This window comes from Pseudomonas fluorescens, from assembly GCF_019212185.1.
In the GTDB taxonomy this organism is placed as follows: Bacteria; Pseudomonadota; Gammaproteobacteria; order Pseudomonadales; family Pseudomonadaceae; genus Aquipseudomonas.
The window spans coordinates 1-115,343 of the sequence record NZ_CP078138.1; the positions used below are offsets into that span (position 1 = coordinate 1).

Sequence of the window (115,343 nt, forward strand, 5' to 3'; positions counted from 1 at the left end):
ATGTCCCGACTCAATCCCCGGCAGCAAGAAGCCGTGAGCTACGTCGGCGGCCCTCTTTTGGTGCTCGCCGGTGCTGGCTCCGGCAAGACCAGCGTGATCACCCGCAAGATTGCCCACCTGATCCAGAACTGTGGCATCCGCGCCCAGTACATTGTCGCCATGACCTTTACCAACAAGGCCGCACGCGAAATGAAGGAGCGGGTGGGCACGCTGCTCAAGGGTGGCGAAGGCCGCGGCCTGACTGTGTGTACCTTCCACAATCTGGGCCTGAACATCATCCGCAAGGAGCATGTGCGCCTGGGCTACAAGCCCGGTTTCTCGATTTTCGACGAGACCGACGTCAAGGCCCTGATGACCGACATCATGCAGAAGGAATATTCGGGCGACGATGGCGTCGACGAAATCAAGAACATGATCGGCGCCTGGAAAAACGACCTGATCCTGCCGCCCGAAGCCCTGGAAAATGCGCGCAATCCCAAAGAGCAGACTGCCGCCATCGTCTACACCCACTACCAGCGCACGCTCAAGGCGTTCAACGCGGTGGATTTCGACGACCTGATCCTGCTGCCGGTGAAGCTGTTCCAGGAACACGCCGACATTCTCGAAAAGTGGCAGAACAAGGTCCGCTACCTGCTGGTGGACGAATACCAGGACACCAACGCTAGCCAGTACTTGCTGGTGAAGTTGCTGATCGGCAAGCGCAACCAGTTCACCGTGGTGGGTGACGACGATCAGTCGATCTACGCCTGGCGTGGCGCACGCCCGGAAAACCTGATGCTGCTCAAGGAGGACTATCCGTCCTTGAAAGTGGTGATGCTGGAGCAAAACTATCGCTCTACCAGCCGCATCCTGCGCTGCGCCAACGTGCTGATTTCGAACAACCCCCACGAGTTTGAAAAACAATTGTGGAGCGAGATGGGCCATGGCGACGAGATCCGCGTTATTCGCTGCCGCAACGAAGACGCCGAGGCCGAGCGCGTGGCCGTGGAAATCCTCAGCCTGCACCTGCGTACCGACCGCCCCTACAGCGATTTCGCGATTCTCTACCGGGGCAACTACCAGGCCAAACTGATCGAGCTGAAGCTGCAGCATCACCAAGTGCCGTACCGTCTTTCCGGTGGCAACAGCTTTTTCGGACGCCAGGAGGTCAAGGACCTGATGGCCTACTTCCGGCTGATCGTGAACCCGGATGACGACAACGCCTTCCTGCGGGTGATCAACGTCCCACGCCGCGAGATCGGTTCGACGACCCTGGAAAAGCTCGGTAACTACGCCACCGAACGCAAGATCTCGATGTATGCCGCCACCGATGAAATCGGCCTCGGTGAGCATCTGGACAACCGCTTCACTGATCGGCTGTCACGCTTCAAGCGCTTCATGGACAGGGTCCGCGAGCAATGCGCCGGCGAAGACCCGATCTCGGCCCTGCGCAGCATGGTCATGGACATCGACTACGAGAACTGGCTGCGCACCAACAGCTCCAGCGACAAGGCCGCCGATTACCGGATGAGCAACGTCTGGTTCCTGATCGAGGCGTTGAAGAACACTCTGGAGAAGGACGAAGACGGCGAAATGACCGTCGAGGATGCGATTGGCAAGCTGGTGTTGCGCGACATGCTCGAACGTCAGCAGGAAGAAGAGGACGGCGCCGAAGGCGTGCAGATGATGACCCTGCATGCGTCCAAGGGACTGGAGTTTCCCTACGTGTTCATCATGGGCATGGAAGAGGAAATCCTCCCGCACCGTTCCAGCATCGAAGCCGATACCATCGAAGAAGAACGGCGCCTGGCCTACGTCGGCATTACCCGTGCGCGTCAGACCCTGGCCTTCACCTTTGCCGCCAAGCGCAAGCAGTACGGCGAAATCATCGATTGCTCGCCGAGCCGGTTCCTCGATGAGCTGCCGCCGGACGACTTGGCCTGGGAAGGCAACGACGACACACCGACTGAAGTCAAAGCCGTGCGCGGCAATAGCGCACTGGCAGATATACGCGCGATGTTAAAGCGCTAGAATCGAGTACTTTTTAATCTACTTTCGGCGCTCGTTGCGCCAACCGAGGAAGCTGTTGTGGAAGCACTGCACAAGAAAATTCGCGAAGAAGGCATCGTGCTTTCCGACCAGGTCCTGAAAGTCGACGCCTTTCTGAACCACCAGATCGACCCGGCCCTGATGAAGCTGATCGGCGACGAGTTCGCTACGCTGTTCAAGGATTCGGGGATCACCAAGATCGTCACCATCGAAGCCTCGGGTATCGCCCCGGCGATCATGACTGGTCTGAACCTCGGCGTGCCGGTGATTTTCGCCCGCAAGCAACAGTCCCTGACCCTGACGGAAAACCTGCTGTCGGCCACTGTTTACTCGTTCACCAAGAAAGTCGAAAGCACCGTGGCGATCTCCCCGCGCCACCTGACCAGCAGCGACCGCGTGCTGGTCATCGATGACTTCCTGGCCAACGGCAAGGCATCCCAGGCACTGATCTCGATCATCAAGCAAGCTGGTGCCACCGTCGCCGGCCTGGGCATCGTGATCGAGAAGTCGTTCCAGGGTGGCCGCGCCGAACTGGATGCACAGGGTTATCGCGTCGAATCGCTGGCCCGGGTCAAGTCCCTGGAAGGCGGGGTTGTGACCTTCATCGACTGACACTGCTATCCCCTGTAGGAGCTGTGGCTTTCAAGCCAGTGAGCAACAATCGCTGATACAGCTCCTCTTTCAGCCCCTGCGGGCTGGTCAGTTGCATCCGCTCCAGGTGCAGCGGGTATTCACCAGGCTCCGGCGCGTCCAACGCAGCCTTGCCCAATTGCACGATCTCGGTGAGTTTGAATTTGCTTTTCAGCCAGTTCAGCGCCCGCAATAAATCCCGCTCCTCAGCCGAAAAATCGCTGCCCAGCGGATACTCCGCAAACAATCGCGAATGCCGTGCGGCAATTGCCTGCAAGCGCTGCGGACTGTTGTCAGTGAATCGCGGCTCAAGACTGAAATCCATGGGCAGCTTGCCGGCCTTCTGCGCCTGCTCGATCAAGCCTGGCTGGAAACGCGAGTCGCTGATGTTGAGCAGCGCTTCAATGACCTTGGTGTCGGTCTTGCCGCGCAGGTCGGCGATGCCGTACTCGGTAATCACGATGTCGCGCAGGTGGCGTGGGATCGTGCAATGGCCGTACTGCCAGACGATGTTGGAACTGACCTCGCCGCCGGATTCGCGGTAGCTGCGCAGGATCAGGATCGAGCGCGCGCCTTCAAGGGCGTGGCCTTGGGCAACGAAATTGTATTGCCCGCCTACTCCGCTGAGCACTCGTCCATCTTCCAGCTGGTCGGCCACCCCGGCACCCAATAAGGTCATGGTGAAGGCGCTGTTGATGAAGCGCGCATCGCGACGCTGAAGACGCTTGAGTTCCTCCTGACCGTACAGTTCGTTGATGAAACTGATAGCGGTCATGTTGAATTCGGCGCGCTTGCTGTGGGGCAGCTCGCTCAGGCGCTGGTAGAAACTCCGCGGGCCGAGAAAGAACCCACCGTGGATCGACACACCACCCTGGCTGTTCACCTCATCCAACGTCCCAGCGTTGGCTTGATGTTGCAGCTCCACGCTGGGGTAGACCTTGCGCCGCACAATACCAGCGTCGGCCAGCGCCAGCAGGCCGTTGACGAACATTTCGCTGCAGCCGTAAAGGCCCTGGGCGAAAGGCTCGATGCCGCCTTCTCGGCTGATCAGTGGCGCCCAGTAATGGGCGTCGAGATCCGTCAACAAGGCACGATAGGTCTCGTTATCCGCCTGGCGCGCCAGCAAGGCGGCGGTCAGTGCATCGCCCATGGAGCCGATGCCGATCTGCAAGGTGCCGCCGTCACGCACCAGGGTGCTGGCATGCAGGCCAATAAAATGGTCCTGAAAACCCACGGGCATGTTGGGCGTGGAAAACAGTGTGCTGCCCTCCTCCTCATTGATCAGCCAGTCGAATGCGCTGCGTTCGACTTCCGAATCGCCAGGCATATACGGCAGATCGCTGTGCACCTGGCCGAGCAGCAGGATGGTTTCGCCCGCTGCTCGGCGCTTGGCGATCATCGGCAGCAGGTCGAGGGTGATATCCGGGTTGCAGCTCAGGCTCAGACGTTCCGGTTGTTGCGGATCATGGGCAACCAGTTGCGCAATCAGGTTCAGGCCTGCTGCATTGATGTCCCGGGCAGCGTGGCTGTAGTTACTGCTGACGTAGTCTTGCTGCGCCGCCGCACTGTGCAGCAGGCTGCCGGGCTGCAGGAAAAATTGCTGAATACGGATATTCGGCGCCAGGCTGTCTTTGTGCAGGTCGGCGAGGTAGTCCAGCTCCGGGTAGTCACCAAATACCCGCTCGACGAAGGGCTCGAGGAAGCGTCGCTGCAAGCCATCGCCCAAAGACGGGCGCCCGAGGCTCAGGGCGGTGTAGATCGTCAGCTGGCGCTCGGGCAACTGCGCAATGCGCTGGTAGAGCGCGTTGACGAAACGGTTGGGTTTACCCAGCCCCAGGGGCATTCCCAGGTGAATGTGTGCGGGTAACCGCGCGAGCACATCTTCCACTGCCTGTTCGATTGAAACCGACTGCACCATCAGAGCCTCCCGACCTGTCCATGAGTTGCGGTCACTGGAGCTTGCCGTCTCCTGCTCGTCATGACCAGCCTTGCGGGTCAAATCTCAGGCACAAAAAAGCCGCTCGCAAGCGGCTTTTTCGCTGAAGATGGGCGCTTATTTCAAGCCAGACATCTTCTGGATTGCACCTTTGAGGTCGTCATCGGAGCAATCGGCGCATGTGCCTTTAGGTGGCATCGCGTTAATACCGGTGATGGCCTTGGCCAGGATGCCGTCAAGGCCGCCCTGGTGATCGGCGCGCTCTTTCCAGGCTGCGGTGTCACCGATTTTCGGTGCGCCCAACAGGCCGCTGCCGTGGCAAGCGTTGCAATGTTTGGCAATGATCTCGTCAGGGGTTTTCGCCCCACCGCCGCCTGCCGAAGCAGCGACTTCCATCCCCTTGCACTCTTGACCTTGTACACAGACCTGGCCGACGGGTTCAAGGCGCTTGGCAATATCGTCGTTGGTTGCAGCTTGAGCGCTGGCTGCCCATAGGGCCAATACGGTTGCTGGTGCGGCCAGCATTTTCATAATTAGATTCACGCGTACACCCTCAATGGTGGCTAGTCACGCCCACGGCCACGGTTTCGCGGGCGGGCGCAAGTATAACGGTTAGCCCGCCAGTCTGAAACAACCCTAAAGTCCTAGGGGTATTAAGACCTGGCGAAAACAGCTTGGGCGCCTCACAAAACCTCGGCTGACGCCTCTTTTCCTAGAAATTCGCCGGTGTAGCTGCGCTGATTAGTCGCGCCGGAGCATCAAAGGGATTACGAAATCGATGGGGCTTGGTGCTTTCAAAGTAGTAGCTGTCACCGGCTTCGAGGATAAATGTCTCAAGGCCGACCACCAATTCCAGGCGACCCTCCAGCAAAATCCCGGTTTCCTCGCCGTCATGGGTGAGCATCTCCTCACCGGTATCGGCACCCGGCGGATAGATTTCACTAAGAAACGCGATGGCCCGGCTCGGATGCGCCCTGCCCACCAGTTTCATGGTCACGGCACCATCGGAGATATCAATCAGCTCATTGGCTTTATAGACGATCTGCGTCGGGTTTTCCTGGAGGATCTCCTCGGAAAAGAACTCGACCATGGACATGGGGATGCCGCCAAGCACCTTCCTCAGCGAACTGATGGAGGGGCTGACGCTGTTTTTCTCGATCATCGAAATGGTGCTGTTAGTCACGCCCGCACGTTTGGCGAGTTCGCGCTGGGACAGACCTTTCAGTTTACGGATCGATTGCAGTCGTTCGCCGACGTCCAATGCATTAGCCTCCCAGGATTCAGGTTATGTAGATAGTGAGCGTTATCATGGCGACAGCGTTCAGTATTTACAACACTTGAGCCCGAGTCCTGTTCGGCTTATCGATCGCAGCGTTGCCGCCTGCCCCGTCAGCCCTCTGAATAGAGGCGTGGCACCCGACGCAGGTTGCAGAAGATCTGATAAGGAATGGTGCCCGCAGCCATTGCTACATCGCTGGCGAGGATGTTTTTGCCCCACAACTCGACGGTCGAGCCAAGACCGGCCTGCGGCACGTCGGTCAGATCGATGCACAGCATGTCCATCGAAACCCGGCCCAGCAACTGACTGCGCTGGCCGGCGACCAGTACCGGCGTGCCGGTAGGTGCCTGACGCGGATAGCCATCGGCATAGCCCATGGCGACCACACCAATGCGCATCGGCTTTGGCGTAATGAACCTGGCGCCGTAACCCACAGGCTCGCCGGCTGGCAGCTCGCGCACGCTGATCACTTTCGATTCCAGAGTCATCACCGGTTTCAAGCGCGCCGCCAGGGCGTTGGCTTCTTCAAACGGGGTCGCGCCATACAGCATGATCCCCGGACGCACCCAGTCGCTGGGCACCTGTGGCCAACCCAGCAGCGCCGGCGAGTTGCGCAGGCTAACTTGGGCTGACAGCCCTTGGCGCGCCGCCTCGAACACCGCCACTTGCTCGCTGGCGCTGCTGCTGTTGAGTTCATCAGCGCGGGCGAAGTGGCTCATCAGGACAATTTTGGCCACCTTGCCACTGGCCAGCAGCCGTTGGTACGCCGCCTGATAATCCGCCGGGTGCAGGCCAACGCGGTGCATGCCCGAGTCGAGCTTGAGCCAGACGGTGATCGGCTTGCCCAACGTTGCTTGCTCAATCGCCTCGAGTTGCCAAAGGGCGTGCACCACACACCACAGGTCGTGCTCGACGATCAACGCCAACTCATCGGCCTCAAAGAAACCTTCCAGCAGCAGAATCGGTGCGCGAATGCCGGCAGCGCGCAGCTCCAGGGCCTCTTCGATGCACGCCACGGCGAAACCATCGGCCTCGGCTTCCAGAGCCTGGGCACAGCGCACGGCACCATGGCCGTAGGCGTCGGCCTTGATCACGGCGAGCGCGCGAGCCCCCGAGCTTTCACGAGCCAGTTGGTAGTTGTGACGCAGGGCTTGAAGATCAATCAGGGCGCGAGCAGGACGCATGGCGGCAGGCTTCCAGGCGGTGGACGGGGAATAAAAAACCGGCGCTGGCTGGCAGCGTGAATCGCCATGAGCGCCGGGAGAGGGAGTATTTAAGGCAGAGCAGCCACGATCGAGATTTCGACCAGGATTTCCGGCTCGCAGAGCTTGGCTTCAACCGTCGCCCGGGCTGGGGCAACGCCGTGTGGCAGCCAGCTGTCCCAGATACTGTTCATGCCTTCGAAGTCGGCATCAATGTCTTTCAGGTAGATGGTTGCCGACAGCAGGCGGGTTTTGTCGGTGCCCGCCAGATCCAGCAAACGCTCGATGTTGGCGAGGGTTTCACGAGTCTGCTGCGCAACTCCGGCACTCATGTCGTCGCCGACCTGGCCCGCCAGATAGACGGTACCGCTGTGGACGACGATCTGGCTCAAACGCTCATTGGTGAGCTGGCGCTGGATTGACATGTTTTGCAGCCTCCTGGTTGCTGTTGCTGTAACGAGAAATATCGAGGCCTTCGGCGCTGATTTGCGGAGTCTTCTTCGCCATCAGATCTGCCAGCAGGCGGCCGGAGCCGCAGGCCATGGTCCAACCCAGTGTGCCGTGACCGGTGTTCAGGAACAGGTTCTTGAACGGCGTCGCACCGACGATGGGCGTGCCATCCGGGGTGGTCGGACGCAGGCCGGTCCAGAAGCTCGCCTGGGCCAAGTCACCGCCCTGAGGATAGAGATCGTTGACGATCATCTCCAGCGTTTCGCGTCGACGCGGATTCAGCGACAGGTCAAAACCGGCGATTTCAGCCATGCCGCCGACCCGAATGCGGTTATCGAAACGGGTGATCGCGACCTTGTAGGTCTCGTCGAGAATGGTCGAGGTCGGAGCCATGGCCGGATTGGTGATCGGCACTGTCAGCGAGTAACCCTTGAGCGGATACACCGGGGCCTTGATGCCCAGCGGCTTGAGCAACTGCGGCGAGTAGCTGCCAAGGGCCAGGACATAACGGTCGGCGGTTTCCAGCTTGCCGTCGATCATCACGCCATTGATTCGGTCACCGGCGTAATCCAGGCGTTGGATATCCTGGCCGAAGCGGAATTCGACACCCAGTTTGACTGCCATTTCAGCGAGGCGTGTGGTGAAGATCTGACAGTCGCCTGTCTGGTCGTTCGGCAGGCGCAGGGCACCGGCGAGGATGTCAGTGACGCTGGCCAGGGCTGGTTCGACGCGGGCAATGCCGGCGCGGTCTAGCAGCTCAAAAGGAACGCCTGACTCCTTGAGTACGGCGATGTCCTTGGCGGCGCCATCGAGTTGCGCCTGAGTGCGGAACAGCTGGGTAGTACCCAGGCTGCGGCCTTCGTAGGCAATCCCGGTTTCGGCGCGCAGTTCGTCGAGGCAGTCACGGCTGTACTCGGACAGGCGGACCATGCGCTCCTTGTTCACCGCATAACGATTGGCGGTGCAGTTGCGCAGCATCTGCGCCATCCACAGGTATTGGTCGATGTCGGCAGTGGCCTTGATCGCCAGCGGTGCGTGGCGCTGCAGCAGCCATTTGATGGCTTTGAGCGGTACACCGGGCGCAGCCCAGGGCGACGCATAACCAGGCGAAACCTGGCCGGCGTTGGCGAAACTGGTTTCCATGGCAGCGGCTGGCTGACGGTCGACCACCGTCACTTCAAAGCCGGCCCGAGCCAAATAGTAGGCACTGGCGGTACCGATGACGCCGCTACCCAAGACCAGAACGCGCATTTTTTATCCCTCATCGCGGCATGCCGCTGACGTGTGTTGTGTACGAGCATTGATGGGCGCAGTGTAAAAAACATTTGCCAGTGCTTTTCACTATATAAACGCCTATATTTGGCGACAATTCTCGGCAAAATCCCTTTTCACGGAGGCGCATCCCCTATGCGTACCAACACCCAGACCAAACGTGAGCTGGATAAGATCGACCGCAACATCCTGCGGATCCTGCAAGCGGACGGACGGATTTCGTTCACCGAACTGGGGGAAAAGGTCGGTTTGTCGACCACGCCCTGCACCGAGCGAGTGCGGCGCCTGGAGCGCGAGGGGATCATCATGGGCTACAACGCCCGGCTCAACCCGCAACACCTCAAGGGCAGCCTGCTGGTGTTCGTCGAGATCAGCCTCGACTACAAATCCGGCGACACCTTTGAAGAGTTCCGACGCGCCGTACTGAAATTGCCCCATGTATTGGAATGTCACCTGGTGTCCGGCGACTTCGATTACCTGGTAAAGGCGCGGATTTCCGAGATGGCCTCGTACCGCAAATTGCTGGGCGACATCCTGCTCAAGCTGCCTCACGTGCGTGAGTCCAAGAGCTATATCGTGATGGAAGAAGTAAAGGAAAGCCTGAACCTGCCGATCCCGGATTGATCCGAATCGCTAAACCAGAACCTGCCGTGTGCTGGCCATATAGGCGTGAATCTGTTTCTCGACCCGCGGGTGAATCAGCTCCACAGGGCCACGGCCGTTGGGGCATGGCAGGCTCGGTGTAGTACCGAACAGACGACAGATCAGCGGGCGTTCGTCATACACAGTGCAGCCATCAGGACCCAGGTGCACGCAGTTGAGTTCGTCCATGGCGGCGTCCTGCTCGGCGCGGGTCTTGCGCGGCAGTCGCGACATTTCTTCCGGAGAAGTGGTCACCGGGCCGCAGCAATCATGGCAGCCGGGCACACACTCGAATGAGGGAATCTGCTGACGCAGTGTGCGGACGGTCTGGCGGTTGCAGCTCATCGAAACGAATACCGAAATAGGACAGGCCGGAATTTTGCCTTAAATACACGACACCATACAGCCGCAACCGACCAATGTTGCCCAGGCTGAAAGGTCCGGCTTATGCTCCGTAAAATTTACTCAACACCCGACTATCAGGATCGCCCCATGACTGTCCGCGTTCAGCCACCGGCGCCGAGCAACCACACCACCTCCTATTACGCTGCCACGAGCCTGGCGCAGCCGGATTATCCGGTGTTGCAAGGCGAACAATTGGCTGACGTGTGCGTGGTCGGCGGCGGCTTTTCCGGCTTGAACACAGCGATCGAATTGGCCCAGCGCGGCTTCAGCGTGATCCTGCTCGAAGCCCGCAAGATCGGTTGGGGTGCCAGTGGGCGCAATGGCGGGCAATTGATTCGCGGCGTCGGCCATGGCCTCGACCAGTTCGCCCCGGTGCTGGGCGCCGAGGGTGTGCGCCAGATGAAGCTGATGGGACTGGAAGCGGTGGACCTGGTCCGCCAGCGCGTCGAACAGTTCCAGATCGCCTGCGACCTGACCTGGGGCTACTGCGACCTGGCCAACAAGCCCCGCGACCTTGAAGGTTTTGCCCAAGACGCGGCAGAGCTGCGCAGCCTTGGCTATCGCCATGAGACTCGCCTGCTGCAGGCTGACGAAATGCGCAGCGTGGTGGGGTCGGACCGCTATGTCGGTGGCCTGATCGATATGGGCTCCGGCCATCTGCACCCGCTGAACCTCGCGCTGGGCGAAGCCGCCGCCGCCACGCAACTGGGCGTGCGATTGTTCGAACAATCCGCTGTCACGCGCATCGACTATGGCCAGGAGATCAAAGTCCACACAGTTCAGGGCACGGTTCGCGCCAAAACCCTGGTGCTGGGCTGCAATGCCTATCTGAATAACCTCAACCCGGAACTCAGCGGCAAAGTGCTTCCGGCCGGCAGCTACATCATCGCCACCGAGCCCTTGAGTGAAGAGCAGGCACACGCCGTCCTGCCACAGAACATGGCAGTGTGCGACCAGCGTGTGGCACTGGACTACTACCGTCTTTCGGCAGACCGACGCCTGCTGTTTGGCGGCGCCTGTCACTACTCCGGCCGCGATCCGGCGGACATCGCCGCCTATATGCGACCAAAGATGCTCGAGGTATTCCCGCAACTGGCAAGCGTGCGGATCGACTATCAGTGGGGCGGAATGATTGGTATCGGCGCCAATCGCCTACCACAAATCGGCCGCCTCAAGGATCAACCGAATGTGTATTACGCCCAGGCGTATTCAGGCCATGGGGTGAATGCCACTCACCTGGCCGGCAAGCTGCTCGGCGAAGCCATCAGCGGCCAGCAAGGCGGCGGCTTTGACCTGTTCGCCAAGGTCCCGCACATCACGTTCCCTGGCGGTCGACACTTGCGCTCTCCGCTGCTGGCCTTGGGCATGCTGTGGCATCGCCTTAAAGAGTTGGTCTGACCGGATCGATCACAAGCGCCAGAACGGCTTCAGGCCTTCAGCCCGCGCCTGCTCCCGGCTCAACCCAACATCGCGCAACTGCTCAGGCGTCAGCTCGAGCAAGGTCTTGCGCGTGTGCAGACGATGCCAGAACAGGCCCCAGCGGCCCAGGCAGGACGGGGCATTGCGCAGCGCTTGCGCACCCATGCCCCACTCACGCCCTGCCTCCAGTTCCTGACTGTGTAACGTCAACCGCACATCGCTCAAGCCGTTCATTTCGCATGCTCCTGTTTACTTGGGTAGCCAGAGATTCCATGATGCGCGGAGCAGAAAAACCGTTACAGATTCAATAGAGCTGTATTACTTCCATACAGTTTTTCCGAATTCCCGGCTGAATCACGGTTTTTCCACGCATCTGTACTGGTACCCACCCTGAGGCTGCGCCATGACGCTTTACGTCAACCTCGCCGAATTGCTCGGCACCCGCATCGAACAAGGCTTCTACCGCCCCGGCGACCGCCTGCCCTCGGTGCGGGCCTTGAGCATTGAACACGGCGTCAGCCTGAGCACCGTGCAACAGGCTTATCGGGTACTGGAGGACAGCGGCCTGGCGCGGCCCAAGCCGAAGTCCGGCTATTTCGTGCCGGTCGGGCGCGAACTGCCCGAGCTGCCGGTAGTGGGGCGTCCCGCTCAGCGCCCGGTGGATATTTCGCAGTGGGATCAGGTGCTCGAACTGATTCGCGCCGTGCCGCGCAAGGACGTGGTGCAGTTGGGCCGCGGCATGCCCGACGTCACTACGCCGACCATGAAACCGCTGCTGCGCAACCTGGCGCGCATCAGTCGCCGACAGGACATGCCCGGACTGTATTACGACAACATCTACGGCACCCTCGAACTGCGCGAACAAATTGCCCGGCTGATGCTCGACTCCGGCAGCCAGTTGAGCGCCAACGACCTGGTGATTACCACCGGTTGCCACGAAGCCCTGTCCACCAGCATTCGCGCAATCTGTGCGCCGGGTGACATCGTGGCGGTGGATTCGCCGAGCTTTCACGGGGCCATGCAGACCCTCAAGGGCCTGGGGATGAAAGCCCTGGAAATCCCCACCGACCCGCTCACCGGGATCAGCCTCGAAGCGCTGGAATTGGCTCTGGAACAATGGCCAATCAAGGCCATACAGTTGACGCCAAACTGCAACAACCCACTGGGCTACATCATGCCGGAGTCGCGCAAACGCGCGTTGTTGACGCTCGCCCAGCGCTTTGACGTGGCCATCATCGAAGACGATGTGTATGGCGAACTCGCCTATACCTATCCTCGACCCCGCACCATCAAGTCTTTCGACGAGGACGGTCGCGTGCTGTTGTGCAGTTCGTTCTCCAAGACGTTGGCCCCCGGCCTGCGCATTGGCTGGGTGGCGCCGGGACGGTACCTGGAGCGAGTGCTGCACATGAAATACATCAGCACCGGCTCGACCGCGCCACAACCGCAGATCGCCATTGCCGAATTCCTCAAAGGCGGCCATTTCGAACCTCATTTGCGGCGGATGCGCACTCAATACCAGCGCAATCGCGATCTGATGCTGGATTGGGTCAGTCGCTATTTTCCGGCCGGCACCCGCGCCAGCCGCCCTCAGGGCAGCTTCATGCTGTGGGTGGAATTGCCGGAGAGTTTCGACACCCTCAAGCTCAATCGGGTCTTGCTCGACCAGGGCGTACAGATCGCCGTCGGCAGTATCTTTTCCGCCTCGGGCAAGTACCGAAATTGCCTGCGCATGAACTACGCGGCCAAGCCGACGCCTCAGGTCGAAGAGGCGGTGCGCAAGGTCGGTGCGGCGGCGATCAAGCTGCTGGCCGAATGCCCCGACGACGACCGCTGAGCATCGGCAAAGCCGTGCCATACTTCGAGCCTGGTCATTTGCGGGAAACTTCGTCTTGCGCCCACGACACGCCCTCCTCTGTGCGTTACTCGTCACGCTGATCAGCGGCTGCGCCACCCTGAATGTGCCACGCGAGGCCAGCCAGGCATTGCCGGCGGCCGAGTCGGCGTTCGGCCGCTCGATCCAGGCCCAGGCGGCCGAACACCAGGGACGCTCCGGTTTTCGCCTGCTTTCGGACAGCAGCGAAGCCTTCGCTGCCCGGGCCGAGCTGATCCGCAACGCGCAACGCAGTCTCGACTTGCAGTACTACATCGTCCATGACGGCATCAGCACCCGGCTGCTGGTGAGTGAACTGCTCAAGGCTGCCGACCGCGGCGTGCGTGTTCGCATCTTGCTCGACGACTTCACCAGCGATGGCCAGGATCAGACCATCGCCACCCTCGCCGCCCATCCGCAGATCCAGATTCGCCTGTTCAACCCCCTGGCCCTGGGCCGCAGCACCGGTGTCACGCGGGCCATGGGCCGGCTTTTTGATCTGTCGCTGCAACACCGGCGCATGCACAACAAGCTGTGGCTGGCTGACAACAGCGCGGCGATTGTCGGCGGGCGCAATATTGGCGACGAATACTTCGATGCCGAGCCCAAGCTCAACTTCACCGATATCGATTTGCTGGGGATCGGCCCGGTCGCTGAACAGCTCGGGCACAGCTTCGATCAATACTGGAACAGCGCCTTGAGCAAGCCCATTGCCGAAGTCGTCTCCAGTCAGCCCGACACCGGCGACCTGGCCAGGAGCCGCGAACGGCTGCAGGCGTCCCTCGACGAGACCCGCCGACAGAACCATGCGCTTTACCAGCAACTGAAGACCTACCAGACCGATCCGCGCCTGGACCTCTGGCGAAGCGAGCTGATCTGGGCCTGGAACCAGGCGTTGTGGGACGCGCCGAGTAAAGTCCTGGCCAGCGGCGAGCCCGATCCGCAGCTGTTGCTGACCACCCAACTGGCACCCGAGATGCAACGCGTCAGCAAGGAACTGGTGATGGTCTCCGCCTACTTCGTGCCCGGCCCGCCTGGCCTGGTCTACCTGACCGGACGCGCGGATGCCGGGGTAGCGGTCAGCCTGCTGACCAACTCTCTCGATGCCACCGACGTGCCCGCGGTCCACGGCGGCTACGCGCCCTACCGCAAAGCCTTGCTGGAGCACGGTGTGCGCCTGTTTGAATTGCGCCGGCAGCCGGGCGACGGCGGTGGTAGCGGTCCGAACCTGTTCCGCAGCTCAACCTATCGCGGCTCCGATTCCAGCCTGCACAGCAAGGCGATCATCTTCGACGGGCAAAAGGCATTCATCGGCTCGTTCAATTTCGATCCGCGTTCGGTGCTGTGGAACACCGAGGTCGGGGTTCTGGTCGACAGCCCGGAACTGGCCGGGCGGGTGCGCGAACTGGCCTTGCAAGGCATGGCGCCGACCTTGAGCTACGAAGTGCGACTGGAGGACGGCGCGGTGGTCTGGGTCACTGAAGACAATGGTCAACTGCATACCCTGACGCGTGAGCCAGGCAATTGGTGGCGACGTTTCAATGCCTGGCTCAGCAACACTGTGGGTCTGGAGCGCATGCTTTAGCCTCAGGCCGGCTGCGCCTCACCAAACGCGCCCTGACGCACTAGCAGGATCACCAGACCAAAGGCCCCCGCCGCCATCAACAGCGGCAAGGCGTGGCCGCTGACCCACTGGCTGCCAGCGCCCGCAGCGAGCGGCCCGATCAGGCAACCGATACCCCACAGTTGTGCGACATGGGCGTTGGCACGCACCAGGGCATCGTCACGGTAACGCTCGCCAATCAGGATCAGCGACAAGGTGAACAGCCCGCCGGCGCTGGCCCCGAACAATACCCACAGCGGCCAGATCAGCAGAGTATCGAGCAGCATCGGAATCGCCAGGCTCGAGAGCATGAGGATCACCGCACAGCCGGTGAACAAGGCGCGTCGCGACAGATAGTCCGCCAAGGCACCAATTGGCAACTGCAGCAATGCATCCCCTACGACCACTGTGCTGACCATCGCCAGGGCGACTTGCTCAGTGAACCCCTGTTGCAGGCAATATACCGGCAACAAAGTAAGAATCATCGCCTCGAAGGCCGCGAATAACGACACCCCCCAGGCAATCGCTGGCAGGCCGCGGCAAAATCCCAGCAAGTCCCTGAAAGTCACGCTCATCGCCTCACTGCTCGGTGCACCGCTGCGCCCCAACAGCACCAACGGTGAAATCATCAGCAACGCGACGCCGACCCAGAACCCCATATCGTTGGCAGTGCCCAACACCCCCAGCAACAGCGGACCGGCCAATTGGCTCAAGGCGTAACTGCAGCCATACAGCGCTACCAGGCGGCCGCGCCATTGCTCGACCACCAATTGATTGATCCAGCTTTCACCGAGAATGAACACGATGGTCAGGATGACCCCAATCATCAGCCGTAGCAGCAGCCACACCGGGTAGCTGGGCAGCAGTGCCAGCAAGCCGATGGACAGCGCGCCGGCCCACAAACACAGGCGCATCAGGTTGGCAGTGCCCAGCCGGGCTGCCAAGCGACTGGAGACTTTCGCCCCCAGCAGCACCCCCACCGCCGGCATGGCCGCCATGACCCCGATCGCAAACGAGCCATAGCCCCAGCTTTCCAGGCGGAAAGACACCAGCGGCATGCTAACGCCCAGGGCCAGGCCGACACTAAGGACTGACGCCAAAACGGCGAAATAGGTGCCCCAACGCATGTTCCACGCTCCTGTGGATAATTTTTATGGCAGAGACAACACAGCCGGACCTTCTTGCGAAGAGCCCGGCTGCGAGTGGATCAAGGCGGGCGTCGAACGCCCGCCAGAGGCGTTACAGCTTGATCCAGGTCGCCTTCAGTTCGGTGTACTTGTCGAACGCGTGCAGCGACTTGTCACGGCCGTTGCCCGACTGCTTGAAGCCGCCGAACGGTGCGGTCATGTCGCCGCCATCGTACTGGTTGACCCACACGCTACCGGCGCGCAGGGCCTTGGCGGTCAGGTGTGCCTTGGAGATGTCCTGAGTCCATACCGCTGCGGCCAGGCCGTAAGGAGTGTCGTTGGCGATCGCAACGGCTTCTTCGGCGCTGTCGAAAGTAATCACCGACAGCACTGGGCCGAAGATTTCTTCCTGGGCGATTTTCATCGCGTTGCTCACGCCGTCGAAAATGGTCGGCTCGACGTAGGTACCACCGGTTTCCTCGAGGATACGCTTGCCGCCGGCAACCAGTTTGGCGCCATCGCTGTGCCCGGACTCGATGTAGGACAGGACGGTATTCATTTGCTGGGTATCGACCAGCGCACCCACGGTAGTGGACGGATCCAGCGGATTGCCCGGCTTCCAGGTTTTCAGCGCCTCGATCACCAGCGGCAGGAATTTGTCCTTGATCGAACGCTCCACCAGCAGGCGCGAACCGGCGGTGCACACCTCGCCCTGGTTGAACGCGATGGCGCCGGCTGCGGACTCGGCAGCGGCTTGCAGGTCCGGCGCATCGGCGAACACGATGTTCGGGCTTTTGCCACCGGCTTCCAGCCACACCCGCTTCATGTTCGACTCACCGGAATAGACCATCAGTTGCTTGGCGATCTTGGTCGAACCGGTGAATACCAGGGTATCGACGTCCATGTGCAGGGCGAGCGCCTTGCCGACGGTGTGACCGTAGCCTGGCAGCACGTTGAGCACGCCTTTCGGGATGCCCGCTTCGACAGCCAGTGCGGCGATACGGATGGCGGTCAGCGGCGATTTTTCGGACGGTTTGAGGATCACCGAGTTACCGGTGGACAGCGCCGGACCCAGCTTCCAGCACGCCATCATCAACGGGAAGTTCCACGGCACGATGGCGCCAACCACGCCTACCGGCTCGCGGGTCACCAGGCCCAACTGATCATGAGGGGTTGCGGCCACTTCGTCGTAGATCTTGTCGATGGCCTCGCCGCTCCAGCTCAGCGCCTGGGCTGCGCCGGGAACGTCGATGTACAGGGAGTCGCTGATGGGCTTGCCCATGTCCAGGGTTTCAAGCAAAGCCAGCTCTTCGGCGTGCTGCTTGAGCAGGCCGGCAAAACGGATCATGGTGGATTTGCGCTTGGCCGGCGCCAGGCGCGACCAGACGCCGGAGTTGAACGTGGCGCGAGCGTTTTCCACGGCGCGCTGGGCATCGGCGGCGTCACAGCTGGCGATCTTGCCCAGCAGACGACCATCGACCGGGCTGATGCACTCGAATGTCTCGCTGGAGACCGCATCGGTGTATTCGCCATTGATGTAGGCGCGGCCTTCGATTTTCAGGTCGCGGGCACGTTGTTCCCAGTCGGCACGAGTCAGGGTGGTCATGCGAGTGTCCTCCTCTTATTGAATACGTCGCCCACACTGTTCGCGGACGCTGTCAGGAATTGGGCCCGGCCAGCCTGTAATCGGCCCGAGGCACCCACCACCCTAAACCAGCCGCACCTCAAGTTTCAATATATTTGACAAATGCTCAACAAACGGCCTTGCGATGTTCATTTTAATAAACATAGACTCGGCGTTTTCCAACCACTCGCGTCGCATTCACGGGGGATTACAAGAATGAGCATCCAGGACATCGTCGACTTCAGCCAAGCCACCACTGCCGCCGAGCGCTATCGCCCGGATCCGGCCAAAGTCCTCAAGGGCGATCCGGAGCAGACCGTCTTCAACCATTACAACAGCCCTTGTGGGCAGTTGAACGCCGGGGTGTGGGAGGGTGCGGTCGGCCAATGGACGGTGAATTTCACCGAGCATGAATACTGCGAAATCGTCCAGGGCGTTTCTGTTCTGCGCGACCAGGACGGCAATGCGAAGACCCTGCGCGTTGGCGATCGGTTTGTCATCCCCGCCGGCTTCAAAGGCACCTGGGAAGTGCTGGAACACTGCCGCAAGATCTATGTGGCGTTTGAGGCAAAAGCCTAACTATTTACCGCATCGCGGGTCATTTTCCGGAGGAGGATTGCCCTGTCCATTCGGACATCTCACTTCATTAATGGAATAATGAACATGACCAACGAACAAGCACTGCAAGCACTGCAACACCTGATCGGCCAGCCTTACACCACTTCCGTGAAGGCTACTGTCAGCCAACTGACCGGCCGTGACCGCGTTGTAGGTGCCGGCGAAGTCGCGACCAAAGAGATGGATGCTGCGCGCATTCATATCGTTGCCAATGCCAGCGGCAACATTGAAGCATTCCGCTTCGGTTGAGACGCGTTGCACCGCTAAGCGCACAATGAAAAAGGCCCGCCTCTCGTGAGACGGGCCTTTTTCCATATCAGCACGGGAGCGCACAGGATGTCCGCCACCCGAAACCTGCAAGGAGGCACAATGCCTGATACACAAGACCTGTGCGATGTTTCGATCGCCCAATACACAGTAGGCCAGACGTTCACCCCGCAACTGCTCGAAGAGGTTCGCGCCAGGGCCAATGGCGCACCGGTAAGGGTCACCGGCCCGCGCTATGCCTCGGATCGCAAGCGAGTGCCGAATCGCATCAGCCTGCTGACCAATGCCGACAGAGTCATCGTCAGCATTCAGTGCGGTTGACTGCCTGACGGCTGTTCGCGGCGCAACAAAAAAGGCCCGTATCTCGCGATACGGGCCTTTTTCGTAAGAGGGAAAAATCAATTACTTGATTTTGCCTTCCTTGTAGATCACGTGCTTGCGAACAACCGGATCATATTTCTTGATCTCGATTTTGTCCGGGGTAGTACGCTTGTTCTTGTCGGTAGTGTAGAAGTGACCAGTACCGGCGCTCGAGATCAAACGAATCAATTCACGCATGATTAGCTCCCTTAAACCTTGCCATCGCGACGAAGTTCGGCCAGCACGACGCTGATGCCGCGCTTGTCGATGATACGCATGCCTTTGGCGGATACGCGCAGACGCACGAAACGTTTCTCTTCTTCAACCCAAAAGCGGTGATGCTGCAGGTTCGGCAGGAAACGACGACGGGTTTTGTTGTTTGCGTGGGAAATGTTATTCCCGGTTACCGGACCCTTACCGGTAACTTGACATACTCTAGACATGCCTCAGCCCTCTAAAACCACATGCCCAACCCGGCATGGGTTGGCCGCTTAATCTCTAGTCATTGTGGCGCCAGGCGCCGCGTTTCTTTAGAGGTCTTACCGGCTACACCTACAGTGAAGGAACCGGGCCCCTAGAAAAGAGCGCTGCTTTATACCAGAAAGACCTCAGGGCAACAACTATTGGTGTAAATAGAGTTTTCCAAAAGCCCGGTTTTACGGCGCCAGGCGCTTTGGATAAAGGCTATCAGTGGGAAAGACCACTCGTCGCAGAACATCGACAAAGCGGCTCACCCTCAAGCTACACCGGCGCTACTTTACGCTAATTCGCAGCATGGCGGGACCTTGCCCGCCTATTAGAAGCACCGACAAATTGAAAAAGGGGATAGTCATTTGCAAGACAGGCCACTAGGGTAAGCCTTTTCCAGACTGCACTCGCAGATGGGCCTTCGATCTGCAAAGGAATCCACACATGCGCCTCGCTGCCCTACCGCTGTTGCTCGCCCCACTCTTGCTGAGCCCACTGGCCCAGGCTGCCGCCCTGAGCGTCTGCACCGAGGCCAGCCCGGAGGGCTTCGATGTCGTTCAATACAATTCGCTGACCACCACCAACGCATCGGCCGACGTATTGATGAATCGCCTCGTGGACTTTGACACCCGCAGCGCCAAGGTGATCCCGAGCCTGGCCGACAGCTGGGAAGTCTCGGCCGATGGCCTGACGTACGTGTTCAAACTGCACCCGCAGGTTAAGTTTCACCGCACCGACTATTTCAGTCCGACCCGCGAAATGACCGCTGAAGACGTGAAATTCAGCTTTGATCGCATGCTCGATCCGGCCAACCCCTGGCACAAAGTCGCCCAAAGCGGCTTCCCCCATGCCCAGTCGATGCAGCTGCCCGCATTGATCAAGAAAATCGACGCCCTTGACCCGCTGACCGTGCGCTTCACTCTTGACCACGCCGATTCAACCTTCCTCGCGACCCTGAGCATGGGCTTCGCTTCAATCTATTCGGCGGAATACGCGGATCAGTTACTCAAGGCCGGCACCCCGGAAAAGCTCAATAGCCAACCGATCGGCACCGGCCCCTTCGTTTTTGCGCGCTTCCAGAAAGACGCTTCAATTCGCTACAAGGCCAACCGCGACTACTTCGCGGGCAAGCCTGCAGTCGATCCCCTGATATTCGCTATCACCCCGGATGCCAACGTGCGCCTGCAAAAACTGCGGCGTAACGAGTGCCAGATTGCCCTGTCGCCCAAACCGCTGGATGTCCAGGCCGCCACCCAGGAGCCCACCCTCAAGGTCGAGAGCACGCCGGCGTTCATGACCGCCTTCGTGGCGATCAACAGCACTCACCCACCTCTGGACAAGCCGGAAGTGCGCCAGGCGATCAACCTCGCGTTCGACAAGCCGAGCTATCTGAAGGCAGTCTTCGAAGACACTGCGCAAGCCGCAAACGGGCCTTACCCGCCCAATACCTGGAGCTATGCCAAAGACCTGCCCGACTATCCCAAAGACCTGGCCAAGGCTCGAGCGTTGATGACCAAGGCCGGCCTCAAGGAGGGTTTCCAGACCACCATCTGGACGCGCCCCTCCGGCAGTCTGCTCAATCCCAACCCGAGCCTGGGCGCCCAACTGCTGCAGGCTGACCTGGCGGAAATCGGCATTCAGGCAGAAATCCGCGTGATCGAATGGGGCGAGTTGATTCGTCGCGCCAAGGCCGGCGAGCATGATCTGCTGTTCATGGGTTGGGCCGGCGACAACGGTGACCCGGACAACTTCCTGACACCGCAATTTTCCTGCGCCGCAGTCAAGTCGGGTACCAACTTTGCGCGGTATTGCGACCAAGGCCTGGATAAGCTGATCAGCGCCGGCAAGACCACCACCGAGCAAGGCGTGCGCAGCAAGCTCTATGAACAGGCCCAGGCGCAGATTCATCAGCAGGCCCTTTGGCTGCCACTGGCCCACCCTACTGCCTATGCCCTGACGCGCAAGGACGTTCAGGGTTATCAAGTCAGCCCGTTTGGCCGCCAGGACTTTTCCAAGGTCAATATCAAGTAACCCGCAGAACCTGTAGGAGCAAGCCTGCTCGCGATGGCGTCGTTTCAGTCATCTTGTGTGCGTTGATCGCGAGCAGGCTCGCTCCGATTACAGGGGGCTCGGCGCTCACATCCAGCCGTATTCGGCCATCGACAAGGGATCACCGTCTCCCACGATAAAGTGGTCAAGCACCCGCACGTCAACCAGCTCCAGCGCCTCCTGCAGGCGCTTGGTGAGCATTCGGTCAGCCTGGCTGGCCTCCGCATGCCCGGAAGGATGGTTGTGGCACAGGATCAATGCTGCCGCGTTGTGTGCCAATGCGCGCTTGACCACCTGGCGTGGATGGACGCTGGTGTTATCGATCGAACCGCGAAACAGCGTCTCGAATGCCAGCACCCGATGCCGGGTATCCAGAAACAGACAGCCAAACACCTCATGCGGCTCGTGCCGCAACATGGCTTTGAGGTAGTTGCGCACGTCATCCGGACTCTTGAGCACCGATTCAAGGCTCAAGCGCTCCGCCAGGTGACGGCGAGCCATCTCGAGCACTGCCTGCAACTGGGCGAACTTTGCCGGGCCCAGCCCCAACTGGCTGGCGAATGCCTGCTGGTCCGCCTCGAACAGACTGCGCAGGCTGCCAAATTGCTTCAGCAGGTGCCGCGCAAGGTCGACGGCACTTTTCCCAGCGACCCCGGTGCGCAGGAAAATAGCCAGAAGCTCAGCGTCCGACAGGCTCGCCGAACCCAGTTCCAGAAGTTTCTCTCGCGGCCGTTCCGTCGCCGGCCAATCCCGAATGCTCATAGCACCTCCCTGTATGTGGGCGCCGCTGTTCCGTTGCGGTCGCTGTGATATCGTAGCCCATCTTTTTTGCAGGCGATTTCACCCTGGGGAGGGGGTTTCGCCATGCAGTCATCAACGAAATGAAAGGCAGACCTATGCAGCGGCTGTATCGGAAACGCATCGTTCTGGGCGTCGGCGGCGGCATTGCGGCCTACAAGAGCGCCGAACTGGTTCGCCGCCTGATCGACCAGGGCGCAGAAGTGCGCGTGGTCATGACCCGTGGCGGCAGCGAGTTCATTACCCCGCTAACCATGCAGGCGCTCTCCGGGCACCCGGTGCACCTGGACCTGCTGGACCCGGCCGCCGAAGCCGCGATGGGCCACATCGAACTGGCCAAATGGGCAGACCTGGTGCTGATCGCACCGGCCACCGCGGACGTGATCGCCCGCCTGGCCCAGGGCATCGCCAACGACCTGCTGACCACCCTGGTACTGGCCACCGACGCCATCGTCGCCTTGGCACCCGCCATGAACCAGGCCATGTGGCGCGACCCGGCTACCCAGGCCAATACCCAATTGCTCGAGAGCCGGGGTCTCAAGGTCTTCGGCCCGGCGTCAGGTAGCCAGGCCTGCGGCGACGTGGGCATGGGCCGCATGATGGAAGCCGATGACCTGGCCCAATGTGCCGCCGACTGCTTCCAGCGCCAGGCATTGACCGGCCGCCACGTCCTGATCACCGCCGGCCCGACCCAGGAAAACATCGATCCGGTGCGCTACATCACCAACCACAGCTCCGGAAAAATGGGTTTCGCCCTGGCTGAAGCCGCTGTCGAAGCGGGCGCCCGCGTCACCTTGATCACCGGTCCGGTGCATTTGCCGACGCCAGATCGAGTCACGCGCATCGATGTGGTCAGCGCTCGCGACATGCTCGCCGCCTGTGAAGCCGCGATCCCGTGTGACCTGTTTATTGCCTCCGCCGCGGTTGCAGACTACCGCCCGGAAGTCGTTGCGCCACAAAAACTCAAGAAAGACCCTACGACCGGCGATGGTTTTGTCCTGCAAATGGTGCGTAACCCAGACATTCTGGCCACCATTTCCACCCGCCCCGATCGTCCGTTCAGCGTCGGCTTCGCCGCCGAGACCGAACACCTGCTCGATTACGCCGCACGCAAGCTCAAGGACAAGAACCTCGACTTGATCGTCGCCAATGACGTGGCCAACCCCAGCATTGGCTTCAACAGCGAGGAAAACGCTTGCAGCGTGATCGACCGTGAACTGCAAGCCACCCTTTTCGCCCAGACCAGCAAGGGCAAGATTGCCCGCCAGCTGATCACTTTTATCGCCGAACGTCTGAACCAGGTTTAACTCGTATGCACGCTTTGCAAGCCAAAATCCTCGACCCACGCATCGGCCGCGAATTCCCGCTGCCCCAGTACGCCACCCCTGGCTCCGCCGGCCTTGACCTGCGGGCCATGCTGGACCAGGACACGGTGATCAAACCGGGTGAAACCCTGCTGATCCCCACCGGCCTGTCGGTGTACATCGGCGATCCGGGCCTGGCGGCACTGATCCTTCCGCGTTCGGGCCTGGGCCACAAACACGGCATCGTACTGGGCAACCTGGTTGGCCTGATCGACTCCGACTACCAGGGCCCGCTGATGGTGTCCTGCTGGAACCGTGGCCAGACTGATTTCACCATGACCGTCGGCGAGCGCCTGGCGCAGCTGGTGTTGGTGCCGGTTGTGCAAGCGCACTTCGAAATGGTTGAGGAATTCGTTGAAACCGAGCGCGGCGCTGGCGGTTTCGGCCACTCCGGGACCCAGTAACCGGGAAAAACCCGTCATGGCGAGCAGGCATTCCTCGCCATGAATTTCAGATTGTCATCTGCAAGGTTTAGCGCCGAAATTCAAGGCATTGGCGAGCCAAAGCCACGCCAGACAAGGCGTCATGGCCCTTTCATACCACGAACTCTGGGTGGAAAACGCCGTCATACCCTTCAGTTTGAGCCTGCCGTCGAATTGAATCGCCGGCGTGTCCCGCCACTTTCGAGATGGAGCATTTGTGCAGATGAGCAGCCCCGCCCCTGTCGCCCCGACGCTACCCGACAGCATCTTCCGCGCCTACGACATTCGCGGCACGGTGCCTGAATTCCTCAATGCCGAAACCGCCTACTGGATCGGCCGCGCCATCGGCTCGCAGAGCCTGGCCCAAGGCGAGCCGAACATTTCCGTCGGCCGTGATGGTCGTTTGTCCGGCCCCGAGCTGGTTGCCGAACTGATCCGCGGCATCGCTGAAAGCGGTTGCCATGTCAGCGACGTCGGCCTCGTGCCGACACCCGCGCTGTACTACGCCGCCAACGTGCTGGCCGGCAAGTCCGGGGTGATGCTCACTGGCAGCCACAACCCGTCGAACTACAACGGTTTCAAGATCGTCATTGCCGGCGACACCTTGGCCAATGAGCAAATCCAGGCGCTGCACGAGCGCCTGAAAACCAACAATCTGACCAGCGGTCAGGGCAGCGTGACACGGGTTGAAATCCTCGACCGCTATACCACTGAAGTCGTCCAGGACATCAAGCTGGACCGACGTCTGAAAGTGGTGGTCGATTGCGGTAACGGCGCCGCGGGCGTCATTGCCCCGCAATTGATCGAAGCGCTGAATTGCGAAGTCATTCCGTTGTTCTGCGAGGTCGACGGCAATTTCCCCAACCACCACCCGGACCCGGGTAAACCGGAAAACCTGGTCGATTTGATTGCCAAGGTCAAGGAAACCCAAGCTGACATCGGCTTGGCCTTCGACGGCGACGGCGACCGCGTCGGTGTGGTGACCAACACCGGGACCATCGTCTTCCCTGATCGTCTGCTGATGCTGTTTGCTCGCGACGTGCTGGCCCGCAATCCGGATGCGCAGATTATTTTCGACGTCAAATGCACCCGCCGTCTGATCCCGCTGATCAAGGAATATGGCGGCCAGTCGCTGATGTGGAAGACCGGTCACTCGCTGATCAAAAAGAAAATGAAGCAGTCCGGCGCTTTGCTGGCCGGCGAAATGAGCGGCCATATCTTCTTCAAGGAGCGTTGGTTCGGTTTCGACGACGGCATCTACAGCGCCGCACGCCTGCTGGAAATCCTCAGCCAGGAAAAATCCAGCGCTGAAGAGCTGTTCGCGACCTTCCCGAACGATATTTCCACGCCGGAAATCAATATCCATGTGACCGAAGAGAGCAAATTCAGCATCATTGATGCACTGCACGACGCCCAGTGGGGCGACGGTGCCGACCTGACCACCATTGACGGTGTGCGAGTCGACTATGCCAAAGGCTGGGGCCTGGTACGCGCCTCCAACACCACACCGGTGCTGGTACTGCGCTTCGAGGCCGATGACGAGGCTGAATTGCAGCGCATCAAGGATGTGTTCCACACCCAACTGAAGCGTGTTGCACCTGATCTCCAACTACCGTTCTGATTCACCCGGAGCCCTGAATGACCCTCGAACGCGAAGCCGCCGCCCACACCGCCCAGGTCCTGTCCGAAGCGTTGCCCTACATCCGACGTTATGTCGGCAAGACCCTGGTGATCAAATACGGCGGCAACGCGATGGAAAGCGAGGAGCTGAAAACCGGCTTCGCCCGCGACATCGTCTTGATGAAAGCCGTGGGTATCAACCCGGTGGTCGTTCACGGCGGCGGCCCGCAGATCGGTGATCTGCTCAAGCGCCTGTCGATTGAAAGCCACTTTGTCGACGGCATGCGCGTCACCGATGCTGCGACCATGGACGTGGTAGAAATGGTCCTCGGCGGCCAGGTCAACAAAAGCATCGTCAACCTGATCAACAGCCACGGTGGCAGCGCCATTGGCCTGACCGGCAAAGACGCCGGGCTGATTCGTGCGAAGAAGCTCACCGTGACGCGCCAGACCCCGGAGATGACCCAACCGGAAATCATCGACATCGGTCAGGTAGGCGAAGTGACGGGCATCAACACCGAACTGCTGAACCTGTTGGTCAAGGGCAACTTCATTCCGGTGATCGCGCCAATCGGCGTAGGTGACAATGGCGAGTCTTACAACATCAACGCCGACCTGGTGGCCGGCAAGGTGGCCGAAGCGCTGAAAGCCGAGAAGCTGATGCTGCTGACCAACATCGCCGGCCTGATGGACAAGTCCGGGCAAGTCCTGACCGGCCTGACCACCCAGCAAGTTGACGAACTGATCGCCGACGGCACCATTTACGGCGGCATGCTGCCGAAGATCCGTTGCGCACTCGAAGCGGTGCAGGGCGGCGTGGGTAGCTCGCTGATCATCGACGGTCGCGTGCCGAATGCGATCCTGCTGGAAATCTTCACCGACACCGGTGTCGGCACCCTGATCAGCAATCGCAAGCGTCCGTAAGCAACAGCGCAGACAAAAAGACCCCGCTCAGCCTGGCTAAGCGGGGTCTTTTTTATTCAGCGAACAACCTGTGGGAGCGGGCTTGCCCGCCCCCACACAGATTTATGGTCAAACGCCGAACTGTGCGCGGTACGCTTCCACGGCTGGCAGATGCTGCTTGAGCTGCGGATCGTCTGCAAGGAATTCCAGCACCTGGTTCAGCGAAACGATGCTGATCACCGGAATCCCGAAATCGCGCTCCACTTCCTGGATCGCCGACAATTCACCATTGCCGCGCTCCTGGCGGTTCAGCGCAATCAACACGCCGGCGGCCTTGGCACCGTCCTGGGAAGCAATGATCTGCATCACTTCACGGATTGCCGTGCCCGCCGTGATCACGTCGTCGATGATCAACACTTCACCGGTCAACGGCGCGCCCACCAGGCTGCCGCCCTCGCCGTGGGCCTTGGCTTCCTTGCGGTTGAAGCACCAAGGCAGATCACGATCGTGATGCTCGGCCAGCGCCACCGCAGTGGTGGCCGCCAAAGGAATGCCCTTGTAGGCCGGGCCAAACAGAACATCAAAGGAAATACCGCTCTCGGCGATGGCCGCGGCGTAGAAACGCCCCAGCTGCGCCAGCGCCGAACCCGAGTTGAACAGGCCAGCATTGAAGAAGTAAGGACTGGTACGCCCGGACTTCAGGGTGAACTCACCGAAGCGCAAAACGCCGCGATCGATGGCAAAACGAATGAAATCGCGTTGATACGCTTGCATGCAAAAAACCCCAAATACCACGGATTTAGCTAATTAGCTTGACGCCGTGTATCATACACGCACGCGATTTTTGGGGCCATTTATGCGGATCATCAGTGTGAACGTCAATGGTATTCAGGCGGCAGTCGAGCGCGGTTTGCTCAGTTGGCTGCAAGCCCAGAATGCCGACGTCATCTGCTTGCAGGACACCCGCGCCTCCGCCTTTGAACTGGACGATCCAGCCTTCCAACTGGACGGCTACTTCCTTTATGCCTGCGATGCCGAAGTTCCCGCCCAAGGCGGTGTGGCTTTGTATTCGCGGCTGCAACCGAAGGCGGTCATCAGCGGTCTCGGTTTCGAGACGGCAGACCGCTACGGGCGCTACCTGCAAGCCGATTTCGACAAGGTCAGCATCGCGACCTTGCTGCTCCCTTCGGGGCAGAACGGCGATGAAGACTTGAACCAGAAGTTCAAGCTAATGGACGATTTCGCCCGTTATCTCGATAAACAGCGGCGCAAGCGGCGCGAGTACATCTACTGTGGCTCGCTGTACGTGGCGCAACAGAAGCTGGATATCAAGAACTGGCGAGACAGCCAGCAATCCCCGGGCTTCCTGGCGCCTGAGCGTGCCTGGATGGACGAGATTGTCGGTAACATGGGTTACGTCGACGCCCTGCGCGAAGTCAGCCGTGAAGGCGATCAGTACAGCTGGTGGCCGGACAACGAACAGGCTGAGATGCTCAATCTGGGCTGGCGTTTCGACTATCAGTTGCTGACCCCGGGCCTGCGTCGCTTTGTGCGCAGCGCACGCCTGCCACGTCAACCGCGGTTCTCGCAACACGCGCCGTTGATCGTGGACTATGACTGGACGCTGACGATCTAAGCAGCCGATCACTGACGGTCTAAAAGACGATCACGAAAATGCCCGTATCGCAGGATACGGGCATTTTTTTGCGCTTTACCCAAGTGTTTCCCGCGCGCCACACTTCAAGCTGCGGTAAAAAACGGCAACGCCAGATACAACTTGATCACGATGACATTGACAATGTCGATGAAGAAAGCGCCGACCATTGGCACCACCAGGAACGCTATCTGCGAAGGGCCGTAACGTTGCGTTACCGCTTGCATGTTAGCGATGGCCGTTGGCGTGGCACCCAGACCGAAACCGCAATGCCCTGCCGACAATACCGCCGCATCATAATTACTGCCCATGATCCTGAACGTCACAAAAATGGCGAACAGTGCCATGACCAGCGTTTGCACAGCCAGAATGATAAATATCGGCAATGCCAATGCAGCCAGGTCCCACAGTTTAAGTGACATAAGTGCAATCGCCAGGAACAGCGACAAACTGACATTTCCCAGCACAGAAACTTCACGCTCAAATACCTGATACATGCCAAGCGCTGAAAGTCCGTTTCTTAAAAGCACGCCGACAAACAAAACACACACAAAGGTCGGCAACTCAAACGCAGTTCCCAGCAGCAGGCCATTGAGCAGAGTACCCGCCAAAAGACTGACCGCAATCAGAGCCAGGGTTTCGATAAACGAAAATGGCGTAATTGCACGCTCCTTGTTTGGCTGCTCAAAGCCTTTTGGACACTGCGGCTTTCCATGGTCTAGACCCGGAGTTTTGACGCGACCAATGAGCAGGCGCGCAACTGGACCACCAATCAAGCCGCCCAGCACCAAGCCAAAGGTCGCGGATGCCATCGCCAGTTCAGAGGCGGAGGCCAGGCCGTACTTTTCACTGAAGGTCGCCCCCCACGCAGCGCCGGTACCATGGCCGCCTGCCAATGTAATAGAGCCTGTCAGCAGGCCCATCAACGGATCGAGCCCCAGCGCCTTGGCAAGTCCGATACCCATGGCATTTTGTACAACCAGAAGCCCGGTAACCGCCAGCAGGAAGATCCCCACCACCCGGCCACCTTTCTTCAAACTCGCGAAGTCGGCACTCAAGCCAATGGTGGCAAAAAACGCCAGCATCAACGGCGTTTGCAGCGAAGTATCAAATCGAACTTCGATATCCAGTACACGCAAGATCAAAAGAAATAGAGCAACTACCAGTCCGCCTGCTACAGGTTCAGGAATATTGTAAGTGCGCAGAAATCCGAAACGGGCAACGAGACCACGCCCTAATAACAGCACTAAAGAAGCGGCGACAAGCGTCCCATAAAAATCGAGCTGAAGCATTTGTAAGTTCTTTATCATATATCCAGAGGCGAACTGTTTACCTGGACACGCCTCTTGAACAGGTTGATTCGTCTCAACACCGGCTAGCTTTTAATTCAACGACCGTCAATGGCCCGAATATATCGAAATATTTCTGAGCGAATATTACGTGGCGCAACTTTATCAATCGTCAAATCCAATTGCCAAGCTTACAAGGCATTGCAGCTTGTAACTGGATATTTGATATATCAGCCATTTATTGGAATGAGTTTTATTTACCTGGCCGCCATCGAGCAATATGACAGAAGAACCCAACCGCAGAAAAACAAATGCCCCGACAGGTCGGGGCATTTTCTTTATCTGCAGTGGACCGCGCTTCCTTCAGCGGCAGCGCCCTGGCTTACTTGATCAACCGCCAGGTGAACGGATACCGATAAGGCACCCCTTCATTGGCTTTCACCCCGGCAATGATCGTCAGTACTAACGCACCGATGGCCACTAGGCCGAACAGGAAAAAGCCGATTACCACTACCATCAACAGCAGGCAGATGGCCGAAGCGATGGCCACGCTGATCTGGAAATTCAGTGCCTCTTTGCCCTGATCGTCGATGAATGGGTCAGTTTCCCGCTTCATCTGCCACAGAATCAGCGGCCCGATCAGAGAACCAAAGGGTACCCAGATCCCCAGCAAGGCCGAGAGATGGCAGAACATCGCCCACTGGCGAACCTGACGGCTCGGCACGGGCAGTGGAAGTTGCTCATCACTCATGACGCTCTCCTTGCCGGCAACGGGATCTATCAGTCCGCCAGCGCGGCTTGTTGCAGGGCGAAGATTTCGCCCATGCCTTTCTTCGCCAACTCGAGCATCGCGGTCAGCTCTTCCGGCTGGAACGGCGCGCCTTCGGCAGTGCCCTGGACCTCGATGAAGCCACCAGTGCTGGTCATCACCACGTTCAGGTCGGTCTCGGCAGCGGAGTCTTCGAGGTAGTCGAGGTCCAATACCGGCTCGCCCTGGTACATGCCGACCGAAACCGCGGCAATCATTTGTTTGAGTGGATCGCCGCCCTTCAGGCCGCCGCGCTTCTTGATCACTTTCAGTGCATCGACCAGGGCCACCATGGCGCCGGTGATCGAGGCAGTACGGGTACCGCCGTCAGCCTGGATGACATCGCAATCGACGTACAGGGTCACATCGCCCAGTTTGGACATGTCCAGCGCGGCGCGCAGGGAGCGGCCGATCAGGCGCTGGATTTCCAGGGTGCGACCGCCTTGCTTGCCGCGGCTCGCTTCACGCTGGTTACGCTCGCCGGTGGCGCGCGGCAGCATGCCGTACTCAGCGGTCAACCACCCTTGGCCCTGGCCCTTGAGGAAACGCGGCACGCCGTTCTCGACGCTGACGGTGCAGATCACCTTGGTGTCACCGAACTCGACCAGTACAGATCCCTCGGCGTGTTTGGTGTAGTTGCGGGTGATGCGGATCGAGCGGAGCTGATCGGCAACGCGACCACTTGGACGTTTCATAGAGGAACACCTGTACAGAGGACGGAAAACTACCCGGCATTATAGGTCGCCCGCGCCCGCCTGGGCACTTCTAAAAAAAACCGGCGACGAGCGAAGGCTCTACAACGCATGCCGCAACGCACTGTCGGGCTTTGACACGCGTCCGGTTTGGGAGCATCCACTGCACTGCGCTACAATCCTGCGCCTTTACAGCCTGTGGGCTTTAATTCATTCAATCAGGAGCGTCGAACCTCATGGTTTGGCGCCGACCTGTATCGCGAGGTACCTCCATGGTGCACAGCATGACCGCCTTCGCCCGCGTCGAAAAAGCCGGCAGCCAGGGCACCCTGAGCTGGGAGCTGCGCTCGGTCAACAGCCGCTACCTCGAGCCGCACCTGCGCCTGCCGGAGTCATTCCGCGACCTCGAAGGCAATGTGCGCGAGGCGCTGCGCCAGGGCCTGTCGCGCGGCAAGCTGGAGTGCACACTGCGCTTTACCGAAGAAAGCACCGGCAAGACGCTGCAGATTGACCAGGCACGCGCTGCGCAACTGATTGCCGCCGCCGAGACGGTCGCCAGCCTGATCACCAATCCCGCCGCCCTCAACCCGCTGGAGGTGCTGGCGTGGCCTGGCGTTCTGGTGGGCGATGCGACTGACCCGCAAGCCTTGAATGCCGAGGCGCTGGCGCTGTTCAACCAGGGCCTGAAAGAACTCAAGGCCGGCCGTGAGCGCGAAGGTGCGGAACTGGCACGCCTGATCAACGAGCGCCTGACCTCGATTGAACAAGACGTCGTGACCCTGCGGGAACTGGTGCCACAAATGCTCGCCACCCAGCGCCAGAAAGTCCTCGACCGCTTTGCCGACATGCAGGCCGAGCTCGATCCGCAGCGTCTCGAGCAGGAAATGGTGATGCTCGCGCAAAAGAGCGACGTCGCCGAAGAACTGGACCGCCTGAGTACCCATATCATTGAAGTCCGCCGCGTACTCAAGTCCGGTGGCGCCGCCGGCCGACGCCTGGATTTCCTGATGCAGGAACTCAACCGCGAAGCCAACACCCTGGGCTCCAAGGCCTTCGACCCGCGCAGCACCCAGGCGGCAGTCAACCTCAAAGTGTTGATTGAGCAAATGCGCGAACAAGTGCAGAACATAGAGTAAGGCTACCCCGACATGACCCACAGCACCGGCACCCTGTACATCATTTCCGCACCTTCGGGCGCGGGCAAAAGCAGTCTGGTCAAGGCCCTGACCGACGCCGACCAGGAGATTCGCGTTTCCGTTTCCCACACCACCCGCGCCATGCGCCCCGGTGAAGTGAACGGCGTGAACTATCACTTCGTCGAGCGCAGCGAGTTCGTCAAGATGATCGAGCATGGCGACTTTCTCGAGCGCGCCGAAGTGTTCGGCAATCTCTACGGCACGTCGCAAAGCCACCTGCAGCAGACGCTGGATGAAGGCCACGACCTAATCCTGGAAATCGACTGGCAGGGCGCCGAACAGGTGCGCAAACTAATGCCCCAGGCCCGCTCGATCTTCATTTTGCCGCCGTCACTGCAGGCCTTGCACCAGCGCCTGACCAACCGCGGCCAGGACAGCGACGAGATCATCGATGGCCGCATGCGCGAAGCGGTCAGCGAGATGAGCCACTACGTCGACTACGACTACCTGATCATCAACGATGACTTTGCCCACGCCCTGCACGACCTGAAAGCGATTTTTCGGGCCAATCAGTTGCATCAAAAACGCCAGCAGCAGCGTCACGGCAAATTATTGGCCGAACTGCTGGGTTGAAACAGCACTTCCCAAAACAGCTGCAAGGGCTTTACATTGGTACTTGCAGCGCGTTGAAGGGCTTGGTTAAAAAATCAGCGCTTCCCTAATCGCTGGTGATTTTTTAAACTGTTGAGTCCGCTCGCCCAACCGGGCAGCGCGCATATTGCATTCGCTCCGAGGAATACCATGGCCCGCGTAACCGTTGAAGACTGCCTAGAACACGTGGAAAACCGCTTTGAGCTGGTCATGCTCTCTACCAAGCGTGCCCGTCAACTGGCCACCGGCGGCAAAGAGCCACTGGTCCAGTGGGAAAACGACAAGCCTACCGTAGTCGCCTTGCGCGAAATCGCCGAAGGCCTGATGAGCTACGAGTTCATCGCCAATGCTGAAATCGTCGAAGACGAACCGCTGTTCGCAGCGTTCGAGGACGAGTCCAACGAGGCCGTCTAAGCCTATGCCTGGTCGACGTAGCACGGCGCGGGATCACAGCTTGTGGCAGGAGACATCATGCCCAGCATAGACGCCCTCGCCGATCGCTTATCGACCTACCTCGGCAATGACCAGGTCAATCTGGTCCGCCGAGCGTACTTCTACGCCGAACAAGCCCACGACGGCCAACGCCGCCGTAGCGGCGAGGCGTACGTCACGCATCCTCTTGCCGTGGCCAATATTCTTGCCGACATGCACATGGACCATCAGAGCCTGATGGCCGCGATGCTGCATGACGTGATCGAAGACACCGGGATCGCCAAGGAAGCGCTGCAAGCGCAGTTCGGCGAAACCGTGGCCGAATTGGTCGATGGGGTCAGCAAACTGACCCAGATGAACTTCGAGACCAAGGCCGAAGCCCAGGCCGAAAACTTCCAGAAAATGGCCATGGCCATGGCTCGCGACATTCGCGTGATCCTGGTCAAGCTGGCCGACCGCCTGCACAACATGCGCACCCTGGAAGTACTGTCCGGTGAAAAGCGCCGACGCATCGCCAAGGAAACCCTGGAAATCTATGCCCCCATTGCCAACCGGCTGGGCATGCACGCCATCCGCATAGAATTCGAAGACCTCGGTTTCAAGGCCATGCACCCGATGCGCTCCGCGCGGATCAATCAGGCGGTCAAACGCGCCCGGGGCAACCGCAAGGAAATCGTCAACAAGATCGAAGAGTCCCTGGGCCATTGCCTGGCGATCGACGGCATCCAAGGCGAAGTCAGCGGTCGGCAGAAACACCTGTACGGCATCTACAAGAAAATGCGCGGCAAGCGTCGGGCCTTCAACGAGATCATGGACGTGTATGCGTTCCGGATCATCGTCGACAAGGTCGACACCTGCTACCGCGTGCTGGGTGCCGTGCACAACCTGTACAAGCCTTTGCCAGGACGCTTCAAAGATTACATCGCAATCCCCAAGGCCAACGGCTACCAGTCGCTGCACACCACGCTCTTCGGCATGCATGGCGTACCGATCGAAATCCAGATCCGCACCCGTGAAATGGAAGAGATGGCCAACAATGGCATCGCCGCGCACTGGCTGTACAAGTCCAGTGGCGACGAGCAGCCAAAAGGCACCCACGCCCGCGCCCGTCAGTGGGTCAAGGGCGTGCTGGAAATGCAGCAGCGTGCCGGCAACTCGCTGGAATTCATCGAAAGCGTGAAGATCGACCTGTTCCCGGACGAGGTCTACGTGTTCACGCCCAAAGGCCGGATCATGGAGCTGCCCAAAGGCTCCACGGCGGTCGACTTCGCCTACGCGGTGCACACCGATGTGGGCAATAGCTGTATTGCCTGCCGGATCAATCGCCGTCTCGCGCCGTTGTCCGAACCGCTGCAGAGTGGTTCCACCGTCGAGATCGTCAGCGCTCCCGGGGCACGACCGAACCCGGCCTGGCTCAATTTTGTGGTCACCGGCAAGGCCCGCACACACATTCGCCATGCCCTGAAACTGCAGCGCCGCTCCGAGTCCATCAGCCTTGGCGAACGCCTGCTGAACAAGGTTCTCAACGGTTTCGACAGTTCGCTGGAGCAAATCCCGGCCGAACGCATCAAGGCGATGCTTGCCGAGTACCGCCTGGAGCTGATCGAAGACCTGCTGGAGGACATTGGCCTGGGCAACCGCATGGCCTATGTCGTGGCGCGCCGCCTGCTTGGCGAAGGCGAACAACTGCCAAGCCCCGAGGGCCCGCTGGCGATCCGCGGCACCGAAGGCCTGGTGCTCAGTTATGCCAAATGCTGCACGCCGATCCCGGGCGACCCGATTGTCGGCCACCTGTCCGCAGGCAAAGGCATGGTCGTGCACCTGGACAACTGCCGCAATATCAGCGAAATCCGCCACAACCCGGAAAAATGCATCCAGCTCTCGTGGGCCAAGGATGTCACCGGCGAATTCAATGTCGAGTTGCGCGTCGAGCTGGAGCACCAGCGCGGTTTGATCGCGTTGCTGGCCAGCAGCGTCAACGCCGCCGACGGCAATATCGAGAAAATCAGCATGGACGAGCGCGATGGTCGCATCAGCGTGGTTCAACTGGTGGTCAGCGTGCACGACCGCGTACACCTGGCCCGCGTGATCAAGAAACTGCGCGCCCTGACCGGGGTGATCCGTATCACCCGCATGCGTGCCTAAGCCATTTATTACAAGGAGTCATATATGACCAAGACCGTTATCACCAGCGACAAGGCCCCGGCTGCCATCGGCACCTACTCCCAGGCAATCAAGGCTGGCAACACCGTCTACATGTCCGGTCAGATCCCGCTCGATCCAAAAACCATGGAACTGGTCGAAGGCTTTGAAGCCCAGACCGTTCAGGTATTCGAGAACCTCAAGGCCGTTGCCGAAGCCGCTGGCGGCTCGTTCAAGGACATCGTCAAACTGAACATCTTCCTCACCGACCTGAGCCACTTCGCCAAGGTCAACGAGATCATGGGCAAGTACTTCGACCAGCCTTACCCTGCCCGCGCCGCCATCGGCGTGGCTGCCCTGCCGAAGGGCTCCCAGGTAGAAATGGACGCCATTCTGGTCATCGAGTAACACGCCCGGCGCAACCTCCACGGTTGCGCCAGCTCCGCCCCCAAAGGATTTCCTCATGCGCAAAGCGCTAGCTCTCTCATTGCTTGCGGTGTTTCTGGGCGGCTGTGCCAGTGACCCCGCAGACCGCGACATCAGCGGCACCTGGATCAACCAGGCGGCAATCGATGCGGCCGCCAAGGGCGTTCCACTGCGTGAAGCACTGCAAGCCAACGGCCCGAACCTGGAATGGGACGTCAATACCAGGGCCAGTCAGGCGCGCTACACCAACGGTTTTGAGAATGTCGAAGGCAAGGTCCTGGGCGAGCAATCCGGCGCCTGGAAGATCGAGATCTATGGCAGCTCCGGCACCGAATTGAAACGTGACGGCAAGCAACTGCAACAGGTGGCCAACGACAACGAGCCAGAGCAGCTGTTTGACCGCCCCAAAGACGTCGTTCCGGAAGGCGCGCCGCTGGGTGCCAGCTTCGAGCGCGCCCTGTACGCCGCGTACCTGGGTGGCAGCTGGAAGATCGTCGACGGCCAGGGCCAGGGCAACACCGTGCAGTTCCAGGCTGATGGCGCCGTCCAGGGCTTGCCGGGAGCCGATCGCTACGCCCTGTGCCTGGCAGGCGACTGCGCCTCAATGAGCGGCGGCAACGACACCATTTGGCTGCAACTCAACGGCCAGGGTAATCCGTGGATCTTTACCCGCAAGGGTAACGACCTGGAGATCTTCCAGGCAGTGAACCGGGCGCAGGCCGACGAAGTACCGTCGTTCGCCCCGGGCAATCGTCAATGGACACTGGAAAAGCAGTGATCCTCGCCGCAGCAGGAGCGAGTGTGCTCGCTCCTGTCATTCACTGAGGCCGATCTGCCAATATTGCCGCATAGCCCTCACGGAAGCTCGGATACCTGGGCTCCCAGCCCAACGCCTTGATCCGCGCATTACTGCAGCGCTTGCTGCCCGTACGACGCACGCTGGAATCTTCCGCCCATTCGGTAACGCCCAGATACTCGCGTAGCCAGGCCACGACCTCTGCCAGGGGTGCCGGCGCATCGTCGACACCGATATAGCAATCTTCCAGCTTGCGCCCGTGCTGATTGGCCTCAAGCAGAAAGGCCAGCAAGCCAGCAGCGTCATCGGCATGAATACGATTGCCATACAACGGCGGATCGACCGCCACCCGATAGCCTCTGCGCACCTGAGTCAGCAACCACTCGCGCCCCGGACCATAAATACCGGTCAAACGCACCACGCTGGCCGGAATCCCACTGCCGAGTGCCACTTGCTCGGCCTCGCGCATGATGCGCCCGGAGTACGCCGACGGCTGGGCTGGCGAACTCTCATCGATCCATGAACCATCCTTTTGCTCATAGACGCTGCTGCTGGAGACGAACAACAAGCGCTCCGGCACCTGACCGTAATCCTCGAGCCAACCCAGCACATGGCGCAGGCCCTGAACATAAGCCGCACGGTAGCCGGCCTCATCGTGATCGGTGGCGGCAGCGCAATACACCAGGTAATCCACCGCACCCACGGGCCAGTTTTCTGGACAGTCCTCGCTGAACAAATCACCAGCGATGCCGATCACCCCTGCGGGCAAGCGCGCGACGTTGCGGCGCAAACCGTAGACCTGCCAGCCTTTTGCCAGCATTTGCTCGGCCAAACGGCTGCCGACATCGCCACAACCAGCGATCAAAACAGTAGGCGCTGACATCGAAAATCCTCTCAAACAAAGGCACAGACTAGCGCCAGCAATAGACGAGCGGCTAGCAATGGAAGAAAAAAAGAGACGCTATTACTTCTGTTAACAAGAATTAATTGCAATAATGCCCGCCACTTTGTTCTCGGCCCCACGAGGCCTGGAAGGACATTAACCCTCTTTTTCTCTCAGGTCCGGCCAGCATGACACGCAATCCACTCTCCGCTTCGCCTACCACGCCCGCTCGTCCACTTCGCGCTTTGAGTGCTGCGGCCGCCCTGCTATTCAGCCTGTTGCTGGCGCCAACCGCTGCCTTTGCTGACGAGACAACCACGGCTGCTACACCCGCTGCTGCCACCGCGCCGGCTGCGGCCGACGCTGCCCACGGCAGTGCCGATCATGGCGCGCCTGCCGTGACGCCGGTGTCTGCCGATCCGGTCCAAACCATTGACGGCGTCGACGCCGACCAGCCGGAAGTGCTGGAAGCCGACAACACCCTGGGCATGGCTCACGACCTGTCGCCATGGGGCATGTACCAGAACGCAGACATCATCGTGAAAATCGTGATGATCGGCCTGGCAATTGCCTCGATCATCACCTGGACCATCTGGATTGCCAAAGGCTTCGAGCTGATGGCCGCCAAGCGCCGCCTGCGTACCGAGATCGCGCACCTGAAGAAGGCCACCACCCTCAAGGAAGCCAGCGCCACTGCAACCAAGCCTGGCACCCTGGCCAACCTGCTGGTCCACGACGCACTGGAAGAAATGCGCCTGTCGGCCAACAGCCGCGAAAAAGAAGGCATCAAGGAACGCGTCAGCTTCCGTCTGGAGCGCCTGGTCGCTGCCTGCGGTCGTAACATGAGCAACGGCACTGGCGTGCTGGCAACCATCGGTTCAACCGCGCCGTTTGTCGGCCTGTTCGGTACCGTGTGGGGCATCATGAACAGCTTCATCGGTATTGCCAAAACCCAGACCACCAACCTCGCCGTCGTTGCTCCCGGCATCGCTGAAGCCCTGCTGGCTACCGCACTGGGCCTGGTCGCAGCGATCCCTGCTGTGGTCATCTACAACGTTTTCGCACGCTCCATCGCTGGCTACAAGGCTCAGGTTTCCGACGCTTCGGCTGAAGTCCTGCTGCTGGTCAGCCGTGACCTCGATCACCTGCCAAGCGAGCGTTCCGCGCAACCGCACATGGTTAAAGTAGGGTAAGCGACCATGGGCCTGCATTTGAAGGAAGGTGCGAGCGACGACCTCGCCGAGAACCACGAAATCAACGTCACGCCGTTCATCGACGTGATGCTGGTGCTGTTGATCATCTTCATGGTGGCCGCCCCGTTGGCCACCGTCGACATCAAGGTTGACCTGCCCGCCTCGACCGCCAAGCCGGCACCGCGGCCGGAGAAACCGGTGTTCCTCAGCGTCAAGGCCGATCAACGCCTGTACCTGGGCGAAGACGAGGTCAAGGCCGAGAGCCTCGGCGCGACCCTGGATGCACGCACCCAGGGCAAGAAGGACACCACCATCTTCTTCCAGGCCGATAAAGGCGTGGACTACGGCGACCTGATGCACGTAATGGATGCCCTGCGGGCAGCCGGTTACCTGAAAGTCGGCCTGGTCGGACTCGAGACGGCAGCCAAAAAATGATCACGACGCGCCAAAAGCTGACGCGTTACAGCGCTAGCCTGGCGGTGGTGCTGGGCGTCCACGCGGTCGCGGTAATCCTCGCGCTCAACTGGAAGTCCTCACCCCCGGTCACGCTGCCGCCGATGGCGATGCTGGTCGAACTGGCGCCGGTCCCGGCCCCACCACAACCGGCTCCGCCCAAGGTTGTAACGCCGCCCCAACCCCCGGCTCCGGTCGAGGAACTGCCGTTGCCCAAGCTGGCCGAGGCTCCCAAGCCGACCATCTCGGTGCCCAAGCCGAAACCCAAGCCCAAACCACAACCGCCAAAACCGGTTGAGAAAAAGCCCGAGACGCCGAAGGAAAAACCTTCCGATACGCCGCCGTCCGAAGCCCAGCCAAGCAATGCGCCGCCGGTCAAATCGGCTCAGCCCAATCCGGGGCCGACCGCTGCGCAGAACGCGGCCAAGGCCAGCTGGCAAGGCACCTTGCTGGCGCACCTGCAGAAGTACAAGAAGTATCCGCCAGGCGCCCAGGCACGTGGCAAGGAGGGCTTGAACCGCTTGCGTTTCGTGGTAGATGCCGAAGGCAAGGTATTGTCCTTTGAGCTGGTAGGACGTTCCGGCAATGCTGATCTGGACCGCGCGACCCTGGAAATGATCCGCCGTGCCCAGCCGCTGCCCAAGCCTCCGGCCGACATGCTGACCAACGGCTCGATCGAAATCGTTGCGCCGTTCGTGTATTCGCTGGAGAAAAAGCGCCGCTAAGCCGGTGGGGTTTGTCACAAGGCACCGAAAGGTGCCTTGTGCATTTCTGGCAACGACAAAGCTGCATTGCCCAGTGTCACTCAACCAGCCCAGTCTGATAACGTGCGTCTATCGATTGCAGCCGGTATGCTTGGCTCGCATCTTCATGGACGCCCGCTATGACCCTCACAGAATTGCGCTACATCGTTACTCTCGCCCAAGAACAGCATTTCGGCCACGCGGCCGAGCGCTGCCACGTCAGTCAGCCGACCCTGTCGGTGGGCGTGAAAAAACTTGAAGACGAACTCGGTGTGCTGATTTTCGAGCGCAGTAAAAGCGCGGTGCGCCTGACCCCGGTCGGCGAAGGCATCGTCGCCCAGGCACAAAAGGTGCTGGAGCAAGCCCAGGGCATCCGTGAACTGGCCCAGGCGGGCAAGAACCAGCTGACCGCGCCGCTCAAAGTCGGGGCGATCTACACCGTCGGCCCGTACCTGTTTCCGCATCTGATTCCACAACTGCACCGGGTCGCCCCGCAGATGCCGTTGTACATCGAAGAAAACTTTACCCATGTGCTGCGCGACAAACTGCGCAATGGCGAACTGGACGCGATCATCATCGCCCTGCCGTTCAACGAAGCCGACGTACTGACCCTGCAACTCTACGACGAGCCGTTCTACGTCCTAATGCCGGCTCAGCACCCCTGGACCAAGAAAGCCACGATCGACGCCAACCTGCTCAACGACAAGAGCCTTTTGCTGCTCGGCGAAGGCCACTGTTTCCGCGACCAGGTGCTCGAAGCCTGTCCGACCCTGACCAAGGGTAACGACGGCGCCAAACACACCACGGTCGAATCCAGCTCACTGGAAACCATCCGGCACATGGTCGCCTCCGGCCTGGGCATCTCGATCCTGCCGCTCTCGGCCGTCGACAGCCACCACTACGCGCCGGGCGTGATTGAAGTGCGTCCGCTGACCCCGCCAGTACCATTTCGCACCGTGGCCATTGCCTGGCGTGCCAGCTTTCCGCGGCCCAAGGCAATTGAAATCCTCGCTGACTCGATTCGCCTGTGCTCGGTGGCCAAGCCGACTACAGTTGCGGGTTAAGCGTCAATCATGACTGAGCTGTCCCAGGTATCGGTCACGGCACTCAAGGGTGTCGGCGAAGCCATGGCCGAAAAGCTGGCCAAGGTTGGCCTGGAAAACCTTCAGGACGTGTTGTTCCACCTGCCCCTGCGCTATCAGGACCGGACCCGAGTAGTGCCTATCGGACACCTGCGGCCCGGCCAGGACGCGGTGATAGAAGGTACCGTCAGTGGCGCCGACGTCGTCATGGGCCGCCGACGCAGTCTTGTTGTGCGCTTGCAGGACGGCACCGGCGGCTTGAGCCTGCGCTTCTACCATTTCAGCAATGCGCAGAAGGAAGGCCTCAAGCGCGGCACTCGCGTGCGCTGCTATGGCGAGGCCAGGCCCGGCGCTTCGGGACTGGAGATCTATCATCCGGAGTATCGCGCCATCACGGGCGACGAACCGCCGCCGGTGGATGAAACCCTAACCCCGGTCTACCCGCTGACCGAAGGTCTGACCCAACAACGCTTGCGCCAACTGTGCCAGCAGACCCTGACCCTGCTCCGCCCCAGCAGCCTGCCCGACTGGCTGCCCGACGAGTTGGCACGGGACTATCAACTGGCGCCTCTGGCCGATGCCATTCGCTACCTGCATCACCCGCCTGCCGATGCCGATGTCGACGAACTCGCTCTCGGCCATCACTGGGCCCAGCATCGTCTGGCGTTCGAGGAACTGCTGACCCACCAGTTGTCACAACAACGCTTGCGCGAAAGCATGCGCTCTTTGCGGGCGCCGGCGATGCCCAAGGCGACTCGGCTGCCGAAACAGTACCTGGCCAACCTGGGCTTTGCGCCAACTGGCGCCCAGCAGCGCGTCGGCAATGAAATCGCCTACGACATGAGCCAGCAAGAGCCCATGCTGCGGCTGGTTCAGGGCGATGTCGGCGCTGGCAAGACCGTGGTCGCCGCCCTCGCCGCGCTACAGGCGCTGGAGGCCGGCTATCAAGTGGCCCTGATGGCGCCCACCGAGATCCTTGCCGAACAACACTTCATCACTTTCAAGCGCTGGCTCGAACCATTGGGCCTGGAAGTCGCCTGGCTGGCCGGCAAACTCAAGGGCAAGAATCGTGCGGCTGCACTCGAACAGATCGCCGGCGGTGCGCCAATGGTGGTCGGCACTCACGCGCTGTTCCAGGACGAAGTGCAGTTCAAGAACCTGGCGCTGGTGATCATCGACGAACAGCACCGTTTTGGCGTGCAGCAACGTCTCGCATTGCGCCAGAAAGGCGTGGGCGGACGCATGTGTCCGCACCAGTTGATCATGACCGCCACACCAATCCCGCGGACCCTGGCCATGAGTGCCTACGCCGACCTCGATACTTCGATTCTCGACGAGTTGCCGCCTGGACGAACCCCGGTCAACACCGTGCTGATCACCGACACCCGTCGGGTCGAAGTGATCGAGCGGGTGCGCGGTGCCTGCGCCGAAGGGCGACAGGCGTATTGGGTGTGCACGCTGATCGAAGAATCCGAGGAGCTCACCTGTCAGGCGGCCGAGACCACCTTCGAGGATCTCACCGCAGCGCTCGGCGAACTGAAAGTCGGGCTGATCCATGGCCGCATGAAACCTGCGGAAAAAGCCGCGGTGATGGCCGAGTTCAAGGCCGGCGCCCTGCAATTGCTGGTGGCGACCACCGTGATCGAAGTCGGTGTCGACGTGCCCAACGCCAGTTTGATGATCATCGAGAACCCCGAACGCCTGGGCCTGGCGCAGTTGCACCAATTGCGCGGTCGGGTCGGCCGGGGCAGCGCGGCCAGTCATTGCGTACTGCTTTATCACCCGCCGCTATCGCAGATCGGCCGTCAGCGGTTGGGCATCATGCGCGAAACCAACGATGGCTTCGTGATCGCCGAAAAAGACCTCGAATTGCGCGGTCCCGGCGAAATGCTCGGCACCCGGCAAACCGGTCTCCTGCAATTCAAGGTCGCCGACCTGATGCGCGACGCAGACCTGTTGCCGGCGGTGCGTGATGCAGCCCAGGCCTTGCTGGAGCGCTGGCCGCACCACGTCAGCCCGCTGCTGGATCGCTGGTTACGCCACGGCCAGCAATACGGCCAAGTGTGATGAGCGTCACGGCGCCAACGAACCAAAGACACCAGCAAGCTGGTTATACTCTCGAAATTGTAGGAATCGGATACAGGCCATGACCGAAGCTGCTTACGCTAACGAAGCCCCGCACACTCCGTCTGTTATCCGACAGTTGCTCGACAGCTTGGGCATCAGCTACACCGAAGTGCTTGAACACCCCGGCCTGAATGCCGAGCGCAAGGTCCAGGCGGTGCTGCTCGACGACGCCATCGGTGCGCTCATGGTGCTGTTCCCGCAGAGTCAGTTGCTGGACCTCAATCGCTTGGCCGAACTCACCGGTCGCCGCCTCACTGCGGTGCCGCAGGAGCGCCTGGAGCGCATGCTCGGCAAGCACAACCTGAGCCTGCTGCCCGGCTTGCCGGCACTCACCAGCTCTCCGTGCTTATATGAACAAAGCTTGCTCGACCAGCCGCTGCTGCTGATCAACTCCGGCGAGCCGGGCATGCTCCTGGAAATTCGCGGCGAAGACTTCAAAAGCATGCTCACCCAGGCCAGCGCCGCACATTTTGGCGAGCCGCTGAGCCGCATCCGTCCGAACCTCGACCGTCCGGGAGATGACCGCGAGGAAATCACCCAGGCCGTCCAGGCCTTCACCGCGCGCCGCATCCAGCAACGCCTGGAAGCGACCATCGAGATTCCACCCCTGGCCGGCTCCGCGCAGAAAATCATCAAGCTGCGGGTCGACCCCAACGCCACCATCGATGACATTACCGGCGTCGTCGAAACCGACCCGGCGCTCGCCGCCCAGGTGGTGAGTTGGGCAGCATCGCCGTACTACGCGTCGCCCGGCAAGATCCGTTCGGTGGAAGACGCGATTGTCCGCGTCCTGGGGTTTGACCTGGTGATCAACCTGGCGCTGGGTCTGGCCCTGGGCAAAACCCTGAGCCTGCCCAAGGATCACCCACAACAGGCCACGCCGTACTGGCAGCAGTCGATCTACACCGCTGCCGTCATTGAGGGCCTGACCCGGGCCATGCCGCGCGCCCAGCGCCCGGAAGCTGGCCTGACCTACCTGGCGGGCCTGCTGCACAACTTTGGCTACCTGCTGTTGGCCCATGTCTTCCCGCCGCACTTCTCGCTGATCTGCCGTCACCAGGAGGTCAACCCGCACCTGTGCCACACCTACGTCGAGCAGCATTTACTGGGGATCAGCCGGGAACAGATCGGCGCCTGGCTGATGCGCCACTGGGACATGCCTGACGAGCTGGCCACTGCCCTGCGCTTCCAACACGACCCGAGCTACGACGGCGAATTCGCCGAGTACGCCAACCTTGTGTGCCTGGCCGTGCGCCTGCTGCGCAGCCGAGGCGTCGGTTCCGGCCCGGACACCAGCATCCCCGACGCCCTGCTCGAACGCCTGGGCCTGACCCGCGACAAAGCCGAAGAAGCGGCCAGCAAGGTGCTGGAGGCCGAAGTGCTGTTGCGCGAACTCGCCTCGCAGTTCACTCACAACTGAAAAGCATCGCGGGCTTGCCCGCGATGAAACCACTTGCGCCCTGAGCGAGCGTGGCTTGCCTTCTAAGCTTCGTCCTACTACTCAAGTCAGGTAGCGTAACAAGCTACTCTGCCCTATCAGGACAAGCTTCCTTTCGTTTGTGACCACCATGTCTTCATAGCTGTTTCTGTGGGCGTTCCAACCCTTCTCGTTGAACGATGTATCCAGTGAGCCGCTCAAGAGATAGCGTGCCACTACTGATCCGGACACAAGAATTGCATCTTCCTGCCATGCACAATTTCGCCACCAGCTCTTAGCGGGCAATACTCGCGCGAAAAGTGGAGTGCCATTATTAAACGAAGGACTGAAGGATCCTCCAGTACTTAGAACTGCAATCCATGGCGTTTCGGAAGATGGCGTTGCATTCCACTTCTCATAGGCGGCTCCTACCACAACAATTTCTCCGTCACTCTCCCTGACTGAGAGGGTCGAAGCCGCGGTCGCTCCAAAACCAGGATCAGCAATGATGACTGGCCGCCCGTTATTGAAACTGCTGTCCAGCTCGCCACTTTCTTTGTAACGAATGACATAGCTACTTACGGTTGTTCCAACAGCGAAGGCACCACACACCAGAAATGCTCCATCCTTCTGCAGCGCAATACTAATGGCTTCATTGCTCTCTGCGTTTTCGCCATTAAGCTCGATAAGTAATACACCCGTCCCGTTAAATGTCTTATCAACCGAGCCATCCGGCATAAGGCGAAAAACCAATCCACTATTCCGGTCCTCGGCATCCCGAACGCCGCTATGCGCCACTAGAGTCTTGCCATCTGGTTGCACGCACACAGAACCGCCAATGTAGTTAACTGCAGGGGTTAGAAATTTGCCTGTGTGTTTATTTTTTGACTTTGCCGTTCCTGGGTAAATCAGATCATAGGGTTCAATCCTCACGAACCCATCGGTGCCAAAAGTAGTATCAATTCGACCATCGAAATCTAGCCGAGCGAATACCATATCGCGCTGACCATCCTCACTCAGGTGTGTACCCTTTATCAAAAATTTATCTGCCCGATATGAAAACAATCCAAATCGAGGCGCGGTGTTCCATCCAATATGCAGCGTTACCGTTCCGTTTTCGCCGAATGAAGAGTCGAAGAAACCGTTGGCATTCACACGCCTCAATTTCAAAGTATTTTGCCAATCCGCATGATCACCGTTGGCATAAATCAACTTTCCGTTAGACAGGGCAAGAATGGAGTGACGAACACTTCTGTCTCCGTCAGAGACTAAATCCACCACACCATTATCGCCAAAAGACGGGTCAAGGGTGCCCGCCGCTGCTTCGTTCAAACTGTTCATGTCCGCACTCCATGATGTTAAACAAAGGGTGCACAACCCCCTACACCCCGTACAGTGGAGCACGTAAAAAGACGTCCGTAACCTGTCAGAAATGACAGGCCTTTAGTGCTTTTTAATCACAACTTGACTCGATTAAGCACAAAAACTTTCCAATGCTCTATCAGCGACCAACAGCCGGCTTTTTCTTCGGCTTCAGATACTTGGTCAGGCCCTGGAACCACATCACCAGCGCCGGGTTGCCCTTGATCTGGATCGACTTGTCCTGGATCCCGGTCATGAACGCCAGTTGCTTGTTCTTCGCCTGCATCGTCTCGAAGGCGTAGCCGGCGTCCTTGAACGCAATGGCAAACGCCGGCTCCGCATAGAGCCCCGATTGGCTGGTGATGCGCTGATCCTTGACCCGGAAATGCCGTGCCACCTTGCCGTCCAGTGTCTGCAACTGGAACACCAGGTCCTTGTCACCCAATTGCTGCTGGAACGCCGGATTGGTGCGACTGGCCTTGCCCATCAGCAAACCCATCACCCACAGAAGAAAACGAAATTTCATGCTCGAGCCCCAGAGGAAAAAATGAACGCTGGGGCAGTGTAACGACTTCGATCAAGAACTCCACTGTTTAGCAACGTTCCCGGAAGTTGAACCATTTATTCCTGACGATGACTGCCAAGTCACGATTTCACACTTCATCCAGGCAAGAAAAATGGGCACCCAACCCGGTTGGCGTGCCCATTTTTCTTGCCTGCTGAGCCACCGAGCGGCGGCGCCAGGTGTTAAGGATTGACGCTGTCTTTGAGCGACTTGCCTGGCTTGAAGGCAACGGTGTTGCTGGCCTTGATTTTCACTGGCTCACCGGTTTGCGGGTTTTTACCGGTGCGGGCACCGCGATGGCGCTGCAGGAAAGTGCCGAAGCCGACCAGGGTGACGCTGTCTTTGCGGTGCAGAGCGCCGGTGATCTCTTCGAGGACGGCGTTGAGGACACGATTGGCCTGCTCTTTGGTGAGATCAGCTTTTTCGGCGATGGCGGCGGCGAGTTCTGGTTTACGCATAGTGAAGCCTCTTTGACGGTTTTTTGTTGTTATGTCCGTGCTGTTCTTCCGGAACAGCGCCCAAGGCGCCGCAGGCTCTACTCTGCGGCAGACGGGTGTGAGGATGGCACGCGGTTAAGGGCTGCGCCAGTCTCGGCGCGACCTTTGTAGGGACAAAAGCGGGGTGATTCCGACAGAACGACCAGTATTTAAGCCAGAAGCGCCGGAAGCTCCTTGTTTAGAGCCAATTTGTCCATGACGGCTGCGCCCGTGAGGGCATAACCAAGCAATTTGCCGCTGCGGTCATGGCACAGCGCCTTGATGTCCGCACCCTGCCCTTCCACGCTCCAAACGCCTTCAGTACCTCGTGGTGGCGGGGATACCACCAATGGGCAGACCGGGGTTTTCACGGTGATCGGCATAGCGCCATAGCTGACGGCGGTAGGGTTGCCGGCCAGGGTTTGCGCCAAGGCCCGGGCACAACTCATCAACGGCATGACGTAGAGCAAATTGAGGCCGTCGACTTCGGCGCAGTCGCCCAGGGCATAGATATTGGCATGAGAGGTTTTCAGCGAGCGGTCAACCACCACCCCGCGATTGACCTGCAAGCCTGCGGCTGCCGCCAGATCGGTGCGCGGTCGCAGGCCAATGGCAGAGACCACCGCATCGCACGGGATGACCTGACCATCGGACAAATGCGCCTCAAGTCCATCGTCGCAACGCTGCAGACGATTGAGCACCGGCCCGAGATGGAATTTCGCGCCGAGGCTTTCCAGCCCGGTTTGCACCGCAGCGGCGGCGGCCGGATGCAACAGGGTCGGCATCACTTGCTCGCACGGCGCAACCAGTTGCACTTCATAGCCGCCGAGGATCAGGTCGTTGGCAAACTCACAACCGATCAAGCCCGCGCCCAGAATCAGCACCCGTCGCTTGCCGGCGACCGCCGCGCGAAAACGCGCGTAGTCTTCCAGGTCATTGATCGGGAAGATCGCCTCGGGTGCATCGCCCTCGATAGGCACGCGCACGGTTTGCGCGCCACACGCCAGGATCAGGTCGCGATACACCACCGCTTCTTCACCGATCCACAGGCGCTTGTGGCCCGGATCGATACCGCTGATGCGAGTATGGGTGCGCACTTCGGCCTTGAGCGTTTCGGCCATGGCGCCGGGCTCGGCCATACTCAGGCCGTCGGCGTCCTTGTTCTTGCCGAAACCGGTGGAGAGCATCGGTTTGGAGTAGGAGCGCCCGTCATCGGCGGTAATCAGCAACAGCGGGGTTTCGCCATCAAGTTTGCGAAACTCCCGGGCCAGGTTGTAGCCAGCCAGTCCGGTACCGACGATTACGACAGGTGCACTCATTGCCAACTCCTCCAATGCCTCAGGCGATTTCAATCATTTCAAAGTCCATTTTGCCGACGCCGCAGTCCGGGCACAGCCAGTCTTCCGGTACGTCCTGCCACAGCGTGCCTGGCGCGATGCCGTCATCCGGCCAGCCGTCGGCTTCGTTGTAGATCAGCCCACAGACCACGCATTGCCACTTCTTCATTGCTTGTTTCCTCGAATTCTCAGGCTTTTTCTGGCGCGGACAGTCGCCAGCGATGGGTCCGCCGTCCGGCTCAGGGCGTTTTGTACTGATCGCACTCGCCAGATGCAAGCGTGTTCGACGCAACTGCCCGGTTAGATCAGTAAAAACCGCCAACCGACATGGTAAGCTCGCCACCTCATTTGCTGCCAATAATGACTCACTGTGCCGCACTCAAAATCCTCCGCCCCGACTCCGGACTGGCTGCCACGAAGCCTGCTGGCCCCCCTCCCCGACGCCCAAACCCTCGACTGGCTATTCGACGAAGGCTCGCTCACTCGCCGCCTTACCGGTTTGTCGGATGAGCACTTCAGCGTCACGCCGCTGGTCGAAGGCTGGCAGCCATTACGCACCGATGAATGCCTGGCACTCGATCTTCCCGAGCACAGCGAAGGCTGGGTGCGCGAGGTGTACCTGCGCGGGCATGGCGAAGCCTGGGTGTTTGCCCGCAGCGTCGCGGCGCGCAGCGCACTGCAGGGCGATGGCTTGCATATGGATGAGCTGGGTAGCCGTTCCCTGGGTGAATTGCTGTTCTGCGACCAGGCTTTTCAGCGTCGGGCCATCGAGGTTTGCCACTATCCTCAAGCGTGGCTGCCAGAACAGGTGAAAGCATCCACCCTATGGGGCCGGCGTTCACGTTTCGATCGCGGCAGCCTGAGCGTGCTGGTGGCGGAAGTTTTCCTCCCGGCCTTGTGGCGCACCGCCAGCGCGCAAGCGGAGATCAGTTGATGTATCAGAACCTGCTGAAATCGTTGAACCGCCTTAACCCACGCGCCTGGGATTTCGTGCAGTTGACGCGCATGGACAAGCCGATCGGCATCTACCTGCTGCTGTGGCCGACCCTGTGGGCGCTGTGGATCGCCGGTAAAGGCTCACCTTCCCTGGCCAATATCGTGATATTCGTCCTCGGCGTGGTGCTGACCCGCGCCGGCGGCTGCGTGATCAACGACTGGGCCGACCGCAAGGTCGACGGCCATGTGAAGCGCACCGCCCAACGGCCGCTGGCGGCCGGCAGGATCAGCTCCAAAGAAGCACTGGTGTTCTTTGCCTTGTTGATGGCCCTGAGTTTCCTGCTGGTGCTGTGCACCAACGCGGCGACCATCTGGCTGTCCTTCGGCGGCCTGGCACTCGCCGCCAGCTACCCTTTCATGAAGCGCTACACCTACTACCCGCAAGTAGTGCTGGGCGCGGCATTCTCCTGGGGCATGCCGATGGCGTTCACCGCCGAAACCGGTGAGCTGCCGGCGATCGCCTGGCTGCTGTGGATCGCCAACCTGCTGTGGACGGTGGGGTATGACACTTACTACGCCATGACCGACCGCGACGACGACCTTAAGATCGGCGTGAAATCCACCGCGATCCTGTTCGGCGAGGCCGACCGCATCATCATCCTGACCCTGCAATGCCTGGCGCTGGGCTGCCTGCTGCTGGCCGGCTCGAAGTTCGAGTTGGGCGGCGGGTTCCACCTCGGGTTGCTGGCCGCAGCCGGGTGTTTCGCCTGGGAATACTGGTACACCCGCGACCGCGACCGGATGAAATGCTTCAAGGCATTCCTGCACAACCATTGGGCCGGACTGGCGATTTTCGTCGGGATTGTGCTGGATTACGCGTGGCGTTGATGGGCTGGCGGGTAGCCGCTGCTCGGAGTTGCTCCGGGCAGCGAGCTGGGGCCGAGGTTATTTCTGCGACATGTGCACCACGTGCCAAACGTCTTTCATTTTGTCACCGGTCATGTCTCCAGGGGCCTTGTCTTTGACAAAGGTGTAGAGCGGCTTGCCGTCATACGCCCACTGCATAGCGCCGTCGTCACGCTTGACCGTCGACCATTTGCCTTCGGCCTTGTCGCTCGGCGTCGCCATCAGCGGCGGCCAGTTCTTGGCGCAGTCGTCATTGCACATCGATTTACCGCCGCTGTCCTTGTCGAAGGTGTAAAGCGTCATGCCCTTGTGATCGGTCATCATGCCGTTTTTATCGGCCATCGCCGGATCGGCGGCAAAAGCCAAGCCCGGCAAGACCAGCGCAGCGGTCAACATCAGGGCTTTCAAGGAGCGAGCAGAGTGAGTCATGGAAACCTTCTTTTGTGGTTGTCAGGATTCGGACTTAGAGCTTAGCCCAGGATCATGACAATCGCCGCGACACAAAATGCTGTAACACGACTGCAATAATTCCGTTATCTAATGCGGCGCAAGACAGTTAAATGACAAGAGGATTAAACCCATGGTTGGCAGGAGCATTCTGATCGTCGACGACGAAGCGCCCATCCGCGAAATGATCGCCGTGGCGCTGGAAATGGCCGGCTATGACTGCCTGGAGGCCGAGAACTCCCAGCAGGCGCACGCTATTATCGTCGACCGCAAGCCCGACCTGATCCTGCTCGACTGGATGCTGCCCGGAACCTCCGGCATTGAACTGGCCCGCCGCCTCAAGCGCGATGAACTGACGGGTGATATCCCGATCATCATGCTCACCGCCAAGGGCGAAGAGGACAACAAGATTCAGGGCCTGGAAGTGGGCGCTGACGACTACATCACCAAACCCTTCTCCCCACGGGAACTGGTGGCCCGCCTCAAAGCCGTGCTGCGTCGCACGGGTCCGGCCGAAGGTGAAGCGCCAATCGAAGTCGGCGGCCTGCTTCTGGACCCGATCAGTCACCGCGTGACCATCGACGGCAAACCTGCGGAAATGGGCCCGACTGAATACCGCCTGCTGCAGTTTTTCATGACCCACCAGGAACGCGCCTACACCCGCGGGCAATTGCTCGATCAGGTCTGGGGCGGCAACGTGTATGTCGAGGAGCGCACGGTCGACGTGCACATCCGTCGCCTGCGCAAGGCCCTGGGGGATGCTTATGAGAATCTGGTACAAACTGTGCGCGGCACCGGCTATCGTTTTTCCACCAAGGCCTGAGTCGAGCCCCACCGACCCGAGACGCTGACAAGGACGCATTTTCTCCGTGAACCAAAACTGGCATGGCACTCTGATCCGCCACATGCTGTTACTGGTCACCGGCTGCCTGGTGATCGGTCTGATCAGCGGCTATTACGGCTGGAGCCTGGCCGCTGGCCTGGGGATCTACCTGGGTTGGACCCTCAAGCAATTGCTGCGCCTGCACGAGTGGCTGCGCCTGCACCAACCCGATGAAGCACCGCCCGATGGCTACGGCCTGTGGGGCGAAGTGTTCGACAGCATCTATCACCTGCAACGCCGTGACCAGCGGGTGCGCGGGCGCCTGCAAGCGGTAATCGACCGAGTCCAGGAGTCCACTGCTGCGCTCAAAGATGCCGTAGTCATGCTCGACAGCGACGGCAACCTGGAATGGTGGAACCGCGCCGCCGAAACCCTGCTGGGCCTCAAGACGCCGCAGGACAGTGGCCAGCCGGTGACCAACCTGGTGCGCCATCCACGGTTCAAGGAATACTTCGAACAGGACAGCTACGCCGAACCGCTGGAAATCCCTTCGCCGACCAACGACCGGATGCGTATCCAGCTGTACATCACCCGTTACGGCAACAATGAACACCTGATGCTGGTGCGCGATGTAACGCGCATCCACCAGCTCGAGCAGATGCGCAAAGACTTCATCGCCAACGTCTCCCACGAACTGCGCACGCCACTGACCGTGATCTGCGGCTACCTGGAAACCCTGCTCGACAACGTCGAAGAGGTGAATCCACGCTGGACCCGCGCGCTGCAACAGATGCAGCAGCAAGGCGGGCGCATGCAAACCCTGCTCAATGACCTGCTGTTGCTGGCCAAGCTGGAAGCCACCGATTACCCCTCGGACAACCAGCCGGTGGCCATCGACACCCTGCTGCAGTCGATCAAGAGCGACGCCGTGGCACTGTCCGGATCACGCAACCAGCGCATCACCCTGGAAGCCGACCCGACGATTGCGCTCAAGGGCAGCGAGGCCGAATTGCGCAGCGCGTTTTCCAACCTGGTGTTCAACGCGGTGAAGTACACCCCGGCCGAAGGCAATATCCGCATTCGCTGGTGGGGCGATGATCAGGGCGCTCACCTGAGCGTGCAGGACTCGGGAATCGGCATCGACAACAAGCACCTGCCACGCCTGACCGAACGCTTCTACCGCGTCGACTCCAGTCGCAACTCCAACACCGGTGGCACCGGCCTCGGCCTGGCGATCGTCAAGCACGTGCTGCTGCGCCATCGTGCGCGCATGGAAATCAGCAGCGTGCCGGGCCATGGCAGCACCTTCACCTGCCATTTCGTGCCGACGCAGGTTACCCGATTGCTGGCCGGCAGCCTGACCGACTAGCACCCAGGCAGCACTACCCCTAGGCAATTGCCCTGTCAGCCGCTACATTGGCTGACTTGAGCCTGCCTTTCAGGCTCGTATTCAGCCTTTCTATTCGCCGACACGGAACCTGCAAAACTCCATCATGGACCCTTCCCCTGGCTTGTCCCTCGCTACACTCTTCGCCGATTTCGGCATGATTCTTTTTGCACTGATCCTGGTTTTGCTCAACGGTTTCTTCGTTGCGGCAGAATTTGCCATGGTCAAATTGCGTTCGACCCGGGTCGAAGCGATTGCCGACCAGAACGGCTGGCGCGGGCACATCCTGCGCACCGTGCACAGCCAGCTCGACGCCTACCTGTCGGCCTGCCAACTGGGTATTACCTTGGCCTCCCTCGGCCTGGGCTGGGTCGGTGAGCCGGCGTTTGCGCATATCCTCGAACCGTTGCTGGCTGCGGTAGGTGTCGATTCGCCGGAAGTCATCAAGGGCGTGTCGTTCTTCACCGCCTTCTTCATCATTTCCTACCTGCACATTGTGGTGGGTGAGCTGGCGCCGAAGTCCTGGGCCATTCGCAAGCCGGAGCTCTTGTCGCTCTGGACGGCGGTGCCGCTGTACCTGTTCTACTGGGCCATGTACCCGGCCATCTATCTGCTCAATGCCAGCGCCAACGCGATTCTGCGGATTGCCGGCCAGGGTGAGCCCGGCCCTCATCACGAACACCATTACAGCCGCGAAGAACTGAAGCTGATCCTGCACTCCAGCCGTGGCCAGGACCCGAGCGACCAAGGCATGCGCGTGCTCGCATCGGCCGTGGAAATGGGCGAACTGGAGGTGGTCGACTGGGCCAACTCGCGCGAAGACCTGGTAACGCTGGAGATCAATGCGCCGCTCAAGGAAATCCTCGCGATGTTCCGCCGCCATAAGTTCAGCCGCTACCCGGTGTACGACAGTGAGCACCAGGAGTTTGTCGGCCTGCTGCACATCAAGGACCTTTTGCTGGAACTGGCGGCACTGGACCACATTCCCGAGTCGTTCAACCTGGCCGAGCTGACCCGCCCACTGGAGCGCGTGTCCCGGCACATGCCGCTGTCGCAGTTGCTGGAGCAGTTCCGCAAGGGCGGCTCGCACTTCGCCGTGGTGGAAGAGGCCGATGGCAACATCATTGGCTACCTGACCATGGAGGACGTGCTGGAGGTGCTGGTCGGCGATATCCAGGACGAACACCGCAAGGCCGAGCGCGGCATCCTCGCTTACCAGCCGGGCAAGTTGCTGGTGCGCGGTGACACGCCGCTGTTCAAGGTCGAGCGCCTGCTGGGCATCGACCTCGATCACGTCGAAGCCGAAACCCTCGCCGGCCTGGTCTACGAGAGCCTCAAGCGCGTGCCGGAAGAGGAAGAAGTGCTGGAAGTCGAAGGCTTGCGGATTATCATCAAGAAGATGAAAGGTCCGAAGATCGTCCTGGCCAAGGTGTTGATGCTCAACTGATTGGGACTCATCGTACTTCCACCACAGAACCTGTAGGAGCTGGCTCGCCAGCGAAGCTTGCGCGCCCTCAATGACGCCTTCGCCGGCAAGCCGGCTCCCACAGTTCATTTGCCGAATGCAAAGTTCGGCAGGCCGCCCACCGGCTGGTTGAATTGATACGGAATCGACACCAGCCCCATCCCGGTATTGCGCTGCACCACAAAGTGCAGGTGCGGGCCGCTGCTGTTGCCGGTATTGCCCGACAGCGCCAAGGCGCTGCCCACCGCCACCCGCTGGCCCTCGCGAACGCGCACCGAGCCCTGCTTGAGGTGCAGGTACACGCCCATGGTCCCATCGCTGTGCAGCACCCGTACGAAGTTGCCTGACGGATGAGTGCCACGCCCACTCTGCGAGTTTTCGGTCTTCACCACGACACCGCCACGGGCGGCGATGATCGGCGTGCCTTCGGGCATGGCGATGTCCATGGCATAGCGGCTCTTCGGCCCGAAGTGGCTGTATTGGCCGTTGGCGCCCTGACTGATACGAAATGGACCGCCACGCCAGGGCAACGGGTAGCGATAGGCCGTGGCGCTGCCTTTAGGGTCGCCCAGCGAATACTTGAGCCTGGGAATGTACGCCAGCGGTTTTGAGGCTTGAGTCGCGGTGAGCTGCGCCAGGCGCACGCTGGTGCGCAGCGGTATGACCCGGCGGATGGGCTTGCGGGGTGCCCCGCTGACGTTCTTCACGGCAGCGAAGCTCAATTCGATCTCGACCGGTGCATACAGGTCGTTGCGCACGTAGACGCTGTCCACGCCGTCTTTTTTCAGGATGACGTAATACACCTGACGGTCCAGATGCTCGTCCATCTGGTCCAGAAAGACGAACACCTTTGAGCCTTTCGAGGGGCGGTCGCTGTAACTGACCACGCCATTGGCATCGGTGGATTTGTAGATCGTCCCGGCGCCCGCCGTAGCGCACGCCATGAACAGAGCACAACACAGCAGCAGGCGCATGAGCATGGGCAGGACTCTGTCGACGGAAGGCATGAAAATCAGCCTAGCAGCCAAAATTGTCCTGCATGGTCGGCAGCTGTTGCAAAGCGTGCTGCGCCGGTCACGCCCCCGGAATGAAGTGTTTCTGCGCAGTCCCACGGGCGATCAGGCGCGAAATGTAGTCGAGCTTCTGCGCGTCCTGATCGACGAAACGAAACGTCAGCTGCAACCATTCGCTGTCGGGTTTGGGTTCATGGGCGACGATGGCGTGCAGGTAGCCGTTGAGGCGCGCCGTTTCCGCGTTGTCACCCTGCTCCAGATCGAGCACAGCGCTGTCGAGGACCTGTGGCAGGGTCTCGGTGCGCTTGATCACCAACAGTGCCTCCTTGATGCTCAGGGCCTTGATCACGCAGGGCTGGCTGCCGCTGGGCAGACGCAGCTGGCCCTGGCCACGGCCGCCAGCCACTGCAGGCGCGGGTGGTTTGACCGGCGGGCTGTTGAGCAGGCCCTTGCTCGCATCCGCGGCGCTGGTGCCCTGCAGGTAAGCATTGGCCGCGACGGTTGCCGCCGGGGCTGGTGCATTGGCCCTGGTGGCCGTCAAGGCGCTCAGCGAGTCGTTGGCGAATGCCGGCGCCAGGCGGGTCGGCGCCTGATTCATCAACGCGTCGAGCTTGCCAATCTTGTTCAGGGCCTGCTTGACCTTGCTCAGTAACTGCTCGTTGGTGAATGGCTTGCTCACGTAGCCAGAGACGCCAGCCTGGATCGCCTGGACCACGTTCTCCTTGTCGCCCCGGCTGGTCACCATGATGAACGGCATGCTCCGCAGAGCGGGTTGCTCGCGGCACCAGGTGAGCAATTCCAGCCCGGACATCTCCGGCATTTCCCAATCGCACAGCACCAGGTCGAAAGCTTCACGGGCCAACAGGGCCTGGGCCTTTTTGCCGTTGACCGCGTCTTCGATGCGCATGCCCGGGAAGTAGTTGCGCAGGCACTTCTTCACCAGATCACGAATGAACGCTGCATCGTCCACGACCAACACATTGACCTTACTCATCGACCACCCCTTGTGCATGCCCCGACCAGGCATTTCGCCAATACACTTCAGTCACGCCGGGACTTTTCTCGTTCGCGGGCGCCAAAAATCCAATCGCACAAACGAAAACGCCCGGCCAAAAGGCCGGGCGCTTCAATTGGGCAATCTTACTTATCGTCCGTTTCGCCCGGAACATTAGCGGATTCACCGCTGGTGCCCTCAACTTCTTCCTTCATGCGCTTGAGGCCCATGTGCCGGACATCGGTGCCGCGCACCAGATAGATGACCAATTCGGAGATGTTGCGCGCGTGGTCGCCGATACGCTCCAGGGAACGCAGGACCCAGATGATGCTCAATACCCGCGAGATCGAGCGCGGATCTTCCATCATGTAGGTGGCCAGCTCGCGCAGCGCAGTCTTGTACTCGCGGTCGATGATTTTGTCGTACTGGGCCACGGACAACGCCAGGTCGGCGTCGAAACGGGCAAACGCGTCCAGCGCATCGCGGACCATGTTGCGCACCTGGTCACCGATATGCCGCACTTCGACGTAGCCACGCGGGGCTTCGCCTTCTTCACACAACTGGATAGCACGGCGGGCGATCTTGGTCGCTTCATCACCGATGCGCTCCAGGTCGATCACCGACTTGGAAATGCTGATGATCAGACGCAGGTCGGATGCAGCCGGCTGGCGCCGGGCGAGAATGCGCAGGCATTCTTCGTCGATGTTGCGCTCCATCTGGTTGATCTGGTCATCGATCTCGCGCACTTGCTGAGCCAGGCCGGAATCCGCCTCGATCAGCGCGGTGACCGCGTCATTGACCTGCTTCTCCACCAACCCACCCATCGCCAGCAAATGGCTGCGTACTTCTTCCAGCTCAGCGTTGAACTGCGCGGAAATGTGGTGGGTTAAACCTTCCTTCGAAATCATGGTTTTGCTCCGCAAAAGCTGTGAGCTGCAAGCGCCAAGCTGCAAGCTGATAGATGTCGTTACGCTGAACCGCTGTTACTTGCCGCTTGAAGCTCGCGACTTGAAGCCGCGATTAGCCATATCGCCCGGTGATGTAGTCTTCGGTCTGCTTCTTCGCCGGGTTGGTGAACAGCGTGTCGGTATCGCCGAATTCCACCAGTTTGCCCATGTACATGAACGCCGTGTAGTCGGAAACTCGCGCCGCCTGCTGCATGTTGTGGGTCACGATGACAATGGTGAACTTGGATTTCAGCTCGTAGATCAGCTCTTCGACTTTCAGCGTCGAGATTGGGTCGAGTGCCGAGCATGGCTCATCGAGCAGTAGCACTTCCGGCTCGACGGCGATGGTACGGGCGATCACCAGACGCTGCTGCTGACCACCGGACAGGCCCAGTGCCGACTCATGCAGGCGATCCTTGACCTCATCCCACAGGGCTGCGCCCTTCAGTGCCCACTCGACCGCTTCGTCGAGCACGCGTTTTTTGTTGATCCCCTGGATACGCAGGCCGTAGACCACGTTTTCATAGATGGTCTTGGGGAATGGGTTGGGCTTCTGGAACACCATGCCGACACGGCGACGCAGCTCGGCGACATCCTCGCCCTTGCGGTAGATGTTGTTGCCGTAGAGATTGATCGCGCCCTCGACCCGGCAACCGTCCACCAGATCGTTCATCCGGTTGAAGGTGCGCAGCAGGGTCGACTTGCCACAGCCGGACGGGCCGATGAAGGCGGTCACGCGCTGTTTCGGGATATTCATGCTGACGTCGAACAGCGCTTGTTTCTCGCCGTAGAACAGGCTCAGGCCCGGCACTTCGATGGCCACGGTTTCCTGCTCGAGGTTCAGGCTCTGCTTGTCGCGACCCAGGGCAGACATGTTGATGCCGTGGGTATGGGTTTCGTGTTGCATGGGAGGCTCCCTGTGCTAACAAATTCGGTTCGGTTGCCATAGGCCAAGGCCTGCGGTTACACAATTCTTTCTGTAGGAGCGAGCCTGCTCGCGATGGTCGTTCAGACACAGAAAATGTGTCGGATGTACCTTCTTCGCGAGCAGGCTCGCTCCTACAGGGTTATCAGCTATCCAGCGCCTTGTACTTCTCGCGAAGGTGGTTACGGATCCAAACCGCCGACAGGTTCAAGGTGGCGATCACCAGCACCAGCAGCAAGGCCGTGGCGTACACCAGCGGTCGTGCGGCTTCGACGTTCGGGCTCTGGAAGCCGACGTCATAGATATGGAAGCCCAGGTGCATGATTTTCTGGTCCAGGTGCAGGTACGGGTAGTTGCCGTCCAGCGGCAGCGAAGGTGCGAGCTTGACCACACCCACCAGCATCAAGGGCGCCACTTCACCGGCGGCACGGGCCACCGCGAGGATCATGCCGGTCATCATCGCCGGGCTGGCCATCGGCAGGACGATCTTCCACAGCGTTTCCGCCTTGGTCGCGCCCAGCGCCAACGAGCCTTCACGCACCGTGCGGGGAATCCGCGCCAGGCCTTCTTCGGTGGCCACAATCACCACCGGCACCGCCAGCAGCGCCAGGGTGAGCGAGGCCCAAAGCAGGCCCGGGGTACCGAAGGTCGGCGCCGGCAAGGCTTCAGGGAAGAACAGGCGGTCAACCGAGCCGCCCAGTACGTAGACGAAGAAGCCCAGGCCGAACACGCCATAGACGATCGCTGGAACGCCCGCCAGGTTGTTCACCGCGATGCGGATCACCCGGGTCAGGGTGTTCTGTTTGGCGTATTCACGCAGGTACACCGCTGCCAGCACGCCGAACGGGGTGACGATCATCGCCATGATCAGGGTCATCATCACGGTGCCGAAAATCGCCGGGAAGATCCCGCCTTCGGTGTTGGCTTCGCGTGGGTCATCGCTGAGGAATTCCCAGACCTTGCTGAAGTAGAAACCGACCTTGGTGAAAGTGCCCATGGCATTCGGCTGGAAGGCATGCACCACCTTGCCCAGTTCGATTTCGACTTCCTTGCCGTTGCCATCGCGGGCGGTCAGGCTGTCGCGGTTGAACTGTGCGTGCAGCTCGCCGAGGCGCTTCTCGATGTCCTGGTAGCGGGCATTCAACTCGGCGCGCTCGGACTCCATGTCGGCCTGGGCCGCGGCGTCCAGCTTGCCGTTGAGTTCCAGTTTGCGGCCGTGCAGGCGGATACGCTCCAGACCGGCGTTGATCGCGCCGATGTCGGACTTTTCCAGGGTCTTGAGTTCGGCCGACAACGTGCTGACCCGCTCGATCCGCGCTTGCAGCTCAGGCCAGGCAGCTTCGCCTTCGGCGACGATCTTGCCGTCCTGCTTGACGTTGACCAGGTAACCGTAGAAGTTGCCCCACTCGCGACGCTCCAGCGCCATCAACTCCGGCGGCGTGGTCTGGTCAGTCAGCCACTCGCCGACGATCCAGGTGAAGTCGTTGCCGTTCAGGTCGCGGTTGCCGACCTTGATCAGCTCACGCGTCATGAATTCCGGGCCTTCGTTCGGCACCGGCAAGCCAGCACTTTTCAGGCGCTCACGAGGCACCTGCTCTTTCTGCACCACTTCGCCGATGACCACCTGGCTGCCCTGGCCCGGCACTGCGTACTGGGCATGCACCAGGTCGGCGGGCCAAAAGTGGCCCAGGCCGCGCACGGCAATCACCGCCAGCAGGCCAATGGTCATGATGACCGCGATGGCGACCGCGCCACCACTGATCCAGACACCGGGGGCGCCGCTCTTGAACCATCCATTCAGGGAGTTCTGTTTCACAGACTTCTACCTTTATTAAAGCGACGAGTATTTCTTGCGTAGACGCTGACGAATCAGTTCCGCGAGGGTGTTCATGACGAAGGTGAACAGCAGCAGGACCAGGGCCGAGAGGAACAGCACCCGGTAGTGGCTGCCGCCGACTTCCGACTCCGGCATTTCCACCGCGACGTTGGCTGCCAGGGTGCGCAGGCCTTCGAACAGGTTCATTTCCATGACCGGGGTGTTGCCGGTGGCCATCAACACGATCATGGTTTCGCCGACTGCACGGCCCATGCCGATCATCAGCGCCGAGAAAATCCCCGGGCTGGCGGTGAGAATTACCACGCGGGTCATGGTTTGCCAGGGCGTGGCACCCAGCGCCAGCGAGCCCAGGGTCAGGCCGCGCGGCACGCTGAATACGGCGTCTTCAGCGATCGAGTAGATGTTCGGAATCACCGCGAAGCCCATGGCCAGGCCGACCACCAGGGCGTTGCGCTGGTCGTAGGTAATGCCCAGGTCGTGGGAGATCCACATGCGCATATCGCCGCCGAAGAACCAGGTTTCCAGGTACGGACTCATGTACAGCGAGAGCCAGCCGACGAAGAGGATCACCGGGATCAGCATCGCGCTCTCCCAGCCATCCGGCACTTTCAGGCGAATCGACTCAGGCAGGCGGCTGAAGGTGAAACCGGCGACCAGGATGCCGATCGGCAGCAACATCAGCAGGCTGAAGATGCCCGGCAGATGCCCTTCCACGTAAGGTGCGAGGAACAGGCCGGCAAAGAAACCGAGGATCACCGTCGGCATCGCTTCCATCAGCTCGATCACCGGCTTGACCTTGCGGCGCATGCCCGGGGCCATGAAGTAGGCGGTGTAGATCGCTGCGGCGACGGCCAGCGGTGCCGCCAGCAACATGGCGTAGAACGCGGCCTTGAGGGTACCGAAGGTCAGTGGCGAGAGGCTCAGCTTGGGTTCGAAGTCGCTGTTGGCCGCGGTCGATTGCCAGACGTATTTAGGCTCGTCGTAGTTTTCGTACCAGACCTTGCTCCACAGCGCGCTCCAGGACACTTCCGGATGCGGGTTGTCGAGCAGCAGCGGTTGCAAGGCGCCGCCCTGCTCCACAATCACCCGGTTGGCTCGCGGCGACATGCCGAACAGGCCCTGGCCTTCGACCACTTGATCCACCAGCAAGGTACGGTGCGCGGTGCTGTGGAATACCCCGAACTTGCCCGATGCATCCAGGGCAACGAAGCCCTTGCGACGTTCTTCGGCAGTGATTTCAACGATCGGCGCGGTGCCCATCTGAAAGGAGCGAATCAGCTTCAGGCGCTGCTCGCCATCCGGGTCGCGGGCCATGAACCACTGGGACAAGCCACCCTTGGAGTTACCGATGATCAGCGAGATACCGCCCACCAGCTGGGCGGCGGCGGTGACTTGGGCTTCGCCGTCTTCCAGCAGTTTGTAGCGACCGTTGAGGCTCTTCTCGCGCAGGCTGAAAACGTCGGCCTGGGCGCGCCCGTTGATCACGTAGAGCCACTGCTGGCGCGGGTCGATGAAGATGTTCTTCACCGGCTCGGTCATCTGCGGCAGGTCGATGCGCTGCTGATCACTGGTGACTTCACCGGTCATCATGTTTTCTTCTTTGGTCAGCGCCAGCACATGCAGGTGAGCACCATTGGAGCCGGCGACCATCAGCGTCGAGTCGCTGGCATTCAGGCTGACGTGCTCCAGCGGGTCGCCCTCCTCGTCCAGGTCAATCGGCGCTTCGCCGTAGGGGTACTCGATGGCCGGCGAAATGGTTTTCTTGCCGTCCGGGTAGCTGACTTTATAGGTGTGGCGGAACACCAGGGCCTGACCATTGGACAGGCCGACGATCACCAGCGGAGTGCCCGGCTGGTCTTTGCTGATCGAGGTTACGCGGGTGCCTGCCGGAATTGGCAGATCGACACGACGCAGCTCGGCGCCACTGTCGAGGTCAAAAAACAGTGCCTGGCCCTTGTCGGAAACCCGCATCGCGACCTGGTTCTGCTCTTCAAGGGCGATCATCAGCGGTTTGCCGGCGTCCTGCATCCAGGCCGGCGTGAGCTTGTCCTTGGCGGTCAGCTCGGCACCCTGGAACAGCGGGGCAACAACGTAGGCGAGAAAGAAGAAGATCAGGGTGATCGCGCCAAGCACGGCGAGGCCGCCGATCAGCACGTACCAGCGGGTCAGCCGGTCCTTGAGCGCCCGCAGACGACGCTTGCGTTGCAATTCAGGCGTATTGAAGTCAATTCGCTTGGGAGGGGAAGTCGTAGTCATTGGGGAATTGGCCAGATCATTCATGCGCACACCCTAGCGATCCTGTATGACAGAAAGATGACAATCAAGTGACGCAACAAAGCCACCGCCAGTGGGGACTGGCAGTGGGTAAGGAATTTGTCGGTAGGAGCGGGCTTTCGCCTGGGCTGGCTGGCGATGCGGGCAACGCGGTCGGACAGGTGATCCGCGTTGATGCATTCGCCAGCAAGCTGGCTCCTACAGAGTCCGGAGCGAGCCCGGGCTCAATTTATTACTTCTTTGCGACGTTTTCGCCGCCTTCCGACAGACCCAGGTCAGCCAGTGCTTTTGCAGCTACCTTGGCCGGCAGCGGGATGTAGCCGTCTTTCACCACGACTTCCTGACCCTGTTTGGACAGAACCAGCTTCACGAACTCGGCTTCCAGCGGGGCCAGAGGCTTGTTCGGGGCTTTGTTGACGTAGACGTAGAGGAAACGTGACAGCGGGTATTTGCCGTTCAGGGCGTTTTCTTCGGTGTCTTCGATGAAGTCGGTGCTGCCTTTCTTGGCCAGGGCCACGGTCTTCACGCTGGCGGTCTTGTAGCCGATGCCCGAGTAGCCGATGCCGTTCAGCGAAGAGCTGATCGATTGCACGACCGAAGCCGAGCCAGGCTGTTCGTTGACGTTCGGCTTGAAGTCGCCTTTGCACAGGGCTTCTTCCTTGAAGTAGCCGTAGGTGCCGGATACCGAGTTACGGCCGAACAATTGCACTGGCTTGTTGGCCAGGTCGCCGGTCACACCCAAGTCGCCCCAGGTTTTCACGTCAGCCTTGCCACCGCACAGACGAGTCGACGAGAACACCGCGTCAACCTGTTCCATGGTCAGGTGCTTGATCGGGTTGTCTTTGTGCACGAACACCGCCAGGGCATCGACAGCCACTGGAATGGCGGTTGGCTTGTAGCCGTATTTGGTTTCGAATGCCTGCAGTTCGTTGTCCTTCATCTTGCGGCTCATCGGGCCCAGGTTAGCGGTGCCTTCAGTCAACGCAGGTGGCGCGGTGGAAGAACCGGCAGCCTGAATCTGGATATTTACGTTCGGGTATTCTTTTTTGTAGTTCTCAGCCCACAGGGTCATGAGGTTGGCCAGGGTATCGGAACCGACGCTGGACAAGTTGCCCGACACACCAGTGGTCTTGGTGTAGCTCGGGATAGCAGGGTCAACAGCGGCCACTGCGTTGGCAGTCGCGACGCCAGCAGCGACAAAGGTCATTGCCGCCATCAAACGCTTCAGTTTCATGCCTTACTCCAGGAAATAGGGGGGACTTGAGTCGGGGCCAAGTATCGGCAGGTCGTATGAACACTCTATGACTGGATTGTGACAATTAGATGAAAGGCCAGCATCCGCGAAGAATGCTGGCCTTCATAGAGAGACAGGCTGGAACTGCGGTTTTCAGCGCCTCAACGGCCCTTTTTCCACAGGTAGCCACCGACGACGATGCCCACGCCGCAAATGATCGCGACATAGTAGGCCGGGCCCATCTGGCTTTCCTTGAGCAACAGGGTCACGACCATTGGCGTCAGGCCACCGAAGATTGCGTACGCCAGGTTGTAGGAGAACGACAGGCCGCTGAAACGCACCACCGCCGGGAAGGCCTTGACCATGACATAAGGCACGGCACCGATCGTGCCGACCAGCAGGCCGGTCAGCGAATACATCGGGAACAGCCAGTCCGGATGATTGAACAGGCTGTGATAGAAGGTCCACGAGCTCAGCAGCAACAAGGCGCTGCCGACCACGAACACCCGACCGGCACCAAAGCGGTCAGCCAGTGCACCGGAGATCACGCAACCCAGGCTGAGGAACACGATCGCCAGGCTGTTGGCCTGCAACGCGGTGGTGGCCGGGAAGTGGTAGACGGTCTGCAGCACGGTCGGGGTCATCAGGATAACCACGATGATCCCGGCCGACAGTAGCCAGGTCAGCAGCATCGAGATCGCAATCGCCCCGCGATGGTCACGCAGCACCGCACGCAGCGGCACTTCTTCGGCCAGGGCCTTGCGCTGTTGCAGTTCGGCGAATACCGGGGTTTCGTGCAGCCAGCGGCGCAGGTAGACCGAGAACAGGCCAAACACGCCACCCAGCAGGAACGGGATCCGCCAAGCGTAGTCGGACACCTGCTCCGGGGTATAGATGCTGTTGATCGCGGTGGCGACCAGCGAGCCCAGGAGAATCCCGGCGGTCAGCCCGGAGGTCAATGTGCCGCAGGCATAGCCAATATGTCGCTGCGGGACGTGCTCGGACACGAATACCCAGGCGCCCGGCACTTCACCGCCGATGGCAGCACCTTGGATCACCCGCATCAGCAGCAGCAGGATCGGTGCCCACATGCCGATCTGCGCGTAAGTCGGCAGCAGACCCATGATCAACGTCGGCACGGCCATCATGAAAATGCTCAGGGTGAACATTTTCTTGCGTCCCAGCAGGTCGCCGAAGTGCGCCATGACGATGCCGCCCAACGGTCGCGCGAGGTAGCCGGCAGCGAAGATGCCGAAGGTCTGCATCAGCCGCAGCCACTCGGGCATGTCGGCCGGGAAGAACAGCTTGCCGACCACCGTGGCGAAGAACACGAAGATAATAAAGTCGTAGAACTCCAGCGCACCGCCCAGGGCGGACAGCGACAGAGTCTTGTAGTCATTGCGGGTCAAGGGTCGTGCGGGCTGCGCGGGTGACGCTATGCTCGATGGCGCTGTGGTCATGGCAAGGGCTTCTCTTATAGTCGGATCTGCAACCCCAACAACGCTGGCTGGAGCTTGGGCAGGTTTGGCACGATAACAAATTGTTTGAAAAAGCACAGGATGCGCGTATTTGACAGGCAAAATGAGAACCGGACGGTCGTCGCGCGGTCTACCGCTCGATATACTCGCAGCCTGCAATATGCTGCAAGGGTTGCTGTGCGAAGACGCTGCTGGTGCAACCAGTCGATTTCGCAGAGTTTCCCTTTAGCACGCCTTATGGAAAACACGACGAACGCAGTGTGTTCGGGCTGAATCGTTTTTCGAAAGACGGCTATTCACCTGAAATACCAATGAGAGTCACGGGTAAGAGGCACCCCCGGCATGATAGAACTCGAACAAGACGATCCGATCCCGCAAGGCGATCTGGCCCTGCAAATCACTGCGCTTCCTCGCGAAACCAACGGCTTTGGCGATATTTTCGGCGGCTGGCTGGTGTCCCAGATGGATCTGGCCGGCACCGCCATGGCCAGCAAGATCGCCGGTGGCCGCGTTGCCACGGTAGCGATCGACCGCATGGCCTTCCTGGTCCCGGTAGCCGTTGGCGCCCAGTTGTCGTTCTACACCCAGGCCCAGGAAATTGGTCGTACCTCGATCAAGATGCTGGTCGAGGTCTGGAGCGACGATCCGCTGTCCAGCGAGTGGCGCAAAGTCACGGAAGCGGCTTTCGTCTTCGTCGCCATCGATGGCAGTGGCCGCACCCGTTCGCTGCCACCGCGCGCCTGATATCGTCCCTGTTACTGATCGAGAGTTGCCCCATGAGCACGCCCGTCGTCGAAACCGTCAAACTGGATCAACTGAACTGCTGGCGGATTCGCCACGGCCAGGCCGAACTGCTGGTCGCCCAGCAAGGCGCGCACATCCTCAGCTATCAACTGGATGGGCAGCCGCCAGTGATCTGGCTCAACGATGAAGCGGTGTTCAAGACCGGTAAAAGCATTCGCGCCGGCGTGCCGGTGTGCTGGCCCTGGTTTGGCAATCTCCAGCGCAACCCGGCCAGCGTCCAGGCGATGCGTGTCAGCAACGAACCCGCCCCTGCTCACGGGCTGGTGCGGGCGCTGGATTGGGAGTTGGGCGAGATCGGCACCACCGACGGCGGCCTGAATGTCGAGTTCATCCTGCCGGTGCCGGAAAACGGCCTGCCAGGTTGGCCGCATCAGGTTGATCTGCGCCTGAGCATTCGGCTCGACGAACAACTGCACATTCACCTGACCAGCCACAACCGCGGCACCGACAGCGTCAGCATCAGCCAGGCGTTGCACAGCTATTTCGCGGTCAGCGATGTGCGCAACGTGCAGGTTGAAGGTGTAGACGGGTTGAGCTACATCGAAACCCTGGATGATTGGAACATCGCCAAACAACAAGGCGACCTGCACGTCACCGGCGAAACCGACCGGATCTACCTCAATACGCCTGCCAAATTGAGCATCGTCGACCCAACCTGGGAACGACGCATCGAGCTGACCGCCAGCGGTTCGCGCAGTGCCGTCATCTGGAACCCCTGGATCGACCGCGCGGCAGCGTTCAGCGACATGGCCAATGATGGCTGGCAACGCATGCTGTGCATCGAAACCGCGAACGTGATGGACGACATCGTCCAACTGGCAGCGGGTGCCAGCCATACCTTGGGCGTGAGCATCGCCAGCAAGCCGCTCTGAGCCTTCGGGCTCCCTGCTACAGATCCGACTCCTGCACGACCCGCACCTGCGCCGCATCCAGCGCGTAGGCGGCGTCGGCCAGGTCATTGTTGACCGTCTCGACCTTCAGCGTGCCAGTCACCCACAACGGCGTGTAGATATCGTCCAGCTTCAAACCCTTCGGATAGCGCACCAGCACCAGTTGGTTCGGCGGAGGTGGCGGCACGTGGATACAGGCGCCCGGGTATGGAACCAGGAAGAACAGGGTGCTGCGGCCCTTGCCATCGGTTTCCAGCGGCACCGGGTAACCACCGATGCGTATGTGTTTGCCGTTCATCGCGGCGACGGTCTTGGTCGAATACATCACCGCCGGCAAGCCTTTGCTCTGCTTCAGGCCACCCTTGTCAGTAAAGGTGCCGTTGGCTTCCGGAGAGTTGTGGTCGATTTCCGGCATGGCTTCCAGCGCCTTCTGGTCCGACTTGGGCATCAGTTCCAGCCAATCGGTTTCCGGCAGGTCGCCAGCGTGAGCCAGGCCAGAGCCCAGCAAGATAAGAGTTAACAGAAGACGGCGCATGAAGGTGCTCGGCAGGAAGGGACTATAAGACGCCGGGCATTCTAGCCCTCTGCGCGTCAATCGCGCAGAGGGCTTGGTCGCTTGAATCAGTTCTTTTTGACCATACCGTAGATCACCAGCAAGACCACGGCGCCCACCAGCGCACCGATGAAGCCGGCGCCTTGACCCGCCTGGTAGATACCCAGTGCCTGACCGCCGTAGGTGGCGGCCAGCGAACCACCGATACCGAGCAGAATCGTCATGATCCAGCCCATGCTGTCGTCACCCGGTTTCAGGAAACGAGCCAGCAGGCCCACGATCAGTCCGATGAAGATGGTTCCGATAATTCCCATGGCGTTTCCCTCTGAGTGAAGTAGCTATGCCACAGCCTAGACAGACTTTGGCATCCTGCCATCAGAGAACGCCGGGACCCGAAGGTTCCCGGCGGACCATAGCCTTATTGCTCGGCGATGAGCGCTTCGACCTTGAGGATCTGCCGCTCCAGCGTGGCCTTGTCGGCGCAGCGCAGGTTGGCGTGACCGACCTTGCGCCCGACCTTGAAGGCCTTGCCATAGTGATGCAGGTGGCAATCTTCGATGGCGATGACCTGCTCCACCGGCGGCACCACGCCGATGAAGTTGAGCATGGCGCTCTCACCGACCTTGGCCGTCGAACCCAGTGGCAGGCCGGCAACGGCACGCAAGTGGTTTTCGAATTGGCTGCACTCGGCGCCTTCGGTTGTCCAGTGCCCGGAATTGTGTACACGCGGGGCGATTTCGTTGGCCTTGAGGCCGCCGTCGACTTCAAAGAACTCGAAGGCCATCACGCCGACATAATCCAGCTGCTTGAGCACACGGCTGGAGTAATCCTCCGCCAGGGCTTGCAATGGATGCTCGGTGCTGGCCACGGACAGCTTGAGAATGCCGCTGTCGTGGGTGTTGTGCACCAGCGGGTAGAAGCGAGTTTCGCCATCGCGGGCGCGCACGGCGATCAACGACACTTCACCGGTAAAGGGCACGAAGCCTTCCAGCAGGCACGCCACGCTGCCCAGCTCGGCGAAGGTACCTACCACATCGTCAGCCGTGCGCAGGACTTTCTGGCCCTTGCCGTCGTAACCCAGGGTGCGGGTCTTGAGGACGGCTGGCAGGCCAATGGCACTGACTGCGGCGTCAAGGTCGGCTTGCGACTGGATATCGGCGAACGCCGGGGTCGGGATCCCCAGGTCCTTGAACATGCTCTTCTCGAACCAACGATCACGAGCAATGCGCAGCGCTTCGGCACTCGGATAGACCGGGACGAACTGCGACAGGAAGGCTACGGTTTCCGCCGGAACGCTTTCGAACTCGAAGGTCACCAGGTCGACTTCGTCGGCCAATTGACGCAAGTGATCCTGATCGCCGTAATCGGCGCGCAAGTGCTCACCCAGTGCCGCGGCACAGGCATCCGGCGCCGGATCGAGGAAAGCAAAGTTCATCCCCAGCGGAGTGCCCGCCAAGGCCAGCATGCGACCCAACTGGCCGCCACCGATTACACCGATCTTCATCGTCAACAACCTCAGGCGATGCGTGGGTCTGGATTTTCCAGGACGCTGTCTGTTTGCTCAGCACGGAAGGTTTTCAGCACCGCGTGGAACTGCGGGTGCTTGGCGCCAAGGATACTCGCCGACAGCAGGGCTGCGTTGATCGCGCCGGCCTTGCCGATTGCCAGTGTAGCGACCGGAATACCCGCAGGCATCTGCACGATGGAGAGCAGCGAGTCGACACCCGACAACATAGCCGATTGCACGGGCACGCCCAGTACCGGCAAATGAGTCTTGGCCGCACACATGCCCGGCAAGTGCGCCGCGCCACCGGCACCCGCGATGATCACCTCGATGCCACGCGCCTCGGCTTCTTCAGCGTACTGGAACAGCAGGTCCGGGGTGCGGTGGGCGGAGACCACTTTAACCTCGTAGGGAATGCCGAGCTTTTCCAGCATATCGGCGGTGTGGCTAAGGGTGGACCAATCGGACTTGGAGCCCATGATCACGCCAACCAGTGCACTCATCGTCGCGCCTCTTCTCTCTGGGCGCCCGCAGGCGCGTCAAAAAACAACAAGCCACGCAGAATGCGTGGCTTGATTGTACGAATTTTGGCCAGACATGCCGGCCGAAGGCCGCGCAGTATACCGCAATACTGCCGATAAACAGCCCCTGCGATGACCATCTGTCACATGGCCCCGCACAGCAATTTTATTGACTTGAAAATCAAGAATTTTGCCGAGGCCTGAATGAAAAATCCGATGATTATGACAATGACGCCCTTCACAAGTATCTGTTATTGACCCGCGACAGAATCAATACCCTGGTTTGCTTAGTAACGCCTCGACAGAGTTGAAGATAACGGTATCCCACGAAATCGGGCACATGCTGGACGCCCGCCATGAAGACAGTGCTTATCGAAATTAAACTTACACGGGGACTGATTCTTCCAGATCATTCATGACTGCGGATAAAGGCAAGCAGGTATTCATTTTCAGCGATAAAAATGTAGAAACCATTCGCAACTACCTCAACCGATTCGATAGAGCCTAAAGTACGTTGCGTAAACCCAAAATGCAGAACCGTTAAATCTTGATTTAATTTTAGACACCCATACGTAAAGGATTACGGTATGAGCAGCGAAACGCCAAGGAAAAACAGCATTACCATCTTCGTCGTCATCCATGATGATGTGCCATCCTCTAAAAGAACAACCATTTACCAGGACTACTTTCTCCACCTGAAAACCGAACTGGAAAGTTTTATTGAACGTGACGTTCACATTATCTTCGGCAGCGGCAAACCGTATAGCAGCTTTGACTACAAAAATGAGGATGGTCTAAAAGTATTAATCAGATGGGGAAAAGAAGGCGTCAAATACCTGGATGAGGCTAGAAAAGAAGGATTCGTTACAAACCCATTAACCAAGGTTGTTTTGGTGACCAATGAGCCAATCAATGAAAAACTAAGTGGTATCGCACTAATTGATCGAGTGACGAATGCAGGCAGCTTTGCCATCGCATCATTAACCAATTACTTGATACCTGCCCATGAAGTCGGCCACTTGCTGGGTGCAAAGCATGAAGACTTCGAAGTCCAATATGATGGCTGGTGGGGTGAAACCTACATGACACCACAGCCCCACCCGCTCAGATCCAACATTTATCATTTCAGCTCAGCCAATCGACTAAACATCAAAAATCATCTGGCTAACAAAGCTTGACCGCTCAACCTAATATCCACAGAGCCGTTCGAGCAACGGCTCTGCCTGCCTGACCCTATTGATTCGTGCTTGCCGCCCCACCCTCCAACTTGCGCCAAAGCAATCGCACGTTAGCCTTGCGCACCAACGCGCAGCGATACAAGCGAATCTCCAGCGGCACATGCCATTGCGCCCCACCGCAAACCACCAGCTCACCACGCGCCAGTTCGGCGCGCACGCTCAACTGCGGCACCCAGGCGATACCCAGCCCTTCCAGGGCCATGCTTTTGAGGCTGTCGGCCATTGCCGTTTCATACACCGTGGTAAAGCGCAGCGCCCGCTGGCGCAGCAACATGTTGACCGAGCGTCCGAGAAAAGCCCCGGCGCTATACGCCAACAACGGCACGCTGGCTTCGCCTTCGAGGTCAAACAAAGGTTTGCCGTCGGCATCGGCTGCACATACCGGGAGCATTTCGGTCTGACCAAGGTGCAGCGAAGGAAAAATTTCCGAATCCATCTGCATTGCCGCATCAGGATCGTAAAAGGCCAGCATCAGATCGCAGCCGCCCTCGCGCAAAGCATGCACGGCATCGCCAACGTTGGTGGCCACCAGCCGCGTAGCGATATTCAGGCCTTCGTTGCGCAATTGCGCAATCCAGCGTGGGAAAAACCCCAGCGCCAAGGAATGCGCTGCCGCGACCTGCATCACTTCACCCTGCCCACCTTCGAGGTGATGCAGGTGGCGCAACACTTCACCCAACTGTTCGACCACCGTCCGCGCGGTCACCAGAAACAGCTGTCCGGCCGCCGTCAGTTCGATGGGTGTGCGCGAGCGGTTGACCAGTGTCAGCCCCAGCGCCGCTTCCAGGCTGCGAATGCGCCGGCTGAATGCCGGCTGCGTCACGAAGCGCCGCTCGGCCGCTTGGGAAAAGCTGCGGGTCGCGGCCAGGGCACTGAAGTCCTCCAGCCATTTGCTTTCCAGATTCATCACATCCTCCCGGACACGCACCAAATTAGGTCACACGCTCGCCGTGTACACGGCGTCACATCGGCATTATGCCGAATGTGCATAGGCTAGTGTTTAACAGCATTGGCTCAAAATTCTCCACAAGCCTAGCATTCACAGCGTTCCGGCACAGACCGGGTCCATATTGAGATGATTTCTATCATGTCCTCCGCTGCATCATTCCGCACAGAAAACGACCTGCTTGGCACTCTCGAAGTCCCTGCTCAAGCGTATTACGGCATCCAGACCCTGCGAGCGGTGAATAACTTCCGCCTCTCGGGCGTTCCGATTTCGCATTACCCAAAACTGGTTGTCGGTCTGGCCATGGTCAAACAGGCCGCTGCTGACGCCAACCGTGAGCTGGGTCACCTGACCGAAGCCAAGCACGCTGCCATCAGCGAAGCCTGTGCACGTTTGATCCGCGGCGATTTCCACGAAGAGTTCGTGGTGGACATGATTCAAGGCGGCGCTGGCACTTCGACCAACATGAATGCCAACGAAGTGATCGCCAACATCGCGCTGGAAGCCATGGGCCACCAGAAAGGCGAGTACCAGTACCTGCACCCGAACGACGACGTGAACATGGCGCAGTCGACCAACGACGCCTACCCAACGGCCATTCGTCTGGGCCTGCTGCTGGGTCACGACGCCCTGCTCGCCAGCCTCGACAGCCTGATTCAGGCGTTCGCGGCCAAGGGTGAAGAATTCAACCACGTCCTGAAGATGGGTCGTACCCAACTGCAAGACGCCGTGCCGATGACCCTGGGTCAGGAATTCCGTGCGTTCGCCACCACCATGGGCGAAGACCTGGCACGCCTGAAAACCCTGGCGCCAGAACTATTGACTGAAGTGAACCTGGGTGGCACCGCGATCGGCACCGGCATCAACGCCGACCCACGCTACCAGGCCCTGGCCGTAGAGCGTCTGGCATTAATCAGCGGTCAACCGCTGGTTCCAGCCGCCGACCTGATCGAAGCCACTTCCGACATGGGCGCCTTCGTGCTGTTCTCCGGCATGCTCAAGCGCACCGCGGTCAAGCTGTCGAAGATCTGCAACGACCTGCGCCTGCTGTCCAGCGGCCCGCGTACCGGCATCAACGAGATCAACCTGCCAGCGCGTCAGCCAGGCAGCTCGATCATGCCTGGCAAGGTCAACCCGGTAATCCCGGAGGCCGTCAACCAGGTAGCGTTCCAGGTGATCGGTAACGACCTGGCCCTGACCATGGCGGCCGAAGGCGGCCAGTTGCAACTGAACGTGATGGAGCCGCTGATCGCCTTCAAGATCCTCGACTCGATCCGCCTGCTGCAACGCGCCATGGACATGCTGCGCGAGCACTGCATCGTCGGCATCACCGCCAACGAAGCCCGCTGCCGCGAACTGGTCGAACACTCGATCGGCCTGGTCACCGCACTGAACCCGTACATCGGCTACAAAAACGCCACCCGCATCGCCCGTATCGCGCTGGAAACCGGCCGTGGCGTGCTGGAACTGGTACGTGAAGAAGGCCTGCTCGACGATGCCATGCTCGCCGACATCCTGCGTCCGGAAAATATGATTGCCCCGCGTCTGGTGCCTTTGAAGGCCTGATGCTGTAGCACCGCTCACCAGGTCGAGGGACTAGACACCTCTCACCTTTTGAGGGCCTGGAGATGAATCTCCAGGCCCTTTTTTTAACCTGAAGAAATGTAGAACCTGTGGGAGCGAGCCTGCTCGCGAGAGCGTCCAGTCAATCGCCACCTGCATTGAAAGTTCTACCGTAAACGCGAGCAGGCTCGCTCCCACAGGAAAGCATCGGTATAGTGCCGCCCCTCTTCGCATGAGCGGTCGTCGGTAGCGAGACCCCAACTCATGCGAAACCCGAACTAATAACAAACCCGCGATATGAACCCGGGACGAACATCGAACCGCCTGTTGAGCCGTGCGCCCACAGACGTAACAAGATGTGTCCACCAGGTCAGCATCTGCCTACACAAAAAACAGCGAGGAATAATCCATGCTCGAAGTCATTAACGACTTCCTCTCAGGGAAAGTACTGATCGTGCTCATTGTCGGGCTCGGTGGTTACTTCACGATCCGCTCGCGTTTCGTTCAACTGCGTCACTTCTTCCACATGTTCGCGGTGTTCCGTGACAGTCTGCGCAGCAGCGCCGGCCAACTCAGCTCATTCCAGGCGCTGATGCTCAGCCTCGCCGGGCGCGTCGGTGCCGGCAACATCGCCGGGGTTGGCATTGCCGTAACCCTGGGCGGCCCGGGCGCCGTGTTCTGGATGTGGATGACCGCACTGGTCGGCATGTCCAGCAGCTTCTTCGAGTGCTCCCTCGGTCAGCTCTACAAGCGCTGCGATTCCGAAGGTCAGTACCGTGGCGGCCCGTCCTACTACATCGAGCACGGCCTGAAAAAACGCTGGCTGGGGATGATCATGGCGTTCCTGCTGCTGATCACCTTCGGTTTTGCCTTCAATGGCCTGCAAGCCCACGCCGTGACCCACTCGCTGAACAACGCCTTCGGTCTCGACACCACCTACACCGGTCTCGCCCTGGCAGTGCTGCTGGGCCTGGTGTTCATCGGCGGGATCAAGCGGATTGCCGCGATTGCCGACCTGCTGGTGCCGGTCAAGACCCTGGTTTACATCGCCGTGACCATCTACGTGATCGTGCTGCAGTTCGACCAAGTGCCGGGCATGCTGATGACCATCGTCAAGAGCGCCTTCGGCCTGGACCAGGCCTTCGGTGGCCTGGTGGGCAGCGCCATCATCATGGGCGTGAAGCGTGGCGTATTCGCCAACGAAGCCGGCCTGGGCAGTGCGCCCAACGTCGCTGCTGTAGCCTCGGTCGAGCACCCGGTCGCGCAAGGCGTGGTGCAAGCGTTCAGCGTGTTCCTCGACACCTTCATCATCTGCACCTGCACCGCACTGCTGATCCTGCTGTCGGGCTTCTATACCCCGGGCTTCGAAGGTGACGGCATCGCCCTGACCCAGAACTCCCTGGCGGCCGTCGTCGGCGAATGGGGCCGGATGTTCATCTCGGTGGCGCTGGCGCTGTTTGTGTTCACCTCGATTCTCTACAACTACTACCTGGGCGAGAGCAACCTGCGCTACCTGATCGGTGACAACCGCAAGGCCCTTATCGGCTACCGCGCACTGGTACTGGTGTTGATTTTCTGGGGCGCCATCGAAAACCTCGGCACCGTGTTCGCCTTTGCCGACATCACCATGACCATGCTCGCATTCGTCAACCTGATCGCGCTGTTCCTGCTGTTCAAGATCGGCATGCGCATCCTGCGTGACTACGACGACCAACGCGCGGCCGGCATCAAGACGCCAGTCTTCGACTCGAGCAAGTTCTCCGATCTGGACCTGGATCTGCAAGCCTGGCCGGCCAACCCGCCTGCCGTAGCGACCAAGACTGATACCGCCATTGACGGCGTCACCGCAGCGCAACGCTGACCGGTAAAAAACGGGCGCACCCCCTGCGCCCGACGTGACACATCGTGCGACCGGCGTCATGCTCGGTCGCACGCCGTCATCCCTTCAGGAGACCTCACATGACCCCTGCAACCTACCCCGCCGCCCAGCACATCATGGTGCTCTACACCGGTGGCACCATCGGCATGCAAGCCAGCGCCAATGGCCTCGCACCGGCCTCCGGCTTCGAGGCGCGGATGCGCGACTACCTGCACAGCCAGCCGCAACTTGTGGTGCCGCAGTGGCGTTTTCGCGAGATGAACCCGCTGATCGACAGCGCCAACATGACGCCCGACTACTGGCAGCGTTTGCGTGAGGCGGTGGTTGAGGCGGTCGACGTCGATGGCTGTGACAGTGTGCTCATTCTGCATGGCACCGATACCCTGGCCTACAGCGCCGCGGCCATGAGCTTCCAACTGCTGGGCCTGCAGGCCCGCGTGGTGTTTACCGGTTCGATGCTGCCCGCCGGGGTCACCGACAGCGATGCCTGGGAAAACCTCGGCGGTGCGCTGGCTGCCCTTGGTCAGGGTCTGGCGCCAGGGGTGCACCTGTACTTCCATGGCGAACTGCTGGACCCGACGCGTTGCGCGAAAATCCGCAGTTTCGGTCGCCATCCCTTCGCCCGCCTGCAACGCCAGGGTGGCGGTATGAAGGCCGCATCGATCCCGCAAGCCTTGCAGTATCAGCAGCCCAAACAACTGGCCCGGGTCGGCGTACTGCCGCTATTCCCCGGCATCGGTGCCGAACAACTCGACGGCATGCTCGACAGCGGTATCCAGGGCCTGGTGCTGGAGTGTTTCGGCAGCGGTACCGGACCGAGTGACAACCCGCAGTTCCTGGCCAGCCTTGAGCGAGCCCGTGCGCTTGGCGTGGTGGTAGTGGCGATTACTCAGTGTCACGAGGGCGGCGTCGAACTGGATATCTACGAAGCCGGCAGCCGTTTGCGTGGCGTTGGCGTACTGTCGGGTGGCGGCATGACCCGTGAGGCGGCATTCGGCAAGCTGCATGCATTGCTCGGCGCTGGACTGGCGAGTGATGAGGTGCGTCGCCTGGCCGAACTGGACCTGTGTGGCGAGTTAAGCTGAAATGCCCGAAAGCTGGGCGATTAGCGCAGCGTGATCGGCCTTGATCTGGCCCGGCGAGTGTTTTCGGAGTGCTTGAGCACGCAGGCGTGGCGGATCACGGCACGCTACTTGCTCTTCTCCCAGCAAACCTCGACGGGAACCCTCCATGCTGCACTCCCACCTCACTACGCTTAACGCGGTTTCGCTGGTGCTCGACGCCTTCCGGGCCGACGGCCTGTCCAGCGAAGCACTGCTGGCCGGCAGCGGGATTAGCCCGGCGGACCTGAGCCGTGCCGATACACGCATCACCACCAACCAGGAGATGCAGGTATGCGCCAATGCCGTCGCCCTCAAGCACGACATCGGCCTGGAGCTGGGGCGGCGTATGCACGTTTCCTGCTATGGCATGCTCGGTTACGCCCTGCTCACCTGTGCCACCTTCGGTGACGCCTTGCGCCTGGCAATTCGCTATCCGGCGCTGTTGGGAACACTTTTCGAGCTGAGCCTGGAGGACGATGGCGAACAGGTGTGGCTGGTCGCCGCCGATTACCGCGAGAGTCCGGCGATGGCCGTGTTCAACGCCGAGTTCTGCCTGGTGTCGTTACGCGTCACCTGCGACGACCTGCTCGGGCACCCACTGCCCTTGCTCAGTGCCCGCTTCGAGCATCCTGCACCCGATTACGAAACCACCTACGCTCAACACTTCAATTGCCCGCGACATTTCGGCGCGCGGGACAACGCCTTCGCCTTCGACAAGCGCTGGCTCGACCAGCCTCTGCCACTGGCCGACGTCATTACCCACCAGGCCATGGCCGAACGCTGTCGCAAGCAGAACGTCGAGTTCACCGGGCGCCAGGCGTGGCTGGGACGCATCCGCCAGTTACTCAGCGCCCAGTTGAACGCGGCACCGGGGCTCGAAGGCCTCGCCGAACAAATGAACTGTTCGGCCCGCACGCTGCGTCGCCACCTCAAGGACCTTGGCTGCAGTTATCAGGAACTGCTCGACGAGTTGCGCTTCGAGCAGGCCAAGCAAATGCTCTGCGAGGATCAGCTGCCGATCTACCAGATCGCCGAGGCCCTGGGCTTCAGCGAAACCGCCAGTTTTCGTCACGCATTCGTGCGCTGGAGCGGGGTTGCACCCAGTCAATTTCGGCCGTTGGGGTTGCGCTGAGGAGTAAACCCCTGCCGGCCAGGGGCGAATTTCGGTCATTTTTATTGGCCGTATCGATCCCCTTTTGGCCTTTCCTGCCGTTCTCCCAAATCCCGCACCGGGCAAAACTGTGGCTAACCGAATCAGCCCTGCGGAGAACAACAACATGCTGACCATCTACTCGGACGACCACCATTTGCACCACGGTCGCTGTGAACTGATCGACGGCCAACTCAAGCCCTGTTTCGAAATGCCTTCGCGCGCCGACCACGTGCTGGCCCGGGTGCAGAACCAGAACCTCGGCCCCGTCGAAGCCCCCAAGGACTTCGGCCTTGAGCCGATTGCGCGGATCCACAGCCACGACTATCTGGAGTTCTTCAAAGGCGCCTGGGCGCGCTGGACCGAGTTCAATACCGACGGTGATCTGCTGCCCTACACATGGCCGGCCCGCACCCTGCGTCAGGTCAAACCTACCAGCCTGCATGGCCAACTCGGCTATTACAGCTTCGACGGCGGTGCACCGATTACCGCCGGCACCTGGCAAGCGGCCTACAGCGCAGCGCAAGTGGCGCTTACCGCACAGGCTGAAATTCAGCGCGGCGCCCACAGCGCCTTCGCCCTGTGCCGTCCGCCGGGACACCACGCCGCCGGTGACTTGATGGGTGGCTATTGCTACCTCAACAACGCCGCGATTGCCGCCCAGGCCTTCCTCGATCAGGGGCACAAAAAGGTCGCGATCCTCGACGTCGACTATCACCACGGCAACGGCACTCAATCGATTTTCTATGAGCGCAGCGACGTGCTGTTCACCTCGATTCATGGTCATCCGGAAGCCGAATTTCCGTTCTTCCTGGGCTACGACGACGAACTCGGCGAAGGCGCCGGCGAAGGCTTCAATTTCAACTATCCATTGGCTGCGGGCAGTGGCTGGGAGACCTGGAGTGCAGCCCTGGAACAGGCCTGTGCAGAGATCGACAACTACGGCGCCGACATCATTGTCGTCTCCCTCGGCGTGGACACCTTCAAGGACGACCCGATCTCGCAATTCAAACTCGACAGCCCGGACTACCTGGCCATGGGCAAGCGCATTGCCGGCCTCGGCAAGCCGACCCTGTTCGTCATGGAAGGTGGCTACGCGGTAGAAGAAATCGGCATCAACGCCGTGAACGTTCTACAGGGTTTCGAAAACGCTTAACGAGGGTGCACCCGCATGAACAGTCTCAAGCGCTTCATCCTGCCAGCCCTGTGCGCCTCGCTGCTCAGCGTGGCGGCCCACGCCGAAGAACGAACGTTGCGCGTCTACAACTGGTTCGACTACATCACCCCCAAGGCCCTGGAGGACTTCAAGGCGCAGAACAGCCAAGTCAAGCTGATCTACGACATCTTCGACACCAACGAAGCCCTGGAAGCCAAGCTGTTGACCGGCAACTCCGGCTACGACGTGGTGGTCCCCTCCAATGTGTTTCTGGCCAAGCAGATCGATGCGGGGGTGTTCCAGCCACTGGATCGCAGCAAGCTGCCGAACTGGAGCCACCTCGACCCCAAGTTGATGAAGCTGATCGAAGCCAACGATCCGGGTAACCAGTTCGCCGTGCCCTACATGTACGGCACCATCCTGATCGGCTTCAACCCGGCCAGGATCAAGGCGGCCCTCGGCGATAACGCCCCCGTGGACAGCTGGGATCTGATCTTCAAGGAAGAAAACATCAGCAAGCTCAAGCAATGCGGCGTGGCTTTGCTCGACTCGCCGTCAGAGATCCTGCCGCTGGCCCTGCAACACCTGGGCCTGGACCCCAACAGCAAAAAGCCTGCGGATTACGCCCAGGCCGAAGCGCTGCTGATGAAGATCCGTCCTTACGTCACCTACTTCCATTCGTCCAAGTACATGGCCGATATCGCCAACGGTGACATCTGCGTCGCGGTCGGCTATTCCGGCAGTTTTTCCCAGGCCGCCAACCGCGCCAAGGAAGCCAAAAATGGTGTAGTCGTCGACATGCGTCTACCCAAGGAAGGCGCGCCGATCTGGTTCGACATGCTGGCCATTCCAAAGGGCGCAAAGAACCCCGACGATGCCTACACCTTTATCAACTACCTGCTGCAACCCCAAGTGATTGCACCGGTCAGCGACTTCGTGGGTTACCCGAATCCGAACAAGGACGCCACGGACAAGGTCGACCCGGCGATCCGCAACAACCCCAACCTGTACCCCACCGACGCCGCCATGAGCACGCTGTACACCCTGCAACCGCTGCCAAGGGATGCCGAACGCGCACGGACTCGTGCCTGGACCAAGATCAAGTCCGGCACCTGACGCTCGCCAGGCTTACGCTGTGATCGAGACCTGCGCCTGCGCAGGTCTTTTTTATCCTGGATATTTGTTTACCACCCTCGCCACGCCCGCTCTCACTACCTTGCCACGGACCGCGCAACGAGCCCCCATCGCTGCCCGTCTCCCACACACAGGAAGTGACCATGCCCGACCCTGACACCTCAGCCATACCTACCCTTGCCCCTGATCGCGAGGCCCTGCTCACCCAACTGGTTGCAGGCCCCTCGATCACGGAGGTCGCCACACGCGCCTTGCAGCCGTCTCTGGATAAGCTCTACCCGCACTTGAAGATCGATCCGCGCCTGGCAGTGGTGGTGACACCGACCAGGATGGTCCAGGGCCCGCAGCTTTTACCCGGAACCCATAATTTCGAATCCTTGACCGATGCCCTGGTGCGCCATGGTGTGACTGGCACGAGCGCGGTTTATCTGGATGGCGAAAACTTTCTGACGCTTCAACCTGAAGACCTGGTGCCGCCACAATTACCCGTCAGCATCGACGCCATCGCACGCCTGATCAACGAATTGGCGCCGCTGTTGTTTGTCGCCTTTCAGGAGCAGCAGGTCGACTACTGGAACCAGTTCAGCCGAAGCTCGGTTGCACGCTGGAAAACCCTGTCCAACTCGTTGAGCGAGTTCTGGAACCTGCAGACAAACCCCGGCTGGGACAGCGAGCAGACCGCCATGGCGCGCAATCTGTACCTGTTCCCGGTGAAAAGCGCGCGAACCTTGCTTGATCCGTACCGTTCCCGCGCCTGCCTGATTGACCTGGACTCAATGCACGGGGATGTCTCGACCCACGGCAACATCCTCGATGTCGCCGTGCTGATCGGCTCGCTGGAAAATCGCACCCTGATCCTGACGCATAACATCACCCTGGGTTTCCAGGCCTACGACTCACTGCAGGAGTTGGGTGATTCCTTGCTGAACTCCGTCGGTGGGATCAAGCCCGGCGCGACCCTGCACTGGCGCTTGATCGAACCCGACGGCAATTATTTCGACCATCTGGCGTGCAACCTGATCGCCCTGCAGGCCGACGCAATTGGCGCCCTAAAGGACGACAGGAATACCGCGATTCCGGACCTGGCACCCCACATCAGCCGCACGCAGAGCCAACTGGACCCCACCGATAAAAAAGCGCCGTCGCGTTTCAATCAGGTCGAACAAGCGCTGCCGGAATGGTTGGTCAGCGCCTCATCCGGCGACCTCACCGCCTACAGCCGCCACCTCATGGACCTCGCCACCGTACAGCAGCAAAACGCCGAAAAGTCCTTCCTGGACGGGATCCAGCCGATTCGTAAATACGCTGAGGACGTCTTGCGCCAGGCCATGATCGAACAGCATGCCGATGCCTCTACGCTGGACCTTACTGACATCGAAGTGGTGGTCGAGAGCGTGGTGGTTTGGGGCAGCTTCGTACCGCTGGTGGAGCCCGAACGCACCACCTTGAGCCTGGTCGACCTGGCACTGCAAAACCTGATTGCCCTGCCCACGGGTAACAAATCCGTGCGCAGCCGCCGCGGCACGTTACTCCCGCAATGGATGACCTCGGCCTACCTGGAAGCATTGATCACCAAGGTCAACATCGGCCAGGTCTACCCGGAACTGATCAAAAGCAGGCTGCTCGGCACCCCGCTGGAGAGCTTGCAGCGCCAGAACCTGTTCACCAGCCATTTGCGGGTCGAATTGCCATTGCGCGCCCTGCAGCAAAAAATTCGCCGGCAGGCCGGGATCGACGAACTGGGTTATCGCTATGTCGCCGCCGTGGTCCAGGTGGTGGATGCCAAGCGCTGGGTCGATGGCCAGGAAATTGTCATTCGTCCGCTGGCCTTCAAGCCGGGCTGGCGACCGGGAGACTCAACCGACGAAGTGACCAATATGTTCGTGATCGGTCCCAGGCAGATGGACCAGGGTCCGTGCCTGCTCTACCGCCCGCTACTCGATCAGCCGCTGAGCCAATACCCCACACCGGCCAACCTCATTTACGCGATCAAGCACGTTCCGGGACTGCGCCAGTCGGTGCTGGCCTGGTTGCCGGATGCATCGCGTGCCAACTACACCAACTACGTGTTCACCGGTGACCGACCCAGCGCCTGGTCGCTCTCGCAACTGCTCGCCGACCCTCTGGGCTCGCTGCAACTGAGCGGACCGCTGACTCTGGGCTCCCAGGTCATCGCCGGTGGCTATCTGCCCCATCTGTATAAATCCAACGTCAACGCGTTGGTGGAAATGGCACAACGGCAATCGCTGTCCAATGCGCAAAATCGCTGGAACACCTTCAAGCGCGCGTCCTGGATGCTGCTCAATGCGGCGCTGCCTTTTCTTGGACGCACCGTGGGCACCGCCGCCTGGATCTGGCAGGTACTCGATGACGTGCAACAAACCCTCGACGCCAGCGAGACCGGTGACCGCGAGCGCCAGAAAACCGCGATGACCGACCTGTTGCTGACCCTGGCCATGGTCCTCGCCCACCATGCCGGCAGCCGCAAACCCGTGAACCGCTTGCTTGAGGAAAAGCCACCCGCGCCACCTGTAAAAGGAACAACGGAAAAAGCCCCGGCGCTGACGCCTACCCTGGTACAGCAGCCCGATGTCATCGGCGAACATCCGGCCCAACATCGCCTGTCGATCAACACTGACGCCGCGCTGAACCTGAACGCAACCCTGGAGCGGTTCTCGATCACCCCGCCCGAACCCTTCACCTCGCCCGCCAATGGCAGTGGAATCCATCATCATCTTCATCAACACGGGCAACGCTACTACGCAGCGGTCGGTGAGCGCTGGTTCGAGGTCTCGGTCGAGGACTCGGGGGAGGTCGCGATCATCGACTCACGGCAGCAACCTGCGCGCCGCGGACCACGCTTGATCCGCAATAAAACGGGCAACTGGTTTGTCGATACCCGACTGCGCTTGCGCGGTGGCGGATTGCCGAGCCGCCGCAAGGTTTTACAACAGCAAAACAAAGCGCGTATTGCCGAACTCAAACAGCAATTGCTCGATTTTGAACGTCAGCGCGATCAAGCGCGCATAGACCTGACCGAGGCGCATAACGCCACGAAAAACACCCTCGACGACACGGCACTGCAGGCCGCGCAATCGCAATTTTTGCAGAAGCTCGAGCACGGCTCCCACGAATACACAGCCCCCATCGAACAATTGAAGTCACTGAACCTGCTCGACACGGTTCCCAATTACCGCACCGCCATGGTCGAAATGCTCGGCACTCAACTGTTTCTCAACCAGACTTGGCTGGATCAGCGCAATGCCATCTTCGGCCAGACCTTGGGCGAGACACTGGAGTTGCTTGACGCGGATAAACCCGTGTCGAGCCCCGACGAGCGCGCAACGTTTCGCAAAATGGTCGACCTGTGCGAGGAGACCATCGGCAAACTCGAGTTTGCCCACTCACGTTTCCAGGAGCTCAGTCGGTTGGGTAAAACCGCTGCCGAGGTTGCAAGCACTTATCAGGCGCGCCTGCCGAATTACGAGCCCCGCACCCTCAAAGCACTGCAGGTATCACTCGGTCGTGAGACCTGCCTGAAGGAGAACACCAGCACCACGCCCACTGAAGCGGAGAACTCACTCGACGGTCTGCTGGACTCCACCGACCTGGTGATTCAGACCTCGCAGGAACTGATGCAGGACAAAGGCGCCTGGAAAATCGACGAACGCCTCGAGGGTCTCAACGCTCTGCTTGAGCAGTTCGCCACGATCGACCAGTCGCTCGAGGATTTCGCCCTCAGCCACAAGGATGAGGTGCTGGAGCAACCCTTCCAGCACCTGAGGATGCGGATTAATGAGTTCCAGAGCGAGACCGAGGGCTACTTGGGGCAGTTACTGCGCGAACAGCTGTCGCTCGAACCCCGACCCGGCCCTTCCAGGCCCGCACAGCAGGCACAAAAAAGAGTGATCAAGACGCGCTTCAAGGGCACGGTGGTCGGAGAGATGCGCCCTCAGGTGGCAGGCCAGCCAACGCTGCTGGATGTGAAAGCGCCCCTGACTGGCGCGGTGATTGCCACCTTTCATGAGAAAACCCCAGGAGTCTGGCTGGAGCGCTTGAGCCCTGGATCGCGCCGGCCAGCCGCTAATCTGCCCGATCTCTCCACGCAACTGGTTCAAGCGCGCATGCTGTTGAGTGGCGTGGATAGCTTCATTCGACAGACAGAATCGAGCGCGAACAAACCTGGCCGTATCCCGGTGGAAATCGAGGAGCAGTTCCAGCAAAAAGCCGACCAGCTCCACGAGGCCGCCAAAAATCTGCAGCGGACCCCGTCGCAAACCAACACCACCGCCGACCCTGCGCCCCTCATCAAAGCGCTGGATGAAGCTCGCGAGCGACTTAATGCCGAGGGCTACCGGATACGGGTCGACATGCTTAAACGCCAGCCGCCCACCGCCGCGCGGATCGAATGGCTGAAGGGCAAAAATGAAATCGATATCGTAGCGCTCGGTGAACGGCGCCGGCTCAAGGGGACACGCAAGGACTTCCTCCAGGAGTACGAAATTCGTGAGCGACGCAGCGGGCAACCGTTGTGGTATGCGCATTTCCACTACGCCAGCCTGGATGCCGCGCGCGAAGCCTTTACAGCCGCCCATCTCAAGTTCAGCGATCAACGTCTGCTGGCCGGCCCCTTTGACGTACGCACCGCCACCAGCGCGCAAATGATCGCGGTCTATCGGAGTGCGATCAGCCCACAACTGGCCAGCTCGCTGTTTTTTGCCTGAGCCCCAAACGTCAAAAAGGATCATGACGATGACAGAAACCCTGGTGAATACCGACGCCCCCAACCTGCTGAAAAAGAGTCAGGTCATTCAACAAATCAGTCGCGGCCCGACGATCGAAGAAGTCGCCGCCCAACTGCTGCGCCAAGCCCTGAAGGCGATCTATCCCGACCGTGATATCGATCCGGATCGAGCGATGATCGGCACGCCTCAATGGCGCTTGGTGGACGACTCTCTTGCGCCGATGCCGACCCGGTTCGAGTCGCTGACAAAAACGCTGATACGGCAGTTTTTCACTTCCAGCAGGGCCAATTACCTGGAGGGCGAACACTTCCTGACAATGGACCCGCTGACTCACCCGGTGGTGCATCTGGATATCAGCATCGAAGCCATTGCCACGCTCCTGAATGACCACGCACCGCTGCTCTACGTAGCTTTCGGGGAGTTCCAACTGGAGTACTGGAACCATAAAGGTCGACATGCCGTGCATTGGCTTGAGCTGTCCGCGGCCTTGCGCAAAACCCTGGATGTGCAACAGGTCAAGGGCTGGGATCATGTCCAGTGCCAAGTGGCTCGGGCCGTCGCACGCGACCCTGATAAAAAGGAACGGCAGCGCCATGATCCCGCGCTTTCGGCAATCAGTGCGTGTCTGATCGATGTCGATACGGTCGATGCCCAAGGCATCACACGCCACCAGCTGCTGGCTGGTGCAGCCGTGCTCAAAGGGCGATATCAGGACCGCGATCTGCTGATGATGTACACGGTCGAAGACGGGTACAAAACGTTCGACAGCCTGGCACAGCTGGGTGCTTCGCTGCCGGAACGCATCAAGACGCTGGCGCCGGGACAGAAGCTTGTGTGGCAGTTGTATGAGCCAGAAGGCAACTTCTTCGATCACATGGCCTGGGCCCTGGTCACAAGTCAATTGGATGCCATCCGCGCAATTACCCAGGAGGGGCCTGCCGGCAAATCGGACAGTGCCCCCAGCTCAGCCGATCTGATCGAAAAGGCTGGTCTTGAGGAGAAGAACACCCTCGTCAGCCTGGACAGCGCCATACCCGACTGGCTGTTCGACGCCTCAGCGACCGACCTCGACCACTACAGCCAGGCAATCGACGCACTGGGAAAACTGCACAAACACAGTGACAAGAAGCTGTTGCGGATCTCTCCCATCGACACCTACGCCCAGCAACGCATGCGCGAGGCGATCATTGCCGAGAGGCCATCCGCCGCCAAGCTGGCGCTCGACAACCTGCGCATCACCATTACCAATAGTTTTGAGTCCGGCGGGCTGACCTTGCCCAACCCGCTCGACGTGCACACCGAAACCCTGGGCGAATATGCCCTGCAGAACAATGCACCGTATCAAGCCACGCTGCGCTTCGAACCACCGCAGCCCGTCCCCGCATGGCTCGACGCGGCTTACCTGACGACCATCGCCAGCCAGGTTGATATCGGCGAAGCCTACCCGCGCCTGATCCGTGACAAACTGCTCGATGACCCGGAGCAGGCGCCGTTGCAGCGCGATTTCTATATCAACCAGATACGCACCCTGCTGCCGTTGATTGCGCTGGAGTGCAAGATCCGCCGCATCGGCGGCATTGATGAACTGGGCTACCGCTACATCCGCGAATGGCTCAATCCACCACCAGCCCACTCACACCCGGTGCTGATACGTCCGCTGACCTTCGTCCGCTCCGGGACCACCGAGGGTGACACCGTTGCCAACATGTTCATCATTGCCCCGCAGCACCCTGCAGGCGGCCCCTGCCTGCTCTATCGACCGCTGTTCGAACAACCGTTGCTGCAGTTTCCGTCAACGCAAAACCTGCTGTATGCCCTGCACCAACCGGGCGAGTTAAGGGATTCGGTGCTGGCATGGCTGCCCGACTCGAACATCACCTTCAAATACGCCCAATATACTTTCCCCGTCGGCCTGCCCAGCCCTTGGCTCAGCACTCAGCTATTGTCCGAACCCTGGACCTCCGTGAGCTGGGCCGGACCCGTCGAGCTCTCAGCCAAGGCGCTGACAGGCGATGTCTTTCCTACCCTGTTCAACACCCATGCCCTGGCCATGGCCGAACTCGCCGACCGCCAGTCGCTGTCCAATACTCAACGTCGCTGGGCCATGCTCCAGGACAGTGGATGGGCACTCTTCAACGTCGCGGCGAATTTTCTCGGGGGTACGGCCGGCGCTGCGATTTGGATCTGGCAAAGCCTCGCTCAACTTGAACAGGTGCAGCGCGCCTGGCAACGCGGCGATACCCATGCCCAATGGAGCGCCATCGGCGACATGCTGCTGAATCTGGGGATGATCCTTGCCCATCACGCCGCCAGTCGACGCAAGACCGGTCCGCGCACAACCCGGCAGCTAGACCAGGAAGCGTGGCTCAAGAGCACCGATATTGTTGTCACCCAGCCCGCCGCCACTCCGGACGTGACGCTGCGAGCCGACATGCTGACGGGTGAACTGCCCTCCAACCATCTGTCCTCGCTTGAGCCTAATGGCTCGGTGCCCCACCGCTCGCCCACGGCATTGGCTCACTACCTCGATAGCCTGGCAGTGAGGACCCTCGATATCACCAAGCCGGAGGTGCAGACCTTGCTGCGCGACAAAGCCTCGTTATACCAACTGGACTCACGGGTCTATGCACAGGTCGGCGAACGCTGGTTCCAGGTTCAGGAAAACGAAGATCAGCACGTGCAAATCGTGTATCCACACTCACCCTCGAAGACTGGTCCGCTGTTGATTCACAACCAACAGGGACAATGGTTTGTCGACACCCGGCTGCGTTTGCGTGGAGGGGCTGGCGGCACCAGTCTGCGCAATGCACTCAGGGCACAGCGCCAGGCCAAGGAGCAGGAAAGGAACCAGTTGGGTGCCACACTGGAAACCTTCAAGCGTCAGGAACCAGCCAACAACGCCGCATTGAAAAAAGCTCAGTCCGACATGGAGGCCACAACCGGAGCCGAGCACGAACAGGCAACCGCGCGGTATTTGGGTCAAGTGGAAAAGCTTATCGGTGAGTACGACCAAGCTTTGCAAACCCTCGTGCAATGGCGCCTGAAAGGCGGCACAGAAGGCTACCTGAATGACATGCAGCGCCTGTCGATTGAGCTGCAAAAGAACCTTGCGCTGTGGTTCGCACTCAAGCGCACCCGCTATACAAAACTCACCCAAATGCTGGCCGATGACGCCGAGTTGGATTCCACCAGCCTGTTCCAGACATACGTCGAAGGCGTCAGGCAGACCATGGCATTGAGCCATGAACTCATTGCCCGCCTGGAGCTTTCCCAGAAATCTCTTGCAGTCCTTGAGGCCACCGGCAGCGCGGGCATGACCACGGCACAAAGCCTGCGCAAATTGCTTCCGGCGTTTAACCAATGGGACTTGAAGTCCAACGAAATCGGTATGTCCCATGAAATCTGTTTGCGCGGTACTGCCACCGTAAACGTTGAGCCGGCTCGCGAAGCGGTGGGATCCCTGATTCTCGAGGCCGCCACCGCTGCCCACCATCATTCGGCCATGCTCAGATCGCCCCTGGATGCCGAATCCAGCGCCCAGCGGATCGAACATCTGACCCGCCTGATCGACGTCTATGCCGACGCGAATCAACGACTGACCGACCTGCCTGGCGAATACCCCGATAAAATTGAAGCCACTGAGGTTGCACGGGTCGGCGCCTTGATTGATGAGTTCAAGCAGTTGGCCCAAGAGCAACTGGATACTCTCCTGCCGGATAGGGAGCGTATCGAGCCGCCGACGCCCCAACCACCGAGTGCAGGGCCATCTCGGCCCGTGGGCAAGGTCACCAAGACTCGGCCGCGCAATGCACCACCCGCAAAAACCTCACCAGCGGCCGAATTGCCTCTGGCCGAGTTTCTGCCTGCCAAGCCCAAGGCCAATGCGCCACCCCTGGTTGACGACATCGATATTCTCGACGACGCGCTGGCACTCAATGAAGGCGTCCAGGACTTTATCGAGCGAACCCGTAAAGACGCCTTCAGGCCCAATCGGATTCCGGCGGACATGCAGGACGTGTTCGATCAACAGGCGCAACGACTGGAGCAAGCCGCAGTCAATGTCGAGCCAGCGCTGGAACGCCTGCGCGCTTCAGGAAAAACCCGGCCTCCTGTCGGCAATCTGAGCCAACAACTCAACAACGCGGCCCTTCAATTGCGTAAACAAGGCGTCAGTGTCCGCGCCGCTCTGCTGAAGAGTCGTCAACCTCGTCAGGCGTACGTGCAGTGGCTGCTGGACAACAATCAGGTGCGCATCGTCAGGAACGAACAAGGTCGAATCAAGACCAAAAAGCGCCAGGATTACTTTCAGGAGTATCGGATTCTCGACAGCAGCCATAACGACCAGGTGCTGTGGCTGGCGCACTTTCACTATGACTCGCTTGCCGCGCCCGCCCATCAATTCAGTGTTGCTCACCTGAAGATTGCCGACCCGCAGTTGCAACAGTTAAGTAAAGAGCAGCGCCTGGCGCTCACTACCCTGGCACCCATCGACTACGTGCTGCGACGCATCAGCGACCCATCCCTGTTTCTGAAACTCGAACAGCAGTCCTGAGGCCAGCGGACGGGGTGCGAGCCCGTCCGCTTCACCCCACGCCCCACGCCTTGCGTAAACGCTCGAGTGCCGCCGCTATCGCCGCTTCGGGCACGGCGGCAAACCCCAACACCAGTCCGGCGCGCTGGTCTTCAGGCGTCACCGAATCTGCCAGCCAGTAACTGCTCAAACCATTAATCTCGACATCGACACTGCGCGCGAGATCGATTAATTCCCGCTCACGCGAGAGGCTGTCGACCGACACCGTCAGGTGCAGCCCGGCCGCCACGGAGGGCAGCTTGCCAATGCCGGGGACACCTGTGGGCCAGCCGTTCAATACGGCATTGCGGCGGCTCAGCGCGGCCCTGCGCATACGACGGATGTGCCGCTGAAAATGGCCGGCAGCCATGAATTCGGCCATCACCGCCTGGGTGCTGACTTCAGAATGCCGCACATCCACCGCGCGGCGCCGGGCGAATGCGTCCACCAGCCCCTGCGGCAGCACCAGATATCCCAAACGCAACGCGGGGAACGCGACCTTGCCGAAGGTGCCGACGTAGAGCACCCGCCCCTGCCGATCCAGGGCCGCCAGAGGCGCCAAGGGTGCGCCGCTGTAGCGGTACTCGCCGTCGTAATCGTCCTCGATAATCCATCCGTTGCTGCGTTCGGCCCAGGCCAACAGCTCCAGGCGCCGTGCCAGGCTCATGATGACCCCAGTGGGGTATTGATGGGAGGGCGTGACATAGGCCAACCGGCAATCGGCCAATGCATTCAGTTCGGCGCAACTGATGCCTTCGCTATCCACTGATACACCGTGTAAACGCGCGCCGGCGACCGCGAAAGCATGCCCCGCCGCGCGATAGCCGGGGTTTTCCACAGCCACGCCATCCCCCGACGCCACCAGCAGCTGTGCACAAAGGCTGATTCCCTGCTGCGCGCCACTGGTGATCACAATTTGTTCAGCGCTGCATTGCATACCCCGTGAGCTGCGCAGATAGGCGGCAATCATCCCGCGCAGACGTGCATCGCCTTCAGGAGCGCCATAACACAACTGCTGCAAATCCGGTTTGCGCCAGAAAGCCGCGTTGAGCTTGGCCCAGACCTCGAATGGGAACAGATCGAAAGCCGGTACGCCGACCCGAAATGCCCGTGGCGGCCCGCTGGGCGGCCGGGGTAAATGATGCTTTTCGACGCGCGCCAAGGCGTCGCTGTGGATAACTTTGCTGGATAAATCAACAGGTGAATCCAGCCAATTTGTGGATAAGGCTGTGGGTAAGCCTGTCGATAACCCTGTGGATACTTTTGTGGATAGTTTTCCGGGTGGTAACGCATTTGCCGGTAATTGCGCCACATAGGTGCCATCGCCTACCCGTCCCTCAATGAAGCCCTCGGCATACAGTTGATCGTAGGCACGTACCACGCTGTTGCGCGATATCGCCAGGGCCGCGGCCAGATCCCGACTCGCCGGTAACCGGGTGCCGCTCGCCAGGCGGCCGTCGAGTACACGCGTGCGCAGTGCCTGATAGAGCTGACGGCTCAAACCCTGACGACGGTCGAGCGTGATGCCCGCCGGGTTGAATGACAAGGAAAGCGGCGCATCGGTCATGGCAATGGACCTATGAAATTGGTCTTGAATGGCTCTTACAACAGACCAATAGCCTGCCTAGGATGCACACATTCGCCAAGGAAATTTTCCATGTATACGCCCAAAGCCTTCGCCATCGACGATTTACCGACACTGCAACAGCACATGCTCGACACCCGGCTGGCGATTGTTGTAACCCAGGACGAACAGGGCCTGCAGGCCAGTCATCTGCCATTGCTGCTGGATACCGCACAAGGCCCGAATGGCACCCTATACGGGCACTTTGCCAAGGCCAATCCGCAATGGCGGGCGTTACAGGAGGGTGCCGAGGTGCTGGTGATTTTCCCCGGTGCCGACGCCTACGTGAGCCCCGGGTTTTATCCGTCCAAGGCCGAACACGGCAAAGTCGTGCCGACCTGGAACTATGTGGCTGTCCACGCGTACGGCAGCGCCGAGGTGTTCACCGATGCCGAGCGTTTGCTCACGCTGGTCAGCGCGTTAACTGATCGGCATGAGGCGGGCCGCGTCCAGCCCTGGAAAGTCGTCGATGCCCCCGCCGACTACATCGACAGCATGCTCAAGGCCATCGTCGGCTTTGCCCTGCCGATCCAGCGCCTGGAAGGCAAGCGCAAACTCAGTCAGAACCGCAACACCACAGACATCGCCGGCGTACGCGAAGGGCTGAGCGCCAGCCCCGACCTCCACGACCAGGCCCTCGCCCACTTGATGCCCAAGGAATGAACATGAGTCAGATCGAGATTCGCCGAGTCACCGCCGCCGACCACGCCGCCTGGCTGCCGCTGTGGCAAACCTACCTGCGCTTCTACAACACCGAACTGCCGGACGCGGTCAGCGAAAACACCTGGCAACGCCTGCTCGACCCCAGCGAACCGACCCACGCCGCGCTCGCCTGGGCCGACGACAAAGCCGTCGGCATGGTGCATTTCATCTACCATCGCTCGAACTGGAGCATTGAAAACTCCTGCTACCTGCAAGACTTGCTGGTCGCACCTGAAACCCGTGGCACTGGTGTCGGCCGCCAGTTAATCGAGTTCGTCTACAGTACCGCCAAGGCCGACGGTTGCTGCAAGGTGCACTGGCTGACCCACGAAACCAACGCCACCGCGATCCAGCTCTATGAGCGCATTGCCGAGCGTCCCGGTTTCATCCAATTTCGCAAAACCCTTTGAGAGGCCAGGAGAAACACATGACGATTTCACTCGCAGACTGGAAAGGCGTCCCGCCGCCGTCGGTGCAATTGATCGAAGGACGCTTCATACGCCTCGAAAAACTCGACCCGGCGCGCCATGCCGAAGGCCTTTTCAACGCATTTCAGGGCCCCGGCGCCGACCCGAAACTCTGGGATTACCTGCCTTACGGCCCCTTCACCGAGCGCAGCGTTTTCAATGACTGGCTGAACAACCACGCCGCTCACAGCGACCCGTATTTCTTCACCGTCATCGACCGTGTCAGTGGCGATATTCAGGGCATCCTCAGCCTGATGTCGATCGTCCCGGCTCAGGGCCGCATCGAAATCGGCCACGTCACCTTCGGCGCACCGATGCAGCGTTCGCCGAAAAGCACCGAGGCGGTTTACCTGTTGGCCAAGCACGCTTTCGAGCTCGGCTACCGTCGCCTGGAGTGGAAGTGCAACAACGGCAACGCCCGCTCCAAGTACGCGGCCGAACGTCTGGGCTTCAGCTTCGAAGGCGTGTTCCGCCAGCACATGGTGGTCAAGGGGCAGAATCGTGATACCGCCTGGTATTCGATCCTCGATGGGGAATGGCCAACGATCCGCGCTGGGTTCGAGCAGTGGCTGGCGGACGACAATCAGACCGCGACCGGTCAGGTGAAGACGCTGGTGGAGTGCCGCGGCTGATGGGTCAAAGGGGTGACGCCTGATTGATCGCCCGGCGAATTTTCACCACGCCCATTTGCATGCCAAATGGGCGCAATACGGCGTTAAGCGACTTCAGCGTCTGATTGCCTTCCCCGTGCTCAATGTGGACCAGGGTGCGCACCGAAATTTTGCACATCCTGGCGAACTGACTCTGGTGCAAACCAGTGACCTCAACCCGCAAGCGGCGCACGGCGTCACCGATGCTCAAGCTGTCCTCGGCCAGGCCTTGCTGAATACCTTCAATCAGCAGCGTCCGCTCTGCCACGCTCATGCTCATTGCAAACCCCACTCCTTTAAACGTTGCTCAAGATGCCGAAGCCCTATGCGCGGATGATTCATTGTCACCTCTGGCAAACCGCTAGCGGTCAATAGATCCGGGAGCGCAAGCAGGCGCGCAGCCTCATTGCGCAACCGCTCGAAGATCACGGGAGAATCGACGATCCCCGTCAGAGCCTCACACACGCCACGCCAATCGACATCCCCTGCTATCTCCAACTCCCGTGACCATTTGGTGGTGCGGGTAATGCCTTCGTCGTCCATCACCATGGGTGCCAAATCGTAAATGGGCGCCAGTTCGAATGAATCGGCGTGGCGAATGATTGCGGTATTACGACCGTGGTTATCGGAATTGCCGAGGATTTTATTGAGCAGGTCACGACGCAGGTAATCCAGCACCAGATCCTCGACCTGCGCGTCTTGGCCAGCAGATTGCCAGAGACCGGCGAGCAGCCAGATCACGTCGAGGTGATTCATGGCACTCCCAGGCAATCGGAGCGGTGGCGCTCACGGCACCCGCGAAAGGGCTGGGGATATTTTCAATATGCTCAACCAGATAGCTGGTTTCGTAACCAAAGCTGCAGCGGCTGTCGAAACCTCGTTCGGGTTCATCAAACGTCACGGTCATGGCGTCCTGCCAATTTCCGACGCTATAAATCTGCAGTGTCAATGCCAGCATCGTTTGCTCCTGCATTTTAATGCACGTTGATTCATCAGGCGTTTACTGTAGATGCAATATAGTGCATTCAACAACGATGAGCAGCACTGATAGATGCATTAAAATGCATTTAGCCTAATAGGTGCATATAAACCGCACAAAAAAAGGGGAGCATGTGCTCCCCCGAGGTAAAACGTTGCAGATGAAGGCGTTTGATCAGCCTTCGATCTCGATCAGGATTTCACCCGGATTGACACGGTCGCCCTTGGCTACGTGAATCGCGGTGACCTTGCCGGCGATGGCCGATTGCACTTCGGTTTCCATCTTCATCGCTTCGGTGATCAGTACGGCCTGGCCGGCTTTGACGGTGTCGCCTTCCTTGACCAGCACGTCGACGATGTTGCCCGGCATGGTGGTGCTGACGTGACCCGGTGCAGTGGCTTGCTTGCGCTTGCTGCTGCCGCCGCCGACGAATTCGTTGAGCGGTTCGAACACCACTTCTTCCGGCATGCCGTCAATGGACAGGTAGAAGTGACGCTTGCCTTCGGCCTTGACGCCCACACCAGTGATGTCGACGCGGTAGGTTTCGCCGTGCACGTCGATGACGAACTCAGTCGGTACCCCTTCGCCGCCCGCCGAGGCCACGCCGCCTGCTTCAGGAATCGGCAGCAGGACTTCCGGAACCAGGGTGCCGGCTTCGCGCTCCTCGAGGAACTTGCGCCCGATATCCGGGAACATGGCGTAAGTCAGCACGTCTTCTTCAGACTTGGCCAGTGCGCCGATGTCGTTGCGCAGCTTGGTCATCTCCGGCTTCAGCAGGTCCGCTGGGCGCACGTCGATCACTTCCTCGTTGCCGATTGCCTGGCGACGCAGATTCTCGTCAACCTGGCCTGGCGCCTTGCCGTAACCGCCTTGCAGGTACAACTTCACTTCATTGGTGATGGTCTTGTAGCGCTCGCCAGCCAGCACGTTGAAGAACGCCTGGGTGCCGACGATCTGCGACGTCGGGGTGACCAGCGGTGGGTAGCCGAGGTCGTGACGCACCCGCGGAATCTCCGCCAGCACTTCGCTCATGCGGTTCAGAGCGCCCTGCTCTTTCAACTGGTTGGCCAGGTTGGAAATCATCCCGCCCGGTACCTGGTTGACTTGCACACGGGTGTCGACCGCAGTGAATTCGCTTTCGAACTGGTGGTATTTCTTGCGCACGGCATAGAAGTACAGGCCGATCTCTTGCAGCAATTCCAGGTCGAGGCCGGTATCGAACTCGGTGCCTTTAAGCGCGGCGACCATCGATTCGGTGCCCGGGTGGCTGGTGCCCGAGGCGAAGCTGGAGATCGCGGTGTCGATGTGATCGGCACCGTTTTCGATCGCCTTGAGTTGGCACATCGCGGCCAGGCCGGCGGTGTCGTGGGAGTGGATGAACACCGGCAGCGATTGCTCGCTCTTCAGTGCCTTGACCAGCTCGCCGGTAGCGTACGGGGTCAGCAGGCCAGCCATGTCCTTGATCGCCACCGAGTCGCAACCCATGGCTTCCATCTGCTTGGCCTGGTTCACGAAGGCGTCGATGGTGTGCACCGGGCTGGTGGTGTAGGCGATGGTGCCCTGGGCATGTTTGCCGGCGGCTTTCACCGCTTCGATCGCCACGCGCAGGTTACGCACGTCGTTCATCGCGTCGAAGATGCGGAACACGTCGATACCGTTGACTGCCGCCTTGGCCACGAAGGCCTTGACCACGTCGTCGCTGTAGTGACGGTAGCCCAGCAGGTTCTGGCCGCGCAGGAGCATTTGCAGACGGGTGTTGGGCAGTGCCGCGCGCAGTTTGCGCAGACGCTCCCACGGGTCTTCCTTGAGGAAGCGCACGCAGGCATCGAAGGTCGCGCCGCCCCAGCATTCCAGCGACCAGTAGCCGACTTTGTCGAGCTTGTCGCAAATCGGCAGCATGTCTTCGGTGCGCATGCGGGTGGCGAGCAGCGACTGATGGGCGTCGCGCAGGATGGTGTCGGTAACGTGGATCTTGGACATTGTTATATTCCTCACAGGCCTGCGTGGGCGGCGATGGCGGCGGCGATGGCCAGGGCCAGCTCTTCGGGTTTGCGCTTGATCGAGTAGTTGGTCAGTTCAGGGTGGCTTTCGACGAAGCTGGTATTGAACTGGCCGCTACGGAATTCCGGGTTACGCAGGATTTCCTGGTAGTACGCGGCAGTGGTCTTGACCCCTTGCAGACGCATGTCATCCAGCGCGCGCAGGCCACGATCCATCGCCTCTTCCCAGGTCAACGCCCAGACCACCAGTTTCAGACACATCGAGTCGTAGAACGGTGGAATGGTGTAGCCGGTGTAGATCGCTGTGTCGGTACGTACGCCGGGACCGCCGGGTGCGTAGTAACGAGTGATCTTGCCGAAGCTGGGCAGGAAGTTGTTCTTCGGGTCTTCGGCGTTGATCCGGAACTGCAGGGCGAAACCGCGGTGCTGGATATCTTCCTGTTTCACCGACAGCGGCAGGCCGGACGCAATGCGGATCTGCTCACGGACGATGTCGATCCCGGTGATTTCCTCGGTGATGGTGTGTTCCACCTGCACCCGAGTGTTCATCTCCATGAAGTACACCTCGCCCTCGGCGAGCAGGAACTCCACGGTGCCGGCGTTCTCGTAACCCACGGCCTTGGCCGCACGTACCGACAGGTCGCCGATGTAGGCGCGCTGCTCGGGCGTCAGTTGCGGGCTCGGGGCGATCTCGATGAGTTTCTGGTTGCGGCGCTGGATCGAGCAGTCACGCTCGAACAGGTGCACCACGTTGCCAAAGCTGTCGCCGAGGATCTGCGCTTCGATGTGCTTGGGATTGACGATGCACTTTTCCAGGAACACTTCCGCCGAACCGAAGGCCTTGGTGGCTTCGGAAATGACTCGCGGGAAGTTCTGTTCGAGTTCTTCACGGCTGTTGCAGCGACGAATACCGCGGCCGCCACCACCGGAAGTGGCCTTGAGCATCACTGGGTAGCCGATACGGTCGCCTTCGGCCAACGCTTCCTCGATGCCCGAGACGTTGCCTTCGGTGCCCGGGGTTACCGGCACGCCCGCCTTGATCATGCTGCGGCGCGCTTCGGTCTTGTCGCCCATGCGACGAATGACTTCCGCCGACGGGCCGATGAACTTGATCCCGCGCTCGGCGCAGATATCCGCCAGTTCAGCGTTTTCCGACAGGAAGCCGTAGCCTGGGTGCAACGCATCGCAACCGGTTTCCACCGCCAGGTTCACCAGCTTGCGCGGGTTCAGGTAGCCGGCCAGCGGCTCGGCACCAATGCTGTGAGCCTCGTCGGCACGCTTGACGTGCAAGGCATGGCGATCGGCATCGGAATAGATCGCGACCGAGCGAATGCCCATCTCGGCGCAGGCACGTACGATTCGTACGGCAATCTCACCACGGTTGGCGATCAGGATCTTTGTTATCACTTGGAGTTTCCCTTGAGCCGGTTGCTACCCACGACCCGCTAGACTGGGGTCGGCGCGTGACTAAATGTTTCAAGTCAGTCGCAGGGCCACACTATCCCGCTCAAGGAATTAACAAAAATCAATAATAATTGGGTTAGTCATAAGTAAAGACTTATAGTTAAACCATCGACTGCCGGCCGGAGCCTCTATAAGATGCGTAAGTCATTGATGCGTATGACATTACGTCAGCTTCAGATCTTTAACGAGGTCTGCGATTTGCGTTCCTACAGTCGCGCAGCTGAAGAAATGTCTCTCACTCAGCCGGCCGTCAGCCTACAAATTCGTCAGCTTGAAGAGCTGATTGGTCAACCTTTGTTCGATTATGTCGGCAAAAAGCTCTACATGACCGAGGCCGCTGAAGCGTTACAGCGAGCCAGTCGAGACATTTTCGGCCGCCTGGAAAACCTCGATATGCAGCTGTCCGACATGCAAGGATCGCTGCAGGGACAACTCAAACTGGCGGTGGAATCCAGCGCCAAATACTTCGTCCCGCACCTGTTCGCCGCCTTCAAGCGCCAGCATCCGGAGGTCAATCTGCAGCTGACGGTAGTCAACCGCGGCCAGGTCATCCGACGCCTCTCGGACAACCGCGATGACCTGGTGATCATGTCCATGGTGCCCCAGGACATGGGCCTGGAGTTTCTGCCCTTCCTCAATAACCCCATCGTCGCAGTGGCCCCACCGGATCACCCGCTGTGCCACATGGGGCCATTGCGCCTGCAGGACCTGGAGCCCTATACCTTGTTGCTGCGCGAGCCGGGCTCAGGGACGAGACTGGCCTGTGAGGAGTATTTCAAGGAAAAGCGCGTGCACTTCAACCAGACCCAGGAGGTCTCGTCGGCCGAAGCGCAGCGTGAATGCGTGGCGGCGGGTCTGGGCATAGCGCTGTTGACGCGGCACGCCCTGAACCTGGAGTTGGCAACCGGCGGTCTCAAAGAGCTGCCCGTCGAAGAGTTGCCGTTGTTCCGCAGCTGGTGCCTGGTGCAAGCCAAGGCGAAGCGCCTGTCACCGGTGGCACATGCATTTCTTGGATTTATCCGCAGCGAACGCGTGCAGATCAGCGCGCTGGTTGAGCGCTTCGGCGGGAAGTTGCCGACGCCGCCTGCCAGTAATTGAGTTCCAGACTGTCGGGAAAATCGCCTATTTCAGCGAGAAGTTGCCGCTGCTCGCAGCGATCTTCAATCGCACGACGGAACGCCATGCGGCGCTGATCTTCTTGCTGACGGCGGGTTTTGACAGCGCTGTTGCGTTCTTCGTAGGGCTGGGCCATTTCGAGTCTCCCAAGGCGTGTACGGGAGTTTCACGATAGGGCTCGGGGATGACGGTTTGGCGGCGCGAGGGTTACAGACAGATGAATGTTGACCTCATCCGGACTTAGTCATCCAGCGCTTTCACCGACTTGGGCGATAGCCGCAGGCTGCGAAGGCTGCGTTTGACGCTCTTGAGGTGATTGACCAGGCTCGGTCCGCGCGCCATGGCAACTCCCATGGCCAGGACATCGATCACCACCAGGTGGGCGATCCGCGAGGTCAGTGGCGTATAGATTTCGGTATCTTCATGCACGTCGATCGCCAGATTGACAGTCGACAGCTCAGCCAATGGCGTCTGGCTCGGGCAGAGAGTGATCAAAGACGCGCCGCTTTCACGCACCAGGTTGGCGGTAATCAACAAGTCCTTGGAGCGGCCCGACTGGGAGATACAGATCGCCACGTCACTGGGCTTGAGCGTCACCGCCGACATCGCCTGCATATGCGGGTCGGAATAGGCCGCGGCCGTGAGCAGCAAGCGGAAGAACTTATGCTGGGCGTCCGCCGCCACGGCACCCGAGGCACCAAAACCGTAGAACTCGACACGCTGGGCCTGGGACATCAAGGATACAGCCCGCTGCAGCTCCACAGGATCGAGCTTCTCGCGAACCTCCATCAGCGTGTGCAGGGTGGTGTCGAAAATTTTCAGGCTGTAATCGGCGACCGAGTCGTCTTCGTGAATAGCGAACTGTCCAAAACTCGCGCCGGCCGCCAGGCTCTGCGCCAGTTTCAACTTGAGATCCTGGAAGCCGGAACAACCGATGGCGCGACAGAAACGCACGATAGTCGGTTCGCTGATGCCCACACTATGGGCAAGATCCGCCATGGAGCTGTGCATCACCGCCGCAGGGTCAAGCAGCACGTGATCGGCAACCTTGAGCTCCGATTTGCGTAACAGGTGGCGAGACTGGGCGATATGTTGCAACAGGTTCAAAGGGCAGGACTCGTCGGTAGGGGCTGGCGCCGGGGAGGTAGTACGCTTGTAGTTATACTACAAGAATCCGCTTTTTGCCTGCCCAATGCGTAACCGCGTCCCTCGATTTCAGCTGGGCGCACCTCATGTAGCACTGTCAGGCGGGCGCGTTATCCGCTGCCACCCCTCGAACCAGGCTTCCTGACCAGTTATTCAGGCACTCAACCCAGTTGCGCAAGCCAAATATGTAACCTTACAAACACACTAATTAAATACCGCGAAAATCAGAAGTGCCTTGGTTAAATCCCATGCGCAGGAAGCAATTAATCTTTAATCATGGAGCATTAACCAATGACTGTTAAAAGCAAAAACTGGACTGCACAAATCGATCGCATGCCCGGCGCAAAGCCTAATTTCCGTGTCTACGGAACCGTCACCGTTGCCCACCCGGGCATCACGCCGAAGCTGGTCAAGAGCCCGGTACAGGACACGCCATATCTACCACTGGAGCTGATTCTGGAAAGCAATGATGGAATCAACATTCAGGTCGAGACAGACAAGTTTGTCGAATACAAAGTTGAAGGCGACTACCCTGTAAGCGCCGTTGGAATCCACTATAAAGGCCAACTAATCCAGCACATCGATGAAGTGCTGGTCACCCAGTAAATCCTCATTAACCTCCCGACAGTGCACCTATGACTTTCGGGAGGCTCACTGACGTTTCAAGACTTGAACGGCATCCCGCTCACGCAGCAGACACCCAAGCCCCTCGGCCTCCATCGGCCTGCTGATCAAATAACCCTGCACTTCGTCACAGCGTTCGGCCTTGAGGAACTCGAGCTGCTCGACTCGCTCGACCCCTTCAGCCACCACCTTGAGCGACAGGCCATGGGCCATGGCGATGATTGCTCGGGTAATGGCCACGTCGGCATCGCCCTCGCCAAGCCCGCGAATGAAGGCCTGATCGATTTTCACGTAATCCACCGGAATGCGTTTGAGGTAGCTCAACGACGAATATCCAGTGCCAAAATCGTCGATAGCCAGCTTTACCCCCAGATCGCGCAATTGCCGAAAGGTCACGATGATGTGCTCAACACTGTCGAGTAACTGGCTTTCGGTCAGCTCCAGCTCCAGGTAGTGCGGCGCTAGTCCGGTTTCATCAAGGACCTGGCGCACCAGACTGACCAACTTGCCCTGGCGCAATTGATGGACCGATAGATTGACCGACACCCGGATCGGCTCCAGCCCCTGACGCTGCCACTCACACGCCTGCCAACAGGCCTGGCGCAATACAAACTCGCCAATCGCGCCGATCAGCCCGGTCTCCTCGGCCAGGCCGATAAAATCCCCCGGCGGCACCCGCCCCATCGTTGGGTGATCCCAGCGCACCAATGCCTCAGCGGCGTTCAGGCGACCTGTGGCCAGGCACAGCTTGGGCTGGTAATAGACTTTAAGCTGCTGCTCCTCAATGGCCTTGCGCAATTGGTTTTCCAATTGCAATCGCTCAAGGGTACTGGCCTGAAGGCTGTCGGTATAAAACTGGAAGTTGTTACCTCCCAAATGCTTTGCATGCTGCATGGCCATATTCGATTGGCTGACCAGCGTCGAAATTTGCCGGGCATTGTCCGGCAACATGCTGATACCCATCGACGCACTCACGACCAGCTCATGCCCTTCGATGGTCATTGGCACGCGCAGCTTATTCGCCAGTCGGGTCGCCACCCGCGCCAGGCTCGACAAACTGCCATAGGCATCGAAAAGCACGGCAAACTCATCGCTGGACAGGCGAGCGATGGTGTCCGCTTCCGGCAGCGCATTGACCAGGCGCCGAGCCATCTTCTGCAACAGTTGGTCGGCCACATCATGACCAAGGCTGTCATTGAGTAACTTGAAACGGTCGAGGTTGATATGCAGCAACGCCAGACTGCGACCTCCCTGCTGCACGCGTTGATGGGCTTCATGCAGGCGCTCACGGAACAACGAACGATTCGCCAGGCCCGTCAGGTCGTCATAGTGGGTCAGGTAGCGCATTCGTTCTTCAGCGGCGCGGCGCGCCGAAAGATCGGCGAAGAACCCTACTATATGACTGACGTTTCCTCGGCGATCGCGCACTACGCTTAGTTGCAGCCATTGCGGATACAGCTCACCGTTTTTACGGGCCTCGACCAGTTCTCCCTGCCAATGACCCGACTGCTCCAGGGCTTTCTGGATCGATGGAAAGTGCCGACGCGCATCACGACTGCAGGGTAGCTCGACCACATTGCGCCCCAGCAGATCCTCCATCTGATAACCGCTGACCCGGCTGAACGCCTGATTGACGGCAATCAGCATGTAGTTCGGGTCGAGGATCACGATGCCTTCACTGGCCGCTTCAAACACCGTCGCCGCTAACTGGCGTTGCTCCTCCAGATCTTTGCTGACGCTGATGTCGCGGCGCGTCCCGACCATGCGCAACACCCGCCCTGCCGGGCTGCGCTGCACGGCGCGCCCCCGATCTTCGATCCACACCCAATGTCCGTCGCCATGGCGCACCCGATATTCGATCTGATAGTCCTCACTGCGCCCCTTCAGATGCTCCACCAACGCCCGCCGCAGCGGCGGTAAGTCCTCAGGATGCAAGCGCGGTTTCAATTGACTGGGCATCCCGGTGACGAAAGCCGGCTCAATACCGAGCAACTCTTCAAGCTGGGTGTGGTGCACTTCATCGGTTTGGAGATTCCAGTCCCACAAGCCCAATTCACTGGCCTTCAGCGCCAACGCCAGACGGGCTTCGCTTTTGCTCAAAGCCTGATTGGCGTCGTCCAGTTCAAGACTGCTTTGCGCCACCCGGCCTTGCAGCTCAACCTGTGCGGCGCGCAATAGCGCTTCCGCCTCGCGGCGCTGTTCGACTTCCCGCGCCAGGGCCTGGTTAAGCTGATCACTTTCACTTTGCGCCTGCTGCAGGTGCTCGATCAGCGCCTGATTCTGGAAGCGGCGCAATAACCGTCCATGGATCAAGCGATTGACCTGCCATGCCACCACACTCAGGGCGCCCAGCAGGATCAAACCAAGCCAGCCCCATCCCTGCTGTTGTTCGTTCGCTCCCCAAAACAGATAACCAACGGCTGGCAGCAGACAAGGCAGGGTAAATGACAGAAAAGCCGGCGCGCTGACCGCATACGCCACACTGGCCGAGAGTGTTGCCGCACCGATCAGGCCGAATACCCAGGCTTGCTGAAGGAAATTGTCGGTGGGCGCAAGGGCGATGCCGGCTGCGGCCAGGGTCAGGCCGCTGACGGCGGATCCCAAGAGAAACATGCGTCGCCAGATTGGCTGGGCTTGACGGCTGGGCATCGCCGAATCGAAGGCCGCCACTTGAATGACCCGCAATGCCACCAGTAATAACAGCCACACCAGCCAGACACTGATCAGCCAAGAGCGCGGCGGACTCCAGAGCAGGCCGGCGCATACCAGGCCGTTGAGTAACATGAACAACGTCGGCAGCAGCGAGCCCTGATAAAGCAGCCGTGTGCGCTCAACCGCCAGCTCCATGGCGTATTGCTTGCGGATAACCTGCGGCTCGACAAAGGCGCCAGCCAGGCTGGAGTTGGGGGTCATAGGCAAGGATCTTGTTCTTATAAGAAGTGGCCACGCTGGGCCGAAACATCACCGGAGCATACACAAGCAATGGTCCTGACCAAACCGCCACGGCGGATAAAAACCAGGCAACCGATGGGCTGCACTTTGCCCCGAAGCTGCCGGGGGCACGGCCTGTGAGGGCTGGCGAGAAATGACCGAGCGGTCGCTCTCGGTAATTCTTTCATCGGTAAATGCAAAGCTCGGTTTGCCCGGTTTGACGCGGCACCCTAGAATGCCCCGATGCGCGATGATCTCTCCCTTTTGCTGAATTCCCTCAACGATGCCCAACGGCAGGCTGTAGCGGCCTCCGTGGGGCGTCAGTTGGTCCTGGCCGGTGCTGGCTCCGGTAAAACCCGAGTGCTGGTGCACCGTATCGCCTGGTTGATCCAGGTCGAAAACGCCTCGCCCCACTCCATCCTGTCGGTGACGTTCACCAACAAGGCCGCTGCGGAGATGCGCCATCGCATCGAGCAGTTGATGGGTATCAACCCGGCCGGTATGTGGGTCGGCACCTTCCACGGTCTGGCGCACCGCCTATTACGGGCACACTGGCAGGAAGCCGGCCTGAGCCAGACCTTCCAGATCCTCGACAGCGACGACCAGCAACGCCTGGTCAAGCGCGTGATCCGCGAGTTGGGTCTGGACGAACAGCGCTGGCCCGCGCGCCAGGCGCAGTGGTTTATCAACGGACAGAAAGATGAAGGCCTGCGCCCTCAACACATCCAGGCCAGCGGCGATCTGTTCCTGGGCACCATGCGCAGTATCTACGAAGCCTATGAGGCTGCTTGCCTGCGCGCCGGCGTCATCGACTTCTCCGAACTGCTGCTGCGCGCCCTCGATCTGTGGCGCGACCATCCGGGCCTGTTGGCGCACTATCAGAAACGCTTCCGCCATGTGCTGGTGGACGAGTTCCAGGACACCAACGCCGTGCAGTACGCCTGGTTGCGACTGCTGGCCAAGGGCGGCGACAGCCTGATGGTAGTGGGCGATGACGACCAGTCGATCTACGGCTGGCGCGGCGCGAAAATCGAAAATATCCATCAGTATTCAGCCGATTTCCCTGACGCTGAAGTGATTCGCCTGGAGCAGAACTATCGCTCCACGGCCGGCATTCTCAAGGCGGCAAACGCCTTGATTGCCAATAACACCGGGCGCCTGGGCAAAGAGTTGTGGACCGACGGCGGTGACGGCGAAGCCATCAACCTCTACGCTGCGTTCAACGAACACGATGAAGCGCGTTATGTTGTCGAAACCATCGAGAGCGCGCTGAAAACCGGCATGGCCCGCAGCGATATCGCGATTTTGTACCGCTCCAACGCCCAATCGCGGGTATTGGAAGAAGCCCTGTTGCGCGAACGCATTCCGTATCGCATCTATGGCGGCCAGCGCTTCTTCGAGCGTGCCGAAATCAAGAACGCCATGGCCTACCTGCGCTTGCTCGAAGGTCGTGGCAATGACGCGGCACTGGAGCGGGTGATCAACGTTCCGGCCCGGGGCATTGGCGAAAAGACCGTCGAAGCCATCCGCGACCACGCCCGTCACAGTGATGTGTCGATGTGGGAAGCCATGCGCCAGCTGGTCGCCAATAAAGGCCTGACCGGTCGTGCGGCGGGCGCCTTGGGCGCGTTCATCGAGTTGATCGAGAACCTGGCGGCGAAAACCGTCGAAATGCCACTGCACCTGATGACCCAGACGGTCATCGAGCAGTCCGGCCTGATCGCCTATCACGAAGCGGAAAAAGGCGAAAAAGGCCAGGCGCGGGTAGAAAACCTTGAGGAACTGGTCAGCGCCGCGCGCAACTTCGAAAACAGCGAAGAAGACGAAGACCTGACCCCCTTGGCCGCGTTCCTCGGCCATGCCTCACTGGAAGCCGGTGACACCCAGGCCGACGAGCACGAAGACAGCATTCAGTTGATGACCTTGCACAGCGCCAAGGGCCTGGAATTTCCCTACGTGTTCCTGGTGGGCATGGAAGAGGGCCTGTTCCCGCACAAGATGAGCCTGGAAGAACCCGGCCGCCTTGAAGAGGAACGTCGCCTAGCGTACGTCGGCATCACCCGCGCCATGCAGAACCTGGTAATGACCTATGCTGAAACCCGGCGCCTGTACGGCAGCGAAACCTACAACAAAGTGTCGCGCTTCGTTCGCGAAGTGCCCAAGGGTCTGATCCAGGAAGTGCGCCTGTCCAACAGCGTCAGTCGTCCTTTCAGCGGCCAGAAGCAGAGTACCAGCAGCATGTTCGCTGGCGCAGAGATCCCGGAAACCGCTTTCAGCCTGGGTCAGCAAGTGCAACATGCGGTCTTCGGCGAAGGGGTGATCCTCAACTTCGAAGGTTCGGGCGCCCAGGCGCGCGTGCAAGTGAACTTCAGCGAAGGCAGCAAATGGCTGATGCTCGGCTACGCCAAGCTCGAGGCCATCTGAGGAAATCATCGACATGGGCTCGGGTTTCTTTTCCTCCTGGACATTCTGGGCCCTGATGTCGGCAGCTTTCGCGGCCCTGACCGCGATCTTTGCCAAGGTCGGCATTGAAAACGTCAATTCCGACTTCGCGACGCTACTGCGTACGATCGTGGTGCTGGTCAGCCTGGCCTTGATTTTGTACGCAACGGGCCAATATCAATCCCTGGGATCGATCTCCGGCAAAAGCTATTTGTTCCTGCTGTTATCAGGGCTGGCGACCGGCGCCTCGTGGATCTGCTACTTCCGTGCGCTCAAGCTCGGACCGGCCTCGCTGGTCGCCCCGGTGGACAAGCTCAGCGTGGTGCTGGTGGCAGTACTGGGGGTGATCCTGCTGGGGGAGAGACTCGACCTGCGGCAATGGGCTGGGATCGGCCTGATATCAGCGGGCGTAGTTCTATTGGCACTACGCCGCTAAACGACTTTTCTAATGAACCAAGCACCCCGTCCTACAGACAAAAGAACATAGCCCTACACGTACCGACTGAGCTGAACGCAGCCTGTCAGGCAAAAGCCCGAAACACTCTGCCGCTAGCCAGTAACACTTCACCTGTGCAACATGGCGCGCGTGCCATCCACAAATGGGAATTCCCTTTATGAAACGTTTTCTTAGCATCGCCATGGCGTTGTGCATCGGCCTGACGATGAGCCTGGACGCCAACGCCAAGCGCTTTGGTGGCGGCAAAAGCTCCGGCGCTGCGCCGTCGCACCAGACCAGCCAAATGGCTCCTTCCTCTCCAGGCATGGGCGGCGCAGCTGCGACCGCCGGTGCTGCCGGTGCCGCTGGCGCTGCCGCCAAGGCCGGCGGTGCTTCGCGCTGGCTCGGCCCTCTGGCCGGTATCGCTGCCGGTGGCCTGCTGGCCTCCATGTTCATGGGCGACGGCTTCCAGGGCATGCAGATCTTCGACATGCTGATCATGGCGGTCATCGCCTTCGTGATCTTCCGCTTCATCGCTTCGCGTCGTCGCAAACAGCAGGAGCACCTGGCACCTGCCGGTCACGCACCTATGCAACGTGAAGCCTTCGAGCAGAAGCCGGCCATGGGCTCGATCTTCGGTGGCTCGGCTGCACCCGCTGCCGCTCGTCCGGTGATCAACGCACCAGCCTGGTTCAATGAACAGCGCTTCATCGAAGCTGCGCGCAACCACTTCCAGTCCCTGCAACAGCACTGGGACGCCAACGAAATGGACAAGATCGCCGAGTTCGTGACCCCGCAACTGCTTGAGTTCCTCAAGCGCGAACGTGCCGACCTGGGCGACGGCTTCCAGTCGACCTACATCGACAACCTGACTGTGCAACTGGACGGCGTGGACGATCGCGCAGACAAGACCATCGCCACTCTGACCTTCAGCGGCGTGTCGAAGACCTCGCGCTTCGACCAGGGCGAAGTGTTCAGCGAAAGCTGGAACATGGAACGTCCGCAAGGCGAGAACCAGCCTTGGCTGGTCGCCGGTATCCGCCAGAACGGCTAATACCCTGCAGTTTTGCATGCAGTAAAAAAAACCCCAGCCTCGGCTGGGGTTTTCTATTTCGCGGTTGCATCTATAGCAAGCTACTGTATAAACCGCCCCAACCAAACCGCGCCATTGAGCAAGAGGATCCCGGACGTGGAAGAAATCATCGAACAACTGCGAGAAGCCAACGAACCGGTACCGGTGCCCTTGGAGCTGCCCGACGAAGACCTGCTGGTGGAAATCGAGGAACAGCTGTTCATCGACATCCCGTTTGTCTTCCGCGAATTCCTGCTGACCGTCAGCGATGTCGTCTACGGCAGCCTGGAGCCGGTGACTGTCACCGACCCACAATCCCACACCTACCTGCCAGACGTTGCCGCCAACGCATGGGATGCCGGCGTCGACCGCAGCCTGATCCCGATCTGCCAGGACGGTGACGACTACTACTGCGTCGAGGAAGACGGCACTGTGGTGCTGTGGTCGGCCGAAGAAGAACTGGTCACCGAAGAGACCTGGGAATCGGTATGGCACTGGGCGCGGGACGTCTGGCTGGAAAGCTGATGGGCCAGACGCCCGGCCGGGTCAATGCCCGGATGAATCCTTGTGGTTATCCAGGGTTTCCAGCAGGGCCACTTGCATCCGCGTGTGCACGCGGATGAACCAACGCCAAAGCAATGCCGCCACGGCAGCAGTGACCACGGCAATCAGCAGCAGTAACTTGTTGGTCGGCAAAATGCTGGCCGACAAGGCTGCCAGCAACAGGAAAATCACCAACAGCGAGAGAATCGGGATCACCTCGGCGATCACTCGACGCACGCGCTGCGTATGGCGCCCGGCCATCTCCGGCTTGACGCCCATCTCTGCCAGCAGCATCGACAGTGCCTTGAGCTTGCGATAAGCCGCAATCAGGAACGGCAACGACACCAGCAACGCCCCACCCCAGATCAACGCTTTCTGCCAGCTCGGGTCACTGATCCAGTCTTGCAGGTAGGCAGACATGCGCTCGGCAAAGAACGCCCCCGAGAAAAAGATCGCCACCACCAGCGCCAGGTTGACCCCGACCTGCAACAGAATCCGCCGGATCATCGAGGCCAGCATCGCGCCCTCACCCTGCGGCTGAATACTGCGCAGCCATTCGCCATACATCCCCAACACCCGACCCAGCCGGGTCGGAATCACATTGGCGAGCTTGATCGACAACGGATCGGCGGCACGGATCAGGTATGGCGTCAGCAGGGTGGTGATCACCGAAACCGCCACGGCCACCGGGTAAAGGAAATTACTGGTGACCTGCAGGGTCATGCCCAGCGCTGCGATGATGAAAGAAAATTCGCCAATCTGCGACAACCCCATCCCTACCCGCAGTGAGGTACGTCCATCATTGCCGGCAATGAATGCCCCGAGTCCGCACGAGAACATTTTCCCCAGCACCACCGCCACGGTAATCACTGCAATCGGCCAGGCGTATTGCAACAGGATCATCGGGTCGAGCATCAGGCCGATGGCGACGAAGAAGATCGCACTGAACAGGTCGCGAACCGGTTCGATCAAACGCTCAATTTTCAGCAACTGCCGGGACTCGGCCATGATTGCGCCAATCAGGAACGCTCCCAGCACCATGCTGTACTCCAGCTTGACCACCAGCAGGCAGAAACCGAAACACAGGCCCAGCACGGTGATCAGCAGCATTTCATTGCTTTCGAATTTGGCCACGTAGGCCAATAGTCTGGGCACCAGCAGGATGCCCACCACCAGGGCGACGATCATGAACAGCGACAGTTTGCCGACGGTGGAGAACACCTCGCCGGAACTCACGGTGCCACTGACGGCGATGCTCGAGAGCAAGGCAATGATGCCGATGCCCAGAATGTCCTCGACGATCAGCACGCCAAAAATCAGCTGGGCAAAGCGCTCGTTTTTCATCTTCAAGTCATTCAGAGCCTTGACGATGATGGTGGTCGAGGAAATGGCCAGGATTGCGCCAAGGAACAGCGAATCCATGGTGTTCCAGTCGAACCAGCGGCCGATTTCGTAGCCGATCCAGATCATCAGCACGATTTCCAGGAACGCCGCGATAAAGGCCGTCGCGCCGACCTTGAACAGCTTGCGCAGGCTGAACTCCAGACCGAGACAGAACATCAGGAAGATCACCCCCAACTCCGCCAGGGTCTTGATGGTCTGTTCGTCGTGAATCAGCCCGAATGGTGGCGTGTGCGGACCGATGATGAAGCCGGCGACGATGTAACCGAGGACCACCGGTTGTTTCATCCGGTGAAACAATACGGTCACTACCCCGGCCACCATCATGATCACTGCCAAATCCTGAATGAAACTGATGGCATGCATGGCGAAGGCTCCTTGACGTGGGGTACGGGCGGCGGCATCCGATCAACGGGCACGAGAAAAGGCCACGCAAAAGGACTTTCGCAGGGTAACACCGCGACTTAAGGCAGAAACGCGGTGCAATATATGGAAACAGATGGATACAAGCGTGACGACCGCGCCGGGCGTGGCGTCCCGTAAAGGATGGTTTTAAAAACTGATCAAGTGCCCGCAGAGGCGCTCCCCGAATTGCTGCCTACCACCGTGAGTGTGCTATGGAACCCGGAAACGCCCAGCTGTCGATGACCGTCCTGATGACCCCCGACATGGCCAACTTCTCTGGCAATGTCCACGGCGGCACCCTGCTCAAATACCTGGATGAAGTGGCCTACGCCTGCGCCAGCCGATATGCCGGCCGCTACGTAGTGACCCTGTCGGTCGACCAGGTGATCTTTCGCGAACCGATTCATGTCGGTGAACTGGTGACGTTCCTTGCGTCGGTCAACTACACCGGCAACACGTCGATGGAAGTCGGCATCAAGGTGGTCACCGAAAACATCCGCGAGCGCTCGGTGCGTCACACCAACAGTTGCTTCTTCACCATGGTCTCGCTCGACGATGAGCGCAAGCCGGCCCCCGTCCCGCCGCTGCAGCCGCAGAACAGCGAGGACCGCCGCCGCTTCATCCAGGGCAAGCAGCGCCGGCAGATCCGCCAGGAAATGGAAAAGCGTTACCAGGAACTCAAGGCCGACGTCTGATGCGCGAGCGTCAGAGGCTGATTGCCGTCGCCTCGAATTTCACCCGCGGATGAGCGATACGATCCTGGGCCCGCACCAGTTGCAGTTCGTAGCTGGCACAGGCCTGGGTTTCCAGCAGCACTTCGTGCACCGCCGCGGCGGCGAATTCAAACGCAGCAACCAGGCTGTCACCCAGCAGGACACGCGCGAGGAACAGACCCGACGTCAGGTCGCCAACTCCGACAGGCTGACGCGGGAAGGCCAGCAGCGGTCGACGTAGATGCCAACTGCCTTCAGCCGTCACCAAGAGCATCTCGAACCCGTCCGGCAACTTGCCGGGATAATCCAGATGTTTGACCAGCACTGCCTTCGGGCCACGGGCCAACAGCGCCCGGGCCATGGCCAGGCAATCGAACAGTGACTGCGGCTTGCGCCCGGAAAAGCTGTCCAGCTCCAACTGATTCGGGCACATGAAGTCGGCCACCGACGCGGCTTCGTTCAGCAGGAAGTCGCTGACCTCGGCAGGCACGATGCAGCCTTTCTCGGCATGTCCCATCACCGGATCACAGAGGTACAAGGCATGAGGATTGACCGCCTTGATTCGCGCCACGCCACTGAGGATCGCCCGGCCCTGATCGGCACTGCCCAGATAACCCGATAGCACTGCATCGCAGTTACCCAGTTCGCCAATCGCCGCAATTCCCTCCACCAGCGCCGGAATCTGCTGCGGCGCCAGTACCTCGCCCGCCCACTGGCCGTACTGAGTGTGGTTGGAAAACTGCACCGTGTTCAGCGGCCAGACATTTACCCCGACCCGCTGCATCGGGAAAACCGCGGCGCTGTTGCCGGCATGACCGAAAACCACGTGAGACTGGATGGCGAGCAGATGAGGTGTACGTTTCATGCGGGATGTCCGTAAAACCATTGAAATTCGAGCCGAGCAGTATGCGACTAAACGCAGCCTGTACGACAGGCCAATGTCGCAGTTAAGCTGCGGCTAATTAGTTGGAGTGTTGTGGATGCTGACCCTGGGAAACATCTTTGTCCTGATGCTGCTGGCCACCGGTGCGGCGTGGCTGTGGCACAACCACGGCTTGCGCGAGCGGGCGCTGGAAAGGGTCAAGCGGCATTGCGCCAAACTCGATATCGAACTGCTCGACGGTAACGTGGCGCTGAAAAAAATCGGCTTGGTCAAAGACGCCAATGGACGCCGGCGCCTGGCGCGGATCTACAACTTTGAGTTCACCGTGACCGGCGAAACCCGCCATACCGGGACTATCACCCAGTTCGGCGCCCACAGTGCGCAGATCGAACTGGCGCCCTACCCGATCCCCCACGAGGAAAAGCCCGAGGTGCAAAGCGCCGAAGTCATCGAGCTCAGCCAATGGCGCCAGGATCACAGCAAGTGGCGTCAGTGACGGCAGCGCGCAAAGTGCTCCTTTAGTTCGTCAATTGCCTGTGGTGCGTCGAAAATCAATTCCAGACGTGAGTCCTGACGCCATTCACTGGGCTGCCACTGCAAGGCGGCGTTATCCAGCGCGTTGAGCGACTCCCAGCCGTCAGGGCTGTGGATAACCGCTTTTGCCCGGCGCCAATCCAGCGTCTGCAGCCAGTCCTGCAGCCCCTGGCGATCAAACACCTGGCTCGGGTGCCAGCGCCAACCGATGCTCCAGCCGCCTTTCTGATGCTGACTGAGGCAGATTGGCAAACGTGGATCGGTCCAGATCAGCGGCGGCGAGGCCGATGCCCCGCTCACGTTATCCACAGCGGCGTTGCCGCGCTGCTCTATTCCCGGCAGCTCGCTCAAGAGTAACTGCCCCTGCTCGGTCCAAATCAGCGGAATCTGTGGCAACCGGTCGCGAATCCGTTGTCGCGCTTCGTCACCCAGATCGGCCGCCTTGTTCAACAGCAACAGGCCGGCATCCGGTATAGCTTGTTCTTGAGCGCTCGGCAGCGGTTTACCGGCGGCCAGTGCTTGCGCATCGAGCACCATGACGCAGGGCTGGATCGTCAACACGCCTCGCCAAGGCGCTTCGCTCAGTTGCCGGATTAACTGGACGGGATGGCCAAGCCCGGAAGGCTCAATGAACAGGCGGTCAGGGCGGGATTTGCGCAGAAGGCGCCCCAGACCAATCTGGAACGGAGCGCCGTTGACGCAACACAGGCAGCCGCCGGCGACTTCGCCCAAGGCGATGCCATCGGCATCGGAGGTCAGCAGCGCAGCGTCGATGCCGATTTGCCCGAACTCATTGATCAGCACGGCCCAGCGCTCATGTACTGGCCGCTGCGCCAGCAATTGCTTGAGCAAACTGGTCTTGCCAGCCCCCAGCGGGCCGGCAATCACGTGGGTGGGGATGTTGTGCAACAGACTGGAAGATTTCACAGCAGATAACGGCATCATGGAGAGGTGCCACCAATATGCCTGAGCAATGAGCGATGCACTATCACCGCCGGACTCAGGCCAGCCAGTCCAGGGTCAGGATCAACCGGCGTTCACCAGACAGCGGTTGAGGCGATCGGTGGACCAGGCCAAATCCTTCGTTACCTTGCCACTTTTCGCCCTTGAGCAGCGCCACTTCACCACAGAGCATGTGTTGACAGTCCTCGGGCTCGGCTAGCACATTGCCCAGATGCTGACGGCTCATGGCGTCTTCTCCAAGCCACTGGCTGCCGAGGCCGGCATAGGTGGTAATCAGTCGCACCGGTACGTGATCAACGTGAAAGCGCGGACACATGGCCTTATCCAGCGCTCGAACACGAACGCCAATGCGCCGCGCGCCCAACAGGCAGGCAAAAGCGCTAATCAGCCAGGACACATCGGCGATAAAGCCTTCGTATCCCTCGAGATCGCTGTAGCTGGAGGCCAATCCCTTCAAGTTCGGCGGTACTTCGTCATCCGCCAACTCCACCACCAGCGACTCGGCCAATGGCTGCTGCAACGACAGCAGCAACTCACCGAAATCGGCGATATGCAGCGGTAACTGACGCTGCCAGACGGTCAGGTTGGTATCGTCCTCGAGTATCCGGGCGAACACCTCGGGAGTCTGGCCAAGGACCTGCTTCGGCATCAGGCCGCCTCCTCGTCGATCCAGGGTCCAAAAGGATCTTCCAGCAGACGCCAGCCCTCGATACCCAGCGCCATCTCAGCATCACTCAACAGGCACTCATCAAGCTCATTAGTCAGCTGGGCGAAGTCGATGTTCTGGCCAATGAACACCAGCTCCTGGCGGCAATCACCGGTGGTTGCCGTCCAGTTCTGCAGAATCGCAGCGGTACTTTCCTGATCATCTGGCCACTGGTTTTTCGGCACGAACCGCCACCAGCGCCCGGCAAAACCATGACGCATCAAACCACCGGCCTGCGACCAACTGCCGGCGTCCTGGTGCTTGCTGGCCAGCCAGAAAAACCCTTTTGAACGCAGCAGCTTCCCGTTCACCCAGGGGCGATTGATAAAATTGAAGAAGCGCTGCGGATGAAACGGCCGACGCGCTCGATAGGCGCTTGAGGCGATGCCGTACTCGGTAGTTTCCGGCACATGCGCGCCGCGCAACTCCTGCAACCAGCCGGGGGCTTGTGAGGCTTTCTCGAAATCGAAGCGACCGGTGTTGAGAATCTGCTTGAGCGGCACCTCCCCCATGACCATCGGAATAATCCGCGCCTGGGCGTTCAAGCGCTTGAGAATCGCCACTAACTCTTCGCGCTCGGCGCTGCTGATCAAATCGATCTTGCTGATCAGCAGCACATCCGCGAATTCGATCTGCTCGATCAGCAGATCCGTGATCGACCGCTCGTCATCCTCACCCAGGGTCTCCCCGCGAGAGGCAAGACTTTCAGCGGCCTGATAGTCGAGCAGGAAGTTCATCCCGTCGACCACCGTCACCATGGTGTCCAGGCGCGCGATATCCGCCAGGCTTTGGCCCGATTCATCGCGAAAGGTGAAGGTCTCTGCTATCGGCAACGGCTCGGAAATCCCAGTGGACTCGATCAACAGATAATCGAAGCGACCGTCACGGGCCAGCGCACTGACCTCCTCCAGCAAATCCTCGCGCAGGGTGCAGCAAATGCAGCCGTTGCTCATTTCCACGAGCTTTTCCTGGGCGCGGTTGAGGGTGACATCGCGTTGCACCGCGCTGCCGTCGATGTTGATTTCACTCATGTCGTTGACGATCACCGCCACCCGCAAGTTCTCGCGGTTGCGCAGGACATGGTTGAGCAGCGTACTTTTGCCGGCACCAAGAAAACCGGACAACACGGTAACGGGGAGACGATTGGGCATCAGGGGTCCTCCATGAGGAGCGAGAAAACGGCGAATCGCAAATGTTATAGTATAACAATGCAAATAATCCACTCTGCCCTTGCCGCCCCACGACGAAGGGCGTAATCCTGAGCGCGCCCCAACTGTGAGAATCCCATGCACATCGCCTTGAAATGCACGCTTTTCGGCCTGTCGCTGATGGTCATGACTGACGCTAATGCTTTACCGCCAGGCCAGACAACCTGCACCCGCAGCGCCAATCTGCTGGCTTGCGTGGATCCGCAAGGCAATGCCTATAGCATTGCCACCGCAGGCGATACCACCTACACGCGCGGCTATGAACAGCTCGGCAAACGCTATTGGGCGCAGACCAGCAGCCGTTACGGCCAACTGACCTTCTTCACCGGCCTGGCCTCCGACGGCGAAGCCTGGGTCGGCTACAGCCGGCGCGTTGGTTGGACCACCCTCAACCGTTTTTCCAGTTCGGGAGGCTCAAGTGCCAGGTTCACTTGTAGCCGCTTGACCGGCTGCTAAAACCGCTTTAACCGCGCATCAAAAAAACTCTCGCCGGACGTATTGTTACGATATAACATCTTTCAAAAATTTCACCGACGGACCTATTCATGAATGCCCTGACTTTGCCGGATATAGCCGCGCAGGCTTCACGCCAATCTTTGCTTCTGGATTGGGTGGGCATGTGCGGGATCGCTGTTCCTGTAATCCTGGATGACCAGCGTGTAAGTGCGATCGCTGACGCGGGTGTCAGCCTGGATAACGCAGAGGCCCGGGGCATTCATATGTCGCGGTTGTACCTGGCGTTGGAAATGCTGGAGTTGGGGAACTTGAGTCCCGCCCTGCTACGCCGCGTACTGCAATCATTCCTCGATAGCCACAACGGTTTGTCCCAAGCCGCCTACCTGCGCATTCATACGGCCTTGCTGTTGAAACGACCGGCATTGGTCAGTCCGTTGGCGGGATGGAAAAGCTATCCACTGATCGTTGATGCGCGCCTGCAGTGCGAAATGTTCCACGTGGAACTGAAGTTAGAGGTGCCTTACTCATCCACCTGCCCGTGCTCAGCCGCGCTCTCCAGACAGCTGATTCAACAGCAATTCGTCGACGACTTTGCCAACAAGCCTTTGCATCACGCAGACGTCCTGACCTGGCTTGGCTCAGCGAATGGCATCACGGCAACGCCTCATAGCCAGCGCAGCACCGCTCATCTGAACCTGCATCTGGATAACAGCGTGGACGACCTACCCTTGGTTGCCGCCATCAACGCCGCCGAAGCAGCGCTGGGAACCGCCGTGCAAACCGCAGTCAAGCGCGTGGACGAGCAGGCCTTCGCCTTGGCCAACGGGCAGAACCTGATGTTCTGTGAAGATGCGGCGCGACGCCTGCACCTGGCGTTAAGACGCTTTCCCGGCCTCCAGGGATTTGACCTGCGCGTGGTCCACGCCGAGAGCTTGCACGCTCATGACGCCGTGGCCGAAAGCCGCTGGAAGCGGGAGGCCGCATGATCCGCAAGAATCCTTCCGGCGATTTGCCCGTCATTGCCGAGTCCGCCTACATCGATAAAACCGCAATCATCTGCGGCAAGGTGATCATTGGCGAAAACGTTTTTGTCGGGCCCTACGCCGTCATCCGTGCCGATGAAGTCGATGCGTCAGGCAGCATGCAGCCAATCACCATTGGCGCCAATTCGAACATTCAGGACGGCGTGGTCATCCACTCCAAATCAGGTGCTGCCGTGACCATTGGCGAGTTCAGCTCAATCGCTCATCGCTCCATCGTCCATGGTCCCTGCACCGTCGGTGATCGGGTGTTCATCGGTTTCAATAGCGTGCTGTTCAATTGCGCCGTAGATGACGGCTGTGTGGTGCGGCATAACTCGGTGGTCGACGGCCGGGATCTGCCTCCGGCTTTTTACGTACCCTCGACCACACGGATCGGCCCCGCAACCGACC

The 115,343-nt window shown here is 60.0% G+C and carries 105 protein-coding genes and 2 pseudogenes (1 of these 107 running past the window's edge); 57 read left to right on the forward strand and 50 right to left on the reverse strand.

Annotated elements, in window-relative coordinates:
• Both rep and KW062_RS00010 read left to right on the forward strand, forming a co-directional pair.
• Nucleotides 1-2,010: a DNA helicase Rep gene (gene rep, locus KW062_RS00005; RefSeq protein ID WP_105753728.1), complete on the forward strand. Its 2,010-nt coding sequence runs from the start codon at nt 1-3 to the stop codon at nt 2,008-2,010.
• Between the two features lie 57 nt (nt 2,011-2,067).
• Nucleotides 2,068-2,640 (forward strand): xanthine phosphoribosyltransferase, encoded by a 573-nt coding sequence (locus tag KW062_RS00010; protein ID WP_027616838.1) that lies wholly within the window; start codon nt 2,068-2,070, stop codon nt 2,638-2,640.
• Here the strand turns inward: KW062_RS00010 and KW062_RS00015 are convergent.
• From KW062_RS00015 to dadA, 6 genes are all read right to left on the reverse strand, one after another.
• Nucleotides 2,630-4,576, reverse strand: a complete 1,947-nt coding sequence (locus KW062_RS00015) for an acetyl-CoA hydrolase/transferase C-terminal domain-containing protein (RefSeq protein ID WP_105753578.1) — start codon at nt 4,574-4,576, stop codon at nt 2,630-2,632. The genes KW062_RS00010 and KW062_RS00015 overlap by 11 nt on opposite strands.
• A 135-nt stretch (nt 4,577-4,711) precedes the next feature.
• A complete protein-coding gene (locus tag KW062_RS00020; RefSeq protein ID WP_033865970.1) occupies nt 4,712-5,125 on the reverse strand; it encodes a c-type cytochrome in 414 nt (137 codons plus the stop codon).
• Between the two features lie 181 nt (nt 5,126-5,306).
• Nucleotides 5,307-5,855, reverse strand: a complete 549-nt coding sequence (locus KW062_RS00025; protein WP_027616835.1) for a cupin domain-containing protein — start codon at nt 5,853-5,855, stop codon at nt 5,307-5,309.
• 128 nt (nt 5,856-5,983) lie between these two features.
• Nucleotides 5,984-7,057, reverse strand: coding sequence for an alanine racemase (alr, locus tag KW062_RS00030; RefSeq protein ID WP_105753577.1), 1,074 nt, complete (start codon nt 7,055-7,057; stop codon nt 5,984-5,986).
• Nucleotides 7,058-7,146: 89 nt separating this feature from the next.
• Nucleotides 7,147-7,500, reverse strand: coding sequence for a RidA family protein (locus KW062_RS00035; RefSeq protein WP_027616833.1), 354 nt, complete (start codon nt 7,498-7,500; stop codon nt 7,147-7,149).
• Entirely contained in the window at nt 7,472-8,776 is a 1,305-nt protein-coding gene (dadA, locus tag KW062_RS00040; RefSeq protein WP_027616832.1) for a D-amino acid dehydrogenase, read from the reverse strand. The genes KW062_RS00035 and dadA overlap by 29 nt, the downstream gene beginning before the upstream one ends.
• A 156-nt stretch (nt 8,777-8,932) precedes the next feature.
• Between dadA and KW062_RS00045 the strand changes: the two genes are divergently transcribed.
• The gene (locus KW062_RS00045) at nt 8,933-9,421 is read left to right on the forward strand and encodes an Lrp/AsnC ligand binding domain-containing protein (protein WP_003206849.1); all 489 of its coding nucleotides are present in this window, start codon (nt 8,933-8,935) and stop codon (nt 9,419-9,421) included.
• A gap of 9 nt (nt 9,422-9,430) precedes the next feature.
• Here the strand turns inward: KW062_RS00045 and KW062_RS00050 are convergent, their stop codons facing one another.
• Nucleotides 9,431-9,784: a YkgJ family cysteine cluster protein gene (locus KW062_RS00050; RefSeq protein WP_027616831.1), complete on the reverse strand. Its 354-nt coding sequence runs from the start codon at nt 9,782-9,784 to the stop codon at nt 9,431-9,433.
• A gap of 147 nt (nt 9,785-9,931) precedes the next feature.
• On the opposite strand from KW062_RS00050, the gene KW062_RS00055 reads away from it, so the two are divergent.
• Complete coding sequence (locus tag KW062_RS00055; protein WP_105753576.1) at nt 9,932-11,242, forward strand: NAD(P)/FAD-dependent oxidoreductase; 1,311 nt, start codon at nt 9,932-9,934, stop codon at nt 11,240-11,242.
• Between the two features lie 9 nt (nt 11,243-11,251).
• Here the strand turns inward: KW062_RS00055 and KW062_RS00060 are convergent, their stop codons facing one another.
• Nucleotides 11,252-11,497 carry a DUF1127 domain-containing protein gene (locus KW062_RS00060; RefSeq protein WP_027616829.1) on the reverse strand — a complete coding sequence of 82 codons (246 nt, stop codon included), beginning with the start codon at nt 11,495-11,497 and terminating at the stop codon, nt 11,252-11,254.
• A gap of 169 nt (nt 11,498-11,666) precedes the next feature.
• Between KW062_RS00060 and KW062_RS00065 the strand changes: the two genes are divergently transcribed.
• On the forward strand, nt 11,667-13,100 hold the full coding sequence (locus KW062_RS00065) for an aminotransferase-like domain-containing protein (RefSeq protein ID WP_105753575.1): 1,434 nt from the start codon (nt 11,667-11,669) through the stop codon (nt 13,098-13,100).
• A gap of 55 nt (nt 13,101-13,155) precedes the next feature.
• Entirely contained in the window at nt 13,156-14,721 is a 1,566-nt protein-coding gene (locus tag KW062_RS00070) for a phospholipase D family protein (protein ID WP_105753574.1), read from the forward strand.
• Nucleotides 14,722-14,723: 2 nt separating this feature from the next.
• Here the strand turns inward: KW062_RS00070 and KW062_RS00075 are convergent, their stop codons facing one another.
• Complete coding sequence (locus tag KW062_RS00075) at nt 14,724-15,866, reverse strand: MFS transporter (RefSeq protein ID WP_105753573.1); 1,143 nt, start codon at nt 15,864-15,866, stop codon at nt 14,724-14,726.
• Nucleotides 15,867-15,978: 112 nt separating this feature from the next.
• Complete coding sequence (locus KW062_RS00080) at nt 15,979-17,472, reverse strand: aldehyde dehydrogenase (protein ID WP_105753572.1); 1,494 nt, start codon at nt 17,470-17,472, stop codon at nt 15,979-15,981.
• A gap of 234 nt (nt 17,473-17,706) precedes the next feature.
• Between KW062_RS00080 and KW062_RS00085 the strand changes: the two genes are divergently transcribed.
• The 3 genes from KW062_RS00085 (at nt 17,707) to KW062_RS00095 (ending at nt 18,696) form a co-directional block, all read left to right on the forward strand.
• Entirely contained in the window at nt 17,707-18,069 is a 363-nt protein-coding gene (locus tag KW062_RS00085; protein ID WP_027616824.1) for a cupin domain-containing protein, read from the forward strand.
• 84 nt (nt 18,070-18,153) lie between these two features.
• Entirely contained in the window at nt 18,154-18,357 is a 204-nt protein-coding gene (locus tag KW062_RS00090) for an I78 family peptidase inhibitor (RefSeq protein WP_027616823.1), read from the forward strand.
• A gap of 120 nt (nt 18,358-18,477) precedes the next feature.
• A complete protein-coding gene (locus tag KW062_RS00095) occupies nt 18,478-18,696 on the forward strand; it encodes an I78 family peptidase inhibitor (protein ID WP_027616822.1) in 219 nt (72 codons plus the stop codon).
• An 81-nt stretch (nt 18,697-18,777) separates the two neighbouring features.
• Here the strand turns inward: KW062_RS00095 and rpmG are convergent, their stop codons facing one another.
• Both rpmG and rpmB read right to left on the reverse strand, forming a co-directional pair.
• A complete protein-coding gene (gene rpmG, locus KW062_RS00100; protein ID WP_003177274.1) occupies nt 18,778-18,933 on the reverse strand; it encodes a 50S ribosomal protein L33 in 156 nt (51 codons plus the stop codon).
• A gap of 11 nt (nt 18,934-18,944) precedes the next feature.
• Complete coding sequence (rpmB, locus tag KW062_RS00105; protein WP_003177273.1) at nt 18,945-19,178, reverse strand: 50S ribosomal protein L28; 234 nt, start codon at nt 19,176-19,178, stop codon at nt 18,945-18,947.
• 469 nt (nt 19,179-19,647) lie between these two features.
• Here rpmB and KW062_RS00110 point away from each other — a divergent pair, with 469 nt between their 5' ends.
• Nucleotides 19,648-21,234, forward strand: coding sequence for an ABC transporter substrate-binding protein (locus KW062_RS00110; protein WP_105753571.1), 1,587 nt, complete (start codon nt 19,648-19,650; stop codon nt 21,232-21,234).
• A 105-nt stretch (nt 21,235-21,339) separates the two neighbouring features.
• On the opposite strand, the gene radC is transcribed toward KW062_RS00110, so the two are convergent.
• On the reverse strand, nt 21,340-22,014 hold the full coding sequence (gene radC, locus KW062_RS00115) for a RadC family protein (protein ID WP_105753570.1): 675 nt from the start codon (nt 22,012-22,014) through the stop codon (nt 21,340-21,342).
• Between the two features lie 134 nt (nt 22,015-22,148).
• Here radC and coaBC point away from each other — a divergent pair, with 134 nt between their 5' ends.
• The 4 genes and pseudogenes from coaBC (at nt 22,149) to argB (ending at nt 26,380) form a co-directional block, all read left to right on the forward strand.
• The gene (gene coaBC / locus KW062_RS00120; protein ID WP_027616819.1) at nt 22,149-23,357 is read left to right on the forward strand and encodes a bifunctional phosphopantothenoylcysteine decarboxylase/phosphopantothenate--cysteine ligase CoaBC; all 1,209 of its coding nucleotides are present in this window, start codon (nt 22,149-22,151) and stop codon (nt 23,355-23,357) included.
• 5 nt (nt 23,358-23,362) lie between these two features.
• Nucleotides 23,363-23,818 carry a dUTP diphosphatase gene (gene dut / locus KW062_RS00125; RefSeq protein ID WP_027616818.1) on the forward strand — a complete coding sequence of 152 codons (456 nt, stop codon included), beginning with the start codon at nt 23,363-23,365 and terminating at the stop codon, nt 23,816-23,818.
• A 262-nt stretch (nt 23,819-24,080) separates the two neighbouring features.
• Nucleotides 24,081-25,457 (forward strand): annotated as a pseudogene (locus KW062_RS00130) (phosphomannomutase/phosphoglucomutase); the annotation flags it as partial.
• Between the two features lie 17 nt (nt 25,458-25,474).
• Nucleotides 25,475-26,380: an acetylglutamate kinase gene (argB, locus tag KW062_RS00135; RefSeq protein WP_027616816.1), complete on the forward strand. Its 906-nt coding sequence runs from the start codon at nt 25,475-25,477 to the stop codon at nt 26,378-26,380.
• 108 nt (nt 26,381-26,488) lie between these two features.
• On the opposite strand, the gene pyrE is transcribed toward argB, so the two are convergent.
• Nucleotides 26,489-27,133 (reverse strand): orotate phosphoribosyltransferase, encoded by a 645-nt coding sequence (gene pyrE, locus KW062_RS00140; RefSeq protein WP_027616815.1) that lies wholly within the window; start codon nt 27,131-27,133, stop codon nt 26,489-26,491.
• A gap of 82 nt (nt 27,134-27,215) precedes the next feature.
• On the opposite strand from pyrE, the gene KW062_RS00145 reads away from it, so the two are divergent.
• Nucleotides 27,216-27,995, forward strand: a complete 780-nt coding sequence (locus tag KW062_RS00145; RefSeq protein WP_003176915.1) for an exodeoxyribonuclease III — start codon at nt 27,216-27,218, stop codon at nt 27,993-27,995.
• A gap of 104 nt (nt 27,996-28,099) precedes the next feature.
• Here the strand turns inward: KW062_RS00145 and gltS are convergent, their stop codons facing one another.
• The 3 genes from gltS to rph form a co-directional block, all read right to left on the reverse strand.
• Nucleotides 28,100-29,305, reverse strand: a complete 1,206-nt coding sequence (gene gltS, locus KW062_RS00150; protein ID WP_105753568.1) for a sodium/glutamate symporter — start codon at nt 29,303-29,305, stop codon at nt 28,100-28,102.
• Nucleotides 29,306-29,684: 379 nt separating this feature from the next.
• Nucleotides 29,685-30,053 (reverse strand): DUF4870 domain-containing protein, encoded by a 369-nt coding sequence (locus tag KW062_RS00155; protein WP_027616813.1) that lies wholly within the window; start codon nt 30,051-30,053, stop codon nt 29,685-29,687.
• A 29-nt stretch (nt 30,054-30,082) separates the two neighbouring features.
• Nucleotides 30,083-30,805, reverse strand: a complete 723-nt coding sequence (rph, locus tag KW062_RS00160) for a ribonuclease PH (RefSeq protein ID WP_027616812.1) — start codon at nt 30,803-30,805, stop codon at nt 30,083-30,085.
• Nucleotides 30,806-31,074: 269 nt separating this feature from the next.
• Here rph and KW062_RS00165 point away from each other — a divergent pair, with 269 nt between their 5' ends.
• The 6 genes from KW062_RS00165 (at nt 31,075) to KW062_RS00190 (ending at nt 36,367) form a co-directional block, all read left to right on the forward strand.
• Nucleotides 31,075-31,938 carry a YicC/YloC family endoribonuclease gene (locus KW062_RS00165; protein ID WP_027616811.1) on the forward strand — a complete coding sequence of 288 codons (864 nt, stop codon included), beginning with the start codon at nt 31,075-31,077 and terminating at the stop codon, nt 31,936-31,938.
• 12 nt (nt 31,939-31,950) lie between these two features.
• Nucleotides 31,951-32,571: a guanylate kinase gene (gene gmk, locus KW062_RS00170; protein ID WP_027616810.1), complete on the forward strand. Its 621-nt coding sequence runs from the start codon at nt 31,951-31,953 to the stop codon at nt 32,569-32,571.
• Nucleotides 32,572-32,739: 168 nt separating this feature from the next.
• Entirely contained in the window at nt 32,740-33,003 is a 264-nt protein-coding gene (gene rpoZ / locus KW062_RS00175) for a DNA-directed RNA polymerase subunit omega (RefSeq protein ID WP_003177259.1), read from the forward strand.
• A 57-nt stretch (nt 33,004-33,060) separates the two neighbouring features.
• Entirely contained in the window at nt 33,061-35,166 is a 2,106-nt protein-coding gene (spoT, locus tag KW062_RS00180) for a bifunctional GTP diphosphokinase/guanosine-3',5'-bis pyrophosphate 3'-pyrophosphohydrolase (protein WP_027616809.1), read from the forward strand.
• Nucleotides 35,167-35,190: 24 nt separating this feature from the next.
• Nucleotides 35,191-35,571 carry a RidA family protein gene (locus tag KW062_RS00185; RefSeq protein ID WP_003229509.1) on the forward strand — a complete coding sequence of 127 codons (381 nt, stop codon included), beginning with the start codon at nt 35,191-35,193 and terminating at the stop codon, nt 35,569-35,571.
• Between the two features lie 55 nt (nt 35,572-35,626).
• Nucleotides 35,627-36,367, forward strand: a complete 741-nt coding sequence (locus tag KW062_RS00190) for a hypothetical protein (protein WP_027616808.1) — start codon at nt 35,627-35,629, stop codon at nt 36,365-36,367.
• Between the two features lie 40 nt (nt 36,368-36,407).
• Here the strand turns inward: KW062_RS00190 and KW062_RS00195 are convergent, their stop codons facing one another.
• Entirely contained in the window at nt 36,408-37,268 is an 861-nt protein-coding gene (locus KW062_RS00195; protein WP_105753567.1) for an SDR family oxidoreductase, read from the reverse strand.
• Nucleotides 37,269-37,456: 188 nt separating this feature from the next.
• Between KW062_RS00195 and exbB the strand changes: the two genes are divergently transcribed.
• From exbB to KW062_RS00225, 6 genes are all read left to right on the forward strand, one after another.
• A complete protein-coding gene (gene exbB, locus KW062_RS00200) occupies nt 37,457-38,461 on the forward strand; it encodes a tonB-system energizer ExbB (RefSeq protein WP_027616806.1) in 1,005 nt (334 codons plus the stop codon).
• Nucleotides 38,462-38,467: 6 nt separating this feature from the next.
• Nucleotides 38,468-38,896, forward strand: a complete 429-nt coding sequence (gene exbD, locus KW062_RS00205) for a TonB system transport protein ExbD (RefSeq protein ID WP_027616805.1) — start codon at nt 38,468-38,470, stop codon at nt 38,894-38,896.
• A complete protein-coding gene (locus KW062_RS00210) occupies nt 38,893-39,639 on the forward strand; it encodes an energy transducer TonB family protein (protein WP_027616804.1) in 747 nt (248 codons plus the stop codon). The genes exbD and KW062_RS00210 overlap by 4 nt, the downstream gene beginning before the upstream one ends.
• Before the next feature lie 158 nt (nt 39,640-39,797).
• Nucleotides 39,798-40,721 carry a hydrogen peroxide-inducible genes activator gene (locus KW062_RS00215; protein ID WP_027616803.1) on the forward strand — a complete coding sequence of 308 codons (924 nt, stop codon included), beginning with the start codon at nt 39,798-39,800 and terminating at the stop codon, nt 40,719-40,721.
• Nucleotides 40,722-40,730: 9 nt separating this feature from the next.
• Nucleotides 40,731-42,806, forward strand: coding sequence for an ATP-dependent DNA helicase RecG (gene recG, locus KW062_RS00220; protein ID WP_027616802.1), 2,076 nt, complete (start codon nt 40,731-40,733; stop codon nt 42,804-42,806).
• Between the two features lie 79 nt (nt 42,807-42,885).
• Nucleotides 42,886-44,286, forward strand: a complete 1,401-nt coding sequence (locus tag KW062_RS00225) for an aminoacyl-tRNA deacylase and HDOD domain-containing protein (protein ID WP_027616801.1) — start codon at nt 42,886-42,888, stop codon at nt 44,284-44,286.
• An 81-nt stretch (nt 44,287-44,367) separates the two neighbouring features.
• Here KW062_RS00225 and KW062_RS00230 read toward each other — a convergent pair whose 3' ends face one another.
• The 5 genes from KW062_RS00230 to KW062_RS00250 all read right to left on the reverse strand — a co-directional run bounded on the left by KW062_RS00230 (nt 44,368) and on the right by KW062_RS00250 (nt 48,192).
• Nucleotides 44,368-45,624 (reverse strand): hypothetical protein, encoded by a 1,257-nt coding sequence (locus KW062_RS00230; RefSeq protein WP_105753566.1) that lies wholly within the window; start codon nt 45,622-45,624, stop codon nt 44,368-44,370.
• A gap of 160 nt (nt 45,625-45,784) precedes the next feature.
• Nucleotides 45,785-46,171 carry a hypothetical protein gene (locus KW062_RS00235; RefSeq protein WP_027616799.1) on the reverse strand — a complete coding sequence of 129 codons (387 nt, stop codon included), beginning with the start codon at nt 46,169-46,171 and terminating at the stop codon, nt 45,785-45,787.
• Between the two features lie 221 nt (nt 46,172-46,392).
• Nucleotides 46,393-46,668 (reverse strand): HU family DNA-binding protein, encoded by a 276-nt coding sequence (locus tag KW062_RS00240; protein ID WP_003213368.1) that lies wholly within the window; start codon nt 46,666-46,668, stop codon nt 46,393-46,395.
• Between the two features lie 188 nt (nt 46,669-46,856).
• A complete protein-coding gene (locus KW062_RS00245) occupies nt 46,857-48,005 on the reverse strand; it encodes an NAD(P)/FAD-dependent oxidoreductase (protein ID WP_105753565.1) in 1,149 nt (382 codons plus the stop codon).
• A 19-nt stretch (nt 48,006-48,024) separates the two neighbouring features.
• The gene (locus KW062_RS00250; protein WP_027616797.1) at nt 48,025-48,192 is read right to left on the reverse strand and encodes a rubredoxin; all 168 of its coding nucleotides are present in this window, start codon (nt 48,190-48,192) and stop codon (nt 48,025-48,027) included.
• Nucleotides 48,193-48,393: 201 nt separating this feature from the next.
• Between KW062_RS00250 and KW062_RS00255 the strand changes: the two genes are divergently transcribed.
• Entirely contained in the window at nt 48,394-48,957 is a 564-nt protein-coding gene (locus tag KW062_RS00255; protein WP_105753564.1) for a chorismate--pyruvate lyase family protein, read from the forward strand.
• Nucleotides 48,957-49,847, forward strand: coding sequence for a 4-hydroxybenzoate octaprenyltransferase (gene ubiA, locus KW062_RS00260; RefSeq protein WP_027616795.1), 891 nt, complete (start codon nt 48,957-48,959; stop codon nt 49,845-49,847). The genes KW062_RS00255 and ubiA overlap by 1 nt, the downstream gene beginning before the upstream one ends.
• A gap of 57 nt (nt 49,848-49,904) precedes the next feature.
• Here ubiA and KW062_RS00265 read toward each other — a convergent pair whose 3' ends face one another.
• Nucleotides 49,905-50,294: a COG4315 family predicted lipoprotein gene (locus KW062_RS00265; RefSeq protein WP_027616794.1), complete on the reverse strand. Its 390-nt coding sequence runs from the start codon at nt 50,292-50,294 to the stop codon at nt 49,905-49,907.
• 151 nt (nt 50,295-50,445) lie between these two features.
• Here KW062_RS00265 and phoB point away from each other — a divergent pair, with 151 nt between their 5' ends.
• From phoB to KW062_RS00280, 3 genes are all read left to right on the forward strand, one after another.
• Complete coding sequence (phoB, locus tag KW062_RS00270; protein ID WP_027616793.1) at nt 50,446-51,135, forward strand: phosphate regulon transcriptional regulator PhoB; 690 nt, start codon at nt 50,446-50,448, stop codon at nt 51,133-51,135.
• A gap of 82 nt (nt 51,136-51,217) precedes the next feature.
• Complete coding sequence (gene phoR / locus KW062_RS00275; protein ID WP_256351162.1) at nt 51,218-52,504, forward strand: phosphate regulon sensor histidine kinase PhoR; 1,287 nt, start codon at nt 51,218-51,220, stop codon at nt 52,502-52,504.
• A gap of 124 nt (nt 52,505-52,628) precedes the next feature.
• Complete coding sequence (locus KW062_RS00280) at nt 52,629-53,969, forward strand: hemolysin family protein (protein ID WP_027616791.1); 1,341 nt, start codon at nt 52,629-52,631, stop codon at nt 53,967-53,969.
• Nucleotides 53,970-54,073: 104 nt separating this feature from the next.
• On the opposite strand, the gene KW062_RS00285 is transcribed toward KW062_RS00280, so the two are convergent.
• The 8 genes from KW062_RS00285 to KW062_RS00320 all read right to left on the reverse strand — a co-directional run bounded on the left by KW062_RS00285 (nt 54,074) and on the right by KW062_RS00320 (nt 64,671).
• Nucleotides 54,074-54,967 (reverse strand): peptidoglycan DD-metalloendopeptidase family protein, encoded by an 894-nt coding sequence (locus tag KW062_RS00285; protein WP_027616790.1) that lies wholly within the window; start codon nt 54,965-54,967, stop codon nt 54,074-54,076.
• Nucleotides 54,968-55,061: 94 nt separating this feature from the next.
• A complete protein-coding gene (locus tag KW062_RS00290; RefSeq protein WP_105753563.1) occupies nt 55,062-55,994 on the reverse strand; it encodes a response regulator in 933 nt (310 codons plus the stop codon).
• A gap of 146 nt (nt 55,995-56,140) precedes the next feature.
• Nucleotides 56,141-56,902, reverse strand: a complete 762-nt coding sequence (gene phoU, locus KW062_RS00295) for a phosphate signaling complex protein PhoU (protein WP_027616788.1) — start codon at nt 56,900-56,902, stop codon at nt 56,141-56,143.
• Nucleotides 56,903-57,014: 112 nt separating this feature from the next.
• A complete protein-coding gene (pstB, locus tag KW062_RS00300; protein WP_027616787.1) occupies nt 57,015-57,848 on the reverse strand; it encodes a phosphate ABC transporter ATP-binding protein PstB in 834 nt (277 codons plus the stop codon).
• Between the two features lie 163 nt (nt 57,849-58,011).
• Nucleotides 58,012-59,682 carry a phosphate ABC transporter permease PstA gene (pstA, locus tag KW062_RS00305; protein ID WP_105753562.1) on the reverse strand — a complete coding sequence of 557 codons (1,671 nt, stop codon included), beginning with the start codon at nt 59,680-59,682 and terminating at the stop codon, nt 58,012-58,014.
• A 15-nt stretch (nt 59,683-59,697) separates the two neighbouring features.
• Nucleotides 59,698-61,983 (reverse strand): ABC transporter permease subunit, encoded by a 2,286-nt coding sequence (locus tag KW062_RS00310; RefSeq protein ID WP_105753561.1) that lies wholly within the window; start codon nt 61,981-61,983, stop codon nt 59,698-59,700.
• A gap of 226 nt (nt 61,984-62,209) precedes the next feature.
• Nucleotides 62,210-63,211 carry a phosphate ABC transporter substrate-binding protein PstS gene (locus KW062_RS00315; RefSeq protein WP_027616784.1) on the reverse strand — a complete coding sequence of 334 codons (1,002 nt, stop codon included), beginning with the start codon at nt 63,209-63,211 and terminating at the stop codon, nt 62,210-62,212.
• Between the two features lie 161 nt (nt 63,212-63,372).
• Entirely contained in the window at nt 63,373-64,671 is a 1,299-nt protein-coding gene (locus KW062_RS00320; RefSeq protein ID WP_105753560.1) for an MFS transporter, read from the reverse strand.
• 360 nt (nt 64,672-65,031) lie between these two features.
• Between KW062_RS00320 and KW062_RS00325 the strand changes: the two genes are divergently transcribed.
• Complete coding sequence (locus tag KW062_RS00325; RefSeq protein ID WP_027616782.1) at nt 65,032-65,433, forward strand: acyl-CoA thioesterase; 402 nt, start codon at nt 65,032-65,034, stop codon at nt 65,431-65,433.
• Between the two features lie 32 nt (nt 65,434-65,465).
• A complete protein-coding gene (locus tag KW062_RS00330; RefSeq protein ID WP_027616781.1) occupies nt 65,466-66,365 on the forward strand; it encodes a D-hexose-6-phosphate mutarotase in 900 nt (299 codons plus the stop codon).
• Between the two features lie 16 nt (nt 66,366-66,381).
• On the opposite strand, the gene KW062_RS00335 is transcribed toward KW062_RS00330, so the two are convergent.
• The 4 genes from KW062_RS00335 to purE all read right to left on the reverse strand — a co-directional run bounded on the left by KW062_RS00335 (nt 66,382) and on the right by purE (nt 68,943).
• Nucleotides 66,382-66,918 carry a DUF3299 domain-containing protein gene (locus tag KW062_RS00335; RefSeq protein WP_105753559.1) on the reverse strand — a complete coding sequence of 179 codons (537 nt, stop codon included), beginning with the start codon at nt 66,916-66,918 and terminating at the stop codon, nt 66,382-66,384.
• An 86-nt stretch (nt 66,919-67,004) separates the two neighbouring features.
• The gene (locus KW062_RS00340) at nt 67,005-67,250 is read right to left on the reverse strand and encodes a GlsB/YeaQ/YmgE family stress response membrane protein (RefSeq protein ID WP_027616779.1); all 246 of its coding nucleotides are present in this window, start codon (nt 67,248-67,250) and stop codon (nt 67,005-67,007) included.
• A 104-nt stretch (nt 67,251-67,354) separates the two neighbouring features.
• Complete coding sequence (locus KW062_RS00345) at nt 67,355-68,440, reverse strand: 5-(carboxyamino)imidazole ribonucleotide synthase (protein WP_027616778.1); 1,086 nt, start codon at nt 68,438-68,440, stop codon at nt 67,355-67,357.
• A gap of 11 nt (nt 68,441-68,451) precedes the next feature.
• Nucleotides 68,452-68,943, reverse strand: a complete 492-nt coding sequence (gene purE / locus KW062_RS00350) for a 5-(carboxyamino)imidazole ribonucleotide mutase (protein ID WP_007971731.1) — start codon at nt 68,941-68,943, stop codon at nt 68,452-68,454.
• A gap of 605 nt (nt 68,944-69,548) precedes the next feature.
• Between purE and KW062_RS00355 the strand changes: the two genes are divergently transcribed.
• The gene (locus KW062_RS00355) at nt 69,549-70,139 is read left to right on the forward strand and encodes a hypothetical protein (protein ID WP_105753558.1); all 591 of its coding nucleotides are present in this window, start codon (nt 69,549-69,551) and stop codon (nt 70,137-70,139) included.
• Between the two features lie 55 nt (nt 70,140-70,194).
• Here KW062_RS00355 and KW062_RS00360 read toward each other — a convergent pair whose 3' ends face one another.
• Nucleotides 70,195-71,106: a LysR substrate-binding domain-containing protein gene (locus tag KW062_RS00360; protein ID WP_027616777.1), complete on the reverse strand. Its 912-nt coding sequence runs from the start codon at nt 71,104-71,106 to the stop codon at nt 70,195-70,197.
• 180 nt (nt 71,107-71,286) lie between these two features.
• Between KW062_RS00360 and aspA the strand changes: the two genes are divergently transcribed.
• The 8 genes from aspA (at nt 71,287) to KW062_RS00400 (ending at nt 88,427) form a co-directional block, all read left to right on the forward strand.
• Nucleotides 71,287-72,711, forward strand: coding sequence for an aspartate ammonia-lyase (aspA, locus tag KW062_RS00365; RefSeq protein WP_027616776.1), 1,425 nt, complete (start codon nt 71,287-71,289; stop codon nt 72,709-72,711).
• 406 nt (nt 72,712-73,117) lie between these two features.
• A complete protein-coding gene (locus KW062_RS00370; RefSeq protein ID WP_027616775.1) occupies nt 73,118-74,569 on the forward strand; it encodes an alanine/glycine:cation symporter family protein in 1,452 nt (483 codons plus the stop codon).
• 98 nt (nt 74,570-74,667) lie between these two features.
• Nucleotides 74,668-75,672 carry an asparaginase gene (locus KW062_RS00375; protein ID WP_105753557.1) on the forward strand — a complete coding sequence of 335 codons (1,005 nt, stop codon included), beginning with the start codon at nt 74,668-74,670 and terminating at the stop codon, nt 75,670-75,672.
• Nucleotides 75,673-75,817: 145 nt separating this feature from the next.
• A complete protein-coding gene (locus KW062_RS00380) occupies nt 75,818-76,822 on the forward strand; it encodes an AraC family transcriptional regulator (RefSeq protein WP_105753556.1) in 1,005 nt (334 codons plus the stop codon).
• Nucleotides 76,823-76,967: 145 nt separating this feature from the next.
• A complete protein-coding gene (locus KW062_RS00385; RefSeq protein ID WP_027616772.1) occupies nt 76,968-77,996 on the forward strand; it encodes a histone deacetylase family protein in 1,029 nt (342 codons plus the stop codon).
• 15 nt (nt 77,997-78,011) lie between these two features.
• On the forward strand, nt 78,012-79,112 hold the full coding sequence (locus KW062_RS00390) for a polyamine ABC transporter substrate-binding protein (RefSeq protein WP_027616771.1): 1,101 nt from the start codon (nt 78,012-78,014) through the stop codon (nt 79,110-79,112).
• Nucleotides 79,113-79,273: 161 nt separating this feature from the next.
• Nucleotides 79,274-83,854 (forward strand): dermonecrotic toxin domain-containing protein, encoded by a 4,581-nt coding sequence (locus KW062_RS00395; protein ID WP_105753555.1) that lies wholly within the window; start codon nt 79,274-79,276, stop codon nt 83,852-83,854.
• A gap of 28 nt (nt 83,855-83,882) precedes the next feature.
• A complete protein-coding gene (locus KW062_RS00400) occupies nt 83,883-88,427 on the forward strand; it encodes a hypothetical protein (protein ID WP_105753554.1) in 4,545 nt (1,514 codons plus the stop codon).
• 31 nt (nt 88,428-88,458) lie between these two features.
• Here KW062_RS00400 and pdxR read toward each other — a convergent pair whose 3' ends face one another.
• A complete protein-coding gene (gene pdxR, locus KW062_RS00405) occupies nt 88,459-90,012 on the reverse strand; it encodes a MocR-like pyridoxine biosynthesis transcription factor PdxR (RefSeq protein WP_027616768.1) in 1,554 nt (517 codons plus the stop codon).
• A 90-nt stretch (nt 90,013-90,102) separates the two neighbouring features.
• Here pdxR and KW062_RS00410 point away from each other — a divergent pair, with 90 nt between their 5' ends.
• The 3 genes from KW062_RS00410 to KW062_RS00420 are packed head-to-tail and all read left to right on the forward strand — an operon-like array spanning nt 90,103 to nt 91,870.
• Nucleotides 90,103-90,732 carry an FMN-binding negative transcriptional regulator gene (locus KW062_RS00410; RefSeq protein ID WP_027616767.1) on the forward strand — a complete coding sequence of 210 codons (630 nt, stop codon included), beginning with the start codon at nt 90,103-90,105 and terminating at the stop codon, nt 90,730-90,732.
• Nucleotides 90,733-90,734: 2 nt separating this feature from the next.
• Nucleotides 90,735-91,181 (forward strand): GNAT family N-acetyltransferase, encoded by a 447-nt coding sequence (locus KW062_RS00415; protein WP_105753553.1) that lies wholly within the window; start codon nt 90,735-90,737, stop codon nt 91,179-91,181.
• A 17-nt stretch (nt 91,182-91,198) separates the two neighbouring features.
• Nucleotides 91,199-91,870 (forward strand): GNAT family N-acetyltransferase, encoded by a 672-nt coding sequence (locus KW062_RS00420; RefSeq protein WP_027616765.1) that lies wholly within the window; start codon nt 91,199-91,201, stop codon nt 91,868-91,870.
• A gap of 4 nt (nt 91,871-91,874) precedes the next feature.
• Here KW062_RS00420 and KW062_RS00425 read toward each other — a convergent pair whose 3' ends face one another.
• The 4 genes and pseudogenes from KW062_RS00425 to KW062_RS00440 form a co-directional block, all read right to left on the reverse strand.
• Nucleotides 91,875-92,168 (reverse strand): helix-turn-helix domain-containing protein, encoded by a 294-nt coding sequence (locus tag KW062_RS00425; RefSeq protein ID WP_105753552.1) that lies wholly within the window; start codon nt 92,166-92,168, stop codon nt 91,875-91,877.
• A pseudogene (locus KW062_RS00430) lies at nt 92,165-92,656 on the reverse strand (HipA domain-containing protein); the annotation flags it as partial. The gene KW062_RS00425 and the pseudogene KW062_RS00430, both read right to left, overlap by 4 nt.
• A gap of 385 nt (nt 92,657-93,041) precedes the next feature.
• Nucleotides 93,042-94,847 carry a sodium-extruding oxaloacetate decarboxylase subunit alpha gene (oadA, locus tag KW062_RS00435; RefSeq protein ID WP_033865966.1) on the reverse strand — a complete coding sequence of 602 codons (1,806 nt, stop codon included), beginning with the start codon at nt 94,845-94,847 and terminating at the stop codon, nt 93,042-93,044.
• A gap of 11 nt (nt 94,848-94,858) precedes the next feature.
• Nucleotides 94,859-96,274, reverse strand: coding sequence for an acetyl-CoA carboxylase biotin carboxylase subunit (locus KW062_RS00440; RefSeq protein ID WP_027616761.1), 1,416 nt, complete (start codon nt 96,272-96,274; stop codon nt 94,859-94,861).
• A gap of 192 nt (nt 96,275-96,466) precedes the next feature.
• Here KW062_RS00440 and KW062_RS00445 point away from each other — a divergent pair, with 192 nt between their 5' ends.
• Nucleotides 96,467-97,429 (forward strand): LysR family transcriptional regulator, encoded by a 963-nt coding sequence (locus KW062_RS00445; protein WP_027616760.1) that lies wholly within the window; start codon nt 96,467-96,469, stop codon nt 97,427-97,429.
• On the opposite strand, the gene KW062_RS00450 is transcribed toward KW062_RS00445, so the two are convergent.
• A complete protein-coding gene (locus KW062_RS00450; RefSeq protein WP_105753550.1) occupies nt 97,371-97,583 on the reverse strand; it encodes a PA3496 family putative envelope integrity protein in 213 nt (70 codons plus the stop codon). The two genes, KW062_RS00445 and KW062_RS00450, sit on opposite strands and share 59 nt — an antisense overlap.
• 104 nt (nt 97,584-97,687) lie before the next feature.
• Nucleotides 97,688-98,554, reverse strand: a complete 867-nt coding sequence (gene hexR / locus KW062_RS00455; protein ID WP_007896526.1) for a transcriptional regulator HexR — start codon at nt 98,552-98,554, stop codon at nt 97,688-97,690.
• Between the two features lie 330 nt (nt 98,555-98,884).
• Here hexR and KW062_RS00460 point away from each other — a divergent pair, with 330 nt between their 5' ends.
• Entirely contained in the window at nt 98,885-99,199 is a 315-nt protein-coding gene (locus KW062_RS00460; RefSeq protein ID WP_105753549.1) for a hypothetical protein, read from the forward strand.
• 45 nt (nt 99,200-99,244) lie between these two features.
• Here the strand turns inward: KW062_RS00460 and KW062_RS00465 are convergent, their stop codons facing one another.
• On the reverse strand, nt 99,245-102,130 hold the full coding sequence (locus KW062_RS00465; RefSeq protein WP_105753548.1) for a putative bifunctional diguanylate cyclase/phosphodiesterase: 2,886 nt from the start codon (nt 102,128-102,130) through the stop codon (nt 99,245-99,247).
• 261 nt (nt 102,131-102,391) lie between these two features.
• Here KW062_RS00465 and uvrD point away from each other — a divergent pair, with 261 nt between their 5' ends.
• From uvrD to KW062_RS00485, 4 genes are all read left to right on the forward strand, one after another.
• Nucleotides 102,392-104,572, forward strand: a complete 2,181-nt coding sequence (gene uvrD, locus KW062_RS00470) for a DNA helicase II (protein WP_027616757.1) — start codon at nt 102,392-102,394, stop codon at nt 104,570-104,572.
• A 13-nt stretch (nt 104,573-104,585) separates the two neighbouring features.
• Entirely contained in the window at nt 104,586-105,026 is a 441-nt protein-coding gene (locus tag KW062_RS00475; RefSeq protein ID WP_105753547.1) for an EamA family transporter, read from the forward strand.
• A gap of 178 nt (nt 105,027-105,204) precedes the next feature.
• The gene (locus tag KW062_RS00480; protein ID WP_027616755.1) at nt 105,205-106,080 is read left to right on the forward strand and encodes a Tim44 domain-containing protein; all 876 of its coding nucleotides are present in this window, start codon (nt 105,205-105,207) and stop codon (nt 106,078-106,080) included.
• 135 nt (nt 106,081-106,215) lie between these two features.
• Entirely contained in the window at nt 106,216-106,623 is a 408-nt protein-coding gene (locus KW062_RS00485; RefSeq protein ID WP_014720555.1) for an SMI1/KNR4 family protein, read from the forward strand.
• A gap of 21 nt (nt 106,624-106,644) precedes the next feature.
• Here KW062_RS00485 and KW062_RS00490 read toward each other — a convergent pair whose 3' ends face one another.
• A complete protein-coding gene (locus KW062_RS00490; RefSeq protein ID WP_105753546.1) occupies nt 106,645-108,408 on the reverse strand; it encodes a cation:proton antiporter in 1,764 nt (587 codons plus the stop codon).
• Between the two features lie 251 nt (nt 108,409-108,659).
• On the opposite strand from KW062_RS00490, the gene KW062_RS00495 reads away from it, so the two are divergent.
• A complete protein-coding gene (locus tag KW062_RS00495) occupies nt 108,660-109,142 on the forward strand; it encodes an acyl-CoA thioesterase (RefSeq protein WP_027616753.1) in 483 nt (160 codons plus the stop codon).
• 10 nt (nt 109,143-109,152) lie between these two features.
• Here the strand turns inward: KW062_RS00495 and pdxY are convergent, their stop codons facing one another.
• A complete protein-coding gene (gene pdxY / locus KW062_RS00500; protein WP_027616752.1) occupies nt 109,153-110,025 on the reverse strand; it encodes a pyridoxal kinase PdxY in 873 nt (290 codons plus the stop codon).
• A gap of 115 nt (nt 110,026-110,140) precedes the next feature.
• Here pdxY and KW062_RS00505 point away from each other — a divergent pair, with 115 nt between their 5' ends.
• Nucleotides 110,141-110,539 carry a DUF3301 domain-containing protein gene (locus KW062_RS00505; protein ID WP_027616751.1) on the forward strand — a complete coding sequence of 133 codons (399 nt, stop codon included), beginning with the start codon at nt 110,141-110,143 and terminating at the stop codon, nt 110,537-110,539.
• On the opposite strand, the gene KW062_RS00510 is transcribed toward KW062_RS00505, so the two are convergent.
• The 3 genes from KW062_RS00510 to zigA form a co-directional block, all read right to left on the reverse strand.
• Nucleotides 110,533-111,489, reverse strand: coding sequence for a CobW family GTP-binding protein (locus KW062_RS00510; protein ID WP_105753727.1), 957 nt, complete (start codon nt 111,487-111,489; stop codon nt 110,533-110,535). The genes KW062_RS00505 and KW062_RS00510 overlap by 7 nt on opposite strands.
• An 88-nt stretch (nt 111,490-111,577) precedes the next feature.
• Nucleotides 111,578-112,189 carry a DUF1826 domain-containing protein gene (locus KW062_RS00515; protein WP_033865964.1) on the reverse strand — a complete coding sequence of 204 codons (612 nt, stop codon included), beginning with the start codon at nt 112,187-112,189 and terminating at the stop codon, nt 111,578-111,580.
• On the reverse strand, nt 112,189-113,397 hold the full coding sequence (gene zigA / locus KW062_RS00520; protein WP_027616748.1) for a zinc metallochaperone GTPase ZigA: 1,209 nt from the start codon (nt 113,395-113,397) through the stop codon (nt 112,189-112,191). Before zigA ends, KW062_RS00515 begins: the two co-directional genes overlap by 1 nt.
• A gap of 135 nt (nt 113,398-113,532) precedes the next feature.
• Here zigA and KW062_RS00525 point away from each other — a divergent pair, with 135 nt between their 5' ends.
• The 3 genes from KW062_RS00525 to KW062_RS00535 form a co-directional block, all read left to right on the forward strand.
• The gene (locus KW062_RS00525) at nt 113,533-113,910 is read left to right on the forward strand and encodes a hypothetical protein (RefSeq protein ID WP_027616747.1); all 378 of its coding nucleotides are present in this window, start codon (nt 113,533-113,535) and stop codon (nt 113,908-113,910) included.
• Nucleotides 113,911-113,999: 89 nt separating this feature from the next.
• Complete coding sequence (gene folE2 / locus KW062_RS00530) at nt 114,000-114,896, forward strand: GTP cyclohydrolase FolE2 (RefSeq protein WP_027616746.1); 897 nt, start codon at nt 114,000-114,002, stop codon at nt 114,894-114,896.
• Nucleotides 114,893-115,343, forward strand: partial view of a gamma carbonic anhydrase family protein gene (locus KW062_RS00535; RefSeq protein ID WP_105753545.1) — the 5' portion only. The gene runs 110 nt beyond the window's last position; only the first 451 of its 561 coding nucleotides appear in the window; the start codon lies at nt 114,893-114,895; its stop codon lies beyond the right edge, outside the window. Before folE2 ends, KW062_RS00535 begins: the two co-directional genes overlap by 4 nt.

Bases quoted from the DNA above. Each gene is read 5' to 3' on its own strand.
- rep (WP_105753728.1), top strand. From the start codon at position 1: ATGTCCCGACTCAATCCCCGGCAGCAAGAAGCCGTGAGCTACGTCGGC.
- KW062_RS00015 (WP_105753578.1), bottom strand. From the start codon at position 4,576: ATGGTGCAGTCGGTTTCAATCGAACAGGCAGTGGAAGATGTGCTCGCG.
- KW062_RS00020 (WP_033865970.1), bottom strand. From the start codon at position 5,125: ATGAAAATGCTGGCCGCACCAGCAACCGTATTGGCCCTATGGGCAGCC.
- alr (WP_105753577.1), bottom strand. From the start codon at position 7,057: ATGCGTCCTGCTCGCGCCCTGATTGATCTTCAAGCCCTGCGTCACAAC.
- KW062_RS00035 (WP_027616833.1), bottom strand. From the start codon at position 7,500: ATGTCAATCCAGCGCCAGCTCACCAATGAGCGTTTGAGCCAGATCGTC.
- dadA (WP_027616832.1), bottom strand. From the start codon at position 8,776: ATGCGCGTTCTGGTCTTGGGTAGCGGCGTCATCGGTACCGCCAGTGCC.
- KW062_RS00045 (WP_003206849.1), top strand. From the start codon at position 8,933: ATGCGTACCAACACCCAGACCAAACGTGAGCTGGATAAGATCGACCGC.
- KW062_RS00050 (WP_027616831.1), bottom strand. From the start codon at position 9,784: ATGAGCTGCAACCGCCAGACCGTCCGCACACTGCGTCAGCAGATTCCC.
- KW062_RS00055 (WP_105753576.1), top strand. From the start codon at position 9,932: ATGACTGTCCGCGTTCAGCCACCGGCGCCGAGCAACCACACCACCTCC.
- KW062_RS00060 (WP_027616829.1), bottom strand. From the start codon at position 11,497: ATGAACGGCTTGAGCGATGTGCGGTTGACGTTACACAGTCAGGAACTG.
- KW062_RS00065 (WP_105753575.1), top strand. From the start codon at position 11,667: ATGACGCTTTACGTCAACCTCGCCGAATTGCTCGGCACCCGCATCGAA.
- KW062_RS00075 (WP_105753573.1), bottom strand. From the start codon at position 15,866: ATGCGTTGGGGCACCTATTTCGCCGTTTTGGCGTCAGTCCTTAGTGTC.
- KW062_RS00080 (WP_105753572.1), bottom strand. From the start codon at position 17,472: ATGACCACCCTGACTCGTGCCGACTGGGAACAACGTGCCCGCGACCTG.
- KW062_RS00085 (WP_027616824.1), top strand. From the start codon at position 17,707: ATGAGCATCCAGGACATCGTCGACTTCAGCCAAGCCACCACTGCCGCC.
- KW062_RS00090 (WP_027616823.1), top strand. From the start codon at position 18,154: ATGACCAACGAACAAGCACTGCAAGCACTGCAACACCTGATCGGCCAG.
- KW062_RS00095 (WP_027616822.1), top strand. From the start codon at position 18,478: ATGCCTGATACACAAGACCTGTGCGATGTTTCGATCGCCCAATACACA.
- rpmG (WP_003177274.1), bottom strand. From the start codon at position 18,933: ATGCGTGAATTGATTCGTTTGATCTCGAGCGCCGGTACTGGTCACTTC.
- rpmB (WP_003177273.1), bottom strand. From the start codon at position 19,178: ATGTCTAGAGTATGTCAAGTTACCGGTAAGGGTCCGGTAACCGGGAAT.
- KW062_RS00110 (WP_105753571.1), top strand. From the start codon at position 19,648: ATGCGCCTCGCTGCCCTACCGCTGTTGCTCGCCCCACTCTTGCTGAGC.
- radC (WP_105753570.1), bottom strand. From the start codon at position 22,014: ATGAGCATTCGGGATTGGCCGGCGACGGAACGGCCGCGAGAGAAACTT.
- coaBC (WP_027616819.1), top strand. From the start codon at position 22,149: ATGCAGCGGCTGTATCGGAAACGCATCGTTCTGGGCGTCGGCGGCGGC.
- dut (WP_027616818.1), top strand. From the start codon at position 23,363: ATGCACGCTTTGCAAGCCAAAATCCTCGACCCACGCATCGGCCGCGAA.
- argB (WP_027616816.1), top strand. From the start codon at position 25,475: ATGACCCTCGAACGCGAAGCCGCCGCCCACACCGCCCAGGTCCTGTCC.
- pyrE (WP_027616815.1), bottom strand. From the start codon at position 27,133: ATGCAAGCGTATCAACGCGATTTCATTCGTTTTGCCATCGATCGCGGC.
- KW062_RS00145 (WP_003176915.1), top strand. From the start codon at position 27,216: ATGCGGATCATCAGTGTGAACGTCAATGGTATTCAGGCGGCAGTCGAG.
- gltS (WP_105753568.1), bottom strand. From the start codon at position 29,305: ATGCTTCAGCTCGATTTTTATGGGACGCTTGTCGCCGCTTCTTTAGTG.
- KW062_RS00155 (WP_027616813.1), bottom strand. From the start codon at position 30,053: ATGAGTGATGAGCAACTTCCACTGCCCGTGCCGAGCCGTCAGGTTCGC.
- rph (WP_027616812.1), bottom strand. From the start codon at position 30,805: ATGAAACGTCCAAGTGGTCGCGTTGCCGATCAGCTCCGCTCGATCCGC.
- KW062_RS00165 (WP_027616811.1), top strand. From the start codon at position 31,075: ATGGTGCACAGCATGACCGCCTTCGCCCGCGTCGAAAAAGCCGGCAGC.
- gmk (WP_027616810.1), top strand. From the start codon at position 31,951: ATGACCCACAGCACCGGCACCCTGTACATCATTTCCGCACCTTCGGGC.
- rpoZ (WP_003177259.1), top strand. From the start codon at position 32,740: ATGGCCCGCGTAACCGTTGAAGACTGCCTAGAACACGTGGAAAACCGC.
- spoT (WP_027616809.1), top strand. From the start codon at position 33,061: ATGCCCAGCATAGACGCCCTCGCCGATCGCTTATCGACCTACCTCGGC.
- KW062_RS00185 (WP_003229509.1), top strand. From the start codon at position 35,191: ATGACCAAGACCGTTATCACCAGCGACAAGGCCCCGGCTGCCATCGGC.
- KW062_RS00190 (WP_027616808.1), top strand. From the start codon at position 35,627: ATGCGCAAAGCGCTAGCTCTCTCATTGCTTGCGGTGTTTCTGGGCGGC.
- KW062_RS00195 (WP_105753567.1), bottom strand. From the start codon at position 37,268: ATGTCAGCGCCTACTGTTTTGATCGCTGGTTGTGGCGATGTCGGCAGC.
- exbB (WP_027616806.1), top strand. From the start codon at position 37,457: ATGACACGCAATCCACTCTCCGCTTCGCCTACCACGCCCGCTCGTCCA.
- exbD (WP_027616805.1), top strand. From the start codon at position 38,468: ATGGGCCTGCATTTGAAGGAAGGTGCGAGCGACGACCTCGCCGAGAAC.
- KW062_RS00210 (WP_027616804.1), top strand. From the start codon at position 38,893: ATGATCACGACGCGCCAAAAGCTGACGCGTTACAGCGCTAGCCTGGCG.
- KW062_RS00215 (WP_027616803.1), top strand. From the start codon at position 39,798: ATGACCCTCACAGAATTGCGCTACATCGTTACTCTCGCCCAAGAACAG.
- recG (WP_027616802.1), top strand. From the start codon at position 40,731: ATGACTGAGCTGTCCCAGGTATCGGTCACGGCACTCAAGGGTGTCGGC.
- KW062_RS00225 (WP_027616801.1), top strand. From the start codon at position 42,886: ATGACCGAAGCTGCTTACGCTAACGAAGCCCCGCACACTCCGTCTGTT.
- KW062_RS00230 (WP_105753566.1), bottom strand. From the start codon at position 45,624: ATGAACAGTTTGAACGAAGCAGCGGCGGGCACCCTTGACCCGTCTTTT.
- KW062_RS00235 (WP_027616799.1), bottom strand. From the start codon at position 46,171: ATGAAATTTCGTTTTCTTCTGTGGGTGATGGGTTTGCTGATGGGCAAG.
- KW062_RS00240 (WP_003213368.1), bottom strand. From the start codon at position 46,668: ATGCGTAAACCAGAACTCGCCGCCGCCATCGCCGAAAAAGCTGATCTC.
- KW062_RS00245 (WP_105753565.1), bottom strand. From the start codon at position 48,005: ATGAGTGCACCTGTCGTAATCGTCGGTACCGGACTGGCTGGCTACAAC.
- KW062_RS00250 (WP_027616797.1), bottom strand. From the start codon at position 48,192: ATGAAGAAGTGGCAATGCGTGGTCTGTGGGCTGATCTACAACGAAGCC.
- ubiA (WP_027616795.1), top strand. From the start codon at position 48,957: ATGTATCAGAACCTGCTGAAATCGTTGAACCGCCTTAACCCACGCGCC.
- KW062_RS00265 (WP_027616794.1), bottom strand. From the start codon at position 50,294: ATGACTCACTCTGCTCGCTCCTTGAAAGCCCTGATGTTGACCGCTGCG.
- phoB (WP_027616793.1), top strand. From the start codon at position 50,446: ATGGTTGGCAGGAGCATTCTGATCGTCGACGACGAAGCGCCCATCCGC.
- phoR (WP_256351162.1), top strand. From the start codon at position 51,218: ATGCTGTTACTGGTCACCGGCTGCCTGGTGATCGGTCTGATCAGCGGC.
- KW062_RS00280 (WP_027616791.1), top strand. From the start codon at position 52,629: ATGGACCCTTCCCCTGGCTTGTCCCTCGCTACACTCTTCGCCGATTTC.
- KW062_RS00285 (WP_027616790.1), bottom strand. From the start codon at position 54,967: ATGCTCATGCGCCTGCTGCTGTGTTGTGCTCTGTTCATGGCGTGCGCT.
- KW062_RS00290 (WP_105753563.1), bottom strand. From the start codon at position 55,994: ATGAGTAAGGTCAATGTGTTGGTCGTGGACGATGCAGCGTTCATTCGT.
- phoU (WP_027616788.1), bottom strand. From the start codon at position 56,902: ATGATTTCGAAGGAAGGTTTAACCCACCACATTTCCGCGCAGTTCAAC.
- pstB (WP_027616787.1), bottom strand. From the start codon at position 57,848: ATGCAACACGAAACCCATACCCACGGCATCAACATGTCTGCCCTGGGT.
- KW062_RS00310 (WP_105753561.1), bottom strand. From the start codon at position 61,983: ATGAATGATCTGGCCAATTCCCCAATGACTACGACTTCCCCTCCCAAG.
- KW062_RS00315 (WP_027616784.1), bottom strand. From the start codon at position 63,211: ATGAAACTGAAGCGTTTGATGGCGGCAATGACCTTTGTCGCTGCTGGC.
- KW062_RS00320 (WP_105753560.1), bottom strand. From the start codon at position 64,671: ATGACCACAGCGCCATCGAGCATAGCGTCACCCGCGCAGCCCGCACGA.
- KW062_RS00325 (WP_027616782.1), top strand. From the start codon at position 65,032: ATGATAGAACTCGAACAAGACGATCCGATCCCGCAAGGCGATCTGGCC.
- KW062_RS00330 (WP_027616781.1), top strand. From the start codon at position 65,466: ATGAGCACGCCCGTCGTCGAAACCGTCAAACTGGATCAACTGAACTGC.
- KW062_RS00335 (WP_105753559.1), bottom strand. From the start codon at position 66,918: ATGCGCCGTCTTCTGTTAACTCTTATCTTGCTGGGCTCTGGCCTGGCT.
- KW062_RS00340 (WP_027616779.1), bottom strand. From the start codon at position 67,250: ATGGGAATTATCGGAACCATCTTCATCGGACTGATCGTGGGCCTGCTG.
- KW062_RS00345 (WP_027616778.1), bottom strand. From the start codon at position 68,440: ATGAAGATCGGTGTAATCGGTGGCGGCCAGTTGGGTCGCATGCTGGCC.
- purE (WP_007971731.1), bottom strand. From the start codon at position 68,943: ATGAGTGCACTGGTTGGCGTGATCATGGGCTCCAAGTCCGATTGGTCC.
- KW062_RS00355 (WP_105753558.1), top strand. From the start codon at position 69,549: ATGAGCAGCGAAACGCCAAGGAAAAACAGCATTACCATCTTCGTCGTC.
- KW062_RS00360 (WP_027616777.1), bottom strand. From the start codon at position 71,106: ATGAATCTGGAAAGCAAATGGCTGGAGGACTTCAGTGCCCTGGCCGCG.
- aspA (WP_027616776.1), top strand. From the start codon at position 71,287: ATGTCCTCCGCTGCATCATTCCGCACAGAAAACGACCTGCTTGGCACT.
- KW062_RS00370 (WP_027616775.1), top strand. From the start codon at position 73,118: ATGCTCGAAGTCATTAACGACTTCCTCTCAGGGAAAGTACTGATCGTG.
- KW062_RS00375 (WP_105753557.1), top strand. From the start codon at position 74,668: ATGACCCCTGCAACCTACCCCGCCGCCCAGCACATCATGGTGCTCTAC.
- KW062_RS00380 (WP_105753556.1), top strand. From the start codon at position 75,818: ATGCTGCACTCCCACCTCACTACGCTTAACGCGGTTTCGCTGGTGCTC.
- KW062_RS00385 (WP_027616772.1), top strand. From the start codon at position 76,968: ATGCTGACCATCTACTCGGACGACCACCATTTGCACCACGGTCGCTGT.
- KW062_RS00390 (WP_027616771.1), top strand. From the start codon at position 78,012: ATGAACAGTCTCAAGCGCTTCATCCTGCCAGCCCTGTGCGCCTCGCTG.
- KW062_RS00395 (WP_105753555.1), top strand. From the start codon at position 79,274: ATGCCCGACCCTGACACCTCAGCCATACCTACCCTTGCCCCTGATCGC.
- KW062_RS00400 (WP_105753554.1), top strand. From the start codon at position 83,883: ATGACAGAAACCCTGGTGAATACCGACGCCCCCAACCTGCTGAAAAAG.
- pdxR (WP_027616768.1), bottom strand. From the start codon at position 90,012: ATGACCGATGCGCCGCTTTCCTTGTCATTCAACCCGGCGGGCATCACG.
- KW062_RS00410 (WP_027616767.1), top strand. From the start codon at position 90,103: ATGTATACGCCCAAAGCCTTCGCCATCGACGATTTACCGACACTGCAA.
- KW062_RS00415 (WP_105753553.1), top strand. From the start codon at position 90,735: ATGAGTCAGATCGAGATTCGCCGAGTCACCGCCGCCGACCACGCCGCC.
- KW062_RS00420 (WP_027616765.1), top strand. From the start codon at position 91,199: ATGACGATTTCACTCGCAGACTGGAAAGGCGTCCCGCCGCCGTCGGTG.
- KW062_RS00425 (WP_105753552.1), bottom strand. From the start codon at position 92,168: ATGAGCATGAGCGTGGCAGAGCGGACGCTGCTGATTGAAGGTATTCAG.
- oadA (WP_033865966.1), bottom strand. From the start codon at position 94,847: ATGTCCAAGATCCACGTTACCGACACCATCCTGCGCGACGCCCATCAG.
- KW062_RS00445 (WP_027616760.1), top strand. From the start codon at position 96,467: ATGCGTAAGTCATTGATGCGTATGACATTACGTCAGCTTCAGATCTTT.
- KW062_RS00450 (WP_105753550.1), bottom strand. From the start codon at position 97,583: ATGGCCCAGCCCTACGAAGAACGCAACAGCGCTGTCAAAACCCGCCGT.
- KW062_RS00460 (WP_105753549.1), top strand. From the start codon at position 98,885: ATGACTGTTAAAAGCAAAAACTGGACTGCACAAATCGATCGCATGCCC.
- KW062_RS00465 (WP_105753548.1), bottom strand. From the start codon at position 102,130: ATGACCCCCAACTCCAGCCTGGCTGGCGCCTTTGTCGAGCCGCAGGTT.
- uvrD (WP_027616757.1), top strand. From the start codon at position 102,392: ATGCGCGATGATCTCTCCCTTTTGCTGAATTCCCTCAACGATGCCCAA.
- KW062_RS00475 (WP_105753547.1), top strand. From the start codon at position 104,586: ATGGGCTCGGGTTTCTTTTCCTCCTGGACATTCTGGGCCCTGATGTCG.
- KW062_RS00480 (WP_027616755.1), top strand. From the start codon at position 105,205: ATGAAACGTTTTCTTAGCATCGCCATGGCGTTGTGCATCGGCCTGACG.
- KW062_RS00490 (WP_105753546.1), bottom strand. From the start codon at position 108,408: ATGCATGCCATCAGTTTCATTCAGGATTTGGCAGTGATCATGATGGTG.
- KW062_RS00495 (WP_027616753.1), top strand. From the start codon at position 108,660: ATGGAACCCGGAAACGCCCAGCTGTCGATGACCGTCCTGATGACCCCC.
- pdxY (WP_027616752.1), bottom strand. From the start codon at position 110,025: ATGAAACGTACACCTCATCTGCTCGCCATCCAGTCTCACGTGGTTTTC.
- KW062_RS00505 (WP_027616751.1), top strand. From the start codon at position 110,141: ATGCTGACCCTGGGAAACATCTTTGTCCTGATGCTGCTGGCCACCGGT.
- KW062_RS00515 (WP_033865964.1), bottom strand. From the start codon at position 112,189: ATGCCGAAGCAGGTCCTTGGCCAGACTCCCGAGGTGTTCGCCCGGATA.
- zigA (WP_027616748.1), bottom strand. From the start codon at position 113,397: ATGCCCAATCGTCTCCCCGTTACCGTGTTGTCCGGTTTTCTTGGTGCC.
- KW062_RS00525 (WP_027616747.1), top strand. From the start codon at position 113,533: ATGCACATCGCCTTGAAATGCACGCTTTTCGGCCTGTCGCTGATGGTC.
- folE2 (WP_027616746.1), top strand. From the start codon at position 114,000: ATGAATGCCCTGACTTTGCCGGATATAGCCGCGCAGGCTTCACGCCAA.